Source organism: Corynebacterium sp. Marseille-P3884, assembly GCF_017942225.1.
Lineage (GTDB): Bacteria > Actinomycetota > Actinomycetes > Mycobacteriales > Mycobacteriaceae > Corynebacterium.
This window is the reverse complement of the sequence record NZ_JAGKSD010000004.1, coordinates 1-114,929: the sequence shown is the minus strand read 5'-3', so window position 1 is coordinate 114,929 and position 114,929 is coordinate 1. Positions and strand designations below refer to the sequence as shown.

Genomic DNA, 114,929 nt, shown 5'->3' with positions numbered 1-114,929 from the left:
CGGTCCCTGCCGGATGTTCCGTTATCAGAGTCGGAATCCGAATCATCTGCGGATCCATCGCCCTCGCTGACCTGCCAGGTGTAGGTCGCCTCGTTCGATTCCGCATCGTCCGCGACGGCCTTGACCGTCATCGTGTACGTGCCCGGCTCGGTGAACAGCCAGTTGGTGTGGACATGCGACGGTTCGCTCTGCTCGATGACGCTGCCAGACCCCAGCGTCAATTCACCGTCAGAGAGAACGGACGCGACGTCCCCGAACCCCTTCTCTTGGAACAGGTACACCTCGCCCGGACCGTCGACCTCTTCAAACGTGATATCAACGGCATCGAATCCGCCCGACTTCACATCGTTCGTGTCCCAACCCGGCCACAGTTTGTCGGATTCCTGTGTCTGCGGCAGCAGATAGCCACTCTCGCCGATCTCGGCGACATCAGCAGTCGCATCGGTCCGCGTGTTCTCCCCGACCTCGAGCAGCACATCCGCCGGATCGTGGGTCACGTGCTGGCCGGTGACATCCTCGCGGAGATCGAGCTTCAGGTCCCCGCCGTCAGCGGAGACGTGAAAGACGTCCACGTGCCCGCTATCCAGGGTCAGTTCCGCCGCGCGGGCGTATCCCGTTCCAGCTGCGAGTGCCAGAACTGCGCTCACCAGGATGGTGGCAGCCTTGAACACGGCCATGCCTGCACGCTCCAGCACACCTTCGCTTCCGCCGTCGCGGGGAATTCGCCCCGCCGCTGTTTCAACGCGCGACACTCCGTGGCACCTCTTTTCATTCTTGCGCTAAATGATCGCGCGCTAGATTACGGCAAATAGGAATTATTTTCATCTAGTGTAGATACAACTACCCACATTTGGCGGTAACCGTTTTCAATAAGGCGCATGGTGCGGAGCACTGACCGGAAAGTGAAACAGCGCAGCAAAGCAAAAGACCCCGCCGAATGAACTGCTCCCCATTAGTTGGACTGAGAAATCAGTTACCGACTAGTGGGGAGTAGTTTTCTTTGAGAGCACGAAGTTCGCTGAGTGAAGAGCAGCGCGAGCAGTTAGTGGAGTGTTTCGAGCAAGGCATGAGCTACGGAACCGCTGCCAAGACTCTTGGTGTCTCCAAATACGCCGTCCGTACGCTGCATTGTCGATTTAAGCTACATGGCAGGCTATATCTTGTGGAAAAACCGACAAAGCAGCAGTACTCGTTCGACATCAAGAAGGAAGTTGTCCAACGCCACCTTGCCGGCGAGACAAAGATGGATCTTGCACGTGAGTTTGGCCTGTCGTCAGACCAGCTCGTCAAAGACTGGTCCCGGAAATGGCGCAAAGGCGGCGATGACGCGTTGAAGCCGAAGCCGAAGGGCAGACCCAAAGGCTCGGTCACACCGAAGCCGCTCTCGGAGGAAGCGAAGCTGCGCCGTCAGATCGCACGGTTGGAAGCGGAAAACGCTTATCTAAAAAAATTGCGGGACTTGAGGAATCAGGGACACGCCTGAAAGTCCAGGCGATCGTCATCCTCAAGTCGCACCACCGCCTGGAGCACCTCCTAGACGCCGCTGACATCCCACGGTCGACGTTCTTCTACCACCAGAAACGACTCAACGAACCGGATAAGCACGCCGCGCTCAAAGACGCGATCCGGGAAAGCTTCAAACGCAACAAGCATCGCTACGGCTACCGGCGGGTGCTACTTGACCTGCGTAACCAGGGCTGGGTGGTCAACCACAAACTCACCATCCTGGTTCTCCTGAAGCTGGGCACATGGATCAAACAAACAATGCCATTGGTCGAGACATTGGATTGCGACACGAAGGAGATGAAGCGGGCGCCATCAATGAATGTCATGCGCAGGCTAAAAACGGTGGTCTGATCAATATAAACTGATTGGTAAGGAATTTGTTGTGAAAGAAAGAACAATCATTCCGGGAATACTTTTTGGAATTGTATTTGGCATCGCAACCCTTTATGGCGGAGTGCTCCTGTCCACATGGCTTCCAATACCTTTCGTCTTCTATGGGCTACCTCTACCTTCATTGGTGGCGTTGGGTGTATTAGCCATGTCTGTCTACATGTTGAAAAAGGATCGGCTTAGCGACCGATCATGGCGTGCTTTTGCCTTCACATTCGCTGCGGCTTTCGTCGTACCAGCATTCTTATGGGTGAGCACCATTTCTGGCTATGGAAACTTCGCATAGCCTATAGATGTGGAACCGCTGTAAGGCCAATTACAGTTAGCCCCTCTAGATTGAAGTCTAGAGGGGCTAACTGTAACCGCAGAAGAGAGAGTGTCCGATTGTTTGTCTGCGGGGGCTTGGTTTACAAGTAGTCCGCGAATCGGTCGGGGTATGCCACGGCTAGTTGATGGCTTGTTTCCACCCGTTGACTTTTGCCCCTTCAATATAGCCGTTGCACTCAGTTGCCCGTTTCGCCTTCTTCGCACGCTGGGCGGCGCGCTTGTCCTCGATGTTGCAGATCATCAACCATAGGGTCTTCAGCGCCGCGGTGTCGTTCGGGAATTGGCCGCGGTTACGGGTGGCTTTGCGCAGTTCAGCATTCAGCGATTCGATGAAGTTCGTGGTGTAGAGCACCCTGCGGGCCGCCGGCGGGAACTGCAGAAACGGCACGAACCGATCCCACGCATCACGCCACACCTTGACCGATTGCGGATACTCCCGTCCCAGCTCGGACGCCTCGAACGCGTCCAGGGCGGCACGCGCGGTGTCCTCGTTCGGCGCGGTGTAGACCTCCCGCAAAGTACTGGATACGGGTTTGCGGTCCTGGTAGGACACCCACGTGTTCGCCGCCCGAATCAGATGCACGATGCAGGTTTGCACCATGGAATTCGGCCAGGTCGCTTCCACCGCCTCGGGCAGGCCCTTGAGCCCGTCGCAGCAGACGATGAACATGTCTTGGACCCCACGGTTGGCAAGGTCAGCGCACACTGATGCCCAGGATGTGTTTGATGCCGTCCATGTCTATCCAGTGGTACAACACCGAACGCATCCAACAACGACTCAAGGGCCTGACCCCGATGCAATATCGGAATCAGACCCTTGAAGCCCTAACCGCCTAGAATTCAACCAGTCCAACTTTCGGGGGCCAGTTCAGAAGCGGGGCCTTTTACACGAGACAATGAGGAGGCTTGCGCCTCACCCCATTTAAGCCTCGGTGTAGTTCTTCTGCACGTTGGTATCCACCGGGATGCCGGGGCCCTGGGTTGCAGAGACGGTGATCTTCTTCAGGTAGATGCCCTTTGCAGATGCCGGCTTGAGACGCAGCACCTCGTCCAGGAGAGCACCGTAGTTCTCGGCGAGCTGCTCCGGGGTGAAGGATGCCTTGCCGATCAGAGCGTGAAGGTTGGAAGCCTTGTCCACGCGGAAGGCGATCTTGCCGCCCTTGGACTCGGAGACAGCCTTGGCCACATCCGGGGTGACGGTGCCGGTCTTCGGGTTCGGCATCAGGCCACGCGGACCGAGGACGCGGGCGACGCGACCGACCTTAGCCATCTGGTCCGGGGTGGCGATAGCGACGTCGAAGTCGATGTTGCCAGCGTTGATCTGCTCGATCAGCTCGTCGGAACCGACGATGTCAGCGCCAGCTTCCTGAGCCTTGGTGGCGTTCTCGCCCTCAGCGAAGACAGCGACGCGGACGGTCTTACCGGTGCCGTTCGGCAGGTTGACAGTGCCGCGGACCAGCTGGTCAGCCTTGCGCGGGTCGACGGACAGACGCATCGCAACGTCGATGGTTGCGTCGTACTTCTCGGATGCGGTTTCCTTGGCGAGCTTGACTGCCTCGAGCGGGGAGTACACGCTCTCGCGGTCAACCTTTGCCAGCTTCTCGTTGTAAGCCTTGGAGTGCTTCTTGGCCATGTTGATTTCCTTACTTGTCAGTTAATGACGTGTCAGTAGTTGGAAGTGTGGTGCGGGTCAGACCAGACCCTCCCACTGGCTAGGTCCCGGGGCGGGACTAAGCCGAGAGAGATGAAGAAGGTTTATTTCTTCACGTCGATGCCCATGGAACGGGCAGTACCAGCGATGATCGCGGCGCCAGCCTCGATGTCGCGGGCGTTGAGGTCCTTCTTCTTGGTCTCAGCGATTTCCTTGCACTGCTCCCAGGTCACAGAACCGACCTTGTCAGTGTGCGGAACGCCGGACCCCTTCTTCAGACCAGCAGCCTTGAGCAGCAGCTTCGCAGCCGGCGGGGACTTCAGGATGAAGTCGAAGGAGCGGTCCTCGTAGACCGTGATCTCCACCGGGACGATGTTGCCACGCATGGACTCGGTCGCAGCGTTGTAAGCCTTGGTGAACTCGACGATGTTGACGCCGTGCGCACCGAGAGCCGGACCGACCGGCGGTGCCGGGTTAGCCATACCAGCCTCGATCTGCAGTTTGATCAGGCCAGTGACCTTCTTCTTAGCCATCGGATTACCTCTTTCCTAGGTACAGACTCCAGCCACGATGAATAACTGGGCCTTCCGGATGCCACCTCGACGCTTTTCGCTTATCGACGCAGCCACCGGGGACGAACGTGTTCACGCACCTGCTCGTGTGCAGGCACGACCGATAAGTGTATGCCACCACGCTTCCCTGGCCCAAATCGCGAAAAACCGGCCACGGGGGCCGGTTTGTCACAGGGTAAGCAGTGCGCGGAGTCGCGGCACGCTACATGATGCGCTCGATCTGGTCGGCGGTGAGCTCGACCGGGGTCTCGCGGCCGAAGATGGACACGAGCGCCTGAATCTTGCCGGTCTCCGGGTCGATCTCGTTGATCGTTGCGGAGACGCTGGCCAGCGCGCCGGAGAGAATGGTGACTGCCTCGCCGACCTCGAAGTCGTGCGCGACCTTCGGCTTCTCTTCCTGCTCCGGCATTGCGATGACGGTCTCGCCCTCGGCATTCGCCTCGGTCTTGGAAGCATCCTCGTCGACCTTCGGCTCCTTCGGCATGAGGAATTTAGCCACGTCGCGGTGCTTGACCGGGGTGGCGTTGCCCTCGTTGCCGACGAAGGAGGTCACGCCCGGGGTCTCGCGGACCACGGACCAGGCCGCGTCGTTGATATCCATGCGGACGAGCACGTAGCCCGGAAGCAGCTTGCGCTTGACCAGCTTCTTCTTGCCGTCTTTCAGCTCGATGGCCTGCTCGATCGGGACGACCACGTCGTAGATGGAGTCCTCCACCTCGAGGGTCTGGATACGCATGTCCAGGTTGGTCTTCACCTTGTTCTCGTAGCCCGAGTAGGACTGGATGATGTACCACTGGCCCGGCAGCTTCTTCAGCTCACGGGTGTACTTACGCAGGCGCGCCTTGTACTCAGCGTCTGCGGATTCCTCCGACTCAGCGGCAAGCGCTGCCTCCGGGTCGGTAGCGGCCTCAGCGTCGGTGCCGGCCTCAGCGTCGTCGGCGGCCTCAGCGTCGGCTTCCTGGACCGGCTGCTCCGGGACATCGCCCTCAGCGACCATCTCCTGGCTCTGCTGGTCGGTGGTGTCCTCGGCGTTGCCGGCAGAGTCCGCGGACTCTGCCGCAGCCGTCTCGTCTGCCTCGGTCACTTCCGGGTCGGTGGATTCCTGCACGGCACCGCCCTCGGCGACCATTTCGGCCTCGTTGGCTTCCACGCTGTACTCGTTGTCGTCGGCCATTTCCGCTCCTTGCAGTTGGCACGCGCCGCGCGGTGACGTGGGCGCGATGGCTATGGTTTCAAGTCCTCAATTGGTGCCCAGCTTACTCAGCTAGGCGAAAAACTTATCCCGCCTTACCCAGTGTGCTGGGAGGCGGGATGTTTTCTCTACTGCGGAAGTATAGCTTAAGGGACCAGAACCTGTTCAACTACCCAGGCAGCGCCCTGGTCGACACCCCAGACAAGGGCGGTCAAAACGATCAGGAAGCCGAAGACAATGAGGGTGTAGTTGAGCATCTGCTGCCCGGTCGGCCAGACGACCTTGCGCATTTCGCTGACGACTTCACCCGGGAATGCGGCAGCGCTATTGCCGGTCTTGTCCTGGTCCTCGGGAGCGGCCTTTTCAACGCGCTTCTCCTCGTAGGACTCAGAGGTGACAGAGCTCGCGCCGCTGCGCTGGCGCTTGCCGGTCGGCTTTGCGGTGTTCCGTCCAGGCTGATTATCAGTCACAGCTCTCCTCGAGTTGGTCTATATGGCAGGGGCGACAGGACTCGAACCTGCAACCTACGGTTTTGGAGACCGTTGCGCTACCAATTGCGCCACGCCCCTAGGTGCACTGTTTTCCGTTTCCGGCGACTCGATTGCTCGGGCCACACTCGGCTGACAGTACGCCAACCCTACCACGGCACCTGCACGGCCCCGGAGTGGGTGAGCACATCTCCCCGACCGAGACCGAGGTGATGAGTAGCGATGGAGAGAATTGAACTCTCGACACAGCGATTATGAGTCGCTTGCTCTACCACTGAGCTACACCGCCATGTGTCCGCTAGCGAGCGCACATGAAAAGAGTAAACCAATCATGTCCGTTGCCAGCAAACAACAGAGCCCCCTAGCAGAATCGAACTGCTGACCTTCTCCTTACCATGGAGACGCTCTGCCGACTGAGCTAAGGGGGCTTAAGCCTCTTAAGCGTTACCCGCTCGTTTGAAGCCTTTGAAAGATTAACCCGACGCATATTGAACATACAAATCGTCAGGTTAGAGCCTATTTTTGAACGCTTTTATAGAGCTCTATGCGCGCCGCTGCAGCCCCACCTGCCCACACTTTCGCGCCGCGTCGGCAGTGCTGAGCGTGGGCAGGTGGTCAGGGCTTAGAACGGCAGCTTGAACTCTGCGCCGAGGTTGTCCTTCGCCCACTGAGCGATCGGACCGGCAGAGGCGATGCCAGCGATGAAGGCCAGCAGAACGCCAAAGATTGCGCCGATGACGGAACCGGCGCTGGAGCCATCCTTAGCACCGTTGCTGGACTGGGCACTGCCCTGATCGCCAGCATTGGCATCGTCGGAGTCGTCGGTGCAGTCGACAGTCCTGACATCCTGCGCACCGCGCATGGAGATGCCCTTACCGCCGTCATCGGCCCACAGGAAGCGCGTGGTGGCCTCTGCCTTACCGCCGACGCACTCACCGGTGGAGGTGTAGGAGCCGAAGCCCTCGTTCGCCAGGTTGGCGAAGTGCGCCGGGCGAGCCTGGATCTCAGAAGCCGGGGCAAACTCAGAGCCATTGTGGGCAAGCAGGATGGACTGGCCGTCACACACTTCGTCGCAAAGCACGCGGAGCTGCTTGTCCTGCTGGCGGTAGTCGAGCGCCATGACGCCGGCGAACGGCGACTGGTATTCCTGCTTGAGCTCGTGCGTGCCGTCTTCCTTCAGGTCGAGGAAGTAGACCTTGCCATCAGCCTCGACGCCGACTGCGAAGAGCTTCTGCTCCGGAATGTAGGAGATGGCTTCGAGGCCGGCGTTCGCCTCGATCTCGCCGACGACGTCCTTCAGGTTCCACTCCTTGGTGGCGGTGAGCTCCTCTGCGCCTTCCTTGACTTCGAAACGAAGGACGGACGGGCGGGAGACCTTCTTGTCGGCGTTATTGCGCTCGGTGGCCACGTAGATCGCGCCGTCCGGGCCGACCGTGACACCCTCGGCGTCCACAACTCCATCCTTGTCGTCGGCGTACTTCAGCGTCCAGGTGCCAGCGACCGTGTACTTCTTAGCGGCCTCGTCGTAGTCGAGGGCGTAGAGCTTGCCGGAGCCGTTGTTGACCACCCAGGCGCGGCCCTTGTCGTCGAAATCCACACCGGACATGTCGTCGCCGGTGAAATCGCCGCCGAGATCGACGTCGTAGACGTTGTCGTACGGCCACGGCTCCTTTGCCTCCGGTGCAGCGGGCTCCTCGTCACCCGGCTGCTCGCCAGCGCCGGCCTCGTTCTTCGCACCGCGGGTCGACGCGCCGGTGGTAGCGAACTCGCCGGTCTTGTCCGGAACACGGCCCCAGGACGGCACCGCGTGGCCTTCCCACGTGGTCTCAACAACGAGATTGCCCTCAGCATCGTAGACGCGGACGGAATCGCCCTTGCCCAGACCGAAGCCCTCCGAACGGTCCGGAGTGTTAGCTTCGCCGTCCGTGTAGAAGGCGAAGTAGCCGCCGGACTCGACCTTGGTGCCCTCCGGGAACACGATCGGGGTGTGTTTGTCCTTGTTGTCCAGGACCTTCCAGCCGGAGATGTCCAGGTCCTGGTTGTTGTCCAGGTTAGCCAGCTCGACCCAGTCGCCGACCGGGTCATCGTTGGAAACGACCTCGTTGATGACCAGGGAGGATTTATCAGCCGTCTCTGCGGCAGAGGCCGGGATAGCGGCAGCGGAGAGAACCAGGGATGCGGCGGCCGGCACAGCGAGTGCGGCGCGGAAGCGGGAACGGGACACGGAATGATCCTTCACATGTTGGGGACAGATGTACCCGTCCGAAATTATCCCCTCACATTGAACATCCACTGGCCTGAAAGTGACGTCCGCGTAACTGGAAAATGAAGAAGCGCGCACCGCGTGAATTCTCCGCAGTGCGCGCTGTATGTGGTGCCAGGTAGAAGATTCGAACTTCTGAAGGCAATGCCGGCGGATTTACAGTCCGCTCCCTTTGGCCGCTCGGGCAACCTGGCGTGCTTGGACTACTCTACAGCAGCGGGTCACGGAAACAACAAATCGGCAGTTGAGAACCGTTTTTCAGCCGACACGGTCGACGGTGTACCGGGCGATCTGGCGCATTGCCTCATTCGCCGGAATGCCGGGAAGATCACTCAGGCGGGTATCCACGATGGAGAGGTAGCGGTGCACGTCGTCAAGCGCGCGCTTGCGGCCGTCCGTCTGTCCGATGAGCGTCAGTGCGCGCTCCACGTCGGCATCCTTAGTGAGCGGACCCGTGAGAAGGCCGCGGAGCTCTTCGCCCGCTTCCCCCTCATCCTTGAGGGCGTAGAGAACCGGGAGGGTGAACACACCCTCGCGCAGATCCGTCCCCGGGGTCTTTCCGGACTGTTCGGAATCGGAGAAGATGTCGATGATGTCGTCGACGATCTGGAAGACCATGCCGATCGCCTCGCCGACCTCCTTGATCGTGCGCACCGTTGCCTCGTCCGCGCCCGAGTGCGTGGCACCCAGGTACGCGGCGGATGCGATGAGCACGCCGGTCTTTTCGCGGATGACCTCGAGGTAGTGCTCGACCGGGTCGCCGCCACGGGCGCCGACGGTCTCGCGCATCTGGCCGGTGACCAAATCGCTGAACGTCTCCGCGAAATGGCCGACAGTGGCGGTGTCGATCTCACTCATCAACCGCGATGCCTCGGCGAGCAGGAAATCGCCGGAGAGAATCGCGACCGTGTTGGTCCAGCGCGAATTCGCCGACTCGACACCGCGGCGCTTGACGGCCTCGTCCATCACATCGTCGTGGTACAGCGTGGCCAGGTGGACCAGCTCCACGATCGCGGCACCGCGAATCACATTTTCCGCCTGCGGGTTCGGCCCGAACTCGCTGGCCAGCACGGCCATCAACGGGCGGAAGCGCTTCCCGCCGGCTTTGGCCAGGTGGGTGACCTGCTCACTCAAGAAATCCTCTCCTGCCGAGAGGCGCTCGAACATGAGCTCTTCCACCTTGTTCAACCCTGCGGTGACGCGCTGCGCCAAGGCCTCATCGCCGAGGTCGAGCTGGGTGTCGACGGCGGGCGACGTGGGAGTGCCGTTGGTCATCTATCGTCCTTGCGGGGTCGTGCGGTTGTGCGTCCCCTTAACCGTAGTCCACACATAACTCGTCTGGCACAATATGTTCGGTGAAATCGTTTGAGTGCGTCGTCGTCGGCGCGGGACCCGCTGGTTCCGCCGCCGCAATCGCCGCTCGTCGCGCGGGTCTGTCGGTCGCCGTCGTCGACGCCGCGCCGCACGGCCGCGACAAGACATGCGGCGACGGGCTGACTCCCCGCGCGGTGCACGCACTGCAGGAACTCGGACTCGATTCCGCCCTGCCTGACTACCGCAATCATGGCCTCAAGCTGCACGGTTACGGCGGATCCGTGACCGCCCCCTGGCCCGACGGCGCGTATGGCACGGAAGGTTCCGCCTCGCCGCGCTCGCTTTTCGACGCCGCCTTGGCCGATCTCGCCGCCTCCTCCGGCGCCGAGATGTTCTACGACTGCCCCGCCACCGACGCTGAATTCGGCGCAGACGGGTCGATCACCGGGGTGGTCACCCCGCAGGGCACGCTGGGCGCGACATGGGTGATCGTCGCCGACGGCGTGCGCTCCCCCTTCGGCAAGAAACTCGGCCGGAGATGGCACCGCGGGGAGGTCTACGGCATCGCGGCACGCTCATACTGCGCGACCCCGTTCTCCGCTGAGCCGTGGATGCACTCCCACGTGGAACTGCGCGACGATTCCGGCGTGATCCAGCCCGGCTACGGGTGGATCTTCCCGCTCGGCGACGGCACGGTGAACCTCGGCTGCGGCGCCCTGTCCACCGATGCGCGCCCGGCAAAAGTGAACACGAAAAAGCTGCTCGCCCTCTACGCCTCCCAGCAGCGCGCGAAGTGGCAGCTGGGCGAGCCGGAGAACGTCACTTCCGCTCTGCTGCCGATGGGCGGCGCGGTGTCCAATGTCGCGGGCCCGAACTGGATGCTCATCGGCGATGCCGCTGCCTGCGTCAACCCGCTCAACGGCGAGGGCATCGACTACGGCCTGGAAACCGCGATCATGGCGGTGGATCTCATTACCGATTCCCACGGGAAACGCCCCGACCTGACCTTGGCCTGGCCGCATGAGCTGCGCCGAAACTACGGCGAAGCATTCGTTCTCGCCCGCACCCTCGCGCGCGTGCTCACCTACCCGCAATTCCTCCCCGCGGCAGGCCCGCTCGCACTGCGTGGGCTCGGCAGCCGCTACCTCATGCCCGCCGCCGCGCGCCTGATGGGAAACCTCGTCACGGATGCCGACCGCGACCTCGTCGCGCGCGTCTGGCGTCTCGCCGGTAAGGGGGTATCGCGTATGCGGGCGGACAGTCCGCTGTGGGATGCGACCTAGGCCTTGACCGCGCCGTGGAGCGCCACAATGCCCAGCGCGAGGTTCTGCCAGCCACAGTCGCTCCACCCGTTGGCGTTGATCGCGGCGGCTAAGTCTTCCTGGTCCGGCCAGGCGCGGATGGACTCAGCCAGGTACTCGTAGGCCTCCGCATTGGAAGAGAACACCTTGCCCAACAACGGGATCACGCGGGGCAAATACTCGCGGTAGAGCGTGGAAAACACCGGCACGACGGGAGTGGAGAATTCATTGACCACTAAGCGCCCACCCGATTTGGTCACGCGCGCCATTTCGCGCAGGCCGGCCTCGAAGTCGTGGACATTGCGCAGGCCGTAGGAAATGGTCACGGCATCGAATGTCTCGTCGGCGAATGGCAGGTGCATTGCATCGCCCACGACCTTGGGCACATCGCGGTGTGCGCCCGCCGCCAGCATGCCTTGGGAGAAATCGCACGCCACACACCACGCACCGGATTTGGTCAGCTCCACCGTGGATACTGCCGTGCCGGCGGCGAGGTCGAGGACCTTCTCCCCCGGCTTCAAATTCAGGCGCTCGCGAGTGCGCTTGCGCCAGTAGCGGTCCAGGCCACCTGTCATCACCGTGTTGGTGATGTCGTAGTTCTTTCCTACTTCATCGAACATCCCCGCGACATCCAGCGGGTTCTTCTCCAGGTTCGCCTTGGCCATAGGCAAAGAGTCTAGGCGACTGTCCCGCCGCTGCCCTACTGAGCCGGGCCCGGGCAGGGGTGTGGAGCAGGAATTAGCGCTTCAGCGGGCGGCGGCCCTTCTTCGGGTAGCCGTCGATGACCTCTTCGTAGTAGCCGAGGAGCTGGTCGCACAGCGCAGGCCACGTCTTGTCGGCCACAGAGGCGCGGGCGTTGACGCTCATCTCCTCCAGCGTGTCCGGCTCGAGAATCGCGGCGACGGAAGCCGGCAGGTCACGCTCAAAGGTCTCCACGTCCAGCAGGTCACCGTTGTAGCCCGGCTCGATCAGATCGATGGGGCCACCGGCGCGCGGGCCGATCGTCGGGGTGCCGGAGGCCTGCGCCTCCTGGATGGTCTGGCCGAAAGTCTCGAACTCACCGGTGTGCACGAACAGGTCCAGGCTGGCGTAAGCGGCGGCGAGCTTCTTGCCGCCCAGCTGACCCGTGAATACCGCAGTGGGCATCTTTTTACCCAGTTCGCGCCGCAGTGGACCATCACCGACGATGACCAGCTGGATATTCGGGTCGCTGTGCAAGGCGATGAGTCGCTCAACGCCTTTCTCCGATGCGAGGCGGCCGACGAAGCCGACGATCTTCTTCCTTCCCGTCGGGTCCCACTTCTTCCGCAGCTTTTGGGAACGGCGGTCTGGGCGGAACAGTTCTGAGTCCACGCCGCGGCCCCAGCGGCGGATGTTCTTGATGCCGTGAGCCTCCAGCTCCCCGATCGTCACCGACGACGGCGCGAGCGTCATCTGCGTCATGTTGTGCAGGTTGCGCGCCCACACCCACGCCGCGGACTCGAGGAAGCCGACGTGGTAGCGAGCGGTGTAGCCGGCGACATCAGTCTGAAACAGAGCAATTGCTGGAAGTTTGAGACGCTTCGCGGCCACGGCACCAGCACCGCCGAGCACGAAGGGGCTGGCCAGGTGGACGATATCCGGCTTGAATTCGCGCAACACGCGCGTGGTCGTCCCGTTCGGCACACCGATCGGCAGAGAGTCCACCAGCGGCACCATCACGGTGGGCACGCGGACGACGGTAAAGCCCGCGTACTCGGCGACCTCTTCCTGGTTCGCGCGCGCTCCCGGCGCGATCACGATCGCTTCGTGGCCCGTGCGCTCGAGATGTTCCAGGACACGGAGGATCGAATTCGTCACTCCGTTGACGTTGGGCAGGAAAGACTCGGCGACAATGGCAACACGCATGTGGGCATTATTCATGCCGCGCGCTAATTAGTCTTTGCTTTCACGGGAACGCGAGGTGAATTTTCGCCCGTTGGTCCGGCCTTTCTTACCTAAGGCATTGACGCCTAGCCACGCGGCCACAGCGATCAAGGTGGATGCCGCACCGACGGACAGCGCCGGAATGATCGCGAGCGTCCAGCTGCGCCCCTCTACCTTGACGAGTTCGGGGTCGCGTTTCGCGTACGTCACCCACACTTGCTGCCCATCGCCGAGGCCGGAGGGGTACAGCAGGCCGCGTTGCGGCGAGTGGAATTGGCCCGTCTCATCCTGGAAGTCGACGGATGTGCGGGTCCAGCTCACGCCCGTGACGGTGGCGATGCCGCGGCCGGGGTCGCGGGAGATCGTGTAATCGTTGTACGCCGGTCCCGCGACCATGGCGATGCTGCCAAGCATCGCGCACATGTACAGCACAATGATGAGCTGGTGGAGGCGCCGCCGCGCGACCTTGACCCGGGCCATTTCTATTTCTTCAGCCGCTCGGACAGTGCCCGACGCGTCGCGCGCGTGGTCACGGCCTCAATCACAACGACGGGCTCAGGCTTATCGACGCCATCTAGCAGCGCCCCCGTCAATTCCTCGATACTCTCCGCCCTGCGGTAGGAAGCGCCGTATCCGGCGGCGATCGACTCAATATCCGCATCGTGCGGCGTGCCGAAGGCCTGCTCGAAATTGTCGCGGACGGATTCCGCCCCGACCTCGAGAGATTCGAAAATGCCGCCACCGTTGTCGTTGGCCACAACGATGGTGAGGTTGCCTGGGCGCGGCTGGTCCGGACCGATGAGCAGCCCACCTGCGTCATGCAGGAAGGTCAGGTCACCCACTAAAGCGACAGTGCGCGGCGCGCGGATCTCGTCCGGGTGCAGCGACTGCGTCGCCAATGCCACGCCCACAGCCTGGGAAATAGTGCCGTCAATGCCGGCGGCACCGCGCGCAGAGTAGGTGGACACGCCGTCGAAAGGCATCCCCACGAGGCTCGCGTCGCGCACCGGATTCGAGGACCCGAGCACGAGCGTATCGCCCACCGCCAGGGTGTCGCAGACAGCGGCCGCGGCATGCAGCCCGGTGAACCCGAATTCCTCGTCCCCTAGGGCCTTGCGGACGGTGTCTGCTCCGACATCGCCGGCGGCCTCGCAGATCTTCAGCCAGGTATCCGTCGGCTGCCCCGTCGCCTTCACACGGTTGCCCACTTTGTCCGGGTTGCCCGTGACCGTCTCAGTACGGGTGATGCCGATGACTTCGATGGTGTTATCCGCCAGCAGCGCCATGACGTCGCGGTGCAGCGTCGGGTGGCCCACCACAATGACCTGGTCTGGCTTCGTGGACGCGGCAAAATCACCGCCGTCGTGGCTGACCGCCACCTCGTCCTGGGTGAAGAACCGTGCGGCCAGCGGGTGGACCTGATGGAACGGCGTCGGTGCTGTCGGCTCCGCGATCGTGGGCACGTGCTCCAAACCGGGCACCTCCCACGCTTCGTCGCCAGCGATGACGAGCGTGTTCAGGGTCAGGTCGACCTCGACTTCGCTGTGATCGACTGCCCCGGCGGGTCCGGTGTCGGCAGCGCCGCGGCCTTCCGACGGGCGCAGGCGGCCAGGTCCCACCCGGCGCGGGGTACCCACCTGCTCCGGCAGGGTCTCCGGCACGAGCGGGGTATCGAAAGCGACGTTGATGTGCACCTGGTCGGCGTCGAAACTGACAGGGTCGCCGACCTGCGTGACCTGCTGAGTGGCAGCGTAGCGGCCGAAAATGCCTTGCTGCCAGATCGTCTGCGAGGCACCCGTGCCCACGAGACGTTCCGGCCGATCCGCACTGATGATCGCCAGCGGGGTATGGGACATGTACGCCTCGATGACTGCGGGGTAGGTGTTCGCCACCGCAGTTCCCGAGGTCATCACAACGCCGACGTGGCGGTGTTGGACCCGGGCAAGCCCCAGGGCGGTGAAGGCGGCAGATCGTTCGTCGATACGCACGTGCACCCTGATGTCGCGGCGGGCGAGCAATGCGTACGCGAGCGGAGAGTTGCGCGAACCGGGACTGAGCACGACATCCGTGACATGCTCGGCAAGCTTGTCCGCGACATACGCCGCGAGCTGCGTGGAATCCGACTGTGCGCTATTAGCCATTCAGCAACCCGTCGAGCTGGTTGAGCAGGTCCTCCGCATCGTCGCGGTACTCCTCCGGAATATCGTCCGGGATCTCCGTGGGGAGATTCTCCGGCAGCGACGGAGCGCCCTCGCCGCCCGGCAACGGCAAGCCGTTCTCGTCGCCGCCTTCACCGTCTTCCTTGTTGTCGTCCTTCTCGCCGTCGCTGCCAAAGAGCTCGTCGAGCAGACCCGTCGGCGTCGTGGTGACCGTCTCCGTCTGAGTGATGGTCACCGGAGCCGGATCGGGCTTATTCGCCCGCGACTCCGCACCACGCCACAGGAAGAACATGGCGATGGCTGCGAGACCGAGCAGCAGAGCGAGAACTGCCAAGATGATCGAGCCCGCGCCGCCACGAGACTTACCGGAACCGGACGATTCCGGCCGGTACGGCTCGTCATACGGCTCGAGGCCGCCGGAACTGAAGCCGTCGCCGAATTTAGTTTCCGGATGGCTCGGTGAAGCGGAATAGCGCGAATCCCCCTCCCCCGGCATGAATTGCCGCGGAGCGGACTGGCCGGTACTAGAGCTTGCGCTCTGGGAAGAGGATTGGGACGGGGACAGGTAACGGGAGCTCGCGTCAGAGACATCGTCACCGTGGCGCCCGAACTGTCGGGTCTCATTATCCATGGGGGACAGTTTAGTCCCCACACGCGACCTCGCCTATTAAGGAAGCGTCAGACCGAAGACCGGGACAGCGATGGCGTAGGTGGCCAGGGTGACCAGGACCAGGCCGATGACGTTGAGCCAAACACCGCCCTTGATCATCTCGCCCATGGTGACGTGGCCGGAGCTGTAGGCGATCGCGTTCGGCGGGGTCGCCACCGGAAGCATGAAGGCGCAGGTCGCGGACAGTGCCACCGGGATGGTGAGCAGCAGGACGTTGATATCGCCCGCAGCGGTCAGCCCGATGCCCACTGCGACACCGCCCATGATCGGCAGGAATGTCGCGGCGGTCGCGGTATTGGAGGTCAGCTCCGTCAGCAGCAGGATCAGCGCGCCGACTGCGGCGATCAGCAGCACCGTCGGGAGGCCAGCGAGGCCCTTGGATGCCTCACCGATCCACAGGGACAGACCCGACTTGGAGAACATCGCGGACAGCGACAGGCCGCCACCGAAGAGCAGCAGGACGTCCCACGGGATATCCTTCGCGGTCTCCCAGTCGAGAATGCGGGTGCCGTTGGACTTCGCCGGAATGGTGAACATGAGCAGACCGGCGATGATGCCCACAGCTGCGTCGTCGTAGCCGATCTCCCAGCCGTAGTAGTCGATGCCCAGCGGAACGAAGACCCAGCACAGTGCGGCGGCAACGAAGATGATCGCGGACAGGATCTGGCCAGTGGTCCACTCGCCGAGCTTGTCCATCTCATCGCGGATGAGTTCCCTGCCGCCCGGAATCTGGTCGATCTCCGGCTTGAACACGTTGATGAGCACGATCCAAGCGATCAGAATGAACAGAACTGCGACCGGGACGCCGACGAGCATCCACTTGCCGAAGCCGATCTCGATATCGTGCGATTCCTTCATGTAACCGGCCAGCAGTGCATTCGGCGGGGTACCGATCAGGGTGCCCAGCGAACCAATGGACGCGGCGTAGGCGATAGCCAGCATGAGTGCCGTAGCGAATCTCTTCTGGTTGCCCATGCCGCCGACGTGGTCAGCAGTCAGGGTGAGCACGGAGACACCGATCGGGAGCATGACCACTGCCGTCGCGGTGTTGGAGACCCACATCGACAGGAAGCCGGTGGCCACCATGAAGCCGAGGATGATGCGACGCGGGCTGGTACCGATCAGCATGACCACCCACAGCGCCAAGCGGCGGTGCAGGTTCCAGCGCTGGATGCCCAGCGCCATGAGGAAGCCGCCCATGAACAGGAAGATGGTCGACGACGCGTACGGAGCACTGACCGCCTTGAACTCGGCCACATTAGCCAGCGGGAACACCGCCAACGGAATGAGAGCCGTCGCGGCGAGCGGGATCGCCTCCGTCATCCACCAGACCGCCATCCACACGGCCACGGCTGCGACAACGCGCATGGTCTGCGCGCTGTACTCGATCTCCGGGTCGGCACCGGAGGACTCACGGACGACATCAGCCGCACCGGACGGGAAGATGAAGTAGACGACAGCTGCGGCAATAATGCCGAGCACGAGGCCGATGAGCTGACGGCGCCACACACCCTCCTCAGGTGCGGCAGCGAGATCACCGTCGGAAAGTTCCGTCGTGTCCTCGGTCACGGCGGTTGAATACCCTGTGGTCATGGCGGGCCCTCTTCCTGGGTAGGAACTACATGTTTTCTAGGTATAACTTAAGTCACACCTACACCAGGGACGAAAAATTACCCCCGAAATACCCCAATCCAACTTCGGGAATGCCCGGTTCAATCCCCCAAATACGGCAGACAGCGCTGTACACGCTCGAACCACCAGTCTTTGCGCTCCCCCGACGCGGCCAATTCGGCGAGCCGGTCCGGATCCGGGACGACATCACTGATGCGCATGCGTCCGTCGGCGAAGTCGAAGGGCTCGGCAACGTCCTCGACGAACAGCCGTTGTGTAGCCAGCCCTGCTGCCTGCGAGCCGGTCACTTTCGCCGCGACAAGCCCGGCGTGAATTCCCACCGCCGTGTCCAACGCCGAAGCGACCGTCAGCTTCAATCCGAGCTCCTCGCTGATGGTCATCAGCCTGCGCACCCCGCCGAGCGGTGCCACCTTGGTCACCGCCACATCGGCGGCATCAAATTCAGCAACCCGGTACGGATCAGCCACCTTCCTAATCGACTCATCCGCCGCAATCGGTGTGCGCACGCGCCGGCGCACCTCCGCGAGTTCTTCCACCGTGGCGCACGGCTGCTCGATGTACTCCAACTCCCCCAGCGCTTCTGCCGCGCGGACTGCCTCATCGACGCTCCAGCCACCGTTGGCGTCCACGCGCAGCACCGCATCCGGCCGCGCGGCGCGGACGGCGGCGACCCTCGCCGCGTCGTCGTCAAGCGTCTGCCCTTTTTCTGCGACCTTGATCTTGAATGTGCGCGCCGACGGGTAGCGCTCGAGCACCTCCGGCACCTTCTCCGCGTCGACCGCCGGCACGGTGCCGTTGACTTCCACCCAGCCGTCGCCGATATCGAGATCCCCATAGCCCTCGTACGCCGCCTCGAGCCCAGCGGCGAGCCACGTCGCTGCCTCCGCATCGCCGTACTCCACAAACGGGGCGAACTCGCCCCAGCCCGCGGGGCCGTCGATAAGCAATGCCTCCCGCGTCGTGATTCCGCGGAACGGCACCGCCATCGGCAGGGCGACAACGTGGGCGCGGTCGAGAATGTCGTCTGCCCTTAAGCTCGCCACCTCTACTCCCAGCCTTCTAATTCTTCCTCTGACAACGGATCGAAGAAGCTTTCCGGCAAGCAATAGCGAACAAAACCGAGCGGCCGGTAGGCTCCGTCGCCGGTTCTATCGTGTTCCATTACCGTCCTCCTTTTTCCAAGGAACAACAGTGATGCACTCACGGTATCACCCCCAGCAAACCACCCTCGTTGCCGAGCTGAAACGTAATATCGCAGCCATGTCCTACACCACCGCCCAGCCCTTCGACGCCTCCCAGTGGGAAACCGTCGACGGCTTCGACTTCACCGACATCACCTACCACCGCCACGCGGGCGAGGGCCGCGCGAACGGGATTGTCCGCATCGCGTTCGACCGCCCGGAGGTGCGCAACGCGTTCCGCCCGCACACCGTCGACGAGCTCTACCGCGCGCTCGACCACGCGCGCCGCGACCCGTCCGTCGGGGTCGTGCTGCTCACCGGCAACGGCCCCTCCCCGAAGGACGGCGGCTGGGCGTTCTGTTCCGGCGGCGACCAGCGCATCCGCGGTCGCTCCGGCTACCAGTACGCCACCAACCACGACGGCGACGTCGAAGCCGCCACCGCCGACCACGTCGACGAAGCCCGGGTCAAGGCTGAGGGCGGCCGCCTACACATCCTCGAAGTCCAGCGACTCATCCGCACCATGCCGAAGGTCGTCATCGCTGTCGTTAACGGTTGGGCCGCCGGCGGCGGGCACTCCCTCCATGTCGTGTGCGACATGACCATCGCCTCCCGCGAGGAAGCCCGCTTCAAGCAGACCGACGCCGATGTCGGCTCCTTCGACGGCGGCTACGGCTCCGCCTACCTGGCCAAACAGGTCGGCCAGAAATTCGCCCGCGAGATCTTCTTCCTCGGCCGCACCTACTCCGCCGAGGACATGCACCGCATGGGTGCCGTGAATATCGTCGCCGACCACGCCGAACTCGAAAACGAAGCCATCCAAGCCGCGCGCGAGATCAACGGCAAGTCCCCCACCGCCCAGCGCATGCTCAAGTTCGCATTCAATTTGCTTGACGACGGCCTCATGGGCCAACAAGTCTTCGCCGGCGAAGCCACCCGCCTGGCGTACATGACCGACGAAGCTGTGGAAGGCCGCGACTCCTTCCTGGAGAAGCGCCCACCAAACTGGGACGAGTTCCCGTTTTATTACTAGGCCACTTCCTAAGAAGCCTTCCTAAAAAGCCCTAGCTACGTGCCGGAGACCCGCCCAACCGGCGGTGCGCTATAACAGCGCTACCAGCGAAAACCACCGCTCCCGCGGTGGCCGCTATAGCGCAACGGATGAAGGTGGTGGCGGTCTCCGGCCACGCTGTCGGCGCGATGATCCAGAGTGCGCTCTCAGCGAGAACATCGCCGCCGATGGTGACAGAAAAGATAGTGGCAAAGAGCGTCAGCGCGAGTGCCCAGCCGACGCCCCAGCGGGCGGTGATGGTGAGCGAGATAAAGGTCATTGCGCCACCGGTGAGGAAGATGAGGAGGAGGCGGCGGGCGGCGTCGATAAGCGTGGCCCCGCTGGTGACTACCGCGACGAGCGCAACGAGGGCGACCACAATGAGCAGCCAGCCGAGCAGTGCTGCGCGGACGCGGGGGTGCTCAATCTGCATGAGTGGCCATGCCGGCCGAAGCTGTGGCCAGACGAGTACTGGCAGAAGACCCGCGCCAACGGGAAGAATGAGGTAGGTGAAAAGCGCCGTGCGCACAGCCGGGTCATAACGCAACGCGAAGAGCATGACCAGCATGGATAGGACCACACACACCACAACAGCCGGGTTCAATGCCGCGCGGTGCAGGCCGCGTAGCGCGGCCAGCCGTGGTGCTCCTGCTGGGCGGTTCACAGTCGGGCTGGCGAAAGTGCGCGGTACCGGAGCGGTGACCTCATGGACCGTCGTGCGCCGACGACGCACCCGCGAAGTCCGCGGCGGGGTGAGAACCGCAACCGCCATGCCCACCGCAGCCAGCAGCACGCACAGCGCGAAGGCGGGCCACGGCGATTCGTCGAGCAGCGGTGAATCCGCCTCCAGCGGGGTTGCGTTGATGTGCAGGCCCATCGCCGGCACGACCAGGCGCATCGACCAGGCACCGGGGTTGAGCCACCACCAGTCGCGCTCCGCAAGGAAGCCGAGGCCGAACTGCCAGACGACAGCGAAGCCGAGTGCGGCGAGCAGGCCATAACGGCGGCTGATCCCGGCGGCGAGACCGGCCGCGCCGAGCGAGCCGACCCACGTGAAAAGCCCGATCAGCAAAACGCGTGGCGCATGATCCAGGCCGAAGAGCGCGGCAACCGCCCACGTCGCACCGAAATCCAGCAGGAAGAACAGCCCGAGTGCGGCCCACACGACCAGCAAGCGTGCGGCACGCGTCGCACGCTTCGATGCCGGTCGCCACAGCGTCCCGCCGGCGCGGGATTGTTTCTCCCGCTGTTCCAGCAGCCCGGCGTACAGCGCGGCTATCGGCGCGAGCATGCCCGTGACCAGCAATGCCTGCCAGTTGAGCATGTCGGTGGCGTCCTGGACGGTCCCCGCCACAGACATCGCGGAAAGCACCACTCCCAGCAACACGCCGGCACCAGCAAGCCACCACAAGACGGACCCTTTTGCGCGGATCCATTCAGCTCGTAATTCGCGCATCGTGGCTAGCGCACCTCCCCCGCCGCGGCGGTGCCGCGGGTGAGCTGGAAGAAGGACTCCTCCAGATTCGGCCCGAGTTCGCGCAGCTCACCAGCGAAGCGCACAGTGCCGTCGGCAATCACGGTCGCGTCGTCGGCCAGGTGCAGAACCTCGCCGAGCTGGTGCGAGCTGACCAGCACGGTGCGCCCGGCGCGGGCATAGTCCTTCAAGTACTCACGCAGGTGCGCGATCCCTTCCGGGTCGAGACCGTTCTGCGGTTCGTCGAGCACCAGCACTGGCGGCTCACCGAGCAGTGCCTGCGCCAGCGCGAGACGCCCCTTCATGCCGGTGGAGAAATTCGACGCTTTCTTCTTGCCCGCACCACCCAAGCCGACGAGCTCAATCACCCGGTCAGCCTCAGAATCAGGCAGACCAAGCAATGTCGTGTGGACCCGCACATTGTCGCGTGCACTGAGGTGGCCGTAGAACGCCGGGTCGTTGATCGACGCACCGACCAAGCGCAGCCCCGAACGCTCGAACGGCTCGCCCATGAGCGTCACCTCGCCGCTGTCCGGCTCAATGAGCCCCAGCAACACGGACATCAACGTCGATTTGCCGGCCCCATTCGGACCGAGCAGCGCATGTACGCGCCCAGGCACAGTCGTCAGCGACACACGTTTCAACGCTTGATGGCCACCGAAATTCACAGATACGTCGGAGCAAGCAAGTTGCGAGGAATTCATGCGCTTTATTTTTCTGCGCACCCCAAGCTGTGTGATCCCCCCGCGGGAGGAACTTTTTATCCCACGACACCCGCCCGCTGCGCCACGAGAACCAATGCGACACGATCGCGGGCACCGAGTTTGGCAAGCAGGCTCTTCACGTGCGTTTTCACCGTGGATTCCGCGATGAACAGGTGTTGCGCGATCTCCGCATTCGTCGCCCCACCCGCGATTTCCGCGAGGACCTCCAGCTCCCGGCCGGTGAGCAGCGACATCGCTTGCCGTTCAAAATCGCTCAACGCATTTCGCTTATCGACGCCACCCCGCACCCATTCCAGCACCCTCCCCGTCACACCACTAGACAGGACAGACTCGCCCCGGGCGACGGTGCGGACGGCGTCGGCAAGCACGTCCGGCTCCGCGTCTTTGAGCAAGAATCCGTGGACTCCGGCCTCGATCGCTTCCTGCACGAGCGCGTCGTCGTCGAAGGTGGTCAGCATGATCGTCTTCGGCCCCAGCGGCATGATCTGCCGCGCCGCAGAAATCCCGTCAAGCACCGGCATCCGGATATCCAGCACCGCGACGTCGATATCATGATTTTTCGCCTGCTCGATCGCCTCTGCACCGTTTCGGGCGGTGGCCACCACCTCGATATCCGGCTGCGTGTTCAAAATGGTGGTGAGGGCGGAAAGAAGCATGGGTTGATCGTCGGCAAGCAAAACGCGCATCTTATGCCCTCAACCTCGCGGTCACGGTGACCGTATTGCCGTCTTGCGTGAAATCCATGTTGCCTCCCGCGGCACGCGCGCGCTCCTGCATGCCGACGATGCCCGTGCCCGCCCCCGGATTGGGGGACGGCCGCCCCGTCGATTCAATCTTCACGACGATATTCTCCTTTTCCTGCGCGACAGTGACACGCGCCGTGGGCTTATCTTGGTGCTTTACCGCGTTGTTCAACGACTCACTGATGATGCGGTTCGCCGCTTGCGCCGTGATGGACGGCATCTTCAGCGAGTCCGGCATGTCCAGCGCGACCTCCATGCCAGCGGAACGGAAACGCTCGATCACCGTTGGAAGCTCCTCCGCTGTGGCGGCTGGCGCGAGTCCCGGCCCCTCGTCACGCAACCCCTTGACCAGCAGGCGGATGTCCGTAAGCGCGTCCCCCGCCGTGTCCCGGATGAGCTCGAGCGACTCCCGCTCAGTGCCCGCAGCGAGCCCCGCATTCGCCTGCACCTTGATCAGCGTCAGCGAGTGCCCCAGGACATCGTGGATGTCGCGTGCCGTGTTGAGCCGCTCCTCCTCGCGTGCCGCCGCCAGGCGCTCCTCCCGCATGCGCGCCTTGTTCTCCTTGGCCTCCTCGTCGGCCGCACCATTCGCCGCTACAAGGTACGCGATCGCGAGGACAGTCCAATGCAGCGCCAGCATCAATGCTGCATCGACCGGTGTGCGGTAATACAGCACGAGCCGGTCATCCCACGTCCACATGAACGGGGACACGATGCACCACACAGCGGCTGCACCCGCGATCGCCCACGCGAATCTACGGCTCACTTTCCGCCGGGCGAGGTACACCGCCAGTGGCACGAGCACGATCCATGGTGTGTAACCGATATTCGTCGCAGCGGCGATCCACAACACCGCCCACGCGAAATTCAGCCCCACGATGAGCGCCGACACGAGCGCGGGCTGGCGCTGCCACTGCACCAGCACCCCCACGAACGCCCATGACAACGCCGCCTGGATCAAATCAACCGGCCCCACATCCCCGGTGAACAGCATCGCGGTGTACAACGACGCCAGCACAGCCCCCAGCAAGGGCGCCCCAATTTCACCGGATCTCATACGCACCCGTCCGAGCCTATCCATCCACCTGCCCCCGCTCCTCCTCCCACGGGAGGAGACAGGGCCGCGCTAGGATGACGCGCGTGCCGAACATGCTCGAACTGCTCCCCGTAGACCTCGCCGACCCGCTGGCGATCATGCCGGATCTGGAGGCGGCGATCGCGGGGCAGTGCGCGGTACTGCCGGTGCCGAAGAACGACCGCCACCGGGCGGACACCCTGCGCACGACGATGCGTGCGGGCCAGTCAATCGATGATTCCGTCGCGGCAGTGCTGGCGACCTCCGGGTCCACGGGCACGCCGAAAGGCGCTGAACTCACGCCTGTCAACCTCGTGTCCAGCGCCGATGCCACTCACCAGTTCCTCGGTGGGCCGGGCCAGTGGTTGCTAGCGATGCCCGCACACCACATCGCAGGTTTTCAGGTCCTCGTTCGCAGCATGGTCGCGGGTGTCGAGCCAGCCTTCGTGGACTTGACCGGCGGGTTCCGCGTCAGCGAGTTCGCCGCACGCGCCGATGAGCTCGCCGCCACCGGCGAACGCTTGTACACCGCGCTTACCCCGATGCAGCTGAATAAAGCGATGAGCACCCTGGCCGGTATCGAAGCGCTCCGCCTGTTCAGCGCCGTCCTCGTCGGCGGCGGACGCATCAACCCCAAGATGCTCTCCTCGGCAGCCAAACTGCGGATCAACGTGGTGACCACGTACGGCTCATCGGAAACCGCCGGCGGCTGCGTCTACGACGGCACTCCCCTGGCCGGGGCGAAGGTGCGTGTGACCGGCGGGCGGATCTACCTCAGCGGGCCGATGATCGCCCGGGGCTACCGGAATATCCCCGACCACGAGGTCTTCGCGGAGCCCGGCTGGTACGCCACGTCCGATGCCGGTGAGCTGGTTCGCGGTGTTCTCCGCGTCACCGGCCGGCTCGACAACATCATTGAGACCGGCGGGCTGAAGCTCCAGCCCGAAGTCCTCGAGGAATTCATGCTCGGCCTCGACGGTGTTACCGGCGCCTGCGTCGTCGGCGTTCCCGACGACCGCTTCGGCCACCAGGTCTGCGCCGCCTACACCGGTTCCGCCGCTGTCAGCGACCTGATGGAAGCATTCGACGACCTCCCCCGCTGGCAGGTGCCGAAGGATGTGCGCCACCTTAGGGAGATGCCCGTTACCGGGCCGGGCAAGGTCGACCGGATCGCGGTGCGCGAGCTGTTCTAGTCAGACGCTCGGTGTTCATTGAAAAAATCGACAAGACATACTATTCAAAATCAACTTGAAGTCTCTCTACCTGCACTTATAAAACTATCGCGATAGCGCCGGTGTCGATTTTTTCAGACGCATCACGAAGGCGGGATAAGAGCGGCGGACACTCAGTCCACCGGAACGGCGGCCTGGAGCTTATCCACGTCCTCGTCGGTGTAGGTCGCCTCGATCTGGACGTCATTGCCGCCGCGCCAGTGGTTGTGGTGCACGAGGGCCTCGCGCTGGCTAGCCGGGATGACGGAGAACTCGCGTGGGTGCGGGTAGACCTGGCGGACCAGGTGTCCAGAGCGAAGGGCGCAGTGGTTGAGCCACACGTCATCGGCGCGCGGGGCTTTGTCCTCGAAGCTGGTGCCCTGTTCCGCGACGTAGTCCACCATTGACGGCGGATAGGCGACACCGGAGACACCGGTGGCGAAGTGGCGCGGGGACGGCGCAGTGGAGCGGGTCGCGCGCCACTCCTTGTACGGGCGCATGCCGCTCTCGTCGAGGGTGATCGTGTGAGCGCGATAGGCGACCACACAGTTCGGGTCAGCATCGGCGGCGTTGACGAGTTTCTCCGCGAACCAGCGCGGGTACATCATGTCATCGTCGACAGTGATCACGCGGGTGCCTGTGCCGGCGAACTCCTGAAACGTGCCGTAGTACTTCGTGTGCGGGCCGTAGTTGCCGTCGGAGCAGCGGATGATCAGTCCGCGGTCGCGCAGGCGGTGAAGGCCATTCGGCCAGGGTCCGTGATAATCGTCCTCGTCGAGCCAGAGGATGACCGGCAAACGGCGGGTACCCACCAACAGGGACGCGATGCAGTACACAGCGGTGGACAGGCGTTTACCGTGCGTGGTCAACGAGATGACCGTGTCGTGATCACCAGCATCGCCGAGCTCAGGAAACGACAAGCGTCGTGCGCGGGTGGCCAAGAGCAAGCCCGGCTGGCGAGCGAGCGTTCCAGCCGTGTGCAAGACCTGGCGGACGGCATAGTCGATCCACATGAAGCGTTACTTTAGTCGAGCTTCACCAAATCGATGTTTTGCGTGCATGATGGGTGTCATGACCGCGAGTGACGACACGACCCCGAATCCCGACGAATCCAGCGACAACGGCAGCACGCGCGTGGATCTCACGGATACCGAAAACCCTAAGAGCGACACGCCGGGAGGCGCCACCGCGAAGGACTGGTGGGAGGCCGCGCGCCCGCACACGTGGTTCAACGCCGCCGCCCCCGTGATCGCTGGCACGGGCGCCGCCGCATTCGAGTTCTGGTGCAACCTGCCGCTGGCACTGCTCGCGCTGATCGTGGCTATGGGCATGATCATCGGTGTCAATTACGCCAACGACTATTCCGACGGCATCCGCGGAACTGACGACGACCGCACCGGCCCCACCCGCCTGACCGCCTCCGGCTTGGCGCGGCCGGAGCAGGTGAAACTAGCCGCGTTCATTTCTTTCGGTGTGGCTGCGATAGCCGGGGGGATCCTGGCAGCGGTGAGCGCTCCCTGGCTCATCCTCGTTGGCGCGGTGTGCATTCTCGCGGCGTGGTTCTACACCGGCGGGAAAAACCCGTACGGCTACCGGGGCTTCGGCGAGGTCTCCGTCTTCGTCTTCTTCGGCCTCGTCGCTGTCCTGGGTACGCAGTACACGCAATCGGGCACGATCACGTGGGTGGGCATCGGCTGTGCGGTCGGTGTCGGCGCGATCTCCGCAGCGATCAACCTCGCGAATAATATCCGCGACATCCCTACTGACACGGAAGCTGGGAAGCGCACGCTCGCAGTCATGCTTGGCGACGTCCGCGCGCGCCGTCTTTTCACCGTCTTGACCTTGACGCCTTTCGTGATCACGGTGTTCATCGGCGCTGCCTACGCCCCAACGCTGCTGGCGCTGGCAGCCCTGCCCCTGGCCATCGGCTCGGTGCTGAAGGTTCAGCGCGGGGCTGAAGGAAAAGAACTGATCCCGGTTCTGGGGGCCAACGGTCGCGCGATGCTGATCTGGTCTGTGATTCTCGCCGGCGCGCTCATCGCCGGTTCCCCGTTCATGCAGCTGGGTCAGACGATCCCCTACTCTGATTTCGGTTGGACCATGCACATTCCCGACGACGCGCAATACTGATCTGAACTGCGGGGCCATGACCCCGCTGGGAGAAACTCGCACGTGTTAGACGTCATCACCGGCTTCGCCATCATCTTCGTGGTCATCAGCGCGGGCTATATCTTGGCCCACCGCGGTGTCATCGGGGAAGGCGAGCAGCGCCTGATGTTCAACCGGGTCGCCTATTGGGTCGCGTCGCCGTCGCTTCTGTTCACCACGGTGGCGAAGTCGGACACCTCCACATTCCTCTCCCCCGTCGTCGTAGTGGTCTTCCTAGCCACGGCGGTGACGATGGCGGTGTTCTGGATCATCTCCACCGTTTTCTTCCGGGCGGATGTGCCGACACGGATGGCGGGGGCGGCGTCGGCAAGCTATTTCAACTCGGTGAATATCGGCCTGCCCATCGCGATCTACGTCATCGGCGACGCGACCTACGTGGCGCCGGTGCTGCTCATGCAGATGGTGATCGTCTCCCCCGTCATCATCGCGGGTCTGGACGTGAACCCGGATTCGAGCAACTCCCGTGGACAGAACGTGCTGAAAGCAGTCAAGACTGGCATCACCGCACCTGTCGTGGTCGCACCGCTGGCAGGTCTGCTGATCTCCGCCGCGGGCTGGACGGTGCCGGCACCGGTGATGGAGCCGCTGGAGATTCTCGGTGGGGCTTCTATCCCGATGATCCTGATGAGCTTCGGTGCGAGCCTGCGCGGCGGAAGCGTTCTCGCTGAGGGGCCGGACCGCCCGGCGACGATCACCGCGTCGGCGCTCAAGCTGGTCTTCATGCCGGCCGCGGCGTGGGTGCTGGGTCTGCTGGCCGGGCTCGACGGCACGGCGCTCTACGCCGCGGTGATCCTGTCCGCGCTGCCGACGGCGCAGAACGTGTTCAACTACACGGCGAACTACCGAGTGGGCGAAACCGTCGCGCGCGACACCGTCTTCATCACCACATTCGCGTCCTTGCCCGCGATGATCGCCATCGCGCTGCTATTCGGCAAAGGAATCTAGCCCGCGACTGCGCGCGGACTAGATGGGAAAAGATTCTTTAGCGGTCCGCCAGCTCGTCGGTCACCCACTGCTTGCGGGCGCGGCGCTGCTCGTTCCAGGTCGCCATGGCCTCAGTGGCGGCGACGCGCTGCTTGGAGAAGATCAGCATGGACAGCGGGAAAGCCACGATCAGGGCGAGGAGGGCGGACATGACGAGGGGGATGGGTGCGTCGATAAGCAGTGCGATTGATTGAATGACCACCGTGAGAACGATGAAAAGCCCGAGACGCAGCCCACCGTAAGTCAACGCCGCGCGGTTCGCGCGCTTGCGCACCTCGGCGTCCAAGGCGGGCGCGCCGGTGTCCTGGCTGGCTGCGGGTGTTGCTGGGTCCGTCACGGTTGTTCAGCGTACCCGGGCCAGGTGGCGGGAAGCGAACCAGTATCGTGAAGGTATGGGACGCCTACTCCTTCTTGTGCTCATCATCGTCGCAGCCTGGCTGCTGTGGCGCGCGTTCGGACCGGGCAGCAACGAGCGCTACGGTTCGCTCCGCCCCAACAAGCAGCAGACCCCTGAAATCAAGGGGCCGGACGACGATGAAGAATTCCTCTGGAATATCGAGAAGAACCGCTTCAAGGAACGTCGCGCGAAGGAAGAAGCCGAGCGCAAAGCGCGTGAAGAAGAGGAGCGCCGCCAGCGGCGTGAACGCGGGAACCGCCCGGACGAACCGGGCGGAGCAAGCGGGCCGACAAACCCGGAGAGCTAGCTACTCGGCTTTCGCCTCGGAGGTCTCCACCCATTCAATGGTGAGGCCGAGAGCGTTGGCGACGGCCGCGACCTTCTCCCACCGCACACCAGCACCGCCGTGCTCGATGGTGTGCAAGGTGGAGCGGGACACCCCAGCAGCGGTGGCGACTTCCTGCTGCAACCGGCCGGCCTCACGGCGGCGCTGCGCCAAGGCCTCGCCGAGCTTGATCAGCACGGGAATGTCGCTGGCGGGCTTGCCGAACTTCTTGCGGGGTGAAGGCACCTACAGTCTCCTTCTCACTGAACGTGGGGTGGTGAATAATTGTTACTACAACACAGTGAGATAGTCCAGTACCCCAAAAGTAGCGTTGAAACCGCTGGGAATTAGTTCAGACCGGCGTAGGAGTGCAGGCCGCTGGCGACCAGGTTGATGAAGAAGAGGTTGAACACGCCGGTGGCAAACGCGGCGACGTTGATCCAGGCGGCCTTCGCGTTCTTCCAGCCCGCGGTGGCGCGCGCGTGCAGGTACGCGGCGTAGAGGATCCAGGTGATCAGCGCGACGGTCTCCTTCGGGTCCCAGCCCCAGAAGCGGCCCCAGGCCACCTCTCCCCAGATCGCGCCGAGCATGATGCCGATGCCGAAGACCGGAAGAGTGACAATCGCGGTCTTGTACGCGTACGAGTCGAGTTTTTTCGCCGTGGGCAGTGGTTTCGCCACAGCGCCGAAGAAGCCCTTCTCCTTACCGCGCGGCTGCCAGATGCGCAGCAGGTACAGCAGCGAGAACATGCCGGAGATCAGGCCCAGCGACGCACCGATGGACACGGTGGACACGTGGAACGGGTACCAGAAGGACTGCAACGCCGGCACCAGCGGAGCGGCCTCCGCGTACAGCACCGTCGCGTCGAGGAAGATCAGCACGATCACGGGCGCGAGCAGCCACGGCCACATCGTGTGCCAGCGCTTCTTCTGAATAATCACGGCCGCGACCACCATCGCGACAGCCGTGAAAGTGAGCACGAACTCATACATATTGCCGAACGGGAAACGGCTCACAGCCAGGCCGCGCGTCACGGTCGCGACCACATGGAACGCGATCGCGACCCAGATCAGGCCCTGCGCGGCACCCGCCATTTTGCGGGAGCGTTCGCGCGCGGTTTCCAAGTCGCCGGAAGTCACAGCTGGCTTATCGACGTCACCCAGCGCCTCCGCTCCCCCGTCGCCCACCGCGATGAGCTCGCGGTCCTTAGCCTCTGCTTTCGCCTCGGCCTTCTGCTCGCGGCGCAGATCAATCACTGCCTGCGAGCGCATGTAGTGAATGCAGGCGAGGACCAGCGCCACGATGTAGACAGCGAAGGCGGTCCGCAGCGACAGGTCCGACACTTGGGCCAGGGAGGTATTGACGTGCATGAAGCTCACGCTACTCGACGTGGCCGAAACGACCAAGGAACAGCAGCGTAGCGGACGCTTCCGGGGGTACAGCTCCCCGATCGGGCAGAAGCTAGTGCCACTCCTCTACGTCGTCTTCGTCATCGTCGTCGTACTGATCGTCAGCTTCATTGCTGTCGATGTCTTCGGAGTCTTCGTCTTTCTCGCCGCGGCCACGCAGGATCGCGTCGACCACATCATCGAATTCGCTGCCCCAGCCGGCACGGTCGGTGCGGGCGAGGCCGGCGAGCTCCACCCGGGTCGTCCCGTCACCAGCAGGCGTGAAGCGGACCCAGATGCGGCGGCGCTTGATCAGCAGGGAGCCCACCAGGGAGGCGAGCATCAACGTGGTGGCCACCAGAGCCCAGAACTGTGTCGGATCGCGGGAGATCTGGTAATTGGCGTATTCGGCGGCGCCGTCAAAGCGGATGGTGACCACTTCGTCTTCGCCGTCCGGGGTCTTCTTGCCCGTGGGCACCTGCACTTCCTCCCCGGCGGCGAGCTGGATGCGGTCGGCGCGCTCGAGCTGGCCGTTGGCAATGAGGGTCTGGTCGAGCGCGAAGAAATTCTGGGGTCGCCCGGTGTCCAACCCGGCATCGCCGGCGTAGACGTCGAGGGAGACAGCCGGGTCGTCCATTGATGGGAAGGCGGACTGCAGCATATCGCCGTTCGGGCCCGTCCACTGGGCGGTCGGGGCGAACACGCCCTCGATGGCCAGCTGGTGCTGGCGTCGCTCTCCCAGGTCCGGGTACATGCCGGCCGGCGGGTCGAAGCGCATCACGCCGTTGGACAGGAAGAAGGTCAGGTCCGTCGGGCGGTATTGCACCATCTGCGTGCGGGACTCCCCGTCGGGCCAGGTCACGGTGATCTGCGGGGCGAAGCCGTGGCCCTGCAGGTACACGCGGTCACCGCCGATGCGCAACGGGTGATTCACCGCCAGGGTGTAGTCCTCCCAGGTCTCCGGGTCGGTAGCCATGTCCTCGCCCTCGGCATACGAGACGCGGGAACCGAAGGAATCGGCCTGGCCGTTCTGCAGGTACTCCGCGGTGAAGTCCTGGGAGATGAAGCAGAAGGGGGTAAGGCCGGTGCCGTCGAAAAGCGGTCCGGCGCGGAAGGTGTCGAAGTTGGCGGGCGACGTATTGCAGAATTCGCGCGATTGCTCCACGGGCACCGCGTATTCGGATTCGGAGTTGGTCACCACGATGACCTGGCCTTCGTAGAAGACCATGCGGCCGTAAGCGAAGATCGCGATGAGCGCGACGATGGCGATGTGGAAAAGCAGGTTTGCAAGCTCGCGGGCGTAACCGCGCTCGGCGGACAGGGACAGTGCCCCGGCGCGGTCGTCGGCGGGCTCGTAGCGCGCGACGCGCCACTTGCGCAGGGTGCGCTCCGCGCGCGCGGTGGCCTCGTCGATGGACATGTCCACCTCGCCGGCGGCGTGGTGCGGCATGCGGTGCAGGTATTTCGGCGCGCGGGTCGGCTTCGCGTTAAACGCCTTGTAGTGGTCGATCGAGCGCGGAATGATGCAGCCGATCAGGGAGATGATCAGCAGGGTGAGCAGGGCGACGAAGATGGGGGACGAGAAGACGTCAAAAAGCATGAGCTTGTCGTAGATCTTGCCCATGACCGGATTGGCGTCTAGGTATTCGTTGACCTGGCTCTCGCTGATTTCACGCTGCGGAAGCAGAGCGCCCGGCACAGCGATGAGGGCGAGCAAAAACAGCAGCACCAGCGCTGTGCGCATGCTGGTCAACCAGTGCCAGAGTTTCTTCGCCCAGTTCGTCGCGGTGTTAAGCATGTCGTTTCCGAATCATTTTCAGGTCCACTACAACTACAGCAAGGTCGTGCCGTAGCCGTCCACCCATTGGCGGGTCCAACCGATGAAGCTGTTCCACGCCCCGGTGAGCAACAGCACGCCGACGGCGATCATGGCTACCCCGCCGATGATCTGGATAGTACGCGAGTGCTTGCGCAGGAAACCGATGGCCTCCACCGCATGCGCGGAACCGAGCGCCATGAGCAGGAACGGGATTCCAAGCCCGAGGCAGTACGCGACGACCAGGATGATGCCGCGCACGGCAGTGAACCCCTCGGTGCCCACCGACACGGAGATCACCGCGCCGAGCGTGGGCCCCAGGCACGGGGTCCAGCCAAGCGCGAAGACCCCGCCGAGCAGCGGCGCGCCGAGCCAGGTCGCCCATTTCTTCGGCTGCATGCGGGTGTCGCGCTGCAGCATGGGCACGGTGCCCATGAACACCAGTCCCATGAGGATGGTGATGACACCGCCGGCGCGCATGAGCGTCTCCTCGTTGAGCCTGATCAGGCTGATCGCCCCGAAGACCGTGACGGTGGCCAGCAGGAAGACCACGGTGAAGCCGAGAATGAACAGGCCTGCAGCGCCGACTACTGCCCATTTGCGCTTCCGACCCACGGCCAGCTCGCCGCGGTCCAGCGTCACCTCCCCGCCGACGATGCCGGTGAGATACGACATATAGCCGGGCACCAGCGGGATCACGCACGGCGAGGCGAAGGACACCAGGCCGGCGAGCGCCGCCGCGAGAATTCCCAGCAGCAGCGGGCCGGAGGCGGCGAGATCAGCGAATGTCTGTCCCATCTACGCCTCTGCCTCGGCTGCCAGGCGGTCGGTGACCTGAATGATGTCATCGGCGGAAATCTCGCGCAGGAACACCGCGGCCGGGCGGTGCTGCTTATCCAGGATCACGGTGGTGGGGATCACCGAGGTGGGGATGCCGCCGAGAGCACCCGCGGTGCGGAACGGCGGGTCGTAGATCGACGGGTATGTCACGCCGTTGTCGGTGACGAAGTCCCGGGCGATCTCCGGCTGGTAGTCGCGCACATTGATGCCCAGCACAGTGCCAGTTGGCGTGCCGCCGTCAGCAGGCGCCGTGAGATGCTGGTGGACCTCTTCCAAGTCGTCGACCTCCGCGCGGCACGGGGCGCACCACTGGCCCCAGGCGTTGAGCACGACGATCTGACCTTCGAAGTCCGACAGGGAGATTTCTTTGCCGGGCTCCATCAGCGATTCACCGGAGAAATCCTCCAGCGGGGCACGCTCGTCCTCGTCGTAGAAGATTTCCACTTGCCCGCCGGGCGAGTGGAAAGAGAAGGTCTCGCTCGAATTCGTGGTCGCGCAGGCGGAAAGCGACGACAGCGCCACCGCCCCTGCCGCGAGAACAGAAAATGCCTTGTATCTTGTCGAACGCATCAGATATCCCTCGCCGGTTCGTCGTAGGTCCAGCCGGTCAGCGTGTCGCCGTCAAAGGTCAGCGAGGTGACGCTGGCTAGGTCGCACGTGCGCGAGACGTGCGCCGGTTTCTTGCCGGCGGCCCAGCGCTGCACCATCACGATGGGCAGCTGGTGGGACACCAAAATCGCCTCGTGTCCTTCAGCGTGCCGGCGAGCGGTGGCAACAGCGCGCTGCATGCGCTCGAGGATCTCCGTGTACGGCTCACCCCAGCTCGGCTGTAGCGGGTTGGTCATGTGGCGCCAACGGATCGGATTCATCAGCTGCGACGGAAAGCCCTTGGTGCGCAGGCCCTCGAAGGTGTTGCCGGCCTCGATCAGGTCGGGGTCGGTCTGAATCTCCAGGCCGGTCACCTCGGCGATGGGTGCGGCGGTTTCTTGCACGCGTTCCATCGGGGATGCCGCCAGGTAGGTCACGTCGCGGCCTTTGAAGGTCGTCGCGGTGCGCGCCGCCATGGAGCGCCCGCGAGAGCTCAGATGGAAGCCCGGCAACCGCCCGTACAAGATCTTGCCCGGGTTGTGGACTTCCCCGTGGCGCACGAGGTGCACGACGGTTTCCGCCATAGGTTCGCTCCTCTCCGCCGGAGTTGTTTATGCGTCCGGCGTGGCCGCGGCCGCTGCGGCTGCTGCGGGCTGCAGCGCCTGTTCGATCTTCTCAAAGTCTGCATCGGTCAAGGCCGTGGACACAAACCACGTCTCGAAGGCGCTGGGGGCGGCGTAGACGCCTTCGTCGAGAAGCGCGTGGAAGAACGGCGCGTACCGGAACGTGTCCGCCGCCTTCATATCCGCGAAATCATTGCCCTGCCCCTCGGCGAAACGCACGGAGAGCATCGTGGCCGCGCGCTGAATATTGTGCGCCACGCCCGCGCGCTCGAGCGCATCGTGCAGCAGGGTGGCCAGGCGGTCGGCGTTGGCATTCAGTTGCGGGTAGATCTCCTCGGAAGCAATGCTTAACGACGCCTCACCCGCCGCCATCGCCACCGGATTACCTGACAACGTGCCGGCCTGGTAGACGGGGCCGGTCGGGGCGAGCTTCTCCATGATCTCTTTACGCCCGCCGAAAGCCGCCGCCGGCAGACCGCCGGAGACGACTTTGCCGAAGGTGGTCAGGTCACCGGCGACACCGTCGACGCCAAACCACCCGCGGTAGGAGGTGCGGAAGCCGGTCATGACCTCGTCGATGATCAGCAGCGCGCCGTCGGCGTGCGCGATGTCCTTGAGCCCCTGGTTGAAGCCGTCGACCGGGGCGACGGTGCCCATATTGCCCGCGGCTGCCTCCGTGATGATCGCGGCGATCTCGCCCGGGTGCGCGGCGAATGCCTCGCGCACAGCATCCAGGTCGTTATAGGGCACGACGATCGTGTCGCCGGCCTGCGCGCCGGTCACGCCCGGGGTGTCGGGCAGAGCGAATGTGGCCACACCGGACCCGGCGGACGCCAGCAGGGAATCGACGTGGCCGTGGTAGCAGCCCTCGAATTTCAGGATCTTCGGCCGGCCCGTGTACCCGCGGGCCAGGCGCACCGCACTCATCGTGGCCTCCGTGCCGGAATTGACCATGCGCACCTGCTCCACGCTGGTGCGGTCCACGATCAGCTCCGCCAGACGGACCTCCGCCTCAGTCGGGGTGCCGAAAGACAAGCCGTTTTTCAGGGCTTTTTCCACTGCCTCCACGATCTGGGGGTGAGTGTTGCCGTGGATCATCGGGCCCCAGGAGCCGACGAGATCGACATAGGAGTTGCCGTCGACGTCGATAAGCGTCGAGCCGTGCGCTTCTTTGATGAAACGCGTTTGCCCGCCCACGGAACCGAAGCCGCGCACCGGCGAATTCACGCCGCCGGGCGTGACCGTCTTCGCGCGCTCGAACAACTCTGCCGAGCGGGCGGTGTTCTGGGACGTGGCGGACGTTGGCTGGTTCGAATCGTGAGAAGTCATGCCGTCGATTCTAGGACAGAGCCCCAAACATGCGACGCACCCCGAATGGAGCTGAGACACACCCACAAACGGAAAGACGATTTCCGGTTCGGGGGTATACGGGCGGATAATTCCGCGTATGGATGTTGACCATTCGGTCCCTGAAATAACGCTTTGCCGCGGCGCGGTGAGGGCAACAGTCTCCGCATCGGGCGCTGCTGTGCGCGAACTGACGGTGGACTCGCGCCCGCTGCTGCGCACTTTTGCGCAGGGCACGCACCCGCCGCAAGCCGCGAATGTCGTGCTTGCGCCGTGGCCGAACCGCGTCGCCGACGCGACCTATGTCTTCGGCGGAACGCGGCGCGAACTCGCGGTGACGGAGCCGTCGCTGGGCCACGCCCTGCACGGCTTCACGCTGAAGCGACTTTTCGAAATCCATGCCCCGCAGACAGAAAATGCCCCCGAAACGGCACCGGACGAAGTGACATTACGCACAGTTCTCGGACCCGAGCCCGGCTGGCCGTGGCCGATCGAGCTCTCCGTGCACTACGCGCTTACCGATTCCGGTCTCGAGGCATCCATGACTGCGGTGAACCTCGCGGATGAACCGGCGCCGTGCGCGCTCGGCGTGCACACCTACCTGGATGCGCAAGGGGCGCCGCTCGACGAGTGCACCCTGCACCACACCATCGCCGAGCGTCAGCCGCTGAATGAGTACAACATCCCCGCCGGGGCGCGCGAGCCCTGGCCGCACAGTCCCATCCGGATGCGCGATATGTGGCTTGACGACGCCGGCTTCGACCCCGTCGCCGACCAGCCCCGCATCGCGCGGTTGGTGAACGCCTCCGGGACCGGCGTGGAGCTGGCCGCCACGGCGAATCTGCCGTGGACCCAGCTCTTCACCTCCCCGGAACGCCATGTGGCCGTCGAACCGATGACCGCTCCCCCGAATGCCCTCGCCACCGGCGAAGGCCTGACCGTGCTCGAACCCGGCTCCCGCCTCACGGTGGGCTGGTCGGTGCGGGCCATCACTTCTGAAAACTAGAAAGAGAGTCCCCTGCACATGGATACGGCCTTGCGGCTCGATGCCTCCTGGGTCGACTACCTGCTCGTCGCAGTCTTCTTCGTCTTTGTCTTAGGCATTGGCTGGGCTGCGAAGCGGGGAGTGTCGTCCTCCATCGACTTCTTCCTTTCCGGCCGCGGCCTGCCCGCGTGGATCACCGGCCTAGCCTTCATTTCCGCCAACTTGGGTGCGGTGGAGATCATCGGCATGTCCGCCAACGGTGTGGAATACGGCGTGCAGACCATGCACTATTTCTGGATCGGCGCCGTGCCCGCCATGATCTTCTTGGGCATTGTGATGATGCCGTTCTACTACGGCTCCAAGGTCCGCTCCGTGCCGGAGTTCATGCTCAAGCGCTTCGGCCCCGCCGCGCACCTTGTCAACGCGCTGTCCTTCGCGATCGCGCAGCTGCTCATCGCCGGTGTGAACCTGTTCCTTCTGGCCACCGTCGTTGAGGCACTGCTGGGGTGGCCATTGTGGGCCACCCTCGTCGTCGCCGCCGTGATCGTTCTGGCGTACATCACGCTCGGCGGCCTGTCTGCGGCGATCTACAACGAGGTCCTGCAGTTCTTCGTCATCGTCGCCGCTCTGCTGCCGCTGACCATCATCGGCCTTCGCCACGTCGGCGGCTGGAACGGCCTGAAAGAGCAGATCAACGACCCGACGCACTTCTCCGCATGGCCGGGACAGGGCTTGTCCGGCTTCGAACATCCGGTGTGGTCCGTGGTGGGCATCGTCTTCGGTCTGGGCTTCGTGCTGTCCTTCGGTTACTGGACCACGAACTTCGTCGAGGTGCAGCGCGCCATGGCCTCCGATTCGCTCGCTTCGGCCCGCAAGACCCCGATCATCGGCGCGTTCCCGAAGATGTTCATCCCGTTCATCGTGGTCGTGCCCGGCATGATCGCTTCCGTCCTGGTGACCCCGATCATGGAGGGGGCCGCCAACCCGAATGACGCCGTGCTGTACCTCATGCGGGATCTGCTCCCGAACGGCCTGCTGGGTGTCGGCATCGCTGGCCTGCTCGCAGCGTTCATGGCGGGCATGGCTGCGAATATCTCGTCGTTCAACACCGTGTTCAGCTACGACCTGTGGCAGACCTACGTGGTCAAGGACAAAGAGGACAACTACTACCTGCGCGTCGGCCGCCTGGCCACCGTGGGTGCGACCGTGATCGCCGTGTTCACCGCGCTGCTGGCCGCGAATTTCGGCAATATCATGGACTACCTGCAGACGTTGTTCGGCTTCTTCAACGCCCCGCTGTTCGCCACGTTCATCCTCGGTATGTTCTGGAAGCGCATGACACCGCATGCTGGCTGGTCCGGCCTGGTCGCCGGTACCGCTGCAGCGATCTGCTTCTGGGCGCTGTCCCTTGGCGAGAACCCCGTGGTCACACTGCCGGGCCAGGGCACTGCATTCGTCGCTGCCTCGCTGGCATTCGTCGTGGATATCGCCGTCAGTGTCATTGTCTCGATGTTCACCGCGCCGAAGCCGGACGAGGAGCTCGTCGGTTTCGTCCGCAGCGTCACCCCGCAGGACCAGCTTGTCGACGCCTCCGAGGCTGCCCTCCCCTGGTTCCAGCGCACCGTCCCGCTGGGCATCATCGCCGGTGTCCTCGTCGTGGCCTTGAACCTGGTCTTCCTGTGATCTCCCGCGGCCGCAGATTCCCAATCACGCAAAGGATTTGATTCGCATGACTACTTCGATTTCCCGCGGGCACGACTCCGCGAATACACCGCAGCCCGACCAGCCGGAGGCGAATTCGGCCACCGACGCCTTTGATATCCGCAATGTCATCGGCGCACTGCTGGGCTTCTACGGCATCGTCCTGATCATCTGCTCTTTCTTTCTCGACCCGGGGGTGAATGCCGACACCGGCGCCGCGAAGAACGCGAGCGATAACCTGTGGGTGGGCATCGCGCTGGCCGTGTCCGCGGCGATCTTCTTCGTGTGGGCACGGTTGCGCCCGATCTCCTTCGACCCCGAGACTTTGGAAGCCACAGACTAAATGAGCAATCTCAAGATCACCCGCACGAGACTGTCCGACGGCCGCGAGCTCATCTATTTCGACGAGCCCGGCACCCCCGACCGCACCGCTGTCGATGAGCGCGGCTTGCCGCAGGTGGAAACCGAGTCGTGGCTGCGCCGTGACCCGTTGACGGGCGAGTGGGCGATCTACGCCGCGCACCGCCAGAACCGCACATTCCTCCCGCCGGCGAATGAGGACCCGTTGGCGCCGACGCGCCCGGGCCAGAAGCCGAGCGAGATCCCGGAGGCGGATTATCAGGTGGCGGTATTCGAGAACCGGTTTCCGTCGTTAAGCATGCGCCAAACGATCGCGGACGATTACGATCCGCGCGTCGACGGCGAAGACCTCTTCCAGCGCGCCCCGGCGCTCTCCCGCTGCGAGGTCGTGTGTTTCACGCCCGACGCGGACGGCTCGTTCACGGACCTTCCGCTCGAGCGGAAGCGCATGCTTATCGACGTCTGGGCCCACCGCACCGCCGAACTTTCCGCCATCGACGAGGTGAAGGCCGTCTTCCCCTTTGAAAACCGCGGCGAGGAAATCGGTGTGACACTGCACCACCCGCACGGGCAGATCTACTCCTATCCCTTCGTGCCGCCGCGCACCGCCGCGATCGCCCGGCATGCGCGGGAGCACCGCAAAGCGCACGGCACCGAGCTTTTCGACGACCTCCTCGCCGCCGAATTGCGCGCCGCCACCCGCGTGATCGACGATTCCGAGCACTTCTGCGTATTCACTCCCGCCGCCGCGAAATGGCCGCTGGAGGTCATGGTGATGGCGAAACGCGCCGTGCCGGACTTCGCGGGGCTGACCGAGGAAGAACGGGATGATCTGGCGGGAATCTGCCACAGGCTCTTCGCGGCCGTCGACCAGTTCTTCGAGGGCGTGGACCGCACGCCCTACATCGCCTCGTGGAACCAGGCGCCCGTCGATACGCCCGCTGACGGCCGCTTCCACCTGCAGCTGTTCTCGCTGATGCGCTCGCCGAACCGCATGAAGTACCTCGCCGGCAGCGAGTCCGGCATGGGTGCGTGGATCAACGACACCACCCCGGAGACCATCGCCGCCACCATCAAGGAGCACTACGCATGATCGTTCCCGCCACCCGTTCGCCCGAAGAGCTCGCCGCCGCTGCCCGCGATTTCCTCGTTGAACAGGTCGGCCCCGATGCGGCGGAGTCCACCGGCACCTGGGTCGCCCCGGGCCGCGTGAATTTGATCGGCGACCATGTCGACTACGCCTTCGGCGTGTGCCTGCCGTTCGCCACCACGATGGCCACCGCAGTCGCCGCACGCAAGCGTTCCGACGGTGTCCTGCACATGCTGTCGCAGGCACCGAACGGCGAGCTGCTCGACGCCTCCGTCACGCTTGCTGACCTTGACGCCGCCGTCAATGCCCCCGACGCCCAGCCCGGCATCGTGCCCGACTGGCGCGGGTACATCGCGGGCACGGTCCACGCTCTGGGCGCCGGCGGGATGGATATCGCGGTGGTCTCCGACGTCCCGCTCGGTTCGGGTCTGTCCAGCTCCGCGGCACTCGAGTGCGCCGTCGGCGCCGCCGCCCGCGACCTGTATGAGCTGGGAACCAGCGACGAGGACCTCATCGCCGCGACGATGCGCGCGGAGAATTTCTACGTCGGCGCAAATACCGGCGGGCTGGACCAGAACGCAGTCGTGCGCGGCCGCGCGGGCTACGCACTGGCCCTCGACTTCCTCGACGGCACCCACGAGCAAGTGCCGTGCGCACTCGCAGGCTACACGCTGCTTGTCTCCGACAGCCGCGTCGAACACTCCCACGCCACCGGCGAATACAGCTCCCGGCGCGGGCTTATCGACGCCGCCGCAGCCGCCCTCAACTGCACCTTCCGCGAAGAAGATGTGGTCGAACACGCTGTTTCCTGGGCCGCTGAGAACCCCGACGAGGCCCTCGGCAACGACCCGGAGGTGGTGCGCCGCCGTGTGCGCCACGTTCACTCTGAGACCGCCCGCACCATCGAGGCCGTCGCGGCGCTCAAAGCCGGCGATATCGAGCGTTTCGGCGAACTGATGAATGACAGCCACGTATCGCTTCGCGATGACTACGAGATCGTCCCCGCCGCCCTCGAGACCGCCGTCCGCGCTGCAATCGGCGCCGGTGCCATCGGGTCCCGCATCACCGGCGGCGGCTTCGGCGGCTCCATCATCGCCCTGTGCCCGGACGACCGCACCGAAGCTGTCGCCGCCGCCATCGAGGAGGCCACCCGCGCCGGCGGTTTCCCTGTGCCCACGATCTACGCCACGAGCGCCCAGGACGGTGCCCGGCAGTTCCAGCTGCATCTGTAGCTAAGCCCCCGGCGGTCTTTTAGGATCGCCGGGGTGAATGACTTCGGCACTTTTTATTACATCCTCGAATACACCGGTGTCCTGCTCGCCGCGATGGTCGGCGGGTCTGTGGCCAAGAACATGAATTTCGATGTGGTCGGTTTCGGCTTCATCGCCCTGATCTCTTCCCTCGCCGGCGGCCTCATCCGCGACTGTTTGCTCAGCAACGGTCCGGCTGCCGCCCTCCAATCCCCCTGGTATCTCATCATCGCGGTCATCGGCGCCGCGATCGCCTTCTTCGTCCAGATTGAGGGCGCGCTGTGGGACCAGGTCCGCTTCTACCTCGACGTGGTCACTGTCGGTGTGTGGTCGGTGGTGGGCGCGACCCACGCGATCGTCAACGATCTGTCGTGGATCGCCGCACTCCTGCTCGCCGTGATCACCTCCACAGGCGGTGCGCTCGTCCGCGACGTGGTGCTGGGCAAGATCCCGGCACTTTTCACGTCGCAGAAGATGCTCGTCTTCCCTTCGCTGCTCGCCGGCGCGATGACGCTAGGCTTCACGCACTTTGGGGTCAAAGCGTGGGTCGGCATGCTGATTTCTTCGGTTGCTGCCTCAGTGATGTCCATGGCCGTCTACTGGGTCAGCACCGCCCGCGCCCACCAGCCGACACGTACCGAACGCTCCCTCGACCGCCGCATCGCCGCCGAGTTGAACATGTCCCCCGATGACTCGGTGACGAATATTGCAGACGCGATCGCCGACGCTAAGGACGAAGACGTCCTGAACCTCATCCGCATCTATCTCCACGACGAGGTCCTCGAACGCGCCGGCACCTCCCCCACCGCCGCGAGCCGGTAGCGCGGCGGTGGCTAGGCCTTCGACTCGTTCTTCGACTGGCGGCGGAAGATGCCGATGAAGACGAAGATCAGCAGGCCGATCGCGATCCAGTTGGCGACCTTCGCGTACTGCTCGAGCACGTAGACGACGGGGTCGCCGATCATCCAACCGAGCCAGAAGTACAGCAGCGTCCACGCGGTCTTGGACAAAAAGTCGAGGAGGAGCATCTTCTGCCACGACATGCCCGTCGCGCCGGTGAGAACGAGCACGACGAATTTGATCGGCAGCGGAATGGGCAGGTAGGCGAGGAAGATGGCCAGCCAGCCGAGTTTGTGGAACCAGCGTTCAACCCGGTCGATATTCTTGCCCATGCGCGGGGAATTCTCCGCCTGCACCTCGAGCATGCCGCGGCCCCAGAGCTTGCCGGCCCACCAGTAAACCCAGTCGAATTTGATCGCCATGAGCGAGCCAATGAGCACGTACCAGATCCAGCCTGAGGCCTCCCCGATCGAGGCGAGCGCGCCCGTGGACGCGGCGCCGATGCGGGAGCCAGTCAGTGCCAGCAGGATCGGCGGCTCCAGGCCCAGCAGCCACGCGCGCAGCGGGATCAGCGCCAAGCCGAAGATGCCGACGAAACCGAACCAGCCCAAGCACCAGTAGTCCTCTTTGGTGGGCTTGGAATTCCACGGCATGCCGGGCTCTTCCCACCATTCGCGCTCCGCTTCGTTGGCGGCAGGCTCACCGCCGGTGGGCTGATCCGCCGGAGGATCAGCCGGTTCGTGTCCCGGTATCGGCTGGTGTTCTTCGTTGCTGGTCGACGACATGGTTCATTAACCTACCGCGTCGATGCCGCGAAGTGTCAGCGCGCCAGCGCCTGCGCCACCTTGCGCGCGTGCGCGATCACCGCGGGCACGCCGACTCCACCGGCCCAGGCACCGGTGGCGGAGATTCCGTCGACATCAGCAAGCTGCTTCTCGACGTCCGCCACCACCTGCACATGTCCCTCATCGAAGCGTGGGAGACCGCCGAACCACCGCTGGACGTAAATCTCCTCCAGTCCTGCTTCGCGGCCGTCGAAACCGGTGATGGTGGCGAGGTCATCGAGTGCCCAGTCGACGAGGTCGTCCTCGTCGGCGCGGATGGCGATGTCGTCGCCGAAGCGGCCGAAGCTCGCCCGGACGAGCGCGCCGCCGCGCTCTGCAAGGTGCGGCCACTTGCGCGACGAGAAGGTGAACGCCTTAGTCGTGACATCATCGGCGCCTGTGGCCACGAGGACACCGGAGTTCTCCGGCAGGCCTTCGTCGGTGGCAAAGCGCATGCCCACCACGACCGAATTGGCCAGCTTCACTCCAGACAGCGTCGTGGATACCTCCGGTGCGACCTGCTTGAGCAAGAGAGCCGCCGTCGGCGCCGGCACGGCGAGAATCACGTGGTCGTAGACGGTGTCCTGGCCGCCTTTGAGGCGGAAGCCAGTTTCGACCCGCTCGATCGCGGAGATGAACGCGTCGATGTAGATATCCGCACCGGATTTCTCCGCCAGGGCCTCGTAGACCTCCTGATAGCCGTCGCGGAAGGCGTTGAACACGGCACCGTGGCCGGTGGGCAGCTCCTTGCGCTTTCGGGCCTGCTGTTCTTCCAGGTTCTGCACGGCGGTGGACAGGTGGACGGTGCGGTCTGGAGATTCTGCAGCGAGGCGGTCGAATTCAGCGGCCAGCTGCGGGATCGTCGCACGCACGCCAAGGTCGTCGGCTGTGCAGGAGTACACTCCGCCGAGCAGCGCAGACACGATATTGTCCACCACCTCGTCGCCGTAGCGCTCACGCACTAGCGCGCCGACATTCAGGTCGCCTTCCGCGGGCCAGGTGAAGCCGGGGCGGGAGGATTCTTCGTCGATAAGCTTCGCTGTTTCGTCGGACACGAGATGCGCGACGCTCTCCGAGCGCCCCGGGATGCCCATGATTCCGGCCGTGGGAAGCTGGCGCGCTTGCCCGTCGACCCACACGAGTGAACGCAGGCCGGACGGCTCCACGAGCGAATTTTTCAGGCCGAGCTCGGTGAAGAAATCCACTGCGTCTTGGCGCCGCGCCATGAACGCTTCGGCGCCCATGTCCGTCGGGCCGCCCTCGAAAGCGACGGTGTGCAGCTTGCCGCCGATCCGGTCGGTGGCTTCGTAGACGTCGACCTTCGCATCCGTGCCGCGGAGTTCGTACGCGGCGGTGAGTCCAGCGAGTCCTGCGCCGATAATGGCGATTTTCATTAGCTCTCCTCGTGAATAATGCGCACAGCTTCGGTGATGGCCTCGGCATCAGTGGTGGGCAGCACGCCGTGGCCGAGGTTGAAGATATGGCCCGTGGCGGTGCCATCCTCGATCGCGCGAGCGGCCTCGGCCTTGATCCGCGCGACCTCCTCGCGGACGACGTCCGCACCGGCAAAGAGCATCGCCGGATCAAGGTTGCCCTGCAGCACGCGCGGCGAGGCGAAACGCTCCGCGGCGCGGTCGAGCGGAACACGCCAATCGACGCCCATGACCTCGCTGCATGCCTCCGACATAGCGCCGAGCAGCTCGCCCGTGGACACGCCGAAATGGATGCGCGGGATCTCGCCCGCGACCGTCTCCAGGATCTCCGTCGAATACGGCAGCACGTGGCGGCGGTAGTCGGCCTCGGTGAGGAAGCCTGCCCAGGAATCGAAGAGCTGCATCGCGTCGATGCCCGCGGTGACCTGGGTGCGCAAGAACGCCGTGATGGTGGGCACCAGGCGGCGCATCAGCTCGTGCCACGTGTCCGGGTCGCCGTGCATCATGGCTTTGGTCTTCTCGTGGTTCTTGCTCGGCCCGCCCTCGACGAGGTAGCTGGCCAGCGTGAACGGCGCACCCACGAAACCGATGAGCGCCTGGGTGTCGTTCAACTCGTCGAGAATGTGGCTGATGCCCTGGGCGACCTCATCGACCTCGTGGTCGAGGACCGGCAAGTTGGCCACATCCTCCTTCGTGCGGATCGGTGCACCCATCACCGGGCCGCGGCCCGGCACGATCTCCACGTCCACGCCGGCGGCCTTGAGCGGCACGACGATATCGGAGAACAGAATCGCCGCATCCACATCGTGGCGGCGCACCGGCTGCAGCGTGATCTCCGCGAGCAACTCCGGCATGAAGCACGAGTCCAGCATGGCGATGCCTTCGCGCACTTCGCGGTATTCCGGTAGGGAACGGCCAGCCTGCCGCATGAACCACACCGGGGTTCGCGACGGCGTGCGGCCATAAGCGGCCTCCACAATGGGGGCTTGATTCAGCTCACGTCGGGTCATGCAGTCCATTGTGGCCCATCGGTGCCACAGGTGTCACAACCGGTTGATCCGGGGGAAACGTCGCGCACGCATCGACAGCACTTCGATGAGCAAGGAGGCACCGAGCATGAGCACCGTCGCAACGATCGGCGGGATCACCCCGGCCACCGCGGCGACGAGCACAGCGATGTTGTATCCCCACGCCAGAACCTGGTTCCGGTCGATGATCGCGCCGACGCGCTGCGCGTGAACGATCAACTGCGGCACCGCCATGACGTCGTTGCGCAACAGGACCGCAGACAGTTTACGGCGGCGCTGCTGACCGGTCTCAATATCGTCGGCGGTGGCGGACATCAAACTGACATTCGCTGCCCGCAGCGCATCCGTGATGGTGTTATCGCCAACCGCGGCCACGCGGGCACCGCCGGCGCGGAGATTGCGGATCGCGCCCGGCTTGCGGTCGTGCATGATGCCGGCCAGCACCGTGGACACACCCAGGTAATCGGCGTAACGGCGCGCGACGGGATACGTGTCGCGTGTGAGCATCACCGTCTCCAGCCCGCGTGACTCCAAGGCCATGACAGCTGCATCGGCATCGTCCTTGAACGGGTCGAATAGCGTGATCACGCCACGGTTCTTGCCCTTCCAGCTCACCACCACAGGGGTGCCGCCGGATGTGGCCGCCACCGCCAAAGCGCCGTGCAGGTTGGACAAGTTCACCGGACGCCACAGCTGTGCATCCACCTGGGTGGCAGTCTCGTGGCCTTCCTCGTCGACATAGATCATCGAGATCCTGCCCGCCATGTCGCCGCTGGGGTGCTGGTCCATGCTGACCAGCTCGTAGCGCACAGGCATATGCGGATCATCATCCGACTGGGAGCGAGCCTCACGCGCCCCGTGCACCAGAGCGCGGGACGCCGGGTGGGACGACTCCATGGACAGCGCACCGGCGATGCGCAGCACCATTTCCTCGCTCTCCCCGTCCAGCGCCGTGACGGATTCGATGAACATCTTCGACTCCGCCAACGTGCCCACGCGGTTGAACACCACGGTGTCCGCATCCTCGAGGGTGCGCAGAGTCTCGCCGTCGCGTACGAGAATGCCGTTGCGGGCGGCCGATTCCACGCCCAACCGCAGCGCCAGAGCCGGCGACAGCGCGAGCGCCGGCGGGGCGACACCGGACAGCACCGCCAAAGCGGTACGCAACGCGGCGTTGTAATCTTGGGCGATCAAACCCCACAGGATGAAACTGAAAAACGCCACAGTCATCGCCACCGGCAAAAGCAGCGCCGCTGCGCGGGCGTACTGCACGGACGCGTAGCGCTGGCGGCGCTCCACATCGGTCAGCCAGTGGTGCACCGCCTGCCAACGGGTGGTGTGGCCAGTGCGCTGCGCACGAACCTTGATCTCGCCCTCGCGGATCACGGTTCCGGAGTAGACGACCGAACCGACCTTGACGTCCATCGGCTCGTGCACGTCGATCAAGCCCGGCTGCAACAGTGCACGGCCGCCCATGATCTTGCCGTCCACCGGGATGGTCTCCCCCGCGTGCACGACGATGTCATCGCCGCGGTTGATCTCCGCGACCGGGATCATCTCCTCGGCACAATCCGCGCCGCCGCGCTTTTTACTAATACGGGTGTACTCAGTGTCGGGAGAGACAGTGGCGTCGGTGAGTTCGTCGATAAGCAATGTGCGCGCGCGGATCGAGTACCGCCGCCCGATGAGCAGCAGCGTCGTGATGCCGCAGGCGACATCGAGGAAGAGTTCCGGGCCGTCGGCCGTGCCCGGCGCGAAGGCGAACCAGGAGAATGTGGAATGCCAGCCGCGATGGCCCGTCGGAGCGAATGCGATGACGGCGGCCGACCACACATACGCGATGATCGCCGCGGTCGAACTCGCGCCGTCGAGCGCCGCGATGCCCCGGCGCACACCGCCCAGCATCGCGCGGTGGAACGGCAACGCGCACCACGTGACCACCGGGGTGGCCAACGCCAGCGACACCCACTGCCAGCCGTCGAATTGGGCGGGCTCGACATACGCCATCACCAGCACCGGAATGGTGAGCACCAACGCCAGCCACATGCGGGCCGGGGTGACGAGGTCGCGAGCGGTGTAGAGAACGTCCTCGTGCTTGTGCTCCTGGCGGGGCTGGCCGTAACCGGCCCGGCGCGCCTTATCCATCGAGCGGGCGGCCAGGCGGCGGCGCCGGCGCATGCGGCTGGGCATGTCCTTTACCGGCTTGCGGCGGATATGGTGCTCGGCTGTCTGCGCCCGCGCCGCATAACGCAGCAGGGACGTCTCCGACATCGTCGCTGAGATTCCTTGGGCGGCGAAGGCCTCCAGGATCACCATGGGGCTCATCGTGTCCGGCGCAGTCACCCACGCTGTGGAACTGGGGTAGACGATGCGGCACTGGACTCCGTCGAGTTCTTCCACCGCCTCCTCGACTTCGTTCACGTCCGGAACAGCAGGAAGGTCCTCGAGCAAGAACGAGTAAGAGACGTGCGGGCGGTCCGGCAGGTCACCGACACCGACAGCCGCCCACCCGGAGTGGTCCGAGCTGTCCGGCTCGTCGCCGATGGCGAAGCCGGCCTTGCGCGCGGCCTCGTGCGCGTCCTCGATGGAGCGGCCCAGCGCGCTCGACTCCGATGAATCGGCGGAATCGATCCCTTCAGCGACTTCATAGTTGCCGGTCGCTTCCTCCGGCTCCGCCGGGGCAGACGCTGCGTCTTTGTCGTCGTAAGTAGCGGAGTCCCCGCTCTCTTCAGCGTTGTCCTGCTCCCCGTCGCCGGAGGTCTCGGCGTTGTCGGTGTCGTCGGAGTTTTCGGAACCGTCGGTGTTGCACTCCTCATCGCTGTCGGAGTCTGGGCCGATCGCGCTGGTATTCGCCGCAATTTCGGCATTTTCCGCTGTCTGGCGGATCGAGTCCTTGCTCAAGAATCCGCTGGTGTCCGGGTCGCGGACGTCGTCTTCGCTGTGTGCCATGTCGTCTCACCCCTTTCCGTGCTCGGCCATGATCAATTCGTCTTTAGTCGGTCAATACTGTTCGCTCCCCCAACCCCGTGTTGTGGGCTCACAGAGCGACATTAAAATCGCGGGCTCATCTTATCCACGAATGCGTTGGAGTCCGGCCGGAAGGTGAAGAACAGGCCGAAAGCCAGCACAATCACGATGGACATGGCCGCCCAGACCGAGAGAACCTTCGTCAAAAATGCGGCCAGGTTGAGAAAGAGCGCCAGGCCGATGAACACGCTGGCCCAGCGGCGCGCGGAACGGCTGCCCTGGCGGAAGAATGACGCGGCAGACACCAGCAGCACGCCCAAGATGATGTTGCCAAAAGCAGCGACGCGCATATTGGTCATGAAATACCCGCGCAGGGATTCGTCGATCCCGTCGGGAAGGCCCTGGCTGAGCAGGGTCATTGCGCTGAGCAGCATGAGTACAGCCGCGGCGCAGATCAGGTAGAAGCCGATCTGTAGCGGCCGCGGCCATTCATCGCCCGCCTGCCCGGCAGAGCTGCGACGGTTCGCATCGTCCGGGTGGCTGAGCATCGTGGGGAACATTCCGGCCATGGTCGTGTGACTTCCGATCAGGTTCAAACAGGACTGGAATCATTATGATGGCCGCGTCCGCCTTTAGCATCTTGCTTGGCAATCCACTTCTTGGCTTCGTCCTGCTGGGCGAAGATGAGGCCGCAGATTCCGGCGACACCGGCGATGATCTGGATGATGCCGTCAAGCGCCACCACCGCAGTAGGAATCCCATCGGTATGCGCGCCGACGACGAGGAAGACGGTGATCATGCGCAGCAGGAAATAGCCGGAGAACACCATCAGCAGCATGGTGGCATTCTGGGCCCATTTCTTCCGCCGCGCGATCGCTTTCAGCGCCAGCGCAAGCAGCAAAACAACCGCGAGCGCGAACAGCCCCATCAGCGCGATCGCGATGTAGACGATCAGCTTGACCTGGTCGTCGCTCACGGCTTCTGCACCACCGACGGACTTATTCGCCTCGCGCGCGGATTCCATCAGCGCCGTCGGATCAAGCAGCGCCATGGCCACGCCGAAGAGTTGATGCACGAGCTCGGCGCCGATCATGACCGCCCACGCAAGGAGCAGGTAGCGCACGGCCTCCGGGGGTTTGTGCGGGTCGTGCGCGTCACGCTTCCCGCTTGTCGACGCCCCCTTGTCCCCCGCATTTCCCACCGGCATCATTCCGGGATTAGGCACGGTCATCGCTGCCCCGCCTTGTCCTCGCGGCCAGTGAGAATGCGTGCCGCGTCGAGAGCGAAGTAGGTGAAGATCTGGTCAGCACCAGCGCGCTTGATGGACTTAAGCGCCTCCATCATGGTGGCATCGCGGTCAGTCCACCCATTGGCACCGGCGGCTTGGATCATCGCGTACTCGCCGGAGACCTGGTAGGCCGCCACTGGCACCGGGGACATCTCAGCGATCTTGGCCAGCACGTCGAGGTACGGCAGGGCGGGCTTGACCATGACGAAGTCCGTGCCTTCCGCGAGGTCGAGCTCCACCTCGAGCAGGGACTCGCGAATATTCGCCGGGTCCTGCTGGTAGGTGCGGCGGTCGCCGGTCAGCGAGGAGCCGACGGCATCGCGGAACGGCCCAAAGAACGCCGAGGCGTATTTCGCGGAATAGGCCATGATGGCCACATCCTGGTAGCCAGCGTTATCGAGTGCTTCACGGATGACCTCGATCTGGCCGTCCATCATTCCCGAGGGGCTGACAATGTGCGCGCCGGCTTCCGCCTGCGAGACCGCCATCTTGGTGTAGAGCGGCAGCGTGGCATCGTTATCCACCACATCGTTGCCGTGGGCGTCAGTGACCACGACGCCGCAGTGGCCGTGGTCGGTGAATTCGTCCAGGCACGTGTCGGCCATGATCAGCAGGTCCTCGCCGAATTCTGCGCGCAGGCGGGCAAGCGCACGGTTCAAAATGCCGTCAGCGGCCCAGGCCTGGGAGCCTTCCGCGTCCTTGTCCTCGTCGAGCGGCACACCGAACAGGTCCACGCAGGGAATGCCGAGTTCGACTGCTTCGCGGCAGATCTCCACCAGGGAGTCCATGCTGTGCTGGTACACGCCCGGCATCGAGGGGATCTCACGGCGCTCGCCGTGCTCGCCCAAGTCGTCGGCGATGAACAGCGGCAGGATGAAATCCGTCGGGTGCAGCTGGGTCTCGGCGACCATCGCGCGCATCACGGGGCTGCGGCGCAGCCGACGCGGACGGCGCACGGGACCAGCATTCTGGGGGTTCAAAGCTGAATCAGACACGCACCCCATATTAGGAACTTCGTGGTGCAGGAAAAAATGGCTGTCCGAATGCAGTTTTAGGAACGGCGCGAGCGGCGCTTCTTGCGCGGCGGCGGCAGCTGGCCTGCGGCGCGGAGTCCGGCGACATGCTCGGCCAAAGCGTCGACAAGCGAGGGCACGTCAGCGACCTCGGGCACGACGTCGACACGCAGACCCTGCTCCTTCGCCTCTGCCGCGGCCATCGGGCCGATGCACGCGATGATGGTGCGCGCGTGCGGCTTGCCCGCGATACCCACGAGGTTCTTTACCGTGGATGCCGAGGTGAAGCAGACAGCGTCGAAGCCGCCGGTCTTGATCATGTCGCGTACTTCCGGTGCGGGCGGCGCGGCGCGGACGGTGCGGTAGGCGACCACGTCGTCGACCTCCCAGCCCTTCTCCAGCAGGCCGTCGACAAGCACATCGGTGCCGATATCGGCGCGTGGCAGCAGCACGCGGCCCACCGGGTCGATCTCTTCGACATACTCCGGGAAGACATCCACGAGACCCTGCGCGTTCTGCTTCGTGCGGTGCGGGAGCAGCTCCGGGAACATGCCGCGGGCGCGGATCGCGTCGGCGGTCTTGCCGCCCACGGCCGCGAGGTGCACGCCCGCAAATGAGCGCGCGTCCAGGCCCAACTCCTCGAATTTGTCCCACACGGCATTCACACCGTTGACGGACGTGAACACGATCCACTGGTAGCGGCCCTCGACGATGCCCTTGATCGCACGATCCATCTGGGCCGGGTTGCGCGGCGCTTCCATCGAGATCGTCGGCACGGACTGCGGGATCGCGCCGTAGGAGGTCAGGCGGGCATTCATCGGCCCCGCCTGCTCCTTTGCACGCGGGACGAGCACGCGCCAGCCGTACAGCGGGCGGTTCTCCCACCAGGAGTACTTCGAGCGGTCGTCCACGGCAGTACCAATGGTGACCACGAGGGTGCCGTCCAGGTCTGCGTCGAGTTTGCCCACTGTCCCCAGCGTCGCGTCGAATGTGCGCTGCAGGCGCGTCGTGCCGTTGACAGTGACGGTCAGCGGCGTCGTCGGCGCATATCCGCGCGCGGTGAGCTCATCAGCGATGACCGGCAGGTGGCGGGCCTCGCCCTGGAGAACCAGCGGCTGCGGAGCGGCAGCCAGGCCGTCCCAGTCCACAGGCTCATTGCCCAGGTCAGCCTCCGTGTACGTGGAACCGAGACCGATGCCAGCGAAAGACGGGACAGTCGACGGCAGGGACATGCCCGGCACGACCTGGAATTCCAGGCCGGCAGCGGCCACGGCGGAGATCTCCTCCATGATGGCGTTGCGGGTCAGCGGGTTGCCCGCCACGAGGCGGATCACATCGCCGTCGCCCGCTTCCCCGCGGTCGATGGCGGCAGCTGCCTCGCCCAGCGCGGTTTCCAGCGGAGCGACAATGCCTTCGCCCTGCGGCGCGGCATCGCTGAGCTCCGCAGCCGTCGGGCCCGCCGGGCGCGGCGGCTTGCGTCGGGCTCCCGCTTCCTTCGCCTTCGCGCACATTTCCTCGTAGGCCTTCTCCGCGGCCTTCCGCTTGTCCTCCGGCACGGGCAGGCCGGCACCGACGACCTCCCGCACACCGGCGGAGACGTCCGGGTCGACTACTGCGACGGCATTGCGCTCGAGAACTTCGCGGGCGCGAATAGTGAGCAAATCCGGGTTGCCCGGACCTGCACCGACGAAAATCACTTTCCCCTTCGGCACGTTCACCTCCACAGAGGTTGCAGACGTGTTTTCGTCCGCGGAAAGCGGCATGGCAGCACTCGTCATTGACTCAAATCTTTTCTAGGCAGATCGCGACAATTCTTACTTACAAAGGTGCGCATCGCGCCTGCTTGAGACCCCGGAAACACGCAAGGGGGACCAGATGGGAAGCGGCGCTGACGGCGTATGGTAACTACACCTTAATTTAGTAGCGCGATTTCAAGAAATTACCGCGGGAAACGGCGTTTAGAGGAAGCGGGCGGCGCCGCCGTCGAAAAGCTTTTTCGCCACCTCGCGGCCGAGCTCGACCGGGTCGGTGCCCGTTGCTTCCTCGACGAGCTGCGCGGAACCGTCCAACGCGAATACGCCGCCGCGCAGGGTGATCAGCTCCCCGTCGATCGTCGCACTCGAAGCAACCGGCGCTGTGCAGCCCGCCTCGAGCTCAGCGAGCACCGTCCGCTCGGCCATCGCGCATTTCGTGTCCTGAGCACTGACAAGCTTATCGACGGCCGCCCTCGCGTACTCGTCGTCTGCCCTGCACTCCACAGCCAACGCACCCTGGGCTGGCGCCGGCATGAACTCTGCCGGGTCGAAGACCTGCGTGGCGTTTCCGCCCAGCCCCACTCGGGTCAGACCCGCGAAGGCCAACACCACTGCGTCGAGCTCACCGCTGGTGACACGTCCCATGCGCGAATCGATATTGCCGCGCAACGGGCGGATATCCAGGTCCCGGCGCATCGCCTTGAGCTGGGCAATACGCCGCGGCGCAGACGTGCCCACCTTCGCGCCTTCCGGCAGGTCCGCAAGCGTCATCCCGTCGCGAGCGATCAGCGCTTCACGACGGTCCTCGCGTGCCGGAATCACCAGGTGCGTGCGCGGCTCATCCGCCGTCGGCAAGTCCTTGAACGAGTGGACGGCCACGTCCGCCTCGTTATCGAATACCGCCTGTCGGATCGCCGTGGTGAACACCCCGACGCCGATGCGCTCCACCGGCGCCTGGCTCAAATCGCCCGCGGTGGTGACGATGGTGAGCTCGGCGGGGTACCCGGCGCGGATAAGCGCATCGCGCATGTGCCCCGCTTGTGTCTGCGCGAGCTTGGAACCGCGCGTGGCCACGCGCAATGTCCGCTTCCCAGCGTTGTCTTTCTCAACCGTGGTCTCGTTCGCGTTCGTCACTGCTCGTTTCCTTTCTCGCAGAACCCGGACAGCGAATTCTTCTCGAATCTGCCCGCGGACTTGATGCCGGTCGCGTCGCCTCCGGCTAACCCTGTCGTCGTGTCTTTGCCGCCGGTGAGCCCGAATAATTCCTCGATGGCGATCTCGTAGCTGACCTCATCGGGTGACGCCGCGAGCTCCTTGATCTTCACTGTCGGCTGGTGAAGGAGCTTGTCCACCACGCGCTTGACCGTGCGGGAGACCTCTTCAAATTCGTCCTCATCGAGCTGCGGCAAACGCGAGCGCAACCGATCCAGCTCCGCTTTCGCGGTCTGCGCCGCATTGACGCGCAGCTGTTTGACCATCGGCGCGACATCGCGCACGCGCTGCTCGCCGCTGAAATTGGCGATCTCCTGCGCGACGATCTCCTCCGCGCGGCGACGCGCCAGGCTGCCTTCCTTCGTCGAGCCCGGATTGACATCGCCGTCTGCGAGTTTCGCGTGCAAAGCCTCGATATTGATCAAGGTGACGCCGTCCAGCTTCTCCACCGCGTCGTCGATATCGCGTGGCAGCGACAAGTCCACCAGTGTCGCCGGACCCGAAATGTCTTCAGCCGTGATCGTGAAGCCGTCGCTCGCCGTGGCGGAGACAGCGATATCCACGCGCGACAACGCACCCGCCCGTGCCGAGAAATCGACCACTTCTGCGGCCAAGCCTGCCTCGCGCGCGTGCTCGGCGAGACGCTCCGCGCGCGAGCGTGTGCGGTTAGCCAGGATGAGCCGGCTCACGCCACGCTTGCCCAGGTTCGTCGCCGCGAGCGACGACATCGCGCCTGCACCGAGCACGAGCGCCGTTTTCCCCTCGAGGGTGTCCGTGCCCATCGCCTTCATCGCCTCATCGAGCGCGAAGGTCACCATGGACGCCCCGGCATCGTCGATCGCTGTCTCGGTGTGGATGCGCTTACCGGTGTGCAGCGCCGACTGCGCCAGCGCATGAAGCGCCGGGCCGATCGTGCCGCGCTCCGCCGCATCTTGGTAAGCGGCGCGCACCTGCCCGATGATCTGCTGCTCCCCCACCACCATGGAGTCCAGGCCGGAAGCGACCCGCATGAGGTGCTCGGCGGCGGCATCGGCGTAGCGGACGTACAGGTAGCCGCGCAGCTCAGCAACGTCCACGCCGGAAAAGCGCTCCAGCACGCGCAGCACGTCGTTGACGCCCGTATGAAAGGCATTCGTGACCGCGTACACCTCGAGCCGGTTGCACGTGGAGATGATCATCGCCTCAGACAGGCTCGGCTGCTGCGTGAAGACCTCGCCGGCCTCGTTCTGCACGGCGTCGTCCATGCTCAGCCGCTCCAGCAGCGCAACGGGCGCCGAGCGATGGGACATGCCCACCACGAGAACACTCACGAAAACTTCCTCCAGACCAGCTCACTGGGGCATCCGGCGCAAAGGCACCGTGCCACAAGTCAACCCAAAGACTACCCCCGGCATCCAACCAGGTCACAAACGCCCAGCCGTTCCGGGGTCACCCGCGGTGTGCCCCCAGCTCCGCGGCGAGCTCGTCATTATCCACTTCCCAGCAGGCGAATTCCTCGCCGTCGATGACGATCACCGGCACCCGGTCGCCGTACTCGAGCGCGAGTTCGTCGTCGGTGTCCACGTCCACCGTCACCAGCCGTGCCCCGGCGGCACCCACGACAGGGGTAATCTGCTCCACCACGCGCGAGCACGAACCGCAGGTCTGCCGGACCATCACTTCCACCAACTGGGGTTCTGTATCGCCGCGTGACATATATGGGGCTCCTTCTCGTCGATGCGCATCTGCGAAGGCTTACGATGGTTAATCAGGCTACCTGTCCCGCACCCCCTTCCAAAGGAGACCACCCCGCCGTGAGCCCCGACAACGGTTCCCTCCCCGGCCGCGATTACCTCGCACAATGGTCCATTTCACGGGGCAATCTGCGCCGCTTCATCGAGGAGACTGCGCTTCCGCCTATCGACGACGACCACCAGCGCGCCGCCGGTGAAGCCGCCGCCGAAGCAGCGATCCAGGAGACCTTCGGCATCGGCATCGAGCAATTCGCCACGGGCGTCGATTCTGTATCCGGCGCCGCGGCGAACGCCGGCGGCATGCGGCTGACCCCGCCCGACCCTGACATTCCGCAGCACTCGAGCGCCGCCGCCTTCTTCGACGTGGACAACACCCTGATCCAGGGTTCCTCGCTGATCCTGCTCGGCTTCGAGTTGTTCCGCCGCAAATTCTTGAGCTTGGGCGAAATCTTCCCGTACCTCGTCGCGCAGGTCCAGTACCGCGTCTTCGGTTCGGAGCTGCCTGATGCCATGGGCTCAGGTCGCGAAATGGCGCTCAACTTCGTCAAAGGCCAGGAAGTCGATGCACTGAAGGAAATGTGCAGCGACATCGTCGACGACCGCCTGATCGACCGCACGTACGCCGGCACCCGGGAGCTCGCCGGAATGCACATCGCGGCCGGCGAACAGGTCTGGCTCGTCTCCGCCACCCCGGTGCAGATCGGCCAGTTCCTCGCCGTGCGGATGGGCTTTACCGGCGCACTGGGCACCGTCGCCGAAGAAAAAGACGGGAAATTCACCGGCCGTCTCGTCGGTGACATCCTCCACGGCCCCGGCAAGGCCCACGCAGTGGCGGCACTCGCCGCCATTCAAGGCCTCGATCTGGCCGAATGCACCGCTTATTCCGATTCCGCCAACGACATTCCCATGCTGTCCATGGTGGGCACTCCGGTGGCGATCAACCCGGACAGCAAGCTGCGCAAGCACGCCGAAGAGCACGGCTGGCTCATCCGCGACTACCGCCCCGTCCGCCGTCTGCTGTTCAGCTGGGTGCTGCCCGCGGGACTCGCCGCTGGCGCCGCTGGCGCGTTCTTCTGGCGCCGCCGTTCCAAGCGATAAGAAAAAGCGCCCGATCCTTCCCCCTGGTTTAAAGGGAGTAGCTCGGGCGCTTTTCTTCTGGGCGTGGTTTACTTGCCCAGCTTACGACGCTGAACGCGGGTACGGCGAAGCATCTTGCGGTGCTTCTTCTTGGACATACGCTTGCGGCGCTTCTTGATCACTGAACCCATCAGGTTTCCTCACTTTTCGTCTGTCGTACGTACAGTTCCCTACCGCATCCGCCGGCTGAAACATCGTGTTCAGCGGCGCGTCCCAGGGTGCACTCCCGGGCCAGAATCGAGGAAAATCTCGATGCACGGCACGAATACTGCGAAAATTCTACCGCTGTGGCAGGTCGAAACCAAAAATCAGACCCTGCTCCTGCGGGCAGACGAAAGCGGCGGCCCGCACCAGATGCCGTGAAAAAATCGACCACACTCCCCAGGCCTGAACCTGGAAAAACCCCCTGACCTGCACTTTGAAAAAGTGCCGTCGCGAGGGCTGGTCGATTTCTTCAGGATGTCGGCGCGGACCGCCGCAAATGAGCCCTAAATAACGGGCTTATCCCACGTCGTAGACGGAGGATTCGAGATATTCGCTGACAGCCGTCTCGTTCACGCGGAACGAGCGGCCCACGCGCACTGCCGGCAATTCACCGGAGTGAACGAGGCGGTACACCGTCATCTTGGAAACGCGCATGATTTCCGCGACTTCGGCCACGGTCAGGAACTTGCCTTTATCTTCATTTGCCATGTGTTTAATCAACCTCCAGCACTGTGGCGCGCTGTAGGCTTCCCCTCCCACAGGACGTACACGCACGTGCCGAGAACAGCCTAGCGTGAAACCCGTGTCACATGCGACTCAAAAGCCGGAAAACTTTAACTTTCTTCACAGTTTTTTCTCGGCTCACTGGTGTCGCTAATTGCACTGCCAGCACAAATAGCTTCTCGGGCACCGCGCCAAAAAATTTTCCGGGAGGCGCCCTACTTGCTACTTGCCGATCTCCCCGGCACGCGAAGCCGCAGCTTCGGTCGCGCGGTAGAACGCCCCGCGCACGCCGGACTCCTCCAGCTCGCGGATCGCCGCCACCGTGGTGCCCGCCGGGGAACTCACGCCCGCGCGCAGTTCCACCGGCGTCTTGCCCGAGTGCGCAAGCATGGCGCCGGCGCCCTCAGCCGTGGCGGTCGCCAGTGCCGTGGCGGTCTCACGGGGCAAACCAAGGCTGACAGCCGAATCCACAAGTGCTTCCGCGATCATGAAGAAATAGGCGGGGCCGGAGCCGGAGATGGCAGATGCTGCGTCGATAAGCTTCTCGGGTACGACGACGACCTCGCCGGTAGCTCCCAGCAGATCCGTGACGAGCTCCTGCTGGTCTTCTTCCACGAAGCGGCCGAAGGAGACGACGCACACGCCCTTGCCCACCTGCATCGGCGTGTTCGGCATGACGCGCGCCAGTGGCGTACCTGCGCTCGAGACCGCCTCCGACATCGCCTCGAGGGTCACGCCCGCCGCCATGGACACCAGGACCGTCGAGGTGTCATTCGCCGCGATCGCGTCCGACAATTCCTCGATCATCTCCGCGATCGCATACGGCTTCACGCACAGAAAACACACCTCCGCGTCCGTGACCGCCTCGACATTGTCGTCGGTGGTGATCACGCCGTAGCGCTGGGTGAGCTCCTCGCGACGCGCTTCCGTGCGGTTCGTCGCCGTGATGGTCTCCGGGTTGACGCCGGAATTGACAAGGCCGGAAATCAGGGCTTCCCCGATATTTCCGGCACCGATAACTGCGATTGTGGTGCTCATGCACCCAAGGGTGCCACAGCAGCCCCGCAGCAGGCCACCGTGGGGCGAAGCGCCGACGGGTTTAAAGCACCGTCACGGCCGCCGGGCCGAATGTCATTGCGGCGCCCGCAATCGCGGCCAGCGTCATCGTCAGCGCATCCCGGCCCGTCTTCATCGCGCGCACGAGCAGCACCACACCACCCGTGACCACAGCCGCCAGCAGCCCCACGAGAATCGGGCTGAAAGACTCCCACAGGTACTGGAAGCCAAGGAACATCAGCACGCCGACGACCAGGCCCGCGAACACGAGCAGCACGAGCAGAATCGGGTTGACGCTCGCGTCTTCCTCGTAGTCCTCGGCCACCTCATCCGCACGCACGGGCTCTTCCGGCAGATGCTCGTCGCGCACCACCGGGCTTTCCTGCGTGACTTCCGCATCGGAGGGCTCAGCCAAGGACGCACGCTTATCGACGTCCCCCTCACCCGTCTCATCCAACATCACCACTTGGGTGATCGGGCCGGTCTGCTCCGTCTTCGACGGCTGCGGCGCGACGGCCTTGAAGCTGCTGCTGGTCGGGGTCGGGTCCTTCAGCTTCGGTTCTGGCTGCAGCTTCAGCTCTAGCTGCGGCTGCGGCTTCGGCTGTGCAGGCTTAGCGGGCTCGACCTTGACCGACGATGCCGTAGGGGTGCTCGGCGTGGGCTTCGGAGCGACCTTCTCCACCTTCGGTGCGGGCTTCTCGGTCTCCGGAGCGGGGGTGGTGGGCTTCGCCGGCTTTGCGGGCTCGGCGTCGATCGGGACGGAGGAGTGCTTGACATCAGCCAGGCGGACCTCGACCTTCTTCATCGAACCGGTCAGCTCGGCGACGGAGACACCGCCCTCATCGAGGCTGCGACGACGACGGCGCCGAGGCTGGGCATCCGGGTTTTCTTTCTGGGCCCGGGCCATCAGCTCGGCAACGGTCAGTTGCTTATCAGCCATCTCGTCGTCTCCTTAATTCTGACCTTTGTCGATTTGTCGGAGGATCACGCCTTCGCGCAAAGCCCACGGACAGATTTCTAACTTATCAAGATTAAGTGCGCGCATCGTTGCTTCCGCAACGAGGGCCCCCGCCACGATCTGGTGAGAGCGATCCGAACTGACGCCCTCCAACTCGGCGCGGTCTGATGCCGTCATGCGGGTGATGAAGGCGATCAGCTGGCGCAGACCCGGCGCGGTGAGCGTGCGCTTGACGTACGGACCTGCCGACGACGGGGCCGAACCAGTCAGGCGCGCCAGCGTGCGGAACGTCTTCGAAGTGCCCACGGCCAAGCCTGCTTCGCCCTGGTCGAGGAAATCATCCGCAACGGCGGACAGCTCCGCGTCAATGTAGTCGCGCAGCGTGTTGACCATTTTCTTTTCCGGCGGGTCAGTCTCGAACCACTCGTGCGTGAGACGGCCAGCGCCCAAATCGAGGGACACGGCGACATCGGGAACCTCGTCAGTACCGGTGGAGATCTCCAGCGAACCGCCGCCGATATCCAGGTTGGTGATCCGGCCGGCGGACCAGCCGTACCAGCGGCGCGCCGCGAGGAAGGTCAAGCGCGCCTCATCCTCGCCGGAGAGGACCTTCAGGCGCACGCCCGTCTTCTTCTCCACGTGGCTCAGCACGTCGTCCGAATTCGCCGCCGAGCGGACTGCGGAGGTGGCAAAGGCGAGGAATTCCTCGCACTTGAGGTTGTCAGCCAGATCGGCTGCCTCTTGCACCGCCTCCGTCAGCTTCTTGACGCCTTTGTCGTCGATAGCGCCGTCATCATCCAACATCTCCACGAGACGAAGCGATTGCTTCCAGTCGCTCATGGGGGTCGGACGTCCACCACTGCGGGCATCTACAGCCACAAGGTGGACAGTATTGCTGCCCACGTCCAATACACCTAGTCGCACAGGGTCAACCCTAGACCGTCTACCGTGGTGCAGTGTGAATCAACCTGTGTTTCTTGGGTTTCCGAAGAACTCCCCCGCCGGTAAATCGATCCGCGCCGGCCACGAATTACCGCCGGATTTTCCGCGTGAATGGTTCGAATTCACCCACCCGGACGATCCGCACCACTACTTCAGCATCGACCTGACGTGGCTCGAATCCACGTGGTCGTGCCGCTTCGGCACCCCCCAATGCCGGGGTATCTCGGAAGACCTGCCCGTCGTCGGCTGCTGCATCCACGGGGCCTACTTGTCCGACGAGACAGACCGCGACGACCTCTACAACGCCGTCGCTGAAATGCCCGCGAAATATTGGCAGCTGCGCCCCGACGACGTGGACAGCTATCTCGCCGCCGGCGACCCGGTCGTGCTGGAGCCATGGTTGGAATGGGACGACGACGAAGAAGAACCGTCGCTAAAGACAACGCTTGTCGACGGGGCGTGCATCTTCGCCAACCGCCACGGCCACCCCACCGGCCCCGGTTGCGCACTGCACCAGTGGGCGATGGCGGAGGGGCGCAATATCATCGGCTCGAAGCCGGAAGTGTGCTGGCAGGTGCCGTTCTCCCGCGAAGACGAATGGCAGGAGCGTTCCGACGGCCAGGAGATCCTGCGCACCACCATCGGTGAATACGACCGGCGCCAGTGGGGCGACGGCGGCGAGGACTTCGACTGGTGGTGCACCAACGACCCCGCCTGCCATTCCGGCCACAGCACGCCGGTGTGGCAGTCAATGCGGGACGAGTTGGTGCAGTTGATCGGTGAGAAGCCGTACGCGATCGTCGAAAAGCACTGCAAAGCTCGCGCCGGTCTGCCCGCGGACGCGAAATCCGTGCACCCGGCGACGCGCTCCGCTCATTCGTGATGCCGCCGCGGCATCACGCCTCGAATTTGTAGCCCAGGCCGCGGACAGTGATGAGCTGCTCCGGACGGGACGGCTCCTTCTCGATCTTCGTGCGCAGACGCTTCACGTGCACGTCGAGCGTCTTCGTGTCGCCTACGTAGTCCGAACCCCAGATCCGGTCAATGAGCTGACCGCGGGTGAGCACGCGGCCGGCGTTGCGCATCAGGTACTCGAGCAGGTCGAATTCCTTGAGCGGCATCGGCACCGGAGTCTCGTCGACGAAAACCGTGTGACGCTCCACGTCGAGGCGGACACGGCCGCCCTCCAGCACGTTCTCCGACGTCGTCTTCGACTCCGGCTCGGAGACATCAGAGCGGCGGCGCAGCACCGCACGGATACGGGCGATGAGCTCGCGGGTCGAATACGGTTTGGTCACGTAGTCATCCGCGCCGAGCTCCAGACCGACGACCTTATCGATCTCCGAGTCGCGCGCCGTGACCATGATGATCGGCACATCAGACGTCGCGCGCAGCTTCTTGCACACGTCAGTGCCCGACATGCCCGGCAACATCAAATCCAGTAGGACGAGATCGATGTCGTTCGCGGCAAAGTCAGAAAGAGCGGTCTGCCCGTCTGCAGCGACGAGAGCCTCAAAACCTTCCTTCTGCAGGAGGTAAGCAAGCGGATCAGCCAGCGATTCCTCATCCTCAACAATCAGGATGGTCGTTGTCATTGCGTGTCCTTAACCTTCTCTAACCTTCTTTGTCCTGGTCCTTCTCCCGCCGGCGCGCCACCACACGGGCGACCGGCGAGGTCTTGGCCAGCTTCGAATCGGACCCATCCCCGTTTTCGAGGCTGTCCAGCTTCGCGATCTCCTCCGGTACCACCGCAGAAGCGAGCTTCTCGGGAGCAAAGACCGGCAACTCGATCGTGAACGTCGATCCAGTGCCGAGCCTGGACCATAGTTTGATATTACCGCCATGGTTCGCCACCACATGCTTAACGATGGCTAATCCCAAACCCGTGCCCCCTGTTTGCCGCGAGCGCGCCTTGTCCACCCGGAAGAAACGCTCGAAAACGCGCTTCTGATCCTCCGGGGCAATGCCGATGCCGCGGTCCGTGACGCGGATCAGCACCACCGAGTCGCGCACGACCTTCTGGGTGACGCTGACCGCCTTGCCCTTCGGCGAATAGTTGATCGCATTAGAGATCAAATTGGACAAGGCCGTGACCAACATGGACTTATCGCCCACGACGTGAGTGTCGTAGCGCTCGCCGCGGTTCAGCTCGATCTCGTGGTTGTCGGCGGTGAGCTGGTTGCGCTCCACCGCCTCATCGATAATGTCGTCGACCCGCACCGGCGCCATCTCCGGCAGAGCCTCGGCTCCTTGCAGCTTGGACAAATTGATCAAATCGGCGATCATCGCGCCCATGCGGTGCGCCTCGCCCAGCAGTTTCTCGCCGAAGTAGTTCACCAGCTCCGGGTCGTCGGGGTCTTCGAGCAGCGCTTCCGCCAGCAGCGACATGCCACCCACCGGAGTCTTCAGCTCATGGGAGACATTGGCGACGAAATCGCGCCGCGCCGATTCCATCCGCACATTCTCCGACTCGTCCATGGAGTAGACGACGATGTGCTCCGTCTCCGACAGCGTCAACGGCTTCACCACAGCACTCACGTTGTTCACGCGACTTCCGGTGGAGCGGTTCTTCAGGTTCATCTCCAGATCGCGGGCGTCGCCGTCGGCGAAGACCTTCTTGCCTACGTTCCACACCTCGGGATTCAAGGTGCGGTCGTGCACGATCGACATGTGGTGCGCTGCCGCATTCGACAGAATCACTTCACCCTTGCGGCCGACGACGGTAATGCCCGTCGGCGAACCCTGGATGACCAAATGCAGGATCTGGCTGACCGTGCGGACCTTGGTTTCTTCGGCCTTGGCCTGCGCACGGCTACGCCCCCGCCACTGTCGGTACCTAAGGGATCCGACGGCGACGAGGGCGGCAACTGCCACTCCCGCGAGGAAAGCGAGAAGAATGTTCACGGAGACGAAAGTTACTTATTCCCCTGGTTGGCCACGGCAGCAGCGCCCTCAGCGGCGGCCTCCGGGTCGAGGTAGGTGCCACCCGGGTTAGTCACGTTGCCTTCGGCATCGAACTCGTAGACCAAGGGCATACCGGTCGGGATGTTCAGGCCGGCGATGTCCTCGTCGGAGATATTGTCCAGGTACTTCACCAGCGCGCGCAGGGAATTGCCGTGCGCTGCGAGCATGACATTCTTACCGGCGAGCACTTCCGGCAGCACGGAGTCAATGTAGTACGGGGTGAAGCGTTCCACGACATCCTTCAGGCACTCGGTGCGCGGCACCTCGGGCAGGAAGGAGTAGCGCGGGTCATCGGTCTGCGCGTACTCGTTATCCGTGTCGATCTCCGGCGGCGGAGTGTCGTAGGAGCGGCGCCACTCCATGAACTGCTCTTCGCCGAATTCCTCGCGGATCTCAGCCTTATTCAGTCCCTGCAGCTTGCCGTAGTGGCGCTCGTTGAGGCGCCAGTTGCGCTCGACCGGGATCCAGTGCCGGTCAGCCTCGTTCAGTGCGATATTGGCGGTGCGGATCGCGCGACGCAGCAGCGAGGTGAAGACGATGTCGGGGAGGATCCCCTTTTCCTTCATCAGCTTGCCGGCGTTGACGGCTTCAGCTTCGCCTTTTTCAGTCAGGTCGACATCGACCCAGCCGGTGAATTGGTTGGATTCGTTCCACTGGCTTTGCCCGTGGCGGACGAGGATTAGCTTTCCGTTGCTCATGATCTCCAGCATGCCAGTTTCATGCGCTTCCCGCTGCGGTTCGGCCAAGGGGGTGCGGGGGTGATGCGGCTCATGTTCCCGTGCGAACAGGAGCAACAGGATTCACAGGTTTGAGGCACCACGGAAGGGGCCTAAGTGGTCTACATTCACTTGTGTGATTGTGCGTCGAATTGTTTCTCAAGTTGCCCTTCTCGGCCTCGCGCTGAGTGTCACTCCGATCGCCCAGGCGGCCCCCGATTCAGGTACTGAGAAGCAGGTGAACGCCATTGCGGCACCGGGCGCGCCCATGCGCGTGCGCCCGTACGACGCCGAATATCCGTTCGGCCCGGAGTATCCGGATGTTCGCGAGGTGACGGGGCTGGACACGCACCCCGAGATGTTCACGAAGACGTGCACGCAGGGCCCCGTCGGCGATGTCGCTCTCGACAGCGGCGACAAGCAGCGCGTCATGCTCACCGCCGGCCACTGTGTGACGGGCATTTCCGATCAGGGCGTCCTCATGGGCCAGGACGTCTACGCGCCCGTCCGGGGCGGATACCAGCGCGTCGGGGGCACAGGTCTTGTGCACACGGTCAACGTCCCAAGTGGGTACGACGGCTTATCGACGTCCCTTCGTAAAGCCCGCAACTCCACCGACTGGGGCATCGTGGTGCTGGACCCGTCCACGCCCGCCGACGGAGCCGCTGCCTCCCGCGATAAATTCGGCGGCCACCCCAGCACCCCGGTCCCCATGACCGGTGTGCGCGATTACCCGACGCTCGCGCCCGGCCAGATCCGCCTGGACAATTTCGGCCAGCCGTTGTGCAAGGACGGTGCGATGGGCGCACGCAAGTGCGGCTACCAGCTGGCCTACAATTCCGACACGGTGTGGAGCTGGGCCCTCGACTACAAGCCCGGTGATTCCGGTGGCGTGAATTACGATCCGAAGACCGGCAAGATCGTCGGCATGACCTCCCTGGGCATCGGCCCGCTCGGTGCTGCGCAGCGCGCCGACCGCGCTCTCGAAGAGGGCTACGGCATCCCCGACGGCCAGGTCAACGAGAAATTCACCCCGGCGCCCCCTGCCGACGAGCGCGCCGACTTCGTCCCCGGCGAGGAAGAAAAAGCCGAGATCGAGCAGTACCTGCGGGACAAGAACCCGGGCCTGCCCGAAGAGGCGATCACCCCGCCGAGCCCGAAGGAGCAGTTCGACGGTGTCGTGAGCGCAGCACAGCGCGACGCCGCCACCATCGCCGACGACACGCGGACCCTGGCAGTGTCCGCCACCGTCGCTCTCGCCACCGGCGGTGCCACCCCCGCCGAGGTCGGCGACACCGTCAACCGTTTCGGCACCATCGCCGGCTCCTACGCATCTGCCCACGCAGACAATATCGCCAGTGCCGGCCTCAACTGGGCGCTCGACGAGCTGGGCTACAACTAAGCCAGCTAGTCTCCGGTGGCGTGGCGACGCTCTGTCGTGGGCTCGAAGCCTGACCGCGCCTCCTCGTACACCTGCTTCAGCGCAGCAGCCGAGGCCGACCAACTGAACTGGGCGGCGCGTCCGACGGCGGCTTCGGCCATGGAGAGGCGGCGGGTGTCGTCGTCAAGCAAGCATGCAAGCGCATCCGCCCACGCATCCGCATCGTGCCCTTCGACAAGCACCCCCGTCTCCCCGTCCGCGACAGCGAGCGGCAATCCGCCGACGCGCGCGGCAACCACCGGCGTGCCCGTCGCCTGCGCCTCCACCGCGACTAGGCCGAAAGACTCGTTATAGCTGGGCACCGCGACGATATCCGCCGCCTGATAGACCGCCACCAACTCCACCGGCGGACGCGGCCCCAAAAAACGCACCGTGCGGCTCAGCCCCAGCTTGTGCGCCAGCGCGCGGTAATAATCCACCGACGCATCGCTTCCCGACGCCCCACCGCACACAATCACCCTGATATTCCGCTCCGGATCCCGCTCCACCATCTCCGCGGCAGCCCGGAGCAGCACCTGCGGCCCCTTGAATTCCTGCAACCGGCCCACGAACGCCACCACTTGACTGTCCACCGGGATGCCCAGATGGCGCCGCGCCCGCTCCGTATTGCGGTTCGTGCCCGGCGCGAACAAGCGCGTGTCCGCCCCCGGTGTGACCACGCGGATCAGCGAAGGATCGACATCGTAATGGCGGCTGAGCTGGTCAATCTCATCGTCGGTGTTGACCACGAGCACATCCGCGTTATCCACCAGCTGCTGCTCGCAAATCCGCCGCGCCTCTGTCTCGCCCTGGGCCCCGCCCGTGGTCTTTTGTGCGGCGTTTTTCACCGCTGCCCACGTGTGCCCGGTATGGATGAGCGGCACCCGCACCAAATCACGCAACAGCCATCCCACCTGGCCAGAGAGCCAATAGTGCGAATGAATCAGGTCATAATCACAGCCCTGCTTCCGCGCGAACTGGACGATTCCGCCGGCGAATGCCGCCAGCTGCGTGGGCAGATCCTCCTTGGCCAGGCCCTCATACGGGCCCGCCACGACGTTGATCACCCGTAACCCGTCTGCGACGTCGACGACCTCGCCCTGGCTCGGCCTCGTCGCGCGGGTGAACACGTCCACCTCCACGCCCGCCGCCGCGAGCTCGCGCGCAATATTGAGGACATAGACATTCATTCCACCTGCATCACCCGAGCCCGGCTGTTCGAGCGGGGAGGTGTGCATGGAGATCATCGCGACGCGCATGCACCCAAGTCTAGAAAGTTCCGCGTCTAGCGCGCGTGCTTGTGCCACTGATCGAAGTCCACCGCGATCGTCGCCGCCAGATTGCGGTACGCGCGCAGTGTATTCGGCCTCAGCCGCTCGATGTCCACGACTGCGCCCTCCGCCAAATGCGGGTCAAACGGAACGACGTGCACCGCCCTGGTTCGTGCCGCGAAATGCGCGATCACTGCCTCCATGTCGACGGCCGTCTTCTGCGTCGCCGGTGCGGACACCACCACGACGGCATTCGCCGCCAACCGGCCGTACCCGTGCAGCTCCAGCCAGTCCAGAGTCGCCGCCGCCGACTGCGCTCCGTCCAGCGCCGGTGAGCTGACCAGCACTAGCGTGTGCGCGAGGTCGAGAACACCCGCCATCGCCGAGTGCATCAGCCCCGTCCCGCAATCCGTGAGAATCAAGTTGTAGTGGTGCTGGAGAATATCCACCGCACGGCGGTAATCATTTTCGCTGAACGCCTCCGACACCGCCGGGTCCCGCTCGCTGCCGATCACTTCTAGGCGCGAGGCCCCCTGCGTGGTGAACGCCTTGATCTGCGCGTACCGCGACGTGTCCTCCGCCTGCAGCAGGTCCCTGATGGTCGCCGGCCCCGGCGCAGCCACACGCTGGGCCAGGGTGCCGAAGTCCGGGTTCGCGTCGATCGCTATCACCCGGTCCCCGCGTGTTTGCGCCAGCACCGACCCCAACGCCACCGTCGTCGTAGTCTTGCCCACCCCTCCTTTCAGCGACATCACCGCGATGCGGTAATCACCGCGCAATGGCGTCCGGATCGCCTCTGTCACCCGCGCACGCTGCTCCTCCCGGCGCGACTGCCCCGGGTTCACCTTCCCGCCCGTCGCCCCGTGGACGAGTCTGCGCCAGCCTTGCCGCGGTGGCGCCTTCACCGGACGACGCACAATATCGACGTAATCGAGTGGTTGGGGCTGCTGCGGCTGGTGTACCTCCACGGGCTCGGGTGCTGCCGCCGGCGGTTCCTGCTGCTCAGGCGCGCGGTGCAGCCCCACCCCCATTTCTGGCACCCACTCCCCTAATCCGGTGTTGGCGTAGCGGCGGTATTGGATCTCGGTCTGAATATCAGTCACGTGCTCTACCCCCCAAGGCATCTCTTTGCTGAGTGACTCCCACAAGCGACACTACGTGGGTCTGCCGCAACCGTGGGGTCGAGAATGTCTACTTCAGTGCGCAACGGAGCACTAATGAACGTGAGCCGCACCCCTCATCGCCCCCCGATCCGTGACCGAGATCATAAATTATCTGACAAGCCACTGAAATCACTTATATACTTTGTCGGAGTAAATCAATCGGAAATTTACTAACCGCCGTACGACCTACTGACGAGACACAATTACGGAGGGCAGACCATTGTCGGCATTTGAGGAAAAAGCCTGGCTGTCGAGCTACGCGGAGTGGACCCCCGCGGAAGTCGATCTCGGCGACGACACGCTTCTGGACCTGTACGAAGAGACCCTTTCCAAGCGGTCCTACAAAAACGCTATGTGGTTCTTCGGCCGCACGATCACCTACTCCGAGCTGGACAAGCAGGTCCGCAGCTGTGCCGCCGGCCTGAAGGCCTTCGGTGTTCGCCCGGGCGATCGCGTCGCGCTGGTCATGCCGAACTGCCCCCAGTTCGTCATTTCCTTCCTGGCGACCCTGCGCCTCGGCGCATCCGTCGTGGCGCACAACCCGCTGTACACCGCGCACGAACTGCGTGGCCAGTTCAACGACCACGGCGCCCGCGTGGCCATCATCTGGGACAAGGCCGTCGAAGGCCTCTCTGTCCTGCGCGGCGATACCCCGCTGGAGACCATTGTTTCCGTCGACATGACCAAGGCCATGCCGAAGTACATGGAGCTGGCCCTGAAGTACGTGCCGCTGAAGAAGCTGCGCGAATCCCGCAAGAAGCTCTCCGGCCCGGCCCCGGACACCATTCCGTTCGAAACGCTGCTGTCCGCGGCGATCGGCGGCGAGGGCCACAACCTCGAGACTCCGGAAATCACCCAGGACACCACTGCCGTGATCCTGTACACCTCCGGCACCACCGGTGAGCCGAAGGGTGCCCAGATCACCCACGGCAACTTCAACCACCAGATGAAGGCCGGCAGCGCCTGGATGAAGGACCTGGGCAAGGAAGACGAGAAGGTCCTGGCGGTGCTGCCGCTGTTCCACGTCTACGGCCTTGCCCTGAACTTGGGCCTGGGTCTGCTGGTCGGTGCGGAGATCACCCTGCTCCCGGCACCGGAGCCGGATCTGATCCAGGACGCGCTGAAGCGCAACCCGCCGACATTCGTCCCGGGCGTGCCCACCCTGTACCAGCGCATCGCTGCCTCGGCTGCCGAGAAGGGGCAGAAGCTGTCGTCGATCCGCAATTCCTTCTCGGGAGCCTCCACCCTGCCGGTGTCCACGATCGAGAGCTGGGAGAAGATCACCGGCGGCAAGCTCGTGGAGGGCTACGGCCTGACGGAGACCGCGCCGATCGTCACCGCGAACCCGATGGACGGCAGCCGCCGCCCGGGCTACATCGGTGTGCCGTTCCCGAACACCTTGGTGCGCATCGTCGACCCGGACAACCCGACGGAGCTGATGCCGGACGGCGAGCCGGGCGAGGTCATCGTCAAGGGCCCGCAGGTGATGAAGGGCTACCTGAACAAGCCGGAGGCCAACGAGAAGGCATTCGTCGACGGCTACTTCCGCACCGGCGACATGGGTGTCATGGAGGAAGACGGCTGGATCCGCCTGGTCTCCCGCATCAAGGAGATGATCATTACCGGCGGCTTCAACGTCTACCCGGACGAGGTGGAAAACGTGATGCGCGCGCACCGCGACATCGCGGATATCGCCGTCGTCGGCCGTCCGCGCGAGGACGGTTCCGAGGATGTCGTCGCGTGTGTCACGCTCGAGGAGGGCGCCGCGCTGGATCCGCAGGGCATGCAGGACTTCGCCCGCGAGCGCCTCACTCCCTACAAGGTGCCGCGCACGTTCTACCACTTCGAGGAGCTCAACCGCGATATGACGGGCAAGATTCGTCGTCGCGAGGTGCAGCAGTCGCTCATCGACCGCCTCAACGCGGGCACGGCCGCTGACGGCGAGAATGCCGAGGGCACGCCCGAGGAGCCGACCGAGGAGCAGATCCAGCAGGGCGAGCAGGAAAACGGCTGGTCGCTCGAGAAGGCTCCGGACGCTGACGGCGGCGACGATGCGGGCCGCCACCGCCTCGAGGACAACTAGTCCATCGACAGCCCGATCCACACGGGTTCGGGCACAAGTTCGACGTCGAAACGCTCGCGCACACCGTCACGCACAGTGCGCGCTAGCTTGACGACGTCATCTGCCACCGCCCCTGACCTGTTTGTCAACGCCAACGTGTGTTTGGTGGACAACCGGGCAGGGGCGTTGTCGTCGGGGAACCCGCGGTGAAAACCAGCGCGCTCGATGAGCCACGCGGCGGACAGCTTCACCTTGCCGTCGGCCTGCGGGTACCGGGGCATGGTCTCCCCTTCGCCGGGCCTTTCTGCCTCGACGATGTGGGCGATCTCGTCAGCGAGTTCCGGTGCGACGACGGGGTTGGTGAAAAACGACCCCGCTGACCATGTGTCGTGGTCGTCCGGGTCGAGAACCATGCCCTTTAAGGCGCGCACCCGCAGGATCTCCTCGCGGGCTTCTTTCAGCGGGAGCTGCTTTCCGCCCAAATGCCGCAGCGGAATCGACAGTTCAGCCGGGGTGAGCTGCAATTCGATCTCCAGCACCACCGCGCGACCGGTGAATTTCAGGTTGGAGTAGCGGTACGCCAATTCCAGGTCACTGGCCGGCACCCACTCAGTCTCACCGGTTTCACGGTTGTACAGGTGCACGCGGGTGAGCACGTCGCCGACCTCGGCCCCGTACGCCCCGACATTTTGCACCGGCGTCGCGCCCGCGGAGCCTGGAATCCCGGACAGGGTCTCGATCCCAGACAGCCCCGCGTCCACCGCAGCGGCGACAACGTCGTCCCACACAGCGCCCGCACCGGCGCGGACCAGCCCGTCGGGGCGCACGTCAATGTCGTCGTTGCCCGCGATCACGACAGTCAGGTCCAGGTCACCGTCGGCCACCACGAGGTTCGACCCGCCGCCGAGAATGAGGAGGGGCTCACGGGCGGCGTCGAGAAGCGAAACTGCGTGCGCGAGCTCCGACGCGGAATGTGCGCGCCACACCGCGCGCGGCGCACCACCTATGCGCAACGTCGTCAAATCCTTCAGACGCACGCCGTCCAAACGCTCCAATTCCAGATGAGTCGCAGATGTTTCAGCCACGACAACAACGGTAGTCTGTGGGGCATGGCTACTCATAGCGACAACACCGTTACCATCAACCAGCCCGCCGAGAAGGTTCACAAGGCGTACTCCACCCGCGAATACTGGGAGTACATCGCCGCGAACCTCTCTCCCGAACCGGGCGAGGTCAACGAATTCACCGACAACTCCGTCACCCTTTACGAAGTTCTCCCGCAGACCCTGCTGCCCGAGGCCGTGCGCGCCATGGTCTCCCAGGCGCTGAAGGTCAAGCGCGTCATCAATATCGGCGCACTCGAGGGCGACAACGCCGACATCTCGTTCACCGCCGATGTGAAGGGCACCCCGGTCGACTTCGGCGGCTCCATCAAGCTCGCCGGCGAGGGCGAGACCGCCAAGCTCAACTACGAGACCGAGACCTCCGTGAATATCCCGTTCATGGGCCCCGCCATCGAGCCGAAGGTCGCTGAGGCGCTCGAGGACCTGTTCACCCAGGAGGGCGAGCTCACCGACAAGTGGATCTCTGAGAACCTTTAAGCCCCCTTCCTTACAGCAATGGCCGACCATGCCCACAACCTGCGCGCGCAGGGCGGGAATGGCCGGCCATTCGGCGTTATTACGCGCGGCACGACGGGCTACAACCGGCTGCGGCGCTCCGACCGGTGGACGCGCTACCACCCTGATATCCAGTCGCTGCTGCGCGGGGTCAGCGAGCCGCTCGCCGTGGACGTCGGCTACGGCGCATCCCACACCACCACCGTCGAATGGGCGGGGTGGTTGCGGCAGATCAACCCGCGCACCCGTGTTCTCGGGCTGGAAATCCACCCCGACCGCGTCCTGCCGCCGCGCGACGGCGTCACCTTCGAACTCGGCGGCTTCGAACTCGCCGGGTACACGCCGCACCTCGTCCGCGCCTTCAACGTCCTGCGGCAGTACGACGTCGACGATGTCGTGAGCGCGTGGGAGACCGTCGCTTCACACCTCGCCCCGGGCGGGCTGTTCATCGAAGGCACCTGCGACGAACTCGGCCGCCGCGCCGCATGGCTGCTTATCGACGCCACCGCCCGCCCCCGTACCCTCACCCTCGCCTGGGCCCCCGACGACGTCGACCGGCCCAGCGACATCGCCGAACGCCTACCCAAGGCCCTGATTCACCGCAACGTCCCCGGCGAACCAATTCACGAACTCCTCGCCGCCGCCGATGACGCATGGGAGCGCTCCTCCGGCTGGGCGCCCCACGGCCCACGCGTCCGCTGGCGCCACGCTCACCAACTGCTTATCGACGCCGGATGGCCCCTCGAACCTGTGCGTCGCCGCATACGGGACAACACGTTGACTGTGGATTGGTCCACAGTGGCCCCGAACAGCTGATTTGTTGCTCCTTCCAGCGGTGTCAAAGGTTGTCAAACATAAGAACTCTCACGCACAATGGACATCTATGACCCGCACTTCCACTGGCCGGGGATGGAAAATCCTCCTAGGCATTGTCGCCGGCCTCATCATCTTGCTGTTCCTCGCGGAAATCGCCGTCCGCGGGTTCATCGCGCAGCAGATCCGGGCTAGCGTCCGCGATTCGGTCCCGGAGAGCACCGACATGCGCGAAGACGCCTCCGTCCACTTCGGCGCCTCCCCCGTCTTGCTCGGCCTCGCCCGCGGGAAACTCCAGTACATCAACATCGACGTGCCGTCGACACTCGTGCCGGATAGAGACGAGATCGTGGGCAACCCGCCCGCCACGATCGACGCGACCGGCTTCGTCCTCGACCCTGACAACCCCAGCGCTGAACAGTTGGTCCTCCACACGGAGCTGCCCCAGGCGCTCGTCCGCGACATGCTGCAGCAGGAGCTGCGCCGCTCGCTCGATGAGGCCCAGGACGGCCGTTTCGCTGAATACGACGAGATCCTCACCGTGTCCGACGTCCGCACCGACCCGGCCGCAGGAACCTTCACCGTGACGTTCTCCAACGGCGCTTTCGGCGTGGAGCTGCGCCCCGAGGTCGTGGACGACCAAATGACATTCACCGCCGAATCCACCCAGATTCTGGGACGCAGCTTGCCGGATTTCTTCTCCGAGGCCGTCAGCAACGCTCTGCAAAAGGGGCTGAATGAGGATGTCGTGGGACCGATGCAGATTCAGCAGTTCCAGGTCATCGACAACGGGTTCCGCATCACCGTCGCTGGGGAGAATGTGAAGCTCAACGAACTGCCTGTCTAGCACCGACCAGCACGCGGGGGCTTTCCCGACTGCAGTTCAGCTACCAGCCGTAATCTCCGCGAAGAATATTGTTCAGCTGCGGTCTGACATCGAAGAAGTACACGCCGATGCAGACGCAGCCGATGATGCCGAGAAACATAACCGAGCTCAGGCAGGCGATGCCGCTGGCGATCAAGATGGCTGCCCATGCGGCCTTCGGCATGCGGTCGCCCGCGTCGAAGGCATCCGGACGTGTCAGCCCCACCATCACTGCCCCGGCGAGCCCCGCGATCCCCACGAGAGCCATGAGTAGCGCACGCAGCAGCGCCGGCGCGAGGATAATCCAATTGGCCAGTGTGAGGTCCGGAAGCTGGAGCAGCATCATCAAGGAAGGTGTGGCTTTCTCGTTCGGGTTCTAGTTATTCTTCGGATCAGTGTCGAAGCCGCGGTCCTCGACAACTTCACCGTCGATGATATCGGAGGCGGAGTCGGTGACCGACGGCGCATCGTCGCCGGAAGCGGAGCGGTCGAAGACGGAGCTGAGGCGGTTGATCATGTCGTCGAGACGCGAACGCATGTCGGCGATGGTGTCCTCGGTGGTGTTGTCGGCAGTGTTGTCGCCGGCGTTCGCTGAAGCAGCAGCGGCCTTGTCGCCGCCGTTCTCGTTGCCGTTCTCGCCGCCGCGGTTGCGCACCTGGTTCACGGCGACGTTGAAGGTCTCCCGGACCTCGTCGGCGGCGTCGCGGAAGGCGGACTTCATCTGGTCGGCCTGGTCGGACTCGCGGGAGGCGTCAGCAGCGCGGGTGACGCTGCCGGCGAAATCCCGGAAGATGGACTCAGCGTCACCGGCGAGGGACGCAGTAGCAGCGCGGAAATCGCGGTCGTTTTCCGCACCCTCGTAAGCCTGGCGGGCGTTCGCGATGGCGGCCTTGAACTGGTCGCTGAAACCCACATGGTCGTCGGTGAGATCCTCAGTGTCGGCGGCGTGGGCACCACCAGCGACATCCGCGTCGCGGTCGGCGCGGAAATTGCGGCCGAACTCGCCTGCCAGGTCGCCCAGGCGGGACCACGCGTTCAGCGAAGCCTCGCCGGCGCCCTTGAGGGTGTTCATGATGCCGTCGTCATTGGCATCCTTGTCCTTACCGGCAGAATCGTACGGGTTAGTGGAGGAGGAATTATCGGTCATGGCGGTGTCTCCTTATGGCGCGGGAATCTAAAACAGTATCTGCGTCACAGTGTAAATAACCAGGCCTGCTAGTGCACCGACAATTGTGCCGTTGACGCGGATGTACTGCAGGTCTTTGCCGACCATGAGCTCGATCTTGTCGGCGGCTTCCCGGCCGTCCCAGCGTTCGATGGTGTCGGAGATGATGGCGGTGATATCGGCGGCGTAATTGTCAGCGATGAACCGGGACGCACCCTGGATCCGGTCGTCCAGAGAGGCGCGGAGTTCAGGATCGGTGCTGATGCGCCCGCCCCATTCCTGCGCCAGTTCGGCGACGCGGCGGCGGAGGGGGGATTGGGGGTCAAAGGAGGCGTCGATAAGCGATTGCGAGACGGTGCCCCACATCTCGCCCGCGACGGACTTGGCGGCCGTGGACCCCATGATGTCGCCTTTAAGCGACTCGACGCGCGTGATCATGTCGCTATCAAACTGCAGGTCGGACGCGAATTGTGCGATGGTGCGACGGATCGCATTGCGCGCGTCGTGGTTGGGGTCGGTGTCGATCTCGCGCATGAAATCCACCAGCTCGCGGTAGACGCGCTCCCCCACGAGCTCTTTCGCGAAGCGCGGCGCCCAGCCCGGCATCCGCTCGTCGATCATCGTGACCACCGACTCCTCCATGGTGCCCACCTTCGCGCGCCCCCACGAAATGATGTCCTGCACGACCGGCTCGACCTTGCCGTCCGCGATCAACCCGTCGAGCATGCGGCCCAGCGGCGGCCCCCACGCCGGTTCCGCGATGCGGTCGAGCACCTGGTGGTTGATCAGCGCCTCCGCGTCCTTCGGGTCGATCGCCGCGATCGCATTGCCTGTGAAGCGGCCGACCTGCTCGGAAACCTTCTCCGCGTTCTCGCGCTGCGACAGCCACGCGCCCGTGCGCTCCGGGAGGTTCGCGTCCGCGACCTTCTCCGTGATCAGCTCCGCGTTGAGGAAGTTCTCGCCGACGAATTCGCTGAGCGCGCCGCCGATCTGGTCCTTCTTCTTCGGCACGAGCGCCGTGTGCGAAATCGGGATGCCCATCGGGTACCGGAACAGCGCCGTCACCGCGAACCAGTCCGCCAGCCCGCCGACCATGCCAGCCTCCGACGCCGCGCGCACATACGGCACCCAGCCGGGCGCCGCGCCGCGCGTGATCCACCACTCGCACGCGATATAAACCGCCGCCGCGAGCACCAGCAGCCCTGTCACCCAGGCTTTATGGATCCGCAGCGAGCGCCGACGCTCCGCCTCCACCTCCGGCGAGGGACCGGGCACAGCGAGCTTTCCGCTTATCGACGCCCCCTGCCCCTCAAGATCATGCTTTCCCATGCACCGTATTAAAGCGCAAAAGAACCTCCCGCTCACACCTGCGCGTGCGAGTGGGAGGTTTCAAGCGGGCCCCGGGGCTTGGAAACTAGTTCCGGCGGCCGGTGGCCTTCCGGTACTTGCGGTAGTCGGAGCGGCCAACACGGATCGTGATGAAACCGCCGATGAGCGTCACGGCCGTCAAGATACCGCCGACGATCAGCAGCATCTGGGAGATGTCCTCGCTCGCGCCGTGGCCCCAGATCGTGGTGGCCGCGCCGTAGATCAGCGTGCCGAAACCTGCCAGCGACGCCAGGATCAGCGCCATACCGACCCAGGTGATGTGCTTGACCAGCGAGGAGTGCGGAGCGCCCAGCGACACCGGGTCGTAGCCGTCGACGTAGCTGTCCTGGATGGAGGTGCCGTACTCCGGGAAGCTCTCAGTCGAAATATCCGCAACCGGTGCGGGTCCTGCGTGTCCACTCATGGAACTATCTCTCTTTCCTAGTACCTATTACCGAGGGGGTGCCCTTTGCCGCTTCCGCAGCGATGATTCCCATTATAGGTGGGCTGCCGCGGGGAGCACGCTGTGTCGCTCCCCGCATTGGCGGGCCCTTTTTAGTCGTCCTTGCCGCGGAATGCCGCGCGTGCGCGCTCCTTGTTGATCGCGCCGACAGCCTCCAGCGGGATGCCCGCCGGGCAGACGTCTGCGCACTCGCCGAAGAGGGTGCAGTGGCCGAAGTTGGTCTCCAGCTCGTCCACCATCTGGCGTGCGCGCTTGCCGCGCTCTTCCTGGCCCAGCGGCAGGAGCTTCAGGTGGTTCAGCTTCGCGCCGGTGAACAGGTGGGCTGCACCGTTCGGGCACGCCGCGACACAGGCACCGCAGCCGATGCAGGCAGCGAAGTCGAGTGCCTTCTCGGCGGTCTGGTGGTTGACGTGCAGGGTGTCAGCGTCCGGGGCCGTACCTGCCTGGATGGAGACGTAGCCGCCCTGCTGCATCACGCGGTCCAGAGCGGAGCGGTCCACGGTGAGGTCCTTGATCACCGGGAACGCAGCCGAGCGGAACGGCTCGATGCGCAGCGTGTCGCCGTCCTTGTAGTTGAACAGGCGCTGCAGGCAAGCCGTGGTGTTCTGGCCTGCACCGTGCGGGCGGCCGTTGACGGAAACGCCACAGGTGCCGCAGATGCCCTCGCGGCAGTCGGAGGCGAAAGTGAACGGTTCCTCGCCTGCTTCGACGCGGTTGTTGTTGACGTGGTCCAGCAACTCCAGGATCGACATCTGCTCGACAGCGTCGTCGACCTGAACGGTCTCGAAGTTGCCCTCGGCGTCGGGTCCGGCCTGACGCCAGATCTCAAGTGTCAGTTTCATTACTTGTAGTTCCTTGTCATCAGCGGGATCGAATCGAAGTACAGAGGTTCGGCGTGGCGGATGAATTTCTCATCGCCGCCCGGCTCCCATGCGGAGACGAAGCACCAGTTCTCGTCGTCACGCTCTGCCTCGCCGTCCTCGGAGAGGTGGTCCTCGCGGTAGTGCGCACCGCAAGACTCGTCGCGGTCGAGAGCGTCGATGATCATGAGCTCACCCAGGTTGATGTAGTCCGCGACACGGATCGCGTTCTCCAGGGTCTGGTTCATGTCCATCGCTTCGCCCGGGATGTTCACGTTGGCCCAGAAGTCACGGCGCAGCTCGCGCACGGCCTTCAGGCCCTTCTCCATCAGCTCTTCGTTGCGGGAGACACCGCAGGATTCGTAGAGAATCGCGCCGAGCTTCTCGTGGTAGTAATCCGGGCCGTGCGGCTCGGAACCCTGGATATTCATCAGGCGGTCGATGAGCTCCTGGGAGCGGGTCACAGCGGCGGAGACCTCCGGCGCTTCCAGGCTCAGGACCTCTTCGTTGAGGTGGCCAGCCAGGAAGTTCGGGACCGTGAACGGCAGGGTGAACCAGCCGTCAACGGACGCCGACAGCAGCGAGTTCGCGCCGAGGCGGTTCGCACCGTGGTAGGTCCAGGAGCACTCGCCGGCGGCGAACAGGCCGTCGATGGAGGTCATCTCATTGAAGTCGGTCCACAGGCCACCCATGGTGAAGTGGACAGTCGGGGCGATGCGCATCGGCACCTCGTACGGGTCCTCGCCGATGGAGTCCTCGTACATCTCGAACAGGTTCGAGTAACGCTCGCGGATGGTGTCCTTGCCCAGGCGCTCGATGGCGTCGGAGAAGTCCAGGTACGCGGCGTTGTTCAGCGGGCCGATGCCGCGGCCGGCGTTGATCTCCTTGGAGATCGCGCGGGAGGCCACGTCACGCGGGACCAGGTTGCCGAAGGCCGGGTAGCGGCGCTCCAGGAAGTAGTCGCGCTCTTCTTCCGGAATATCGGCCGGGTTGCGGTCGTCGCCCTGCTCCTTGGGGACCCAGATGCGACCGTCGTTGCGCAGGGACTCCGACATCAGCGTCGTCTTCGCCTGCCACTTGGCGTTGACCGGCAGACCCGTCGGGTGGAACTGCACGAACGCCGGGGACGCCAGGTATGCGCCATGCTCGTAAGCGCGCATGATGGCGGAGGCGTTGGAGTTCTTCGCCAGGGTGGTCTTGTGGTACACGTTGCCGTAACCGCCGGTGGCGAGCACGACTGCGTGGCCGGTGAACGGCACCAGCTCGCCGGTGATCAGGTTACGGGTGACAATGCCCTCGCAACGCTTCTTGCCGTCTTTTTCAGTGATGATGAAGTCGACCAGGTCGTTGTGGGTGAAGATCTCCACGTTGCCCAGGTGGATCTGACGCTGCAGCGCCGATGCCGTGGACAGCTGGAGCTGCTGACCTGTCTGGCCGCGGGTGTAGTAGGTGCGGGACACCTGGACGCCACCGAAGGAGCGGGTGGCCAGTGCGCCGCCGTACTCGCGGGCGAACGGAGCGCCGATCGCGTTCATGTGGTCGATCACGCGGACCGACTCGACAGCGAGGCGCCAGCAGTCGGACTCGCGGCAGCGGTAGTCGCCGCCCTTGACGGTGTCCTTGGTGTGGCGGTACGCGCCGTCGTTGTCCATCTTCTTGCCGCGGGCGGAGTTGACGCCACCCTGAGCAGCAATCGAGTGCGCACGGCGCGGAGCGTCGTGGTAGGTGAAGTTCTTCACGTTGTAGCCGAGCTCGCCGAGGGCGGCCGCAGCTGCGCCGCCGGACAGGCCGGTGCCGACAACGATGACGGTGAACTTGCGGCGGTTGAGCGGGGAGACGAGCTCCATGTGGTCCTTCTGGTAGGTCCACATGTCGCGCATCGGGATGCCCTTGGGCTCGTTGCTCTCCAGGATGTTGCCCGGGGTGACGCCGGCGGCCTTGGACTTCGGGTTGGTGAAGTCCTTGTTCTCGTCCTTCTCGGCGGCCGGGGTGTCGGTTGCCCCCTTGGCCTCGGCCGGACGGTCCTTGGTGGCCTGGGTGCTCATTGCCTTGGCGGCCGCACTGCCAGCCTTGTTCTCAGCCTGAGCCTTCTTGACGTTCGGCTTCTGGTCAGCGCTCTTCGGGGCGGTCTGGGAGCGCGGCGGCTCCTTGCCGTCGACGCCGTTGGCGGGAGCCTTCTCAGCTGCCTTCTTCGGCTTCTTATCGCCCGAGTTGTATGCAGTAGTCATTTGCGTTCCTCCAGCCGTTCCTAAGACACCATTCCGAATGCGATGGCCAAAGGCATCACAATGTTGCCGATCACCACGATGGCGGGGATCCAGTACGCGAGCACGACCATGATGGCGCTGCCGCGCTTACCCAGCCAACCCAAGTCGGAGACCGCCAGGTACACACCGTGGGTGAGGTGCAGGAACAGGGCGATCATCGCGATGACGTAGAACACCGTGACAAACCAGCGCTCAGGAGCGAACGTGGCCAGCAGGTTGTTCTTGACTGCGCCGTGGGTGAATGCCTCGGACGCGACGACCTCGCCGACAGTCAGGTCGAGGATGTGGAAGATGATGAACAGCAGCAAGATGATGCCGGTGACGATCATCCAGCGTGCGGCGGTGGACTGCAGGCCGCCCATCAGGTTGGTGCGGCGGAATTTACCGCGGGACTTGCTCGAGCGCGCCTTCAGAGCAAGAGCGCCCCAGACGTGCAGCACGAGACAGGCGAGGAGGACGATGCGGATGATCCACAGCAGCGAGCTGCCGGGGAACAGCGGCTGGCCCATCTCGCGCAGGAATGTGCCGTATTCGTCGATTGCGGCACCGCCAGCGTGGTCGGGCATGAAGATCTTGAGGTTACCGACCATGTGGCCGATGACGAACAAGAAGAAAATCAGGCCGGTGACGGCCATTATGAGCTTGAGCACCCAGGTAGGCACTCCGGGCCGCTCGCGCAGCGGCTCCTCAGTGATTTTGCCGTGACGAATTGCGTCACGATCTGCATGTTGAACAGTCATGGCACCTCCAGTGTCGACTTAACTTTACGATTAACCCAAGGTTCACCACTACTCGACGTGCCACCTCACCCCCACTGAGCTGTCGCGCACGCAGCATTTCCGCACCATCGGCGCCAGCACACGTCCAACATCGCAGTTCACATCTGCAACAGCTTTACGACGCCCACCGCCACCCCCGAAATGTGAATTAGCCCACCTACACCCACCCCGGGCATTGTGCGGCACATTCATCACCCCGAAGGGTGTCAAACTTTGGTTTGTTAAGTCGCCCTTATCTCCCGGTCCTGCGTAAACCTAGGGCGACGAGGCAGATCGCCAGATTTCGTTACAGTGGGACCCATGACTGATACGAATTCTGCAACCCGAACGATCGACGCATCCGCCAACGACATTTTCGCGCTCCTGTCCGACCCGTCCCGCCACGCCGAGACCGATAACTCCGGCATGGTCGTCTCCGCCGACACCGATGCCAAGCTGGAGAAGGTCGGCGACATCTTCGTCATGAACATGACCAAGGAGGACGGCGACTACCAGACCCGCAACGAGGTCTTCGCCTTCCAGGAGAACAAGGTCATCGGCTGGAAGAACCTGGCTAACCTCACCGCTGATGTCGAGGTCGGCGCGAAGTGGCTCTACGAGCTCTCCTCCGAGGGCGCTGACAGCACCTCCGTCACCCTGACCTACGACCGCAGCGAGATCGCCTCCGACGAGGTGCGCAAGATGTCGGAGAAATTCGACGACGCCGTGATGGAAGAGTCCCTCGCCGCTCTGGCTTCCGCTGTCGGCGGCACCGACAACCCGACCCAGAAGGGCTAAACGCAAAGCAAAAAGCGCCCCGCCACAGCTCGTCGATAAGCTGTGGCGGGGCGCTTTCGCGTGGCTTTTCTTCAGCGCGAAGAACTTCTTCTCTTCCTTTAAGTCCGGCTGGATCGCCAGCGTGCCTTCGTCACCGTTCTCCTCCGGGATCGGGTAGACGATGTTGCCCGTCGTCGATGCGCCGGAGTACAGCGTGTTGCTCATGTCGAAGTCATCGTCGATCAGCACGATGGTTTCGAACTGGCCCACGGTCTGCCCGTCCGGCGAAATGTACTCGACCGTGAACAGCGGGGCCTTGCCCTGCGGGTCATCACCGATGTACTCGGCGGTGATGTTGGCCATCATGTACTTCTTGCCCGCCTCCGGGTCCTTGTTGTAGTCGTTGGCCTTCTTAATATCGTCGGTGGCGTCGAGGTTCACCGAGTTGAGGGTGACCTTCCAGTCCTTGTTCTCAATCGTCGAACCGACCGGAAGCGGGTTCTCGCGGGAGCTACCCTCCTTGCCGCCCTTCTTCTTGCCCTTTCCGTCGTCGCCCTTATTGTCGCTCGGCGATTCGGTGGCATTGCCCGTGGACTGCTGCGCGCTCGTGGTCTCGTCGCCACCGCCGCCGCCGTCACCGTCGTCGCCGCCCTTGGTGAGGAAGTAGATCAGGCCACCAATCAGAGCAAGCGCAACAACCAGGCCGCCGATGATCGCGATGATCTTGCCGCTGCCACCGCCGCCGTTGCCGTCCTGACCGCCCTGGCCGTACGGTGCGTTCATCTGCTGGCCGTACTGGCCCTGCTGGTCATAGCCCTGGCCGTAACCCTGGTGGTCATAGCCCTGCTGGCCGTAGCCCTGGTCGTAGCCCTGGCCGTAGTCATAGCCCTGCTGGCCATAGTCGTAGCCCTGCTGGCCATAGTCGTAGCCGTACTGGCCCTGCTGCCCGGGCTCCGACTCGGAGAACGGGTCCCGGTTGGGGTTGATGCTGCTAGACATTACGTTTCCTTGCTATCGGCCCCACCGGCAAGCGGCGGAGCGACGGATCAGTTCTAAGCGCCTTTTAAGACTGGCTGCGTTTCACTCTAACCTCGAAATCACTTTTCGTCGTGCTAACCCGCCAAATCCTTTTCCTTAACACCAGCCATGAGACCACAAGAAAACGCCCCGAGCAGGGCTCGGGGCGTTTTTCAGCCGTCGATAAGCAAACTGCTTAAAGATTGATCATGTGGCCCTCGACGCCGTGTGCGACTTCCTTGAGCACCTCGGACAGCGTCGGGTGGATGTGCACGCTACGCGCAATCTCGCCCGCGGTGAGGTCGAAGCGCTGCGCCAGGTTGATCTCCGGCAGCAGCTCGGAGACATTCGCGCCGACCAGGTGCGCACCGAGGATCTCGCCGTACTCGCCGTCGACGACGAGCTTGCCGAAGCCCTGCGACTCCGCCAGACCCAACGCCTTGCCGTTCGCGGAGAACGGGAAGGTAGCGACCTTGATGTCCTTGTCCGCGAACTTCTCGCGCGCCTGCTCCTCCGTGTAGCCCATGGAGGCGACCTGCGGGTTGCAGAACGTCGCGCGCGGCATCATCTGGTAGTCGCCGAGCTCCATCGTCTCAGCGTCGGCGATGGTCTCAGCCGCAACGATGCCCTGCGCCTCAGCCACGTGCGCGAGCTGCAGCTTCGCCGTCACGTCGCCGATCGCGTAGATGCCGTCGACGTTGGTGCGCATGCGCTCGTCCACGTTGATCGCGCCGCGGTCCGTGAGCTCAACGCCCGTGTTCTCGAGGCCGTAACCCTCGGTGCGCGGCTGGAAGCCGACGGCGACCATGACGCGGTCGACAGTGATGGTCTCCGTGTCGTCCGAGCCCTTCTTCTGGATGTCCACCTCGACTGAATCGCCGTTGTCGCGCACAGCCGTCGTCGCGTGACCCGTCAGAAGCTTCACGCCGAGCTTCTTGTACGCCTTCGCGATCTCCTTGGACACGTCCTTATCCTCGTTCGGCAGGACACGGTCCATGAACTCGACGACCGTGACCTCTACGCCGTAGTTGGACAGCACGTACGCGAACTCCATACCGATCGCGCCAGCGCCCACGATGACCATCTTCTCCGGGGCCTCCGGGTTGAGGATCTGCTCCTCGAAGGACACCACGTTCTCGGACAGCTCGATGCCCGGCAGGGTCTTCACCACGGAACCCGTAGCAATGATGCAGTCATCGAACGTGACCGTCTTGCCCTTGTCATCGCCCTCGGTGATCTCCAGCGTCTTCGCATCCTTGAAGGAACCGACACCGTTGATCTCCGTGATCTTGTTCTTCTTCATCAGGTAGTGGACACCACCGACGATCTTCTCCGAGACCTTGCGGGAACGCTTGTGCGCGTCCCCGTACTCGAAGGAAACATCGCCCTTGATGCCGAACGTCTTCGCCTCGTGGTTGAAGATGTGCGCCACTTCAGCGTTCTTGATCAACGACTTCGACGGAATGCAGCCCACGTTCAGGCACACACCGCCCCAATACTGCTTCTCTACAACCGCGACCTTCTTGCCCAACTGGGCTGCGCGAATTGCGGCGACATAGCCACCGGGGCCAGCGCCAAGTACAACAACGTCAAAATGTTCATTAGCCACGTCCCCTAGGATACGTGCGCTCGCGCCAACTCGCTGCGGGGGTGCTTTCCGCTTCAAAGTTCCGCCCACTTTTGGCATGATGTAGCAAGCTTCCCATTAGTTAGTAGCGAAGGAACCTCAAGCATGAAGTTGTCCCGCCCCGCACTCGCGTCCGTCGCCGCGATCGCCATCGCAGCAGGGTCGCTCACAGCAGCCAGCGTCGTCAACGCCGAAGACGCAAACCAGCTTAACGACGATACCGTGACCGGCACCTCCGCCGACGCTCCTTCCGGTGAGTCTGGTGCCGACGATTCTGCTGCCGACGACTCCGACGCCGAGGGTGAGGGTGAGGCTCCCGCCGATGAGTCTGACGCTGGCGAAGACGCTTCCGACAACGCCGCTCCCGGCGCAGATACCGAAGCTGGCGAGACCGGCGCCCAACGCGACAAAGATAGCTCCATGGGCGACCTCAGCTCTGTTACCAAAGATCTGGCCGAGCGGGGCAAAGAGAGCATCGACCCTGAGATCGAGGACGCCGCGCAGGAGGTGCCGGAAAACGACGATGTACCCGCCAAGCTCGCCTCGATGCGCAAGATGACCGGCCCGGAAGATGCCCCGAAGAAGGTCTCCGGCAACACGTCGCAGGCCCAGGACTGGTACGGCACAAAGGGCGTCGAGGGCTGGTACGTCTACTCCGAGTCCATGAAGCGCGACATTCCGGTCGCGCTCGTCCGCGCCACCGACAAAGACGGCAAGCCAGTTGCCGACGCTCCGACGCTGTACATGCTCAACGGTGCCGGCGGCTCCGAGCAGTCCGGCGACTGGATTTCCGTTGCTGAGGCCCAGAAGGTCTACAAGGGCAAGGGCGTGAACCTGGTCGTCCCGATGGAGGGTGCATTCTCCTACTACGTCGACTGGCTCACCGACGGCGACACCTTGAAGGAAAAGTCCGACTACTTCAAGGGCGAGCAGAAATGGTCGACGTTCCTGGGCAAGGAGCTGTGGCCCGCCGTCGAAAAGGAGCTCGGCGCGAACGACAAGCGCGGCATCCTCGGCTTCTCCATGTCGGGCACCTCCTCGCTCCTGCTCGCGGAGCACCACCCCGAGCTTTACGACGCCGTCGGTTCCTTCTCCGGCTGCGCCGCCACCTCCACCCCGCTGCCGTGGGCATTCGCCGCACTGACGGTGAACCGCGCCGCCAATGAGCCGAATTACTCCTCGGTCACCCCCGCTCACATCTGGGGTCCGATGGGCAGCCCCTACAACCGTTACAACGACGCCCTCGTCAACGCCGAGAAGCTGCGTGGCAAGGCCCTCTACATCTCCAACGGCTCCGGCACCGCATCACAGTCCGACATGGTCGGTTTCCGCGTCGCCAATGGACAGAACCTTGCCCAAGCCATCGGCGGTTCCATGACCACCACCGTCGAAGGTGGTGTCATCGAGGCTGCGACCAACTCGTGCACCCACGATCTGCGCGCCAAGCTGAACAACGAGAACATTAAGGCGCACTACGAGTTCCGCAAGGCCGGCACCCACGCCTGGGCCGTCTGGCTCGACGACCTGTACCGCTCCTGGAACACCACCTTCGGCCCTGCGCTCGTCGGCGATGACTTCGTCGAGGCCGTCCCGGACCCGGAGGACGGGCTCCCCGAGCGCGCTACCTGGGACGCTGACAGCAGCAGCTAAAGCATAAAAGCGGCCTTCCCCGGGGTTTTCGCCCGTTTTTCACGCCCTGTGACCTGCTTGTTTAGGCGATGTCTACTGAAGTAGACATCGTTTGGTGGATTGTGGGTTGCGCGCGGTTTAACGTTTGTGCTGTGAACGATTTTGACGCGTTTCTAACAACACTTGACAGTCCGATGGACATCCTGGCCGGTTTCGACCGCCAGGCTGCTCAGGCTGCCGGCGTCAAACCCACCACGTATATCGAGTGGGAAAAAGCCCACGAGACCTACTTCGGCGCAACCCGCTCCACCCGCAAGCAAGCCCACGCGGTACGCATCGCCCGTGAAACCGGTAAATCACTGGACCAGATCTTGTTCATCGAACAACAAGTCCGCCCGTTGGGTACCGAGAAAGAAAAGTGGAAGATCCGCCTGGCGTTGTTGTCGGTGCGCGGGAACTACGAGACGTTGAAACGCCGCGCCAAAGACATCGTCCCCGAGGTGGACACACCAGCCCCGGAATCCTCAGTCCGGTTCGGCAAGCCCCGGAAAGGCAAACGCACCTTCAGTGCCACCGGTGATGCGAGTGATATCGCAGCACTCGAGTACGCCCTGCGCCAAAAACTCGACGCCACCCGTCCTGAGGGCCCGCAGATGTACGAGGCATTCCACGACCTACTCCACAACGACGGTGCTGTCGCTGATGCTGTCCCACGTCCACTAGTCCAGATCCCGCTGCCGGATTACATCAAGATCCTTGGCGGCCAGGGGGATGACACCATCCTGGGCCTGTCTGACGGCACCACGATGACGGGTGCGGAGTATCTGATGCACCATCACTCCAAGGACCTCGAGGTAGCACTGTTCCACCCACAGGCAGGCCCGGTGAACCTGTACAACACGAAACGGTTCGCCAATAAGAAACAACGCGACCTCGCCCGAGCAACACTAACGACCTGCCCTGTGCCGGATTGCCGGCATGCTGCCGATAACTGCGAGGTCCACCACATCGAACCCTGGGCCCGGGGCGGGCCGACGAACATGAACAACCTGTCGGTGTTGTGCAGGTATCACAACCGCACCAACGACGATGACCCCGACAGAAACAACAGGGGCCGAATACAGATGCGCGATGGGACACCAACATGGATCTCACCGCGCGGAACACCAGTACCGAACACCACACACCAATACGGTGCCATGCACCTACTGTTCGGGAAATAGCGAAACGGCCGCAGACACAGTCTGACCACGCTCATCGCGTGAATCAGGCATGTCCACGGCCACTTCCGCACGCCCAAAACAAAAACCGGGCCCCACAACGGGACCCGGTCTTTGGCGCGGCGTTTTTAGAACATGCCCATGCCGAGAGCGATCGTGGACGAGGTGGAAGACATCTGGTGGAAGATGCCGCCGAGGAACTCGTTGATCATGAGCTGGAACTGCTCGAGGGGGTGGAGGCCGTTGGCGTTCATAGGGAGAGTCCCTTTCTTTTCTTTTTCTGCTTCTTATTCAGATTGGGTTGACGCTTCCGTCACCGCTTGCGGGCGGCTGCGGACTCACGCTGTCTGTCGGTTTCAGATGCACTCGCGTTACGCCGTCTGACGACGACACAGAGGCGACAATACTCGCCCGACGGATCGTAACATGATTAACTTTAATCACAACTGAAACATCGTGGGTACTTGAATGCCAGCTCACCCACCAATAAAGTCAAGGGCGCTTTGAGGTTCCACCGCGGTAACACAACGCTCATTAGCAGCGAATAACCGGGGTGGAACCGCAAACCGCGGTACAACGCAATAACGCTCCCACCACTGAAGGAATACTGACCATGAAGCTCGTCCGCACCGTCGCCGCAGTCACCGCCGCTACGGCTCTCGCTTTCGGCGCAGCAGCCCCCGCTTTCACGGCTGATGCCGCCCCAGTCACTGCGGCTCAGGTCGCGGGCAATACTCCGGTGGGCACAGTGAAGAACTGGAATGCACACCCCGCACCGACGGCTGTGACAACGGGTGAAACTGCCAAGTGGGTCAGCCAGGTCAACCACAAGGATGTGTGGGCGTTCTGGGTGAGCTCCCCGTCAATGGGCCGCGATATTCCGGTCGCAGTCATCCCGGCGCGCAACGGCGCGGGTGAGCTGGTGAAGAATGCCCCGACGGTTTACCTCCTCAACGGTGCTGGTGGCGCGGAGCAGAACGCGGACTGGCTGACGTACGCAGAGTCCGCGAAGTTCTACAAAGACAAGGGCGTCAACGTGGTCATCCCGATGGAGGGCGCGTTCTCCTACTACACGGATTGGCTGCAGACACCGAAGGCGGAATACTTCAAGGGCCCGCAGAAGTGGGAGACGTTCCTGACGAAGGAGCTGCCGGGACCGATCGAGAAGCGCCTCGGCGCGGACAACCGCCGCGCGGTCGTCGGTTTCTCCATGTCGGGCACGTCGGCACTGGTTCTGCCGACGAAGGCCCCGGGCTTTTATGACGCCGCCGCAAGCTTCTCCGGTTGCGCAGCCACGTCGACGCCGGCTCCGTACAATTTCGCGCGTCTGACAGTCAACCGCGGCGCGGGTGCAGCCGCGAACTTCCAGACGGTGACGCCAGAGCAGATGTGGGGGCCGATGGGCGGCGCTTATAACCGCGCGAACGACGCACTGGTCAACGCGAATAAGCTGCGCGGAACGGCGCTGTATGTCTCCACGTCGACCGGCCTGGCGGCGAAAGAGGACATGGTCAGCCATATCGCAAGCAAGGGCGCAACGGAGATCCAGGCGCACGCGGCGGCGATGACTCTGCAGGTCGAAGGCGGAGTGATCGAGGCAGCCATCAACACGTGCAACCATGATCTGCGCGCGAAGCTGGACAGCCTGAAGATCCCGGCGCATTACGAGTTCCGCAACGTGGGCACGCACTCGTGGCCGACGTGGCGCCAGGACATGGAAACGTCCTGGTACAAGACGCTGAAGCCCGCGTTCAAGATGTAAACAAAACAGCATCAACCATCGGGCATATCCGCCGGCATTAGGGTGGCGGGTATGCCCGATTTTTCTATTGAGCCATCGCTTCTCGACGACATCACCGGCGACGCAGCCCTCGCTTGGGCCACGAGCTGGTCGGGCGAGACAGAGGAACGCACAGCAGCTGATCGCGACACAGCCGCACTCGCAGAGCGCATCCGCGGCATCCTCGACACGGACGACCGCATCCCGTACGTCACGCGCCGCGGGGACTTCCTCTACAACTTTTGGCGCGACCGGGAGCACCCGCGCGGTCTGTGGCGCCGGACCACCACGGAGGACTACCTGGAGGAAAAGGGGTGGGAGGTGCTACTGGACGTCGATAAGCTCGCTGCGGACGAAGCGGAAGACTGGGTGTTCAAGGGCGCGGCCGTGCGTCCCCACGCACACGACCGCGCCCTCGTCCGGCTGTCGCGCGGCGGGGCGGACGCGGTCGTCGTGCGCGAATTCGACCTCGCCACCCGCACGTTCGGCGGCTTCGAACTCCCCGAAGCGAAAACCGAGGTCAGCTGGGTTGATCTAGACACGCTCTTCGTCGGCACGGACCTCGGCGGCGAAACGCTCACCACCTCCGGCTACCCCGTCGAAGTGCGTCGCTGGCAGCGCGGCACCGACCTACGCGACGCCCCCGTGATCTTCCGCGGCGAACGCTCAGACGTCGCCGTCGGGGCCGCCCGCGACCATACGCCGGGCTTCGAACGCACCATCTTCACGCGCGCGCTCGACTTCTACAACCAGCGCACGTACATCGAGGACACGCTTATCGACGTCCCCACCAACTGCACCCCCATCCCCCACCGCCAATGGCTCTTCCTGCTTCCCCGCACCCCGTTTGCGGGGCTGGCCGGCGGCGAACTCGGCGTCATCGAGCTCGACCGGTTCCTCGCCGGCGACCGCGACGTGCGCGTGCTCGTGAGCGGCACCACCGTGGAAGATTTATCGTTCACCGCGTCGTCGCTTTTGGTGACCACTCTCGACGACGTAGCGACGCGCATCAGCTCTTTCGACCTGGGCACGTGGGAGCGCACCGAGCTTTCGCTTCCCGACGCCGCCACCGCCCACGTCGTGAGCACCAGCCCCCTCGACGGCGACGAAGTCTGGATCAACGCCTCCTCGTTTTCCACCCCGTCAACCTTGTTGCGTAACGGTAAAGTCGTGCGCCGTGCGCCAGCGCTTTTCGACGCCTCCCGCATCGAAACCCGCCAACACTGGACCACCTCCGCCGACGGCACGAAAATCCCGTACTTCATCACCGGCGACTTCTCCCTCGGCGCGCGCCCGACCCTCGTCGGCGGGTACGGCGGGTTTGAAGTCTCCCTCACTCCTGCCTACTCAGCCGTCCGCGGCGCCGCGTGGCTGGAGCGCGGCTATTTCTACGTGCAGCCCAACCTGCGCGGCGGCGGTGAATTCGGCCCCGAGTGGCACTCCCAGGCGGTGAAAACGAACCGCCACAAGGTGTGGGAAGACCACCGCGCTGTCCTCGAGGACATCGTCGCCCGCGGCTACAGCACCCCAGCCCAACTGGGCATTCGTGGCGGCTCCAACGGCGGACTCCTCACCTCCGGCGCACTCGTCCAGTACCCGGAGCTCTTCGGCGCCGCCGTCATCCAGGTCCCGCTTACCGACATGCTGCGCTATCACACCCTGTCCGCCGGCGCGTCCTGGATGGCCGAGTACGGCGACCCCGACAACCCGGAGGAACGCGCCGCAATTGAGACGTGGTCACCGCTGCACAACATCGCACCAGCGTCCGCCGCGACGTACCCGCCGGCGCTCGTGACCACCTCGACCCGCGACGACCGCGTTCACCCCGCCCACGCACGTACCTTCGCGCTTGCTCTCGGGAAAGCAGGGCAGCCCGTCGACTACTTCGAAAACACCGCTGGCGGCCACGCCGGCGCCGCGGACAACGAGCAGGTCGCACGGGTTGAGTCCCTCATTTACAGCTGGCTCGACGCCCGCATCGGAGATCAATCACGCACCCCATGGAACTTTCGGACCACAACTTCCGACTAACCCTGAAGCAGAAACGCTATCCGGGAAAGGACCCCACATGAAGAAGATCACTGCACTCGCTGCCACCATTTGCGTCGCATCCATCGCTCTCGCCGGCTGCGGAAGCGAAAACGGCACCGACAACGAGGCGCAGGACGGCTCCGCTTCCTCCTCCACCTCCGCCGCACCCGAGGCCAACAATGCAGAGGAAGCGTCCTCCATTTCGCTTGCCGACGGCTACTGCCGCGCCAAAGAAGAGCACTCCGACATGACCGCTTGCTTCGGAACCCTCACCAACTCGTCCGACAAAGACATCACGGTGAAGTCCTTCACCGCCCCGGATCTCGAAGGTGCCTCGACGGAACTGCACGAAGTCGTCGACGGTCAGATGCGCGAGAAAGAGGGCGGTTTCACCATCCCGGCTGGCGGCTCCCAGGAGCTCGCTCCCGGCGGCGAACACCTCATGATCATGAACTACCCCGCCCCTATCCAGGCCGGCGACGCACTCACGTTCAACCTGGTCATGGGTGACGGCTCCGAGCTCACCACTGAATTCCCGGTGCGCGAGCAGCCGTCCGGCGAAGAGGACTACGCAGGTGGCCACGGCGATCACGCGGGCCACGAGCACGGCGGCGAGCACGAGCACGGCGGTGAGCACGATTCCCACGGACAGCACTAACCCTTCCGCGCCGACGGACTCGGCTGCGCCGTCGCGTCGGGCGTTCCTGCGTGGTGTCGGCATCGCGGGCGCTGCGACGGCGGCGGCAGTCGGAGCGAGTGCGTGCGCGGAGGAAGCGGAGGAAGGGGAAGCGGGAGGCGTCGATAAGCCTGCTGATGGGTGGTCCGAAACGACGGTGGCGTTCGACGGGGAGCACCAGGCGGGGATCGCGACGCCGCAACAGTCGTTCTGCAAGCTGATCGCGTTCACGATCAAAGACAACAAGCAGACGCGCGAGGACATCGTGCGCCTCATGCGCCTGTGGACAGACGACGCGCGACGCATGTGCGGCGGCCGCGCGGGGCTCGCCGACCTCGAGCCGGAGAATCTCCAGTCGACAGCGAACCTGACGATCACCGTCGGGTACGGACGCAGCCTGCTCGACAAGCTCGATCTCGCGGACGAAGCGCCCGACTGGCTCGCCGAACTGCCGGCCTACAGCCGCGACGAACTGCGCGAAGAGTGGTCCGGCGGCGACATCTGCCTGCAGGTCTGCGCCGACGACCGCTTCACCGTGGCGCACGCCGCCCGCTTCATGGTCAAAGGCGCACGCAGCTACGCCGACGTCGCATGGGTCCAGGACGGCTTCCTTCACGCGCGCGGCTCGATCCAGCCGGGCGAAACGCCGCGCAATCTCTTCGGGCAGCTCGACGGCACGGGCAACCCGGCGGTCGACGAATTCGACAGCGTCGTCTGGATCGACGAAGGCCCCGCCTGGACGAAGGGAGGTACGGCGATGGTGGTGCGTCGTATAGCAATGCTTCTCGACGAATGGGACATCCTCGACCGCCCCTCCCGCGAAGTAGTCTCCGGCAGGCGACTCGACAACGGTGCCCCGTTGAGCGGCACCGACGAATTCGACGAGCCCGATCTAGACGCCCGCGACGAATTCGGTCTGCCCGTCATCGACCCGAATTCTCACATGGCGCGCGCCAAGTCGACGGATCCCGCAGAGCGCATCTTCCGCCGCCCCTACAACTACGACATGCCGCCCGGCCCTGATTCCCGCGGCACGTCCAATGCGGGACAGATGTTCATCTGCTTCCAGAAGAACCCGTTGAGACAGTTCGACCCCATTCAGCAAAGGCTCGACAGCGCCGACCGCCTCAACGAGTGGATCACCCACATCGGGTCCGCCGTCTTCGCTGTCCCCCGCGGCACCGCCGACGGCGAATACTGGGGTCAGGATCTCTTTGGGGGTCGCGGGTAGAGTTACCCCTCGATGAAATCCCTGTCTTTCGCGACCCTGTTCGCCGCGCTATCTGGCTTCGTGGTGCTGTGGGTCGCGTCGTGGTCCCTCGACGCGGAGACCCAGATGCCGCTGTTCCAGGCGTACTGGAGCTTGTTCTTCGCGTCGGCCGGGTTCATCGACGGGATCACGCAGGAGACCACCCGCGCAGTCGCCTCCGCTCGCGAACGCGGTGTGCGGGGGTCAGCGAACCCGTGGCGTCTGGCTGGTTTCGCTGCTGCGGCGGTCGCTACTGTGACCTTGGCCGCGGGCGCCGTCGCGATGGCGCACTTCGTTCCGCCCTCCCCTGCCCTGGCCAAGGGGCTCCTGGTTTTCGGCCTAGCTAGCTACGTCTTCCAGGCAGTTCTGTCCGGCATCTTGAGTGGCGCGAACCTCTGGAACCAATATGCCGGACTCGTCGCCCTCGACTCAGGCATCAGACTCGTTCTGGCCGGTGTCGCCTGGGCTGCCGGGTGGGGCCTGCCGGCGTTTCTGGCCATCACGGTGATTGGTGCGGCGTCGTGGGTGGCTATCCTCGCCGCATCGAAGCAAGCCCGCGGGCAGATCCGCGCGGCTCTCGACGTCGACCGCCCGACATTTGTCCGCCGTGTCCTGTCCGCGGTCTTGGCCACCGGCGCTTCAGCTCTTCTGATCACGGGTTTTCCTGCCATGACCACCGCTGCGTTCGCCGCCGGCGACGGCACCACCGCCGGAACGGGCGCCGCTGTCGCCGCGATCAACCAAGCGGTGTTGCTCACGCGTGCTCCGGTGCTGGTTCCGCTGCAGCGCTTCCAGTCTGCGCTGGTGGTTCGGTTCGTGGAACAGCGCGACCGCATCTACTCCTCGCTCGCGGTGCCGATTGGCGCGATTCTCAGCGTCGGCGCCGTCGGGTTCGTCGCGGCGTGGCTGGTCGGCCCGTGGATTCTGCGGGGGTTCTTCCCACCTGAGCTCTTCGTCCCCGGTCTTCCCCTCGGGCTTTTGACGTTCGCTTCGGCGCTCATGGGCGCTCTCATCATCACCGGCACCGCCGTCCTAGCTTTAGAGCAGCACGCCTGGTACGTCGCTGGGTGGGTCACTGGAGCAGTCGTGGCGTTCGGCCTGTTGTTCGCGCTCCCAGTAGCGCTCGGCACCGGAGTCACAGAAACAGTCATTGTCGCGCTCACTGTCGGCCCGCTCGCTGGTGCGGCGGTGCACCTGGCAAGTCTGGCTGGTGGGGCGAGGACGGCCAGCGGGGCAACAAGCACGGCAGCCACCCAGCACACCAACTGAAGCGCCCCCGACCCGAAATGGCTCCTGACCCCGCGGTGAAAGCGCAGTTCGCCAGAGCTGCACGGCGCAAGACCGGCGACGGGATAGCATGGCCCTCATGACTCACGACCCAGCTCATCCCCCGGCTGCTTCGCCGACCAACGCCAGCTCGACGATGCTCGTGACAGGCGGCGCCGGTTTCATCGGCGCGAATTTCGTGAGGATGGTGGCACACCGCCAGCCGGAGACGAAGATCGTGGTGCTGGACGCCCTGACGTACGCGGGCAACGCTAAGAATCTGGCGGGACTCCCCGAAGAGAGGGTCGAGTTGGTTGAGGGGAGGGTGGAGGACCAGGGGCTCGTCGATAAGCTGTGCGCGGATGCGGACACGGTCGTGCATTTCGCGGCGGAGTCGCACAACGACAACTCGCTGCGCGACCCGTCGCCGTTCGTGCAGACGAACCTAGTGGGTACGTTCACGCTGCTGGAGGCGGCTCGCACGCACGGCAACCGGTTCCACCATGTCTCGACAGATGAGGTGTTCGGCGACCTCGCCATCGACGAGGCGACACGGTTCACGGAGGAGACGCCGTACCGGCCGTCGTCGCCGTATTCCGCGACGAAGGCGGGCTCGGATCACCTGGTGCGCGCGTGGGTGCGCTCGTTCGGGGTCAATGCGACGATTTCGAATTGCTCGAATAATTACGGCCCGTACCAGCATGTGGAGAAGTTCATTCCGCGGCAGATCACGAATCTGCTGACGGGGCGCCCGGCGAAGCTCTACGGCACAGGCGAGCAGGTGCGCGATTGGATTCATGTGGACGACCACAATGACGCGGTGCTCGCGATTCTGAACCGCGGCCGAACAGGCGAGACGTACAACATCGGCGCCGACGGCGAGCATTCGAATAAGGAGGTCATCGAGCTCATCTGCGAGTTGATGGGCGGCGAGTACGAGCATGTCGCGGACCGCCCGGGGCACGATCAGCGGTACGCGATGGACGCGTCGAAACTCGCACGTGAGCTCGGCTGGCGGCCGCAGAAGCGCTCGATGCGCGAGGGCTTGGAGGAGACGATCGCGTGGTACCGCGCCAACGCGGCGTGGTGGCGCGGCGCGAAGGACGCTGTTGAGCAGGGCTACGCGGCGCGCGGCCAGTAAGGTGGCGGGCATGACGGGAACGCGCATCGAGGGGCTCACGGTCCATAAGCTCACGGTTCACGGCGATAACCGCGGGTGGTTCAAGGAGAATTGGGCGGGTACGCCGCCGCTGCGCGTGGAGCAGAACAACGTCAGCTTCAACGCCGCAAAAGGTGCGACGCGCGGGATGCACGCGGAGCCGTGGGACAAGTACGTCTCGGTGGCCACGGGGCGCGTTTACGGCGCGTGGGTGGACATGCGCGAAGGTTCCGCGACCTACGGCGAGACTTTCGGGTGCGAGATCGGCCCGGATACGGCGGTGTTCGTGCCGCGCGGGGTCGCGAACGGCTTCCAGGCGCTCGAAGACGCGACAACCTACATCTATCTCTGCAACGCGCGCTGGTCGCCGGACGCGCAATACGCGTTCTGCTCGTACAAGGAGATCGACTGGCCGCTCGAGCCCACAGAAGTCTCGCCCAAGGACCTCGCCCATCCGCCGCTTATCGACGCCTCCCCTGTCCCTCCCCGCCGCCCCCTCATCCTCGGGGCGAATGGTCAGTTGGGGCGCGCTTTGCAGAAACTGCTGCCGGACGCAGAGTTCTGCGGGCACACCGATTTCGATCTCACCTGGCCAGTGGAAAAGATGTTGGAGAGCCGGGATTGGTCGCAGTATTCGGCGATCATCAATGCGGCGGCATTCAACGACGTCAACGGGGCTGAAAGCGCAGACGGGCGCACCGCGGCGTGGGAGGTCAACGCGCTCGGCCCGGCGAAGCTCGCGCAGGTGGCCAACAGGCACGACCTGACCTTGGTGAACGTCTCCACCGACTACGTCTTCGACGGGACGGTGGCAGAGCACACGGAGGATGAGGCGCCGAGTCCGTTGGGGGTGTACGGGGCGTCGAAAAGCGCGGGCGAAGCTGCGGCTGCCGCGGCGGCCAAGCACTATATTGTGCGCACGAGCTGGGTCTTCGGCGACGGTGGAAATTTCATGGCCACGATGGCACGGCTGGCGCACAAGGGAGTCTCACCGAAAGTGGTCAACGATCAGCGCGGGCGCCCGACGTGGGCGGAGGACCTCGCAAAGGGGATCGTGCACCTGCTGGAGGTTGACGCCGACTACGGCATTTACAACATCACCTCTCGCGGCGACGCGGTCACGCGCGACGAGATCGCCATGGCCGTCTTCGTCGCTGCTGGCGCCGATCCCGCCGACGTCCACCCGGTCAGCTCCGCCGAGTACCAGGCGGAATTCGGCCCCGAGGCGCCGCGGCCTGCGGAGTCGACCCTGACGCTCGACAAGATCGAGGCGACCGGATTCACGCCGACGAACTGGCGCGTGGCGCTCGCCCTGTACATGGGGTAGCTAAACTCCCAACCATGAAGGGCATCATTCTCGCCGGCGGGTCGGGCACGCGGCTGTACCCGATCACGAAGGGCATCTCGAAGCAGCTCATGCCCATCTACGACAAGCCGATGATCTACTACCCGCTTTCCACGCTGATCAGCGCGGGGATTCGCGAAATCTTGATCATCACCACGCCGGAAGACCAGGACGCATTCAAGCGTCTGCTTGGCGACGGCTCTGCTTGGGGCCTCATGCTCGACTACGCCGTCCAGCCCTCCCCCGACGGGCTCGCCCAAGCCTTCATCATCGGTGAGGACTTCATTGGCGACGACTCCGTGGCGCTGGTGCTTGGCGACAATATCTTCGACGGCGCGGAACTGTCCCGCCTGATGGGCGAAGCTTTCGACCCTGACGGTGGCGCCATCTTCGCCTACGAGGTCTCCGACCCAGAGCGCTACGGCGTGGTCAGCTTCGACGAGCACGGCACCGCCACCGCCATCGAGGAAAAGCCCGAGCACCCGCAGTCCAATTTCGCGGTGGTGGGACTGTATTTCTACGACAACGACGTGGTGGAGATCGCGAAGACCATCACCCCGAGCGCACGCGGCGAACTGGAAATCACCAGCGTCAACGAGACCTACCTGCACCGCGGTGATTTGAAAGTCCACCGCCTGCACCGCGGCGACGTGTGGCTGGACACCGGCACCATCGACTCCATGAGTGAAGCCAGCTCGTATGTCGAAGTGATCCAGAAGCGCACCGGCACCATCATCGGATCACCCGAGGTGGCCGCATTCCGCCAAGGCTTCATCGACGCCGCCGCCCTGGAGGGACTCGCCGAACCAATGCTGAAATCCGGCTACGGCCGCTACCTTCTCGACGCCGCACGGGAGCGCGCATGACCAGCCCCCACGACCTGCGCCCCGGCGCCGTCACCGTCCTCATGTCCGTCTACCGCAACACCACGGCAGACGAGCTCTCTCACGCCTTGAACAGCATCACCGCCCAGACACGCCCGCCGGAAAGAGTGCTGGTGGTAAGGGACGGGGAGGTGAAAAGGGACGTCGATAAGCTTTTGGCGTCTGTGGACACCGTGACCTTGCCTGAAAACCGCGGGCTCGGCATCGCCTTGCGCGAAGGCCTGGCTGCCGTGGACACCGAATTCGTCGCGCGTCTCGATTCCGACGACGCCGCATACCCGCAACGGCTTGAAAAACAGCTGGATTTCATGGCTGCGCACCGTGAAATCTCCGTTCTCGGCACCGCCATGCAGGAATTCGACGGCGACACCCTCGGCGGCGTGCGGCGCCTGCCCGAAACCCACGATGCGATCGCGCGGTACGCGAAAATCAACTCGCCGATGAACCACCCCTCGGTGCTCATGCGCACAGCCGACGTGCGCGATGTCGGCGGCTACCGTCCCATGCACAACATGGAGGACTACGACCTGTGGGCGCGCCTTGTCGCTGGCGGCAAGAAGCTGCATAACCTGCCGGAACCGCTGACCTACTTCCGCGTGAACGACGCGCAGATGAAACGCCGCACCACGCCCGAAACCCGGCGTGCGGAGCGCGCCATGCAGCGCGCGCTGGTGAGCTACGGGCTGATCTCGCGCCCGCGTGCCGTCGTGAATTACGCCGCGCGCAACCTCTACCGCGCCCTCCCTCTGGGGGCCATGCGGCGCGTGTACTCGCGTCTTTTCCACCGCGGCGACTAGAGTTTGCGTTCATGACCCAGCAGCGACCCTTCGATGACACGTGGCTCATCGTGCCCTGCTACAACGAAGGCCCCGTCATCGGTGACGTGCTGCGCGATGCGTTGCAGACATTCCCCAATATCGTCGCGGTCAACGACGGCTCCGCCGACAATTCCGCAGCTGCCATTCACGCCGCAGGTGCACACCTGGTCAACCACCCCGTGAACCTCGGGCAAGGCGCGGCGATCCAGACCGGTGTGGAATACGCGCGGGCACAGCCGGGGGCACGCTACTTCGTCACCTTCGATGCCGACGGGCAGCACCAGGTCGCGGACGTGGTGCGCATGGTGGAGCGGCTGCGGACGGAGCCGGTGGACATCATCGTCGGCACGCGATTCGCCGATGGTGCCGCCACCGACAACGTTCCGTGGATCAAGCGCGTCGTGCTGAAAACCGTCGTGTTCCTCTCGCCGCGCAGCCGGAGGCTCGGTCTCACCGATGCCCACAATGGCCTGAGAGCTTTCAACGCGAAAGTGGCCGCGGAGATGAATATCCGCATGAACGGGATGTCGCATGCCTCCGAGATCGTCACCATGATGGACAAACTGAACTGGCGCGTCGCGGAGGAACCCGTGGACATCCTCTACACCGAATACTCCATGTCCAAGGGCCAGTCGCTGGTCAACGGCGTGAATATTCTTGCCGACGGACTCGTCGCCAGGAGGCTCCCATGATCCAGATCCTGTTGCTGCTCGCCGCTTTCGCGCTGGTGCTGTATTTTTTCACCAACCGCAAGAAAGCCAACGCGAAAGCGTGGGTGAAGCTCGGTTTCGTCCTGCTGGTCATCGCGGCTGTGTGGGCGATTCTGCGCCCCGACGACGTCACCGTCGTCGCCAACTGGCTGGGTGTCGCCCGCGGCACCGACCTGATGCTATACACGCTAATCATCGCGTTTTTCTTCACCACGTTGTCCACGTGGGTGCGGTTCCGTGAGCAGGAGCTGCGGTACGCGCGTCTCGCACGGGCGGTGGCGCTACAGAATGCTGTGCCGCCGGCGCCGCACCAGCCACCGGAAACCGAGCCCCAGGGCGAGCACTAGCGCTTCGGGGGACTAAGATTGGTGCCTATGAGCACGAAGTCGGCCACTGCCAGCACCACCAACAGCAAGGACCGCGGCGGAGCAAAAGTCCCGCCCCTGATGTGGGGATTCGCCGCGGTGCTGGCTTTGGGCACCGGTTTAGGCGGCTATTTGATCGGCGACCACCAGGGCTACGAGCGTGCGTCGCAGGCGTACGAGGCAGGTGAGCTGCCGGAGAAGAACTCGACTCCTGCGACGGAGATCCCGGAGAAGGCGACGCCGGGCACCGATTTTTCCGAGCCGGAGGCCAGCGAGGAAGCCGCGCTGATTCACGGGCCGGGCTCGGAGATTACGTCGCGGCAGGACATTTCGAATTCGGCACGCCGCGACCCGAATGACCCGTTCGCGGTGGGTGCTGTGGATGCGCCGGTCGTGATCGCGGAATTCACGGACTGGGATTGCCCGTTCTGCATCCGCCACGCGAATGAGACGGAGCCGGAGTTGATGGCGGAGTACGTCGATAAGGGCTTCGTGCGCATCGAGTGGAACGACATGCCGATCAACGGCGACGCGGCGCACGCTGCGGCGCGTGCGGGCCGCGCGGCGGCTGAGCAGGGCAAGTTCGCAGATTACAAGAAGGCGTATTTCGCCGAAGCTGCCGGAACGCAGGGCCACCCGGGCTACGGCCTCGAGGATTTCGTGCGTTTCGCGGAGGCGGCAGGGGTGCCGGACATCGATAAGTTCCGCGAGGACGCGCAGAGCGACAAGTACGACGACGCGATCGCGGAAGCCCTCGATTACGCTCAAGGCCTAGGTATCACGGGCACCCCGGGCTTCATCGTCAACGACGAGTTCATCGGCGGCGCGCTGCCTATCGACGACTTCCGCAAGGTCATCAACTCCGAACTGCAAAAGACCGTCCAGGATCAGTAGCCGCCGAAATCGGCTTTACGACGCTGCGACGATGCCCGCCACGCGAGCGTGCCCGCGCTGCGTCACGTGCACCGGCGCGTTGCCCGGGCCAGCGTAGAAGTCGATGAGACCGGCGAACTCGCGGTCACCGTCACGTGCGCACATGCCGTTCTTCGCGGTGCCCGGCTTCAGGTTCACGAACTGGGTGCCCGTCGCGCGCGCCAGATCCTGGTTCATCCACTGCGCAAGGTTCTCCCAGTAAGCGACCTCTGGGATCGGGGTGGCGTCGTACATATTCGGGCCGATGTGGAACAGGCAGACGCGGTCGCCGCCCGTGATCGTCGGGTAGCCGACAATCTGGATGCGAGCGTTCGGCGCGGCGCGGCGGATCTTATCCACCTGCGGGCGCATGAAGTTGACGTAATTGCGGCGCACGGTGTTCGGGTGCTCGCCGCGGTGGTTGTAGGTGTCGTTGAAGCCGGTCTGCAGCACGACGCGCTTGGTGTTGCGGTCGAGGCCGCGTTCGCGGACCGCGCGGTCGATCTGCGTGGAGATATTCGGGCCGCGGGAGATGCTCACCGCACCGGGGCAGGAGAAATCGCGCGGCTGCAAGCCGAGGCGGCGGGCGGCCTGCTTGCCGAAGTTATTGGCGCTCGTCGGGCACCAGCGTGCCGGGTCGGATTTGCCGTTCGGGTGCAGGCCAACGCGGGCGCTGAGGTATTCGAGCGACGGCGCGTCGGCGACGACGGAATCACCGAAGATGACCATGTTGCCGTTGTCGGCATGGGCATTCGGGGTGGCCGGCCCCGCGATGATTCCGGCGCCCATCAAAGCGGCGGCGACGAAGGCGGTGACGCGACGGCGAGTCTGGGTGAGCATTGTGCATCAACTTTCTGCTGGTCGGTGTGCCTGGTACCTGTCGGGGCGGGAACCGCCTCACAGTTGGGTGGTCGGTTTCTACGACTGGAATGTTACACAAACAACTAACACACAGGCCACAACAATCACATTTTTATCTCCAGCCACTATTTTGTCGTGGGGAATTAACAAAATATCCCACTCAAAACGATAACGGTGTGATACGCCTAACGAGACGAAATTAACGGAACTCGGCTCCCCGCACCCCGGACGACGAAAGGCTCACATCCATGGCCAACCAGAGCAGTTACACCCCCATCCAGCGCATCGGCGCCTTCGCGGAACTCGCATCCCTGATCGTGCGGCGCCGCATCGTCAGCTTCGAGGGCGGCTTCGGGGTCTTCCTCCGCGGCTTCGGCGACCTGCCGCGCTGGGGCATCACCGCCGCCCGCGAAGTCGAACAAGGTGCACGCTGCTGCCCGGAACGCACCGCGCTTATCGACAACTCCGGCCTCCTCACCTACCAGCAACTCCGCGACGCCTCCCGGAAACTCGCCCGGTGGCTCGTCAAGCACAAGCGCGATGCCAACCTGCGCGAACTGCGCGTCGGCATCATGGCGCGCAACGGTCGCCACTTCATCATTCCGTTCGCGGCGAAGAGCTACGCCGGCGGCGCCGCATTCCTGCTCAATGTCGGCTCCTCGCCAGAGCAGCTCGCCGGCTGCATCGAAGAAAATGACATCAACGTCTTGTTCATCGACGCCGAATTCGCCGACCGCATCCCGGCCGATCACCCGGCCATGGAGAATGTGACTGTGGTGTGGGGATACGGCGACAAGGGTGAGGGAAGCGTCGATAAGCTTCTTGCTTCTGACGCTGACCTGCCGAAACTTCCGCTCCTGCCAACCCAAGGCGACCTCGTTTTGATGTCGTCGGGAACCACCGGCATCCCGAAAGGAATTCTGCGCACCGAACCCAAAGTGCCGTTCGTGCTCACCGGACTGCTGTCCGCCGTGCCGTGGTACTCGAACCAGACGCTGCTGCAATCCGCATCGATGTTCCACACGTGGGGTTGGGCGACGCTCATCGTGGGGCTGGGCTCGCGCTCCACGATCGTCACCCAGCGCGAATTCGACCCGGCGACCGCGATGAAGCAGATCCAAGACTTCCGCGTCGACGGGCTAATCTCCTCCCCGATCTTCTACAAGCAGATGCTAGACCTTCCCGACAACGAGCAGTGGGATACCTCGTCGCTGAAATGGATCGCATCCTCGGGCAATGCCCTGACCCCCGATGTCGTCGCGCGCGTCCACGAACGCTTCGGCCCCATCTTGGCCAATATCTACGGCTCGACCGAGCTCTCGCTGGCCACCATCGCCACCGCCGACGATGTCGTCTCGCACCCCACCGCCGCCGGCCGCGTCGTGCCGGGCAGCATCATCAAGCTTTACGACGACGACGGCAACGAAGTCCCCCAAGGGCAACCCGGCCGCATCTTCCTCAACAACGAGACCGCCTTGAAGGGCTACTCCAACCCTGAGACCCCCCTCGTCATGATCGACGGTCTGATCGAGATGGGCGACCGCGGCTACTTCGACGACCAAGGCCGCCTCCACGTCCTCGGCCGCAACGACGACATGATCATCATCGGCGGCGAGAACGTCCACCCCCAATCCGTCACCGAGACCCTCGAGCCCATGCCCGGCATCGCCGACGTCTACGCCGGCGGAGTCGACGACGACGACACCTTCAAGCGCGTCGCCGTCTGGGTCGTCCGCTCCGACGACGACGCCGGCCGCTCCCTGACCCCCGACGCCGTCCGCGACTGGGTCCGCGACAAACTCGCCCACCACTCCATCCCCCGCGACGTCAACTTCGTCGACTTCCTCCCCCGCAACCCCACCGGTAAAGTCATGCCGCGGTTCTTGCCCGAATCCCGCCGCGATAACTAGCCGCAACCAGCTGAGCTGCCCACGGGGTCAGCGTATAGTTCCTTCGTGAATTGGCACACACCCCGATACGCATAGGAGCACCCGACAGTGGCCCATTTCTCCGCGCGACAGCTCAAGAACTTCATGCAGTTCTGGCCCCCGCTTCTCGGCGCAGGCGTGAAGATCAAGGAATTCACCGATGACGGCACCCGCGTCGTGGTCACCCACAAGCCGAACATGCTGACCAAGAACGCCATGGGCGTCGCCTTCGGCGGCACCATGTCCGCCATGACTGACCCGTTCTTCATGCTCGCCTCCATGCACCGGTTGGGCAAGGACTACAAGATCTGGGACACCGCCGGCGAAATCGAGTTTGTGAAACCCGGTCGCGGCACGCTCACCGCTGACATGCGCATCCCCGATGAGACCTACGAGCTCATCAAGGAAAAGACAGCCAGCGGTGACAAATACCTCCACTGGTTCGACGTGGACATCGTCGACGAGGAGGGCGACACCGTCGCGCGCGTGCGCCGCCAGGTGTACTACCGCCTGAACCAAAAGAGTTAAAGAGCCCTGGATACGGTCCAGGGAAACAACGAAGTCAAAAGCAAGAACGAGGCAACATCAGTCAAAGACCATAGAGCAGGCCGCAGACTACTGGCAGCTTTCGGAAAAGGGACGATTAACCAGTCAATGCGAGACAAAAGTGACACTTACGCACTTGGTGTAATTTGAGTGCACATGAAAGGAATTAATCTCGACCCCCACTCTCCAACCATGACCCTTACTGATCAATGGACGAAGATCGCCAGAAAAGTCTCCTTCATTGAGTCGGCTCTCAACAAGTGGCTCGAAAGCAGCTTCAGCATCGGCCTGACCGAATTCCGTGCAGCGCTACTCATCAGCAAGAGTCCTGATAAAGAACTACGAATCACTGAGTTAGCCCAGGAACTTGGTCTTAGTCAGAGTTCGACTACTCGCTTGGTTGAGCGAATGGAGCGCAAAGGGCTAGCTTTTCGGGACGTTTGTCCCGACGATGGGCGTGGCATCTACGCGGCTTTGACCGAGAACGGATCAGAAAGAGCTGCCACCATTGCAAAACCATTCCATAACAAACTTCGGTCCTTGATAGAGGACATGCATGAGGATTGGCTCGACTCGGACCTAGCAGTCCACGATTCAGGCAACAGTGACTAGGCAAGGAGGCGCGGGTAACACCTTTCTATTGATACATGCATGTACATGCACTATAGTGGATTCTGCTGACCCCATCAGAAAGAGAGATCAGTTGAAAACCCACGTAGATGTGTTCATTGATTACGTTTGTCCATACTGCTATCTGGTCGAAAGCTCCCTCGACGAGCTAAAGCGAGACAGAGATGTTCACGTAACAATCCGACCATTCGAACTTCGCCCCGCCCCAGTCCCCACCCTTCGACCTGAAGATGAGTATCTGCCGCGGGTTTGGAATCAATCGGTCTACCCGTTGGCCCGGCGGCTCGGTATCCCTATGACCCTGCCGTCAGTTTCACCACAACCCCGTACCGAGAAGGCATTTCTGGCACTACAGCTTGCCCGAGAGCAAGGTAAAGCAGACGAGTACTCCGAGGCCATGTTCACGGCATTCTTCCAGGACGATCGCGACATCGGAGCGGATGACGTCATTGTCGACGTTGCCACCTCAATTGGACTGGACGCCAACGACGTACAAGCTGCCCTGAACGACGAAGCGCGTCGCCAACAGCACCGTCTCGACCAAGACTTCGCGGTTAACACAGTTGGGATCACTTCGGTTCCGGGAATCCTCATCAATGGCCATCTGTTGCCAGGTGTTCCCAGCGCAGCCAGGTTGAAAAAAACGTTTGACGAGCTCACTGCACAGCGGTCGTTTCCGAGGGCGGATTCATGAGCATGCCCCTTGAACAGTTACACCGCAATATGCACGCTGCAGTCAACTTTTCCACCCAGCACGTTGCTCGCGGTGGGCTCCCATTCGTCGGTGCCGTCGCTGATGGCTCAGGGATCATCTCGCGCCTTGGCGTCAATGAAGTGCATGAAACGGGGGACCCCAGCGCCCACGCTGAAATCGTCGCGATGCGGGACGCGCTTTCAACTCGTGGCCGCAAAACACTTGACGGAACCTTCTTGCTGGCGACCGGAGAGCCGTGTGGGCTTTGTTATCGCTTCGCCATCGACCACGGGATCCATACCATCTACACAGCCGTTGATCGCGACGCTGTCGCGGTGTTCGGTTTCGACTACCGCGCCAGCTACCGAACGATGCGTATCAACGATTCTCTGCGCGATCGCATGCTTCATCACCTGCCCACTACAAACGCTCACGAGCCGTTCATTCGCTATCGCGAAATGCACACATAGGCAGGATTTCCCTCCCTCAACGAAACCCGAACCAGATATACGAAAAGGACAAATCATGCACTGGCTTTACTTAACAATCGCAGTAATCTTCGAAGTAGCTGTGGGTATAGCAGCTGGAAAAGCGAACGGTTTCAAGAATATCCCCTGGACGATCGCCACCCTCCTCAGCGGTGCGATCGCAACTTTCTTTCTGAGTCTCACGCTGCTCACCTTTGATGTCGGTGTCGGCTACGCCCTTTGGACCTCCATTGCAGGTGTCGGAATCGTCATCGTCGGAGCCTTGTTCCTGGGCCAGAAATTGACCTGGAAGAAACTCCTCGGAATCGGATTCGTCATCGTCGGTGTTGTCGGCCTCAATCTCGCTGGCACCGCCTAAACACCTCCTCGCAAATACAGAAAGGCCCACCTTTATGTCTGCCACCACACCTCAAAACACCACACAAAACAGCCCCAGAACAAAATTCGGGCCCTGGCTCGCTCTCCTGCTCGCCGGGGGATTCGAAGTCGGGTATGCCCTTAGCGTTAACGGTAGTGAAGGCTTCACCAACGTCACATGGTCTCTAATTGCCATCGCGTTCTTCCTCTGCACGCTGTTTTTCCTAAGCGTTGCACTGAAAAAGATTGATGTCGGCATCGGTTACGCCGTTTGGGCTGGTATCGGTGCCGCTGGCGCTGCCTTACTCGGCCCTGTCTTCTTCGACGAATCACTCACCCCCGCGAAGGGCTTTTGGCTCGCGGTCATCATCGGTGGTGTCGTTTGGCTCAAACTCGCCGACAGCCCGGCCTTCGAAACCCGCACCGGTTAATCAACCGGCCTCCCCGTACATGAACAGCTGATAAGTTCCCCATCCCCCATTCTCGAAGCGGACCAACCAGTAACCCTCCCGTGCAACGAGCAAGACATCTACAAAGCCCCCGACCTGAATGAACAGGCCACGGGGGCTTTCGTGTGTGGAGCCACCTGCGAGAATCGAACTCGCGACCTTCTCATTACGAGTGAGATGCTCTGCCGACTGAGCTAAGGTGGCGCGGATCAGGGCGCGCATGCGCGACTTGTTCCGAGGGGATAGCTTAATCGACGAGTGCGCCGCCACAAAAATCGCAGGTAGCAATGCGTCGGAGGTCCGGAACGAGCGCTTGCGCCCAGCGTCGGCCAACCGCCGTCAGCTCGCGCCGCAAGCTTTGCGGATCCGGCCGAGCATGCCGTTGAACGCGATGACGGGCAGCACGGACTGGTCGAGGCGTTCGCGGCACTGCGCGATGGCGTCGAGACATTCAGTGAGGCCGGCCAGATCCACGCGGCCGGCGATCTCGCGGGACAGGCCTTCGTAATCGGGGTGGATGAGTTCAAGCCCGCTCTCAGCGCCGAGCACCATCGCGTCGCGGTAGATGCCGGCGAGGTCGACAAGAGTGAGGTCGAGGACGTCGCGAAGCCGGCGCGTGCCGCGCGCTTTCTGCTTGGCTTCGAGCTCCTTCAGCGACCCGGACGCCCCCTTCAAGGCGCGGGCAGCACCTTTGCCTTTCGCGCCCATGCCGAGCGCGTTTTCAAGTTTCTCGCGCTCCTCCTCATCGGCTTCGGCGTAGGCGTCCTTCGCTTCGGCATCGGCGGATTTCACCAGCGCGGCGACAGCCTGAAACGCCTGGTCACCGTGGAAGACGAGCTCAGCAAGGTTGATCGCACTCGCGCGCCTACGCTGCGCGGCCTCACTGCGCACCAGGCGCCGCGCGCGCCCGACATGGTGCAGCGACGTCGCGGCCGCCAGACGCGCATCAGCATCGGAGGCACCTTCCTCTTCGACGAGCAGACGCACAATTTCGCTTGTCGACGGCGCCGGCACGTACACATGCCTGCACCTCGACCTCAGCGTGGTCGAGAAATCCTCCGGATCTGTGGACGGGGCACACATGATGATCACGGTGGATTCGGGCGGCTCTTCGACGGTCTTGAGGAAGGCGTCGGCGGCGGCCGTCGAAAAGCGATCTGCGTCGTCGATGACCACGACCCGCCACTTGCCCACCGACGGCAACCGCGCTGCCTGCGCAATGATTCCGCGCACCGTGTCCACCTTGATGCCCAACTCCTGAGGCACAACGTGCACGACATCCGTGTGCGAACCCGACAACGCGTCACGGCACGCCCGACAGCGCCCGCACCCGATCTCCTCGGGGTCCGTGCACATGAGCGCAGCCGCGAAAGCGAGCGCCGACGTCGAACGCCCCGCCCCTGGGGGCCCCGTGAACAACCACGAGTGCGTCATCGCGTGCGCGTCCGCCCCTGCGACCCCGCGTGCGGCAGCCGCCGCCGACATGATCGTGTCGCGGACCGTCGGAATATCGGCAAGCCGCTCAGCCACGCTCCGCGGCGCGGCCTGCTGAGTAGGAGTCGTCGGGACAGTCACAGCCACCACCCTACTTCGCGATGGTTGACGGTATTGGGACTACGTCGGTACTGCGCCACGTAGAGTATTGGAACGTGAACAAGTTTTGGCGCGGCTTCCGCTGGCTCATGGGCACCCCATGGCCGCTGTACGCGTCCGTCTTGCTCTTCACCAACGTGGCAGCCGCGATCGCGATCATGGCATTCGTGCGCTACCTCATCCCCATGCCGGAAGCCCGGCAGCTCGGGGAAGTCGCTGCGGGCTTCGCGCCCGTCGGCATCCTGTACCTCATCTTCGCGGTGATCGTCGGCGGCCTCGTGTCGTACATGCTCTTCAGGTCCGTGCTGCTCTACCAGCGCCGGCCCGATGACGTCGACCCTTACGTGGTGCGCAACCTCGTGCTGCGCATCCCGGTGCTGCAGACGCTGGTGGTGGCGATGATCTGGTTCATCGGCATCCTCATCGCCACCGCCGCTGCCTCACGCGTCGCGGGCAGCCTCGCTCTCGTGGTCGCCGTGTCGACGCTCATGGCTGGCCTGGTCACCTGCGTCCTCACCTACGTGCAGGCTGAACGCCTCGTCCGCCCCATCGCCGCGAACACCCTGTCCAAGCGTTTCGCGGACACCACGCTCGAGCCGCCGATCAAACAACGCCTGTACATGACCTGGTTCATGACCTCAGGTGTGCCTCTCATCGGCATCCTGTTCCTGCTCGCCGCCCAGCGCAACGGCTTCTTCGGCGACACTCCCGGCGAGCTCATGCCGTCCGTCTCCGCGCTCGCTGTCACAGCGATCGTGACGGGCATGGCTGGCACCGCCTTTGCGACCATGAGCGTCGTTGACCCCATCAAAGAACTGCAGGAAGCCATCAACCGGGTCCGCCGCGGCGAGACCGACACCCAGGTGGACATTTACGACGCCTCTGAGCTCGGCGTACTCCAAGCCGGCTTCAACGAGATGATGCGCGGTCTCAACGAGCGTCAGCGCGTCCGCGACATCTTCGGCCAGTACGTCGGCAGCGAAGTCGCCCAGAAGGCTCTCGAGGAGAAGCCCGAACTGGGCGGCGAAGACCGCAAGGTGGCCGTCGTGTTCGTCGACGTCATCGGTTCGACGAATTTCGCGGTCAACCACACCCCGGAGGAGGTCGTCGACGCCCTCAACGAGTTCTTCGAGATCGTCGTGGATGTCGTGCACCGCAACAAGGGCGTGATCAACAAATTCGAGGGCGACGCCGCGCTCGCCGTATTCGGCGCGCCCCTAGCACTCAACGACTCCGCCTCGCACGCGCTCACCGCCGCGCGCGAACTGCGCCAGGAACTCGACGGACTGGAACTCGAGGCCGGCATCGGTGTCGCCTCCGGCCACGTGGTCGCCGGGCACATCGGCGGCCAGGACCGTTTCGAGTACACCGTCATCGGCGACGCCGTGAACACTGCGGCGCGCCTCACCGAACTCGCGAAGGACTCCCCCGGCCGCGTCCTGACCAACCTGTCGACGCTCAAGGGCGCCAACGAAATCGAGCAGGCCCGCTGGACCGTGATGAAGTCGATCGAGCTGCGCGGCCGCAATAAAATGACCCAACTGGCCCGCCCCGTCCGCCCGACGATGGCGGACAAGTACTAACTAGCCCCCGCTCCCCGCGTCCCAGGCTGCGCCGAAGGACGTTTGCCTTTTGCGCTTTTCGACGAAACGCCACCTGGGCTTCTGCCGCTGCGCCGACCCAAAAGGCAAACTTCAAAAGGCAAACCTGCTCCCTGAGCTGGATCTGGGGAGCAGGTTGAGGTCCGTCAGCGTCGTGATCCTTGGTCTCCGCCACGCTGACCACCGGGATTACTTGCGGCGGGATCCAGCCTTAACCACGCGCTTCGTAGTCTGCGGTGGCTTCTTAGCCGTCTTCTTCGCGGATTTCTTGGCAGACTTCTTCGCTGCCTTCTTCTTAGTGGCCTTCTTACCGCCGCCGGCGCCGTCTTCTGCCTCGCGGGCGCGGCGTGCTGAGAGCAGCTCGTTCGCACGCTGGTCAGTCATGGTCTCCGGGGTGTCGCCACGCTGGAGGGAGGCATTGGTCTCGCCGTCGGTGACATACGGGCCGAAACGGCCGTCTTTCACGGTCATGGGCTTGCCGGAGACGTCGTTGTCGCCGAGCATCTTCAAAGGCGGCTTGGCGGCGGCTCGGCCGCGGCGCTTCGGTTCGGCGTAGATGCGGCGGGCCTCGTCGAGAGTGATGGAGAAGATCTGCTCCTCATTCGCCAGGGAGCGGGAGTCGCTCCCCTTCTTCAGGTACGGGCCGTAGCGGCCATTCTGGGCGGTGATCATCTCGCCGTCGGCAGGATCCTCGCCGACTTCGCGCGGCAGGGAGAGAAGCTGCAGGGCCTCGTCCAGGGTCACGGACGACGGCTCCATGGAGGAGAAGAGGGAGGCGGTGGCGGGCTTGAGTTGCTCGTCGATAAGCTGCTCGATCCGCTTCGCCTTCTGGTTGGCCGCGGTCTTGGTCTCCCAGTTCTTGGCACGCTTGCCCTCGGCGGCGCGCTGGGCATCCTCCTCGGCGCGCTCCTGCGCAATGATCTCCTCGGCTTTGGCCTCGGCGGTGGCGCGCTCGTCGTCGCGGACAAGCTCAGTGACGTAGGGGCCGTAGCGGCCTTCCTTCGCCACGACGGTGCGGCCGGTGGCCGGGTTGGAGCCGAGCTCGCGGCCGGTCGGCGGGGTGGCGAAGAGTTTCTCCGCCATCTCCATGGTCACCTCGTCCGGGGTGGTGGACTCGGGCAGGTTGGCGCGCTGGTACTCGGGCTCACCCTCAGCCGTCGTGCCCACCTGGCGCTCCAGGTACGGGCCGTAGCGACCGACGCGGACGTAGACCGGGCGGTCCTCGTCGTCGCGGAAGAGCTCGAGGGAGTTCACGCGGCGGGCGTCGATGGACTCGAGGTTGTTCTCGATGATCGCTTTCAGGCCGCCCCGGCGCGCGATGGCCTCGGCGGTGGACTCGTCGGCATCGGCATCGCCGAAGTAGAAGCCGGTGAGCCACTGGGTGCGGTTCTCGGTGCCGCGGGCGATCTCGTCGAGTTCGTCCTCCATGGACGAGGTGAATTCGTAGTCGACGAGGGCGTCGAAATTCTGCTCCATGAGCCCAACGACGGAGAACGCGACCCACGTAGGAACAAGGGCGTTACCGCGCGGGGCGACGTAGCCGCGGTCCTGAATGGTCTTGATGATCGACGCGTACGTCGACGGGCGCCCGATGCCGAGCTCTTCCATCTTCTTCACCAGGCTGGCCTCGGTGTAGCGTGCCGGCGGGTTGGTGGAGTGGCCGTCGGCAGTGACGTCGCGGGTGGCGAGGGCGTCGCCCTTGGACAGCTGCGGCAGGTACTTGTCGTTTTTGTCCTGCGTGTCCGAATAGGCGCGAAGCCAACCGGGGAAGGTGACGGTGCGACCGGAGGCGGACAGCTCGACATTCTCGCCGGAGGTCGCTTGGCCCGCGATGGTCGCGGTGACGGACGTGCCGCGGGCGTCTTCCATCTGGGAGGCGACGGTGCGCTGCCAGATGAGCTCGTAGAGCTTGAACTCTTCGGCGTCCAGGGAGCGGGCGAGCTCGCCGGGGGTGGCGAAACGTTCGCCTGCCGGGCGGATCGCTTCGTGGGCCTCCTGGGAGTTCTTCACCTTGCGGTCGTAGCGGCGCGGGGCGTCGGAGACGTAGTTGGCGCCATATAGTTCCGTTGCTGCGGCCCTAGCCGCAGCAATGCCCTGCTTGGACAGGGAGGTCGAGTCCGTACGCATGTAGGTGATGTGGCCGTTTTCGTACAGGCGCTGCGCGATGCGCATGGTGCGGGCCGAGGTGAAGTGCAGTTTCGCACCGGCGGCCTGCTGCAGCGTCGAGGTCATGAACGGCGGGTAGGGCCGGCGGGTGTACGGCTTGGACACCACGTCGGTGACCTTCATTTCTTGGCCGGTCAGGGCTTCCGCGAGGGCGCGGGCGTCCTGTTCGTCGACCACCACGAGCTCGTCGTTTTTGAGTTTTCCGCGGTCATCGAAGTCTTTGCCTTGGGCGATGCGGGAGCCGTCGATAAGCGTGAGCTTGGCGTCGAAGGTCTCGCCGGAGCGCTCAAGCGAGGCGGTGAGGTCCCAGTATGCAGCGGAAATGAACGCCATGCGCTCGCGTTCGCGCTCGACGATGACGCGCGTGGCCACGGATTGGACGCGGCCTGCGGACAGGCGCGGCATGACCTTTTTCCACAGCACGGGGCTGACCTCGTAGCCGTAGAGGCGGTCGAGGATGCGGCGGGTCTCCTGCGCGTCGACGAGATCCATGTCCAGCTCGCGCGTGTTTTCCGCGGCTTCCTTGATCGCGGATTCGGTGATCTCGTTGAACACCATGCGCTCGACGGGCACCTTCGGCTTGAGCACCTCGAGCAGGTGCCACGCGATCGCCTCGCCCTCGCGGTCCGGGTCTGTTGCGAGCAGCAGCTTGTCGGACTGCTTCAGCTTGGCTTTAAGGTCCGTGACCTTCTTCTTTTTGTCGGCGCTGACCACGTAAATCGGCGCGAACTCCGCCTCCGGGTTCACGCCGAGCTTCGCCCACGGTTCCTTCTTGTACTTCGCGGGAATGTCCGCCGCGCGGCCGGGAAGATCGCGGATGTGGCCCACAGACGCCTCGACGAAATACGCGTCACCCAGGTACTTCTGGATCTTCTTCGCCTTCGTCTGCGACTCCACAATCACCAGGGTCTTGCCCTGTCCGTTCTGCTCAGCCACGCCGCGTGACTCCTTAAATATTCGCGTCAACGATTCTCTCAAAGACAACTACCACTAATTTCGCGGCTGCGCGTAAACGAGGGGTAGCGTTTTCGCTTATCGACGTTAACACTGCCCACCCCCACCCCTGACGCCCCACTACACTTTCCGCCAGAGGTCGCGTCTCGGGTGTGCCGGATGTGCCGTGGCAAAAGGGAAGGACGAAAAGCTGTGACTGACGTGGTCGACTCGCTCATCGGGTTTGTGGAGCAGCTCATGACCACCCCGCTGTTCTACCCGCTGCTCAGCCTGGTCATCGCCTTGGACGCGCTTTGTCCGCTGTTGCCGTCGGAAACCGTGCTGAATTTGGCGGGCGCGTTCTCCGGTTCGCAGGGCGTGCCGGATGTGCGGTGGATTTTCGCCGCAGCGCTGATCGGCGCGATCATCGGCGACAATCTCTGCTTCATGTTGGGCAGCCGTCTGATCCGGGTGGTCAACCAGCTCGACCCCGAATCGCGGGCCGGCAAGACAATCGAGTGGGTGCGCGAAAACCAGAACAAGCGCGCGGGGGTGACCATCATCGTCGCCCGCTTTTTGCCGTGGGCGCGCTGGGTAGCCACGATCCTTTTGGGCTCAGTGCGCTACAACTGGTTTTTGTTCTTCATCTACGACACCATCGGTGTCTTTCTCTGGGTCACCATCGGCGTCGGCGTGGGCTACGTCGGCGGCTCCATCCTCTCCGACTTCCCGCTGCTGGCCATGCTCGTCGGCGTGACCCTGGGATCGCTCGTGGGCTTCGGCATCCAGAAACTCCAGTCCAGATTGGCGGAGTGGAACGACGTGCGCCGCGGCATGTCCGCGATTTAGTGCAGCCGGACTAAGGAGCGGGGGTCGCGACATGACGAAACCCCGGCGCGGGGCCGGGGTGAGCTGCGTCGTCGATAAGCTTAAAGCGCGCGGACCTGCTGTGCCTGCGGGCCCTTGCTGCCCTCGCCGATCTCGAATTCGACCTGCTGATTCTCCTCGAGGGTGCGGAAACCACTGCCCTGAATCTCGGAGTAGTGGACGAACACGTCAGCGGAACCGTCGTCCGGGGCGATGAAGCCGAAGCCCTTTTCGGCGTTGAACCACTTCACTGTTCCAGTAGCCATTGTGATAAAACCTTTCGTGTTTTCCGGCCGGTGCCGGATTGTTCGCGGTCGTGCTGGCAAAACTCGCGAGCACCCCGTGAAAGGCGCACACAAAATCTGCGACCACTGCTATTTTGCCATGCTTTAGGCTTTTACGTCGGACGTGTTTTTTGGCTTCAAGGAGATCGCATGGCGCGCAGCGGATACGGCGGTTTCGCCGACGAGCTCATCGACGGTCTCACGCGCGCGCTTCCCGCCGCGACACTCACCCATGTGCGGGCATTTGCTGCGCAGCCGTCGCGCACCGCGTCATGGCCGGAGTGGGTGGACACCGAACTCAAAAGCACGCTTATCGACGCCGGCATCCGCGACCTCTATTCCCACCAGCGCCTGACCGCGGACGCGGCATGGGAAGGCCGCGATGTCGTCGTGGCGACGGGGACCTCCTCTGGGAAATCCCTGGGCTACCAGCTGCCCGTCTTGAGTACCCTCGCCGACGACCCGACTGCCTGCGCGTTGTACATCACCCCCACCAAAGCCCTCGGGTCCGATCAGTTGCTGGCCGTGAGCTCCCTGACCAAGGGGCATCCCCGTTTGAGCGGGCCGAAAGGTGTGAACGCCGCCCCGTACGACGGTGATACCCCGACTGAGGCCCGGCCGACGATCCGGGAGACCACCCGTTTCGCGTTCACCAACCCGGACATGCTGCACGCGGGCATCTTGTCGTCGCATGTGCGGTGGGCGCGGTTTCTCCGCCACCTGAAATACGTGGTGGTCGACGAATGCCACACCTACCGCGGTGTATTCGGCGCGAATGTGGCGCTGGTGCTGCGTCGCTTAGACCGCCTCGCGCGAGCCTACGGTGCGCGCCCGACCTTCATTTTCGCCTCCGCGACCGCCGCTGATCCAGCTGCGCATGCTTCACGGTTGTGCGGACGCGACGTCGTAGCCGTCACCGACGATGGAGCACCGACCGGCGAGCGCACCTACGCCCTGTGGGAGCCCGGCTTCATCGAAGGTGCCGAGGGCGAAAACGGCGCTCCCGTCCGTCGCGCCGCCACCACTGAAGCAGGCGCGATGATGGCGAATCTCGTCGCCACAGGCGCGCGGACCTTGACTTTCGTGCGGTCACGGCGGGCAAGTGAGACCGTGGCGATGCGCGCCGCCGAAGACCTCGTCGCAGCCGGACGCGCCGACTTCGCCCGCCGCATCGCCTCGTACCGCGCCGGCTACCTCGCCGAGGACCGTAGAGCACTCGAACGCGCCTTGGACAACGGCGACCTGCTCGGCATGGCCACCACGAATGCGCTGGAGCTCGGCATCGACGTCGGCGGGCTCGATGCTGTAGTCATGGCGGGCTTTCCCGGAACGGTCGCTTCCTTCAAGCAACAGGCCGGCCGCGCCGGACGCCGCGGGCAATCGTCGCTGGTCGTGATGGTCGCCCGTGACGAACCCATGGACACCTACCTCGTCCACCACCCCGAAGCCCTGCTGGACAAGCCGGTGGAAAACAGCGTGTTCAACCCCGGCAATCCTTATATTCTGCGCGGTCATGTCTATTGCGCTGCCGTAGAGAAGCCGCTGACTGACGGGGATGTGGAGGTCTTCGGCGCGCAGGATGTCGTCGCTGAGCTGGAAGATCGCAGCCTGCTCCGCAAGCGTGCGCGCGGCTGGTTCGCGGTCCCCCAGCTCGAAGGCGAGCTCTCCCCGGAAACCGCTCATGGCGCGGTGTCGCTGCGCGGCGGCGCCGGCGAGGAAGTCATGATCGTCGATGCCACCGACGGGCGACTTTTGGGCACCGTCGACTCCGCGCGCGCCGCCTCGCAGGTGCACGACGGCGCGGTGTACATCCACCAGGGCGAATACTTCATCATCGACGAACTCGACCTGGACAACTACGTCGCGCTCGCCCACCCCGAAGTGCCCGATTACAGCACGATGGCGCGATCGACGACCGACATCCGGGTCATCGGCGAAGCGCACGCGCGCTCCAACCCCTCGCCCGGGTTGTGGGTGGCCAGCGTCGACGTCGAGGTCACGGACCGGGTGACGGGTTACGTCGTCAAGCTTTCCGACGGCACCACCTCCGAACACATCCCCCTCGACCTCCCCGAACAGAAACTCCTCACCCGCGCCGTCGCGTACACCATCGACCCGCTGGCCCTGGAGAAAATGGGAGTGACCGCCGGCGAGATCCCCGGCACCCTGCACGCCGCCGAACACGCCGCCATCGGCCTGCTGCCCCTGTTGGCCACCTGCGACCGGTGGGATATCGGCGGTGTATCTACCGCATTGCACCCCGACACCATGCAGCCCACCGTCTTCGTCTACGACGGCCACCCCGGCGGCGCAGGTTTTGCCGACGAAGGCTACGCCCGCTTCCACGAATGGATCACCGCCACCTTTGAGGCCGTGAAATCCTGCGGCTGTGCCACTGGTTGCCCGTCGTGCGTGCAGTCGCCGAAGTGCGGCAACGGCAATCAGCCCCTCGACAAGGCGGGCGCGCTGAAGCTCCTCGGTGCCCTCGTCACCATGACTGCCTAGATCGGGCCTGCCTTCGCGACCGCCTCCGCCCTGCCGATTTCCGCTGCGACAGTGACATCCGCGCCCGTGATCGCGCAGTCCGCAAGGTCCGCACCGTTGAGCTGCGCAGTTTCGCGAGCGACGGCGCACGCATCTCCGCTGCCGTCGCCGGTGTGCAGGGCAGTCGCCCCGGCGACAGCAGCGAGATCCGCCGCGACCTGCG

General features: G+C 64.0%; 107 protein-coding genes, 5 tRNA genes and 4 pseudogenes (1 of these 116 running past the window's edge). 46 read left to right on the top strand and 70 right to left on the bottom strand.

Going from position 1 to position 114,929, the window contains the following annotated elements; all coding sequences use genetic code 11:
• On the bottom strand, positions 1-752 hold the beginning of the coding sequence (locus tag J5Y21_RS03665; RefSeq protein WP_210572956.1) for a TIGR03773 family transporter-associated surface protein. 979 nt of this gene lie to the left of the window's left edge; only the first 752 of its 1,731 coding nucleotides appear in the window; its start codon is at positions 750-752; its stop codon lies beyond the left edge, outside the window.
• Positions 753-1,130: 378 nt separating this feature from the next.
• On the opposite strand from J5Y21_RS03665, the pseudogene J5Y21_RS03660 reads away from it, so the two are divergent.
• Together J5Y21_RS03660 and J5Y21_RS03655 are read left to right on the top strand one after the other, a co-directional pair.
• A pseudogene (locus tag J5Y21_RS03660) lies at positions 1,131-1,746 on the top strand (helix-turn-helix domain-containing protein); the annotation flags it as partial.
• 142 nt (positions 1,747-1,888) lie between these two features.
• A complete protein-coding gene (locus J5Y21_RS03655) occupies positions 1,889-2,182 on the top strand; it encodes a hypothetical protein (RefSeq protein ID WP_210572955.1) in 294 nt (97 codons plus the stop codon).
• A 121-nt stretch (positions 2,183-2,303) separates the two neighbouring features.
• Here the strand turns inward: J5Y21_RS03655 and J5Y21_RS03650 are convergent.
• A pseudogene (locus tag J5Y21_RS03650) lies at positions 2,304-2,938 on the bottom strand (IS256 family transposase); the annotation flags it as partial.
• A gap of 26 nt (positions 2,939-2,964) precedes the next feature.
• Here J5Y21_RS03650 and J5Y21_RS03645 point away from each other — a divergent pair.
• Positions 2,965-3,060: pseudogene (locus J5Y21_RS03645) on the top strand (IS3 family transposase); the annotation flags it as partial.
• 85 nt (positions 3,061-3,145) lie between these two features.
• Here the strand turns inward: J5Y21_RS03645 and rplA are convergent.
• The 10 genes from rplA to J5Y21_RS03595 form a co-directional block, all read right to left on the bottom strand.
• A complete protein-coding gene (gene rplA, locus J5Y21_RS03640) occupies positions 3,146-3,856 on the bottom strand; it encodes a 50S ribosomal protein L1 (protein WP_210572954.1) in 711 nt (236 codons plus the stop codon).
• 122 nt (positions 3,857-3,978) lie between these two features.
• Positions 3,979-4,407 (bottom strand): 50S ribosomal protein L11, encoded by a 429-nt coding sequence (rplK, locus tag J5Y21_RS03635; RefSeq protein ID WP_210572950.1) that lies wholly within the window; start codon positions 4,405-4,407, stop codon positions 3,979-3,981.
• A gap of 241 nt (positions 4,408-4,648) precedes the next feature.
• On the bottom strand, positions 4,649-5,620 hold the full coding sequence (gene nusG / locus J5Y21_RS03630; protein ID WP_246874908.1) for a transcription termination/antitermination protein NusG: 972 nt from the start codon (positions 5,618-5,620) through the stop codon (positions 4,649-4,651).
• 164 nt (positions 5,621-5,784) lie between these two features.
• On the bottom strand, positions 5,785-6,108 hold the full coding sequence (gene secE, locus J5Y21_RS03625) for a preprotein translocase subunit SecE (protein WP_210572948.1): 324 nt from the start codon (positions 6,106-6,108) through the stop codon (positions 5,785-5,787).
• 23 nt (positions 6,109-6,131) lie between these two features.
• Positions 6,132-6,207 (bottom strand) — tRNA-Trp (locus tag J5Y21_RS03620).
• A 136-nt stretch (positions 6,208-6,343) separates the two neighbouring features.
• Positions 6,344-6,415: transfer RNA gene (locus J5Y21_RS03615), tRNA-Met, on the bottom strand.
• 66 nt (positions 6,416-6,481) lie between these two features.
• Positions 6,482-6,554, bottom strand: a tRNA-Thr gene (locus J5Y21_RS03610).
• Positions 6,555-6,748: 194 nt separating this feature from the next.
• Complete coding sequence (locus J5Y21_RS03605; RefSeq protein ID WP_210572946.1) at positions 6,749-8,350, bottom strand: lamin tail domain-containing protein; 1,602 nt, start codon at positions 8,348-8,350, stop codon at positions 6,749-6,751.
• 148 nt (positions 8,351-8,498) lie between these two features.
• Positions 8,499-8,583 (bottom strand) — tRNA-Tyr (locus J5Y21_RS03600).
• 64 nt (positions 8,584-8,647) lie between these two features.
• On the bottom strand, positions 8,648-9,664 hold the full coding sequence (locus J5Y21_RS03595) for a polyprenyl synthetase family protein (protein WP_210572944.1): 1,017 nt from the start codon (positions 9,662-9,664) through the stop codon (positions 8,648-8,650).
• An 80-nt stretch (positions 9,665-9,744) separates the two neighbouring features.
• Here J5Y21_RS03595 and J5Y21_RS03590 point away from each other — a divergent pair, with 80 nt between their 5' ends.
• Positions 9,745-10,986, top strand: coding sequence for a geranylgeranyl reductase family protein (locus J5Y21_RS03590; protein WP_210572942.1), 1,242 nt, complete (start codon positions 9,745-9,747; stop codon positions 10,984-10,986).
• On the opposite strand, the gene J5Y21_RS03585 is transcribed toward J5Y21_RS03590, so the two are convergent.
• The 7 genes from J5Y21_RS03585 to J5Y21_RS03555 form a co-directional block, all read right to left on the bottom strand.
• Entirely contained in the window at positions 10,983-11,669 is a 687-nt protein-coding gene (locus tag J5Y21_RS03585; RefSeq protein WP_210572941.1) for a demethylmenaquinone methyltransferase, read from the bottom strand. The two genes, J5Y21_RS03590 and J5Y21_RS03585, sit on opposite strands and share 4 nt — an antisense overlap.
• Positions 11,670-11,742: 73 nt before the next feature.
• Positions 11,743-12,891 (bottom strand): glycosyltransferase family 1 protein, encoded by a 1,149-nt coding sequence (locus tag J5Y21_RS03580; RefSeq protein ID WP_210572938.1) that lies wholly within the window; start codon positions 12,889-12,891, stop codon positions 11,743-11,745.
• Between the two features lie 27 nt (positions 12,892-12,918).
• Complete coding sequence (locus J5Y21_RS03575; RefSeq protein WP_210572931.1) at positions 12,919-13,389, bottom strand: DUF3592 domain-containing protein; 471 nt, start codon at positions 13,387-13,389, stop codon at positions 12,919-12,921.
• Between the two features lie 2 nt (positions 13,390-13,391).
• The gene (gene menD, locus J5Y21_RS03570) at positions 13,392-15,050 is read right to left on the bottom strand and encodes a 2-succinyl-5-enolpyruvyl-6-hydroxy-3-cyclohexene-1-carboxylic-acid synthase (protein ID WP_210572929.1); all 1,659 of its coding nucleotides are present in this window, start codon (positions 15,048-15,050) and stop codon (positions 13,392-13,394) included.
• On the bottom strand, positions 15,043-15,699 hold the full coding sequence (locus J5Y21_RS03565) for a hypothetical protein (protein ID WP_210572927.1): 657 nt from the start codon (positions 15,697-15,699) through the stop codon (positions 15,043-15,045). The genes menD and J5Y21_RS03565 overlap by 8 nt, the downstream gene beginning before the upstream one ends.
• Before the next feature lie 36 nt (positions 15,700-15,735).
• Positions 15,736-17,331: a DASS family sodium-coupled anion symporter gene (locus J5Y21_RS03560; protein WP_210572924.1), complete on the bottom strand. Its 1,596-nt coding sequence runs from the start codon at positions 17,329-17,331 to the stop codon at positions 15,736-15,738.
• A 119-nt stretch (positions 17,332-17,450) separates the two neighbouring features.
• Complete coding sequence (locus J5Y21_RS03555; RefSeq protein WP_210572922.1) at positions 17,451-18,413, bottom strand: o-succinylbenzoate synthase; 963 nt, start codon at positions 18,411-18,413, stop codon at positions 17,451-17,453.
• A 217-nt stretch (positions 18,414-18,630) separates the two neighbouring features.
• Between J5Y21_RS03555 and J5Y21_RS03550 the strand changes: the two genes are divergently transcribed.
• Positions 18,631-19,584: a 1,4-dihydroxy-2-naphthoyl-CoA synthase gene (locus J5Y21_RS03550; protein WP_210572920.1), complete on the top strand. Its 954-nt coding sequence runs from the start codon at positions 18,631-18,633 to the stop codon at positions 19,582-19,584.
• Between the two features lie 31 nt (positions 19,585-19,615).
• Here the strand turns inward: J5Y21_RS03550 and J5Y21_RS03545 are convergent, their stop codons facing one another.
• From J5Y21_RS03545 to J5Y21_RS03530, 4 genes are read right to left on the bottom strand one after another with little or no spacing between them, the layout of a single operon-like run.
• Entirely contained in the window at positions 19,616-21,058 is a 1,443-nt protein-coding gene (locus tag J5Y21_RS03545; RefSeq protein WP_210572918.1) for a hypothetical protein, read from the bottom strand.
• Positions 21,059-21,063: 5 nt separating this feature from the next.
• Positions 21,064-21,780 carry an ATP-binding cassette domain-containing protein gene (locus J5Y21_RS03540; protein WP_210572916.1) on the bottom strand — a complete coding sequence of 239 codons (717 nt, stop codon included), beginning with the start codon at positions 21,778-21,780 and terminating at the stop codon, positions 21,064-21,066.
• Between the two features lie 56 nt (positions 21,781-21,836).
• Positions 21,837-22,487, bottom strand: a complete 651-nt coding sequence (locus J5Y21_RS03535; RefSeq protein WP_210572909.1) for a response regulator transcription factor — start codon at positions 22,485-22,487, stop codon at positions 21,837-21,839.
• 1 nt (position 22,488) lies between these two features.
• Positions 22,489-23,601: a histidine kinase gene (locus J5Y21_RS03530; RefSeq protein ID WP_210572907.1), complete on the bottom strand. Its 1,113-nt coding sequence runs from the start codon at positions 23,599-23,601 to the stop codon at positions 22,489-22,491.
• Between the two features lie 74 nt (positions 23,602-23,675).
• On the opposite strand from J5Y21_RS03530, the gene menE reads away from it, so the two are divergent.
• Entirely contained in the window at positions 23,676-24,812 is a 1,137-nt protein-coding gene (gene menE / locus J5Y21_RS03525) for an o-succinylbenzoate--CoA ligase (protein ID WP_210572904.1), read from the top strand.
• A gap of 152 nt (positions 24,813-24,964) precedes the next feature.
• Here menE and J5Y21_RS03520 read toward each other — a convergent pair whose 3' ends face one another.
• Positions 24,965-25,843, bottom strand: a complete 879-nt coding sequence (locus tag J5Y21_RS03520; RefSeq protein WP_210572902.1) for a glycosyltransferase — start codon at positions 25,841-25,843, stop codon at positions 24,965-24,967.
• A gap of 58 nt (positions 25,844-25,901) precedes the next feature.
• On the opposite strand from J5Y21_RS03520, the gene J5Y21_RS03515 reads away from it, so the two are divergent.
• Positions 25,902-26,960 (top strand): 1,4-dihydroxy-2-naphthoate polyprenyltransferase, encoded by a 1,059-nt coding sequence (locus J5Y21_RS03515; protein WP_210572900.1) that lies wholly within the window; start codon positions 25,902-25,904, stop codon positions 26,958-26,960.
• 42 nt (positions 26,961-27,002) lie between these two features.
• Positions 27,003-27,944, top strand: a complete 942-nt coding sequence (locus tag J5Y21_RS03510) for an AEC family transporter (protein WP_210572898.1) — start codon at positions 27,003-27,005, stop codon at positions 27,942-27,944.
• 37 nt (positions 27,945-27,981) lie between these two features.
• Here J5Y21_RS03510 and J5Y21_RS03505 read toward each other — a convergent pair whose 3' ends face one another.
• Positions 27,982-28,320 (bottom strand): DUF4229 domain-containing protein, encoded by a 339-nt coding sequence (locus J5Y21_RS03505; RefSeq protein ID WP_210572896.1) that lies wholly within the window; start codon positions 28,318-28,320, stop codon positions 27,982-27,984.
• 55 nt (positions 28,321-28,375) lie between these two features.
• Between J5Y21_RS03505 and J5Y21_RS03500 the strand changes: the two genes are divergently transcribed.
• Entirely contained in the window at positions 28,376-28,687 is a 312-nt protein-coding gene (locus tag J5Y21_RS03500; protein WP_210572893.1) for a hypothetical protein, read from the top strand.
• On the opposite strand, the gene J5Y21_RS03495 is transcribed toward J5Y21_RS03500, so the two are convergent.
• From J5Y21_RS03495 to hemL, 7 genes are all read right to left on the bottom strand, one after another.
• Positions 28,688-28,951: a helix-turn-helix transcriptional regulator gene (locus tag J5Y21_RS03495; protein WP_210572891.1), complete on the bottom strand. Its 264-nt coding sequence runs from the start codon at positions 28,949-28,951 to the stop codon at positions 28,688-28,690.
• Between the two features lie 101 nt (positions 28,952-29,052).
• On the bottom strand, positions 29,053-30,075 hold the full coding sequence (gene ccsB, locus J5Y21_RS03490) for a c-type cytochrome biogenesis protein CcsB (protein WP_210572889.1): 1,023 nt from the start codon (positions 30,073-30,075) through the stop codon (positions 29,053-29,055).
• 91 nt (positions 30,076-30,166) lie between these two features.
• Complete coding sequence (locus J5Y21_RS03485) at positions 30,167-31,891, bottom strand: cytochrome c biogenesis protein ResB (RefSeq protein WP_210572887.1); 1,725 nt, start codon at positions 31,889-31,891, stop codon at positions 30,167-30,169.
• A gap of 33 nt (positions 31,892-31,924) precedes the next feature.
• Complete coding sequence (locus J5Y21_RS03480; protein ID WP_210572885.1) at positions 31,925-32,707, bottom strand: cytochrome c biogenesis CcdA family protein; 783 nt, start codon at positions 32,705-32,707, stop codon at positions 31,925-31,927.
• The gene (locus J5Y21_RS03475; RefSeq protein ID WP_210572882.1) at positions 32,708-33,319 is read right to left on the bottom strand and encodes a TlpA disulfide reductase family protein; all 612 of its coding nucleotides are present in this window, start codon (positions 33,317-33,319) and stop codon (positions 32,708-32,710) included.
• Positions 33,319-33,921 carry a histidine phosphatase family protein gene (locus J5Y21_RS03470; RefSeq protein WP_210572881.1) on the bottom strand — a complete coding sequence of 201 codons (603 nt, stop codon included), beginning with the start codon at positions 33,919-33,921 and terminating at the stop codon, positions 33,319-33,321. Before J5Y21_RS03470 ends, J5Y21_RS03475 begins: the two co-directional genes overlap by 1 nt.
• A 27-nt stretch (positions 33,922-33,948) precedes the next feature.
• Entirely contained in the window at positions 33,949-35,289 is a 1,341-nt protein-coding gene (hemL, locus tag J5Y21_RS03465; RefSeq protein WP_210572879.1) for a glutamate-1-semialdehyde 2,1-aminomutase, read from the bottom strand.
• A 118-nt stretch (positions 35,290-35,407) separates the two neighbouring features.
• Here hemL and J5Y21_RS03460 point away from each other — a divergent pair, with 118 nt between their 5' ends.
• The 6 genes from J5Y21_RS03460 to J5Y21_RS03435 are packed head-to-tail and all read left to right on the top strand — an operon-like array spanning position 35,408 to position 41,515.
• Complete coding sequence (locus J5Y21_RS03460; protein WP_210572877.1) at positions 35,408-36,313, top strand: hypothetical protein; 906 nt, start codon at positions 35,408-35,410, stop codon at positions 36,311-36,313.
• A gap of 18 nt (positions 36,314-36,331) precedes the next feature.
• Positions 36,332-37,975, top strand: a complete 1,644-nt coding sequence (locus tag J5Y21_RS03455; RefSeq protein ID WP_210572875.1) for a sodium:solute symporter family protein — start codon at positions 36,332-36,334, stop codon at positions 37,973-37,975.
• A gap of 46 nt (positions 37,976-38,021) precedes the next feature.
• Positions 38,022-38,336, top strand: a complete 315-nt coding sequence (locus tag J5Y21_RS03450) for a hypothetical protein (protein WP_246874907.1) — start codon at positions 38,022-38,024, stop codon at positions 38,334-38,336.
• Positions 38,337-39,446, top strand: coding sequence for a galactose-1-phosphate uridylyltransferase (gene galT, locus J5Y21_RS03445; protein ID WP_210572873.1), 1,110 nt, complete (start codon positions 38,337-38,339; stop codon positions 39,444-39,446). It abuts the gene before it with no gap.
• Positions 39,443-40,675, top strand: a complete 1,233-nt coding sequence (gene galK, locus J5Y21_RS03440; RefSeq protein WP_210572871.1) for a galactokinase — start codon at positions 39,443-39,445, stop codon at positions 40,673-40,675. The genes galT and galK overlap by 4 nt, the downstream gene beginning before the upstream one ends.
• A gap of 33 nt (positions 40,676-40,708) precedes the next feature.
• Positions 40,709-41,515: a TRIC cation channel family protein gene (locus J5Y21_RS03435; protein WP_210572869.1), complete on the top strand. Its 807-nt coding sequence runs from the start codon at positions 40,709-40,711 to the stop codon at positions 41,513-41,515.
• Positions 41,516-41,526: 11 nt separating this feature from the next.
• Here the strand turns inward: J5Y21_RS03435 and J5Y21_RS03430 are convergent, their stop codons facing one another.
• The 11 genes from J5Y21_RS03430 to J5Y21_RS03380 all read right to left on the bottom strand — a co-directional run bounded on the left by J5Y21_RS03430 (position 41,527) and on the right by J5Y21_RS03380 (position 54,747).
• Positions 41,527-42,318, bottom strand: coding sequence for a VTT domain-containing protein (locus J5Y21_RS03430; protein ID WP_210572867.1), 792 nt, complete (start codon positions 42,316-42,318; stop codon positions 41,527-41,529).
• Between the two features lie 35 nt (positions 42,319-42,353).
• Positions 42,354-43,751: a protoporphyrinogen oxidase gene (locus J5Y21_RS03425; RefSeq protein WP_210572865.1), complete on the bottom strand. Its 1,398-nt coding sequence runs from the start codon at positions 43,749-43,751 to the stop codon at positions 42,354-42,356.
• The gene (hemE, locus tag J5Y21_RS03420; RefSeq protein WP_210572863.1) at positions 43,751-44,800 is read right to left on the bottom strand and encodes a uroporphyrinogen decarboxylase; all 1,050 of its coding nucleotides are present in this window, start codon (positions 44,798-44,800) and stop codon (positions 43,751-43,753) included. Before hemE ends, J5Y21_RS03425 begins: the two co-directional genes overlap by 1 nt.
• 33 nt (positions 44,801-44,833) lie before the next feature.
• Entirely contained in the window at positions 44,834-47,767 is a 2,934-nt protein-coding gene (locus J5Y21_RS03415; protein ID WP_210572862.1) for an HAD family hydrolase, read from the bottom strand.
• A gap of 101 nt (positions 47,768-47,868) precedes the next feature.
• A complete protein-coding gene (locus tag J5Y21_RS03410) occupies positions 47,869-48,354 on the bottom strand; it encodes a hypothetical protein (protein ID WP_210572860.1) in 486 nt (161 codons plus the stop codon).
• Between the two features lie 23 nt (positions 48,355-48,377).
• Positions 48,378-49,016, bottom strand: a complete 639-nt coding sequence (locus J5Y21_RS03405; protein ID WP_210572858.1) for a hypothetical protein — start codon at positions 49,014-49,016, stop codon at positions 48,378-48,380.
• On the bottom strand, positions 49,013-50,077 hold the full coding sequence (gene hemB, locus J5Y21_RS03400; RefSeq protein ID WP_210572856.1) for a porphobilinogen synthase: 1,065 nt from the start codon (positions 50,075-50,077) through the stop codon (positions 49,013-49,015). The genes J5Y21_RS03405 and hemB overlap by 4 nt, the downstream gene beginning before the upstream one ends.
• A gap of 47 nt (positions 50,078-50,124) precedes the next feature.
• Positions 50,125-51,849 carry a uroporphyrinogen-III synthase gene (locus J5Y21_RS03395; protein WP_246874924.1) on the bottom strand — a complete coding sequence of 575 codons (1,725 nt, stop codon included), beginning with the start codon at positions 51,847-51,849 and terminating at the stop codon, positions 50,125-50,127.
• 195 nt (positions 51,850-52,044) lie between these two features.
• Positions 52,045-52,974 (bottom strand): hydroxymethylbilane synthase, encoded by a 930-nt coding sequence (gene hemC, locus J5Y21_RS03390; RefSeq protein WP_210572854.1) that lies wholly within the window; start codon positions 52,972-52,974, stop codon positions 52,045-52,047.
• Complete coding sequence (locus J5Y21_RS03385; protein WP_210572853.1) at positions 52,971-54,362, bottom strand: glutamyl-tRNA reductase; 1,392 nt, start codon at positions 54,360-54,362, stop codon at positions 52,971-52,973. Before J5Y21_RS03385 ends, hemC begins: the two co-directional genes overlap by 4 nt.
• Positions 54,363-54,480: 118 nt before the next feature.
• Positions 54,481-54,747 (bottom strand): glutaredoxin family protein, encoded by a 267-nt coding sequence (locus tag J5Y21_RS03380; RefSeq protein ID WP_210572852.1) that lies wholly within the window; start codon positions 54,745-54,747, stop codon positions 54,481-54,483.
• A 98-nt stretch (positions 54,748-54,845) separates the two neighbouring features.
• Here J5Y21_RS03380 and J5Y21_RS03375 point away from each other — a divergent pair, with 98 nt between their 5' ends.
• The gene (locus J5Y21_RS03375; RefSeq protein WP_349236923.1) at positions 54,846-55,883 is read left to right on the top strand and encodes an HAD-IB family hydrolase; all 1,038 of its coding nucleotides are present in this window, start codon (positions 54,846-54,848) and stop codon (positions 55,881-55,883) included.
• A 68-nt stretch (positions 55,884-55,951) separates the two neighbouring features.
• On the opposite strand, the gene J5Y21_RS03370 is transcribed toward J5Y21_RS03375, so the two are convergent.
• From J5Y21_RS03370 to J5Y21_RS03350, 5 genes are all read right to left on the bottom strand, one after another.
• Positions 55,952-56,053 carry an AURKAIP1/COX24 domain-containing protein gene (locus tag J5Y21_RS03370; protein ID WP_003855542.1) on the bottom strand — a complete coding sequence of 34 codons (102 nt, stop codon included), beginning with the start codon at positions 56,051-56,053 and terminating at the stop codon, positions 55,952-55,954.
• 370 nt (positions 56,054-56,423) lie between these two features.
• Positions 56,424-56,615, bottom strand: a complete 192-nt coding sequence (locus J5Y21_RS03365) for a helix-turn-helix domain-containing protein (RefSeq protein WP_076598083.1) — start codon at positions 56,613-56,615, stop codon at positions 56,424-56,426.
• A 237-nt stretch (positions 56,616-56,852) separates the two neighbouring features.
• Positions 56,853-57,668 carry a pyrroline-5-carboxylate reductase gene (proC, locus tag J5Y21_RS03360; protein WP_210572850.1) on the bottom strand — a complete coding sequence of 272 codons (816 nt, stop codon included), beginning with the start codon at positions 57,666-57,668 and terminating at the stop codon, positions 56,853-56,855.
• Positions 57,669-57,729: 61 nt separating this feature from the next.
• Entirely contained in the window at positions 57,730-58,626 is an 897-nt protein-coding gene (locus tag J5Y21_RS03355) for a hypothetical protein (protein WP_210572849.1), read from the bottom strand.
• Positions 58,627-58,638: 12 nt separating this feature from the next.
• Positions 58,639-59,568 (bottom strand): Ppx/GppA phosphatase family protein, encoded by a 930-nt coding sequence (locus tag J5Y21_RS03350; RefSeq protein ID WP_210572848.1) that lies wholly within the window; start codon positions 59,566-59,568, stop codon positions 58,639-58,641.
• A gap of 34 nt (positions 59,569-59,602) precedes the next feature.
• On the opposite strand from J5Y21_RS03350, the gene J5Y21_RS03345 reads away from it, so the two are divergent.
• Complete coding sequence (locus J5Y21_RS03345; RefSeq protein WP_210572846.1) at positions 59,603-60,469, top strand: hypothetical protein; 867 nt, start codon at positions 59,603-59,605, stop codon at positions 60,467-60,469.
• Positions 60,470-60,482: 13 nt separating this feature from the next.
• Here J5Y21_RS03345 and J5Y21_RS03340 read toward each other — a convergent pair whose 3' ends face one another.
• From J5Y21_RS03340 to J5Y21_RS03330, 3 genes are read right to left on the bottom strand one after another with little or no spacing between them, the layout of a single operon-like run.
• Positions 60,483-61,181 (bottom strand): response regulator transcription factor, encoded by a 699-nt coding sequence (locus tag J5Y21_RS03340; RefSeq protein ID WP_210572844.1) that lies wholly within the window; start codon positions 61,179-61,181, stop codon positions 60,483-60,485.
• Positions 61,182-61,200: 19 nt separating this feature from the next.
• Positions 61,201-62,490, bottom strand: coding sequence for an ATP-binding protein (locus J5Y21_RS03335; protein WP_210572842.1), 1,290 nt, complete (start codon positions 62,488-62,490; stop codon positions 61,201-61,203).
• A gap of 11 nt (positions 62,491-62,501) precedes the next feature.
• A complete protein-coding gene (locus J5Y21_RS03330) occupies positions 62,502-63,248 on the bottom strand; it encodes a phosphoglyceromutase (protein WP_210572841.1) in 747 nt (248 codons plus the stop codon).
• 154 nt (positions 63,249-63,402) lie between these two features.
• On the opposite strand from J5Y21_RS03330, the gene J5Y21_RS03325 reads away from it, so the two are divergent.
• Positions 63,403-64,668, top strand: a complete 1,266-nt coding sequence (locus J5Y21_RS03325) for a hypothetical protein (RefSeq protein WP_210572839.1) — start codon at positions 63,403-63,405, stop codon at positions 64,666-64,668.
• A 5-nt stretch (positions 64,669-64,673) separates the two neighbouring features.
• Here J5Y21_RS03325 and mshA read toward each other — a convergent pair whose 3' ends face one another.
• Together mshA and J5Y21_RS03315 are read right to left on the bottom strand one after the other, a co-directional pair.
• Entirely contained in the window at positions 64,674-65,945 is a 1,272-nt protein-coding gene (mshA, locus tag J5Y21_RS03320; RefSeq protein ID WP_210572837.1) for a D-inositol-3-phosphate glycosyltransferase, read from the bottom strand.
• A 26-nt stretch (positions 65,946-65,971) separates the two neighbouring features.
• A complete protein-coding gene (locus J5Y21_RS03315) occupies positions 65,972-67,060 on the bottom strand; it encodes a MinD/ParA family protein (RefSeq protein ID WP_349236922.1) in 1,089 nt (362 codons plus the stop codon).
• 280 nt (positions 67,061-67,340) lie between these two features.
• Here J5Y21_RS03315 and J5Y21_RS03310 point away from each other — a divergent pair, with 280 nt between their 5' ends.
• Positions 67,341-69,203: a long-chain-fatty-acid--CoA ligase gene (locus tag J5Y21_RS03310; RefSeq protein ID WP_210572835.1), complete on the top strand. Its 1,863-nt coding sequence runs from the start codon at positions 67,341-67,343 to the stop codon at positions 69,201-69,203.
• Here J5Y21_RS03310 and J5Y21_RS03305 read toward each other — a convergent pair.
• On the bottom strand, positions 69,200-70,267 hold the full coding sequence (locus J5Y21_RS03305; protein ID WP_349236921.1) for a UDP-N-acetylmuramate dehydrogenase: 1,068 nt from the start codon (positions 70,265-70,267) through the stop codon (positions 69,200-69,202). The two genes, J5Y21_RS03310 and J5Y21_RS03305, sit on opposite strands and share 4 nt — an antisense overlap.
• A 24-nt stretch (positions 70,268-70,291) precedes the next feature.
• Here J5Y21_RS03305 and J5Y21_RS03300 point away from each other — a divergent pair, with 24 nt between their 5' ends.
• From J5Y21_RS03300 to J5Y21_RS03290, 3 genes are all read left to right on the top strand, one after another.
• Positions 70,292-70,783, top strand: a complete 492-nt coding sequence (locus J5Y21_RS03300; protein WP_210572831.1) for a DUF2505 domain-containing protein — start codon at positions 70,292-70,294, stop codon at positions 70,781-70,783.
• An 18-nt stretch (positions 70,784-70,801) separates the two neighbouring features.
• Complete coding sequence (locus tag J5Y21_RS03295; protein WP_210572829.1) at positions 70,802-71,617, top strand: class I SAM-dependent methyltransferase; 816 nt, start codon at positions 70,802-70,804, stop codon at positions 71,615-71,617.
• Between the two features lie 67 nt (positions 71,618-71,684).
• Entirely contained in the window at positions 71,685-72,461 is a 777-nt protein-coding gene (locus J5Y21_RS03290) for an LmeA family phospholipid-binding protein (RefSeq protein ID WP_210572826.1), read from the top strand.
• 40 nt (positions 72,462-72,501) lie between these two features.
• On the opposite strand, the gene J5Y21_RS03285 is transcribed toward J5Y21_RS03290, so the two are convergent.
• From J5Y21_RS03285 to lpdA, 9 genes are all read right to left on the bottom strand, one after another.
• Positions 72,502-72,825 (bottom strand): DUF2516 family protein, encoded by a 324-nt coding sequence (locus tag J5Y21_RS03285; protein WP_210572824.1) that lies wholly within the window; start codon positions 72,823-72,825, stop codon positions 72,502-72,504.
• A 30-nt stretch (positions 72,826-72,855) separates the two neighbouring features.
• On the bottom strand, positions 72,856-73,626 hold the full coding sequence (locus tag J5Y21_RS03280; protein ID WP_210572822.1) for a CGLAU_01105 family protein: 771 nt from the start codon (positions 73,624-73,626) through the stop codon (positions 72,856-72,858).
• Between the two features lie 27 nt (positions 73,627-73,653).
• Positions 73,654-74,973, bottom strand: coding sequence for a DUF445 family protein (locus J5Y21_RS03275; RefSeq protein ID WP_210572820.1), 1,320 nt, complete (start codon positions 74,971-74,973; stop codon positions 73,654-73,656).
• Positions 74,974-75,058: 85 nt separating this feature from the next.
• Complete coding sequence (locus J5Y21_RS03270; protein ID WP_210572818.1) at positions 75,059-75,436, bottom strand: hypothetical protein; 378 nt, start codon at positions 75,434-75,436, stop codon at positions 75,059-75,061.
• Between the two features lie 131 nt (positions 75,437-75,567).
• The gene (locus tag J5Y21_RS03265) at positions 75,568-76,317 is read right to left on the bottom strand and encodes a succinate dehydrogenase/fumarate reductase iron-sulfur subunit (protein WP_210572816.1); all 750 of its coding nucleotides are present in this window, start codon (positions 76,315-76,317) and stop codon (positions 75,568-75,570) included.
• Entirely contained in the window at positions 76,317-78,380 is a 2,064-nt protein-coding gene (locus J5Y21_RS03260) for a fumarate reductase/succinate dehydrogenase flavoprotein subunit (protein WP_210573034.1), read from the bottom strand. The genes J5Y21_RS03265 and J5Y21_RS03260 overlap by 1 nt, the downstream gene beginning before the upstream one ends.
• Positions 78,381-78,583: 203 nt before the next feature.
• On the bottom strand, positions 78,584-79,342 hold the full coding sequence (locus tag J5Y21_RS03255; protein ID WP_210572814.1) for a succinate dehydrogenase cytochrome b subunit: 759 nt from the start codon (positions 79,340-79,342) through the stop codon (positions 78,584-78,586).
• Between the two features lie 294 nt (positions 79,343-79,636).
• Positions 79,637-81,136 (bottom strand): DUF4352 domain-containing protein, encoded by a 1,500-nt coding sequence (locus J5Y21_RS03250; protein WP_210572812.1) that lies wholly within the window; start codon positions 81,134-81,136, stop codon positions 79,637-79,639.
• A gap of 214 nt (positions 81,137-81,350) precedes the next feature.
• On the bottom strand, positions 81,351-82,763 hold the full coding sequence (lpdA, locus tag J5Y21_RS03245) for a dihydrolipoyl dehydrogenase (RefSeq protein ID WP_210572810.1): 1,413 nt from the start codon (positions 82,761-82,763) through the stop codon (positions 81,351-81,353).
• A 123-nt stretch (positions 82,764-82,886) separates the two neighbouring features.
• Between lpdA and J5Y21_RS03240 the strand changes: the two genes are divergently transcribed.
• Both J5Y21_RS03240 and J5Y21_RS03235 read left to right on the top strand, forming a co-directional pair.
• A complete protein-coding gene (locus J5Y21_RS03240; RefSeq protein WP_246874906.1) occupies positions 82,887-84,431 on the top strand; it encodes an alpha/beta hydrolase family protein in 1,545 nt (514 codons plus the stop codon).
• Positions 84,432-84,562: 131 nt separating this feature from the next.
• Positions 84,563-85,633, top strand: coding sequence for an HNH endonuclease signature motif containing protein (locus J5Y21_RS03235; protein WP_349236920.1), 1,071 nt, complete (start codon positions 84,563-84,565; stop codon positions 85,631-85,633).
• Positions 85,634-85,758: 125 nt separating this feature from the next.
• Here the strand turns inward: J5Y21_RS03235 and J5Y21_RS11765 are convergent, their stop codons facing one another.
• On the bottom strand, positions 85,759-85,884 hold the full coding sequence (locus tag J5Y21_RS11765) for a hypothetical protein (RefSeq protein WP_282597856.1): 126 nt from the start codon (positions 85,882-85,884) through the stop codon (positions 85,759-85,761).
• Between the two features lie 359 nt (positions 85,885-86,243).
• On the opposite strand from J5Y21_RS11765, the gene J5Y21_RS03230 reads away from it, so the two are divergent.
• The 12 genes from J5Y21_RS03230 (at position 86,244) to J5Y21_RS03175 (ending at position 98,807) form a co-directional block, all read left to right on the top strand.
• Positions 86,244-87,392: an alpha/beta hydrolase family protein gene (locus tag J5Y21_RS03230; RefSeq protein ID WP_210572807.1), complete on the top strand. Its 1,149-nt coding sequence runs from the start codon at positions 86,244-86,246 to the stop codon at positions 87,390-87,392.
• Positions 87,393-87,443: 51 nt separating this feature from the next.
• Positions 87,444-89,441, top strand: a complete 1,998-nt coding sequence (locus J5Y21_RS03225; protein WP_210572806.1) for a prolyl oligopeptidase family serine peptidase — start codon at positions 87,444-87,446, stop codon at positions 89,439-89,441.
• 37 nt (positions 89,442-89,478) lie between these two features.
• Positions 89,479-90,099 (top strand): copper chaperone PCu(A)C, encoded by a 621-nt coding sequence (locus J5Y21_RS03220; protein WP_210572805.1) that lies wholly within the window; start codon positions 89,479-89,481, stop codon positions 90,097-90,099.
• Complete coding sequence (locus J5Y21_RS03215; protein WP_210573030.1) at positions 90,080-91,348, top strand: Dyp-type peroxidase; 1,269 nt, start codon at positions 90,080-90,082, stop codon at positions 91,346-91,348. The genes J5Y21_RS03220 and J5Y21_RS03215 overlap by 20 nt, the downstream gene beginning before the upstream one ends.
• A 12-nt stretch (positions 91,349-91,360) precedes the next feature.
• A complete protein-coding gene (locus J5Y21_RS03210; protein ID WP_210572804.1) occupies positions 91,361-92,635 on the top strand; it encodes a hypothetical protein in 1,275 nt (424 codons plus the stop codon).
• Between the two features lie 97 nt (positions 92,636-92,732).
• A complete protein-coding gene (gene rfbB / locus J5Y21_RS03205) occupies positions 92,733-93,773 on the top strand; it encodes a dTDP-glucose 4,6-dehydratase (protein WP_210572802.1) in 1,041 nt (346 codons plus the stop codon).
• 10 nt (positions 93,774-93,783) lie between these two features.
• The gene (locus J5Y21_RS03200; RefSeq protein WP_210572801.1) at positions 93,784-95,118 is read left to right on the top strand and encodes a sugar nucleotide-binding protein; all 1,335 of its coding nucleotides are present in this window, start codon (positions 93,784-93,786) and stop codon (positions 95,116-95,118) included.
• A 14-nt stretch (positions 95,119-95,132) separates the two neighbouring features.
• Entirely contained in the window at positions 95,133-96,002 is an 870-nt protein-coding gene (gene rfbA, locus J5Y21_RS03195) for a glucose-1-phosphate thymidylyltransferase RfbA (protein WP_210572800.1), read from the top strand.
• Entirely contained in the window at positions 95,999-96,817 is an 819-nt protein-coding gene (locus J5Y21_RS03190) for a glycosyltransferase (protein ID WP_210572799.1), read from the top strand. Before rfbA ends, J5Y21_RS03190 begins: the two co-directional genes overlap by 4 nt.
• An 11-nt stretch (positions 96,818-96,828) precedes the next feature.
• A complete protein-coding gene (locus tag J5Y21_RS03185; RefSeq protein WP_210572797.1) occupies positions 96,829-97,530 on the top strand; it encodes a glycosyltransferase family 2 protein in 702 nt (233 codons plus the stop codon).
• Positions 97,527-97,895, top strand: coding sequence for a DUF2304 domain-containing protein (locus tag J5Y21_RS03180; RefSeq protein WP_210572795.1), 369 nt, complete (start codon positions 97,527-97,529; stop codon positions 97,893-97,895). Before J5Y21_RS03185 ends, J5Y21_RS03180 begins: the two co-directional genes overlap by 4 nt.
• 27 nt (positions 97,896-97,922) lie before the next feature.
• Positions 97,923-98,807, top strand: coding sequence for a thioredoxin domain-containing protein (locus tag J5Y21_RS03175; protein ID WP_246874905.1), 885 nt, complete (start codon positions 97,923-97,925; stop codon positions 98,805-98,807).
• Between the two features lie 15 nt (positions 98,808-98,822).
• On the opposite strand, the gene J5Y21_RS03170 is transcribed toward J5Y21_RS03175, so the two are convergent.
• Positions 98,823-99,665, bottom strand: a complete 843-nt coding sequence (locus J5Y21_RS03170) for a GDSL-type esterase/lipase family protein (protein WP_210572793.1) — start codon at positions 99,663-99,665, stop codon at positions 98,823-98,825.
• A 269-nt stretch (positions 99,666-99,934) separates the two neighbouring features.
• On the opposite strand from J5Y21_RS03170, the gene J5Y21_RS03165 reads away from it, so the two are divergent.
• From J5Y21_RS03165 to J5Y21_RS03135, 7 genes are all read left to right on the top strand, one after another.
• Complete coding sequence (locus J5Y21_RS03165; protein ID WP_210572792.1) at positions 99,935-101,596, top strand: AMP-binding protein; 1,662 nt, start codon at positions 99,935-99,937, stop codon at positions 101,594-101,596.
• Positions 101,597-101,683: 87 nt separating this feature from the next.
• Positions 101,684-102,142, top strand: a complete 459-nt coding sequence (locus tag J5Y21_RS03160) for a DUF4442 domain-containing protein (protein ID WP_210572791.1) — start codon at positions 101,684-101,686, stop codon at positions 102,140-102,142.
• 210 nt (positions 102,143-102,352) lie between these two features.
• Positions 102,353-102,772, top strand: coding sequence for a MarR family transcriptional regulator (locus tag J5Y21_RS03155; protein WP_210572790.1), 420 nt, complete (start codon positions 102,353-102,355; stop codon positions 102,770-102,772).
• 55 nt (positions 102,773-102,827) lie between these two features.
• On the top strand, positions 102,828-103,484 hold the full coding sequence (locus tag J5Y21_RS03150) for a DsbA family protein (RefSeq protein ID WP_210572789.1): 657 nt from the start codon (positions 102,828-102,830) through the stop codon (positions 103,482-103,484).
• Positions 103,481-103,954 (top strand): deaminase, encoded by a 474-nt coding sequence (locus J5Y21_RS03145; RefSeq protein ID WP_210572787.1) that lies wholly within the window; start codon positions 103,481-103,483, stop codon positions 103,952-103,954. The genes J5Y21_RS03150 and J5Y21_RS03145 overlap by 4 nt, the downstream gene beginning before the upstream one ends.
• 55 nt (positions 103,955-104,009) lie before the next feature.
• Positions 104,010-104,330 carry a multidrug efflux SMR transporter gene (locus tag J5Y21_RS03140; protein WP_210572785.1) on the top strand — a complete coding sequence of 107 codons (321 nt, stop codon included), beginning with the start codon at positions 104,010-104,012 and terminating at the stop codon, positions 104,328-104,330.
• A gap of 34 nt (positions 104,331-104,364) precedes the next feature.
• Entirely contained in the window at positions 104,365-104,760 is a 396-nt protein-coding gene (locus J5Y21_RS03135) for a multidrug efflux SMR transporter (protein WP_210572783.1), read from the top strand.
• A 146-nt stretch (positions 104,761-104,906) separates the two neighbouring features.
• Here J5Y21_RS03135 and J5Y21_RS03130 read toward each other — a convergent pair.
• Together J5Y21_RS03130 and J5Y21_RS03125 are read right to left on the bottom strand one after the other, a co-directional pair.
• A tRNA-Thr gene (locus J5Y21_RS03130) sits at positions 104,907-104,982 on the bottom strand.
• Between the two features lie 135 nt (positions 104,983-105,117).
• The gene (locus J5Y21_RS03125; protein ID WP_349236919.1) at positions 105,118-106,353 is read right to left on the bottom strand and encodes a DNA polymerase III subunit delta'; all 1,236 of its coding nucleotides are present in this window, start codon (positions 106,351-106,353) and stop codon (positions 105,118-105,120) included.
• Between the two features lie 74 nt (positions 106,354-106,427).
• Between J5Y21_RS03125 and J5Y21_RS03120 the strand changes: the two genes are divergently transcribed.
• Positions 106,428-107,954 (top strand): adenylate/guanylate cyclase domain-containing protein, encoded by a 1,527-nt coding sequence (locus tag J5Y21_RS03120; RefSeq protein WP_210572781.1) that lies wholly within the window; start codon positions 106,428-106,430, stop codon positions 107,952-107,954.
• Between the two features lie 207 nt (positions 107,955-108,161).
• Here the strand turns inward: J5Y21_RS03120 and topA are convergent, their stop codons facing one another.
• Entirely contained in the window at positions 108,162-111,074 is a 2,913-nt protein-coding gene (gene topA, locus J5Y21_RS03115) for a type I DNA topoisomerase (RefSeq protein ID WP_210572779.1), read from the bottom strand.
• Between the two features lie 219 nt (positions 111,075-111,293).
• Here topA and J5Y21_RS03110 point away from each other — a divergent pair, with 219 nt between their 5' ends.
• A complete protein-coding gene (locus J5Y21_RS03110; RefSeq protein ID WP_210573024.1) occupies positions 111,294-111,920 on the top strand; it encodes a DedA family protein in 627 nt (208 codons plus the stop codon).
• 80 nt (positions 111,921-112,000) lie between these two features.
• Here J5Y21_RS03110 and J5Y21_RS03105 read toward each other — a convergent pair whose 3' ends face one another.
• Positions 112,001-112,204, bottom strand: a complete 204-nt coding sequence (locus J5Y21_RS03105) for a cold-shock protein (protein WP_076598122.1) — start codon at positions 112,202-112,204, stop codon at positions 112,001-112,003.
• Between the two features lie 168 nt (positions 112,205-112,372).
• Here J5Y21_RS03105 and J5Y21_RS03100 point away from each other — a divergent pair, with 168 nt between their 5' ends.
• On the top strand, positions 112,373-114,727 hold the full coding sequence (locus tag J5Y21_RS03100) for a DEAD/DEAH box helicase (protein ID WP_210572777.1): 2,355 nt from the start codon (positions 112,373-112,375) through the stop codon (positions 114,725-114,727).
• On the opposite strand, the pseudogene J5Y21_RS03095 reads toward J5Y21_RS03100, so the two are convergent.
• Positions 114,724-114,929, bottom strand: a pseudogene (locus J5Y21_RS03095) (flp pilus-assembly TadE/G-like family protein); the annotation flags it as partial. The gene J5Y21_RS03100 and the pseudogene J5Y21_RS03095 sit on opposite strands and share 4 nt — an antisense overlap.

Bases quoted from the DNA above. Each gene is read 5' to 3' on its own strand.
- J5Y21_RS03550 (WP_210572920.1), top strand. From the start codon at position 18,631: ATGTCCTACACCACCGCCCAGCCCTTCGACGCCTCCCAGTGGGAAACC.
- J5Y21_RS03380 (WP_210572852.1), bottom strand. From the start codon at position 54,747: ATGTCACGCGGCGATACAGAACCCCAGTTGGTGGAAGTGATGGTCCGG.
- rplA (WP_210572954.1), bottom strand. From the start codon at position 3,856: ATGGCCAAGAAGCACTCCAAGGCTTACAACGAGAAGCTGGCAAAGGTT.
- J5Y21_RS03260 (WP_210573034.1), bottom strand. From the start codon at position 78,380: ATGAGCACCCAGGCCACCAAGGACCGTCCGGCCGAGGCCAAGGGGGCA.
- J5Y21_RS03155 (WP_210572790.1), top strand. From the start codon at position 102,353: ATGACCCTTACTGATCAATGGACGAAGATCGCCAGAAAAGTCTCCTTC.
- hemB (WP_210572856.1), bottom strand. From the start codon at position 50,077: ATGGGGTGCGTGTCTGATTCAGCTTTGAACCCCCAGAATGCTGGTCCC.
- J5Y21_RS03265 (WP_210572816.1), bottom strand. From the start codon at position 76,317: ATGAAACTGACACTTGAGATCTGGCGTCAGGCCGGACCCGACGCCGAG.
- proC (WP_210572850.1), bottom strand. From the start codon at position 57,668: ATGAGCACCACAATCGCAGTTATCGGTGCCGGAAATATCGGGGAAGCC.
- J5Y21_RS03165 (WP_210572792.1), top strand. From the start codon at position 99,935: ATGGCCAACCAGAGCAGTTACACCCCCATCCAGCGCATCGGCGCCTTC.
- J5Y21_RS03595 (WP_210572944.1), bottom strand. From the start codon at position 9,664: ATGACCAACGGCACTCCCACGTCGCCCGCCGTCGACACCCAGCTCGAC.
- J5Y21_RS03470 (WP_210572881.1), bottom strand. From the start codon at position 33,921: ATGGCGGAAACCGTCGTGCACCTCGTGCGCCACGGGGAAGTCCACAAC.
- J5Y21_RS03450 (WP_246874907.1), top strand. From the start codon at position 38,022: ATGACTACTTCGATTTCCCGCGGGCACGACTCCGCGAATACACCGCAG.
- J5Y21_RS03480 (WP_210572885.1), bottom strand. From the start codon at position 32,707: ATGGGACAGACATTCGCTGATCTCGCCGCCTCCGGCCCGCTGCTGCTG.
- J5Y21_RS03140 (WP_210572785.1), top strand. From the start codon at position 104,010: ATGCACTGGCTTTACTTAACAATCGCAGTAATCTTCGAAGTAGCTGTG.
- J5Y21_RS03580 (WP_210572938.1), bottom strand. From the start codon at position 12,891: ATGCGTGTTGCCATTGTCGCCGAGTCTTTCCTGCCCAACGTCAACGGA.
- J5Y21_RS03135 (WP_210572783.1), top strand. From the start codon at position 104,365: ATGTCTGCCACCACACCTCAAAACACCACACAAAACAGCCCCAGAACA.
- J5Y21_RS03145 (WP_210572787.1), top strand. From the start codon at position 103,481: ATGAGCATGCCCCTTGAACAGTTACACCGCAATATGCACGCTGCAGTC.
- J5Y21_RS03370 (WP_003855542.1), bottom strand. From the start codon at position 56,053: ATGGGTTCAGTGATCAAGAAGCGCCGCAAGCGTATGTCCAAGAAGAAG.
- ccsB (WP_210572889.1), bottom strand. From the start codon at position 30,075: ATGCACGTCAATACCTCCCTGGCCCAAGTGTCGGACCTGTCGCTGCGG.
- J5Y21_RS03240 (WP_246874906.1), top strand. From the start codon at position 82,887: ATGAAGTTGTCCCGCCCCGCACTCGCGTCCGTCGCCGCGATCGCCATC.
- J5Y21_RS03290 (WP_210572826.1), top strand. From the start codon at position 71,685: ATGACCCGCACTTCCACTGGCCGGGGATGGAAAATCCTCCTAGGCATT.
- J5Y21_RS03565 (WP_210572927.1), bottom strand. From the start codon at position 15,699: ATGGATAATGAGACCCGACAGTTCGGGCGCCACGGTGACGATGTCTCT.
- J5Y21_RS03560 (WP_210572924.1), bottom strand. From the start codon at position 17,331: ATGACCACAGGGTATTCAACCGCCGTGACCGAGGACACGACGGAACTT.
- J5Y21_RS03270 (WP_210572818.1), bottom strand. From the start codon at position 75,436: ATGAGTGGACACGCAGGACCCGCACCGGTTGCGGATATTTCGACTGAG.
- J5Y21_RS03175 (WP_246874905.1), top strand. From the start codon at position 97,923: ATGAGCACGAAGTCGGCCACTGCCAGCACCACCAACAGCAAGGACCGC.
- J5Y21_RS03425 (WP_210572865.1), bottom strand. From the start codon at position 43,751: ATGAAAATCGCCATTATCGGCGCAGGACTCGCTGGACTCACCGCCGCG.
- galK (WP_210572871.1), top strand. From the start codon at position 39,443: ATGATCGTTCCCGCCACCCGTTCGCCCGAAGAGCTCGCCGCCGCTGCC.
- J5Y21_RS03515 (WP_210572900.1), top strand. From the start codon at position 25,902: ATGACCGCGAGTGACGACACGACCCCGAATCCCGACGAATCCAGCGAC.
- rfbB (WP_210572802.1), top strand. From the start codon at position 92,733: ATGACTCACGACCCAGCTCATCCCCCGGCTGCTTCGCCGACCAACGCC.
- J5Y21_RS03500 (WP_210572893.1), top strand. From the start codon at position 28,376: ATGGGACGCCTACTCCTTCTTGTGCTCATCATCGTCGCAGCCTGGCTG.
- J5Y21_RS03255 (WP_210572814.1), bottom strand. From the start codon at position 79,342: ATGACTGTTCAACATGCAGATCGTGACGCAATTCGTCACGGCAAAATC.
- J5Y21_RS03295 (WP_210572829.1), top strand. From the start codon at position 70,802: ATGGCCGACCATGCCCACAACCTGCGCGCGCAGGGCGGGAATGGCCGG.
- J5Y21_RS03330 (WP_210572841.1), bottom strand. From the start codon at position 63,248: ATGAGCAACGGAAAGCTAATCCTCGTCCGCCACGGGCAAAGCCAGTGG.
- galT (WP_210572873.1), top strand. From the start codon at position 38,337: ATGAGCAATCTCAAGATCACCCGCACGAGACTGTCCGACGGCCGCGAG.
- rfbA (WP_210572800.1), top strand. From the start codon at position 95,133: ATGAAGGGCATCATTCTCGCCGGCGGGTCGGGCACGCGGCTGTACCCG.
- J5Y21_RS11765 (WP_282597856.1), bottom strand. From the start codon at position 85,884: ATGAACGCCAACGGCCTCCACCCCCTCGAGCAGTTCCAGCTCATGATC.
- J5Y21_RS03475 (WP_210572882.1), bottom strand. From the start codon at position 33,319: ATGCGTTCGACAAGATACAAGGCATTTTCTGTTCTCGCGGCAGGGGCG.
- J5Y21_RS03210 (WP_210572804.1), top strand. From the start codon at position 91,361: ATGAAATCCCTGTCTTTCGCGACCCTGTTCGCCGCGCTATCTGGCTTC.
- J5Y21_RS03395 (WP_246874924.1), bottom strand. From the start codon at position 51,849: ATGCCGCTTTCCGCGGACGAAAACACGTCTGCAACCTCTGTGGAGGTG.
- J5Y21_RS03200 (WP_210572801.1), top strand. From the start codon at position 93,784: ATGACGGGAACGCGCATCGAGGGGCTCACGGTCCATAAGCTCACGGTT.
- J5Y21_RS03585 (WP_210572941.1), bottom strand. From the start codon at position 11,669: ATGGCCAAGGCGAACCTGGAGAAGAACCCGCTGGATGTCGCGGGGATG.
- J5Y21_RS03405 (WP_210572858.1), bottom strand. From the start codon at position 49,016: ATGACCGTGCCTAATCCCGGAATGATGCCGGTGGGAAATGCGGGGGAC.
- J5Y21_RS03105 (WP_076598122.1), bottom strand. From the start codon at position 112,204: ATGGCTACTGGAACAGTGAAGTGGTTCAACGCCGAAAAGGGCTTCGGC.
- J5Y21_RS03285 (WP_210572824.1), bottom strand. From the start codon at position 72,825: ATGATGCTGCTCCAGCTTCCGGACCTCACACTGGCCAATTGGATTATC.
- mshA (WP_210572837.1), bottom strand. From the start codon at position 65,945: ATGCGCGTCGCGATGATCTCCATGCACACCTCCCCGCTCGAACAGCCG.
- J5Y21_RS03280 (WP_210572822.1), bottom strand. From the start codon at position 73,626: ATGACCGATAATTCCTCCTCCACTAACCCGTACGATTCTGCCGGTAAG.
- J5Y21_RS03455 (WP_210572875.1), top strand. From the start codon at position 36,332: ATGGATACGGCCTTGCGGCTCGATGCCTCCTGGGTCGACTACCTGCTC.
- J5Y21_RS03410 (WP_210572860.1), bottom strand. From the start codon at position 48,354: ATGGCCGGAATGTTCCCCACGATGCTCAGCCACCCGGACGATGCGAAC.
- J5Y21_RS03545 (WP_210572918.1), bottom strand. From the start codon at position 21,058: ATGCGCGAATTACGAGCTGAATGGATCCGCGCAAAAGGGTCCGTCTTG.
- J5Y21_RS03225 (WP_210572806.1), top strand. From the start codon at position 87,444: ATGCCCGATTTTTCTATTGAGCCATCGCTTCTCGACGACATCACCGGC.
- J5Y21_RS03520 (WP_210572902.1), bottom strand. From the start codon at position 25,843: ATGTGGATCGACTATGCCGTCCGCCAGGTCTTGCACACGGCTGGAACG.
- J5Y21_RS03190 (WP_210572799.1), top strand. From the start codon at position 95,999: ATGACCAGCCCCCACGACCTGCGCCCCGGCGCCGTCACCGTCCTCATG.
- J5Y21_RS03275 (WP_210572820.1), bottom strand. From the start codon at position 74,973: ATGGGAAAGCATGATCTTGAGGGGCAGGGGGCGTCGATAAGCGGAAAG.
- J5Y21_RS03575 (WP_210572931.1), bottom strand. From the start codon at position 13,389: ATGGCCCGGGTCAAGGTCGCGCGGCGGCGCCTCCACCAGCTCATCATT.
- J5Y21_RS03530 (WP_210572907.1), bottom strand. From the start codon at position 23,601: ATGAGATCCGGTGAAATTGGGGCGCCCTTGCTGGGGGCTGTGCTGGCG.
- J5Y21_RS03540 (WP_210572916.1), bottom strand. From the start codon at position 21,780: ATGAATTCCTCGCAACTTGCTTGCTCCGACGTATCTGTGAATTTCGGT.
- J5Y21_RS03340 (WP_210572844.1), bottom strand. From the start codon at position 61,181: ATGACAACGACCATCCTGATTGTTGAGGATGAGGAATCGCTGGCTGAT.
- J5Y21_RS03485 (WP_210572887.1), bottom strand. From the start codon at position 31,891: ATGCTTAACACCGCGACGAACTGGGCGAAGAAACTCTGGCACTGGTTG.
- J5Y21_RS03355 (WP_210572849.1), bottom strand. From the start codon at position 58,626: ATGGCTGATAAGCAACTGACCGTTGCCGAGCTGATGGCCCGGGCCCAG.
- menE (WP_210572904.1), top strand. From the start codon at position 23,676: ATGACGCGCGTGCCGAACATGCTCGAACTGCTCCCCGTAGACCTCGCC.
- nusG (WP_246874908.1), bottom strand. From the start codon at position 5,620: ATGGCCGACGACAACGAGTACAGCGTGGAAGCCAACGAGGCCGAAATG.
- J5Y21_RS03415 (WP_210572862.1), bottom strand. From the start codon at position 47,767: ATGGCACACAGCGAAGACGACGTCCGCGACCCGGACACCAGCGGATTC.
- hemL (WP_210572879.1), bottom strand. From the start codon at position 35,289: ATGACTTCTCACGATTCGAACCAGCCAACGTCCGCCACGTCCCAGAAC.
- J5Y21_RS03300 (WP_210572831.1), top strand. From the start codon at position 70,292: ATGGCTACTCATAGCGACAACACCGTTACCATCAACCAGCCCGCCGAG.
- J5Y21_RS03230 (WP_210572807.1), top strand. From the start codon at position 86,244: ATGAAGCTCGTCCGCACCGTCGCCGCAGTCACCGCCGCTACGGCTCTC.
- rplK (WP_210572950.1), bottom strand. From the start codon at position 4,407: ATGGCTAAGAAGAAGGTCACTGGCCTGATCAAACTGCAGATCGAGGCT.
- J5Y21_RS03365 (WP_076598083.1), bottom strand. From the start codon at position 56,615: ATGGCAAATGAAGATAAAGGCAAGTTCCTGACCGTGGCCGAAGTCGCG.
- J5Y21_RS03185 (WP_210572797.1), top strand. From the start codon at position 96,829: ATGACCCAGCAGCGACCCTTCGATGACACGTGGCTCATCGTGCCCTGC.
- J5Y21_RS03430 (WP_210572867.1), bottom strand. From the start codon at position 42,318: ATGTCGTCGACCAGCAACGAAGAACACCAGCCGATACCGGGACACGAA.
- hemE (WP_210572863.1), bottom strand. From the start codon at position 44,800: ATGACCCGACGTGAGCTGAATCAAGCCCCCATTGTGGAGGCCGCTTAT.
- J5Y21_RS03535 (WP_210572909.1), bottom strand. From the start codon at position 22,487: ATGCGCGTTTTGCTTGCCGACGATCAACCCATGCTTCTTTCCGCCCTC.
- J5Y21_RS03100 (WP_210572777.1), top strand. From the start codon at position 112,373: ATGGCGCGCAGCGGATACGGCGGTTTCGCCGACGAGCTCATCGACGGT.
- J5Y21_RS03460 (WP_210572877.1), top strand. From the start codon at position 35,408: ATGGATGTTGACCATTCGGTCCCTGAAATAACGCTTTGCCGCGGCGCG.
- J5Y21_RS03220 (WP_210572805.1), top strand. From the start codon at position 89,479: ATGAAGAAGATCACTGCACTCGCTGCCACCATTTGCGTCGCATCCATC.
- J5Y21_RS03170 (WP_210572793.1), bottom strand. From the start codon at position 99,665: ATGCTCACCCAGACTCGCCGTCGCGTCACCGCCTTCGTCGCCGCCGCT.
- J5Y21_RS03250 (WP_210572812.1), bottom strand. From the start codon at position 81,136: ATGTCTAGCAGCATCAACCCCAACCGGGACCCGTTCTCCGAGTCGGAG.
- menD (WP_210572929.1), bottom strand. From the start codon at position 15,050: ATGGCTAATAGCGCACAGTCGGATTCCACGCAGCTCGCGGCGTATGTC.
- J5Y21_RS03180 (WP_210572795.1), top strand. From the start codon at position 97,527: ATGATCCAGATCCTGTTGCTGCTCGCCGCTTTCGCGCTGGTGCTGTAT.